Source organism: Vibrio iocasae (assembly GCF_042245395.1).
In the GTDB taxonomy this organism is placed as follows: domain Bacteria; phylum Pseudomonadota; class Gammaproteobacteria; order Enterobacterales; family Vibrionaceae; genus Vibrio; species Vibrio iocasae.
Genome location: NZ_CP145311.1, coordinates 2,706,520 through 2,821,862 on the forward strand (window position 1 = coordinate 2,706,520; position 115,343 = coordinate 2,821,862).

The 115,343-nt window shown below is 44.0% G+C and carries 119 protein-coding genes, 1 tRNA gene and 2 pseudogenes (2 of these 122 only partly in view); 49 read left to right on the plus strand and 73 right to left on the minus strand.

The window, feature by feature from the left end; translation table 11 throughout:
• From SNR28_RS22135 to SNR28_RS22215, 17 genes and pseudogenes are all read left to right on the plus strand, one after another.
• Window positions 1-731, plus strand: partial view of a DUF2586 domain-containing protein gene (locus SNR28_RS22135; RefSeq protein ID WP_375750944.1) — the 3' portion only. The gene continues 403 nt to the left of window position 1, outside the view; only the last 731 of its 1,134 coding nucleotides appear in the window; the start codon falls outside the window, past its left edge; the stop codon is at window positions 729-731.
• Between the two features lie 3 nt (window positions 732-734).
• Window positions 735-1,187 (plus strand): phage protein, encoded by a 453-nt coding sequence (locus SNR28_RS22140; protein ID WP_375750945.1) that lies wholly within the window; start codon window positions 735-737, stop codon window positions 1,185-1,187.
• Window positions 1,188-1,190: 3 nt separating this feature from the next.
• Window positions 1,191-1,409: a TraR/DksA C4-type zinc finger protein gene (locus SNR28_RS22145; protein ID WP_375750946.1), complete on the plus strand. Its 219-nt coding sequence runs from the start codon at window positions 1,191-1,193 to the stop codon at window positions 1,407-1,409.
• Window positions 1,406-1,813, plus strand: coding sequence for a D-Ala-D-Ala carboxypeptidase family metallohydrolase (locus SNR28_RS22150; RefSeq protein WP_375750947.1), 408 nt, complete (start codon window positions 1,406-1,408; stop codon window positions 1,811-1,813). The genes SNR28_RS22145 and SNR28_RS22150 overlap by 4 nt, the downstream gene beginning before the upstream one ends.
• A 2-nt stretch (window positions 1,814-1,815) precedes the next feature.
• On the plus strand, window positions 1,816-2,046 hold the full coding sequence (locus SNR28_RS22155) for a hypothetical protein (RefSeq protein WP_375750948.1): 231 nt from the start codon (window positions 1,816-1,818) through the stop codon (window positions 2,044-2,046).
• Window positions 2,047-2,048: 2 nt separating this feature from the next.
• Window positions 2,049-2,288, plus strand: coding sequence for a hypothetical protein (locus SNR28_RS22160; protein WP_375750949.1), 240 nt, complete (start codon window positions 2,049-2,051; stop codon window positions 2,286-2,288).
• Complete coding sequence (locus tag SNR28_RS22165) at window positions 2,285-2,548, plus strand: putative phage tail assembly chaperone (RefSeq protein ID WP_375750950.1); 264 nt, start codon at window positions 2,285-2,287, stop codon at window positions 2,546-2,548. Before SNR28_RS22160 ends, SNR28_RS22165 begins: the two co-directional genes overlap by 4 nt.
• A 50-nt stretch (window positions 2,549-2,598) precedes the next feature.
• Complete coding sequence (locus SNR28_RS22170) at window positions 2,599-2,733, plus strand: DUF6890 family protein (protein WP_375754144.1); 135 nt, start codon at window positions 2,599-2,601, stop codon at window positions 2,731-2,733.
• Entirely contained in the window at window positions 2,733-4,559 is a 1,827-nt protein-coding gene (locus SNR28_RS22175; protein ID WP_375750951.1) for a phage tail tape measure protein, read from the plus strand. The genes SNR28_RS22170 and SNR28_RS22175 overlap by 1 nt, the downstream gene beginning before the upstream one ends.
• Window positions 4,549-4,872: a DUF2590 family protein gene (locus tag SNR28_RS22180; RefSeq protein WP_375750952.1), complete on the plus strand. Its 324-nt coding sequence runs from the start codon at window positions 4,549-4,551 to the stop codon at window positions 4,870-4,872. Before SNR28_RS22175 ends, SNR28_RS22180 begins: the two co-directional genes overlap by 11 nt.
• On the plus strand, window positions 4,869-6,065 hold the full coding sequence (locus SNR28_RS22185; RefSeq protein ID WP_375750954.1) for a baseplate J/gp47 family protein: 1,197 nt from the start codon (window positions 4,869-4,871) through the stop codon (window positions 6,063-6,065). The genes SNR28_RS22180 and SNR28_RS22185 overlap by 4 nt, the downstream gene beginning before the upstream one ends.
• Window positions 6,065-6,721, plus strand: a complete 657-nt coding sequence (locus tag SNR28_RS22190) for a phage tail protein (RefSeq protein WP_375750955.1) — start codon at window positions 6,065-6,067, stop codon at window positions 6,719-6,721. The genes SNR28_RS22185 and SNR28_RS22190 overlap by 1 nt, the downstream gene beginning before the upstream one ends.
• A gap of 2 nt (window positions 6,722-6,723) precedes the next feature.
• Window positions 6,724-7,396 (plus strand): annotated as a pseudogene (locus tag SNR28_RS22195) (phage tail protein); the annotation flags it as partial.
• 694 nt (window positions 7,397-8,090) lie between these two features.
• Window positions 8,091-8,636: a hypothetical protein gene (locus tag SNR28_RS22200; protein WP_375750956.1), complete on the plus strand. Its 546-nt coding sequence runs from the start codon at window positions 8,091-8,093 to the stop codon at window positions 8,634-8,636.
• A gap of 93 nt (window positions 8,637-8,729) precedes the next feature.
• The gene (locus SNR28_RS22205) at window positions 8,730-9,527 is read left to right on the plus strand and encodes a hypothetical protein (protein ID WP_375750958.1); all 798 of its coding nucleotides are present in this window, start codon (window positions 8,730-8,732) and stop codon (window positions 9,525-9,527) included.
• Window positions 9,521-9,994, plus strand: a complete 474-nt coding sequence (locus tag SNR28_RS22210) for a DNA-binding protein (protein ID WP_375750960.1) — start codon at window positions 9,521-9,523, stop codon at window positions 9,992-9,994. The genes SNR28_RS22205 and SNR28_RS22210 overlap by 7 nt, the downstream gene beginning before the upstream one ends.
• Window positions 9,991-11,631 (plus strand): hypothetical protein, encoded by a 1,641-nt coding sequence (locus tag SNR28_RS22215; protein ID WP_375750961.1) that lies wholly within the window; start codon window positions 9,991-9,993, stop codon window positions 11,629-11,631. Before SNR28_RS22210 ends, SNR28_RS22215 begins: the two co-directional genes overlap by 4 nt.
• Before the next feature lie 107 nt (window positions 11,632-11,738).
• Here the strand turns inward: SNR28_RS22215 and SNR28_RS22220 are convergent, their stop codons facing one another.
• From SNR28_RS22220 to SNR28_RS22235, 4 genes are all read right to left on the minus strand, one after another.
• Window positions 11,739-12,440 (minus strand): spondin domain-containing protein, encoded by a 702-nt coding sequence (locus tag SNR28_RS22220; RefSeq protein WP_375750962.1) that lies wholly within the window; start codon window positions 12,438-12,440, stop codon window positions 11,739-11,741.
• A 572-nt stretch (window positions 12,441-13,012) separates the two neighbouring features.
• On the minus strand, window positions 13,013-13,597 hold the full coding sequence (locus SNR28_RS22225; protein ID WP_375750964.1) for a hypothetical protein: 585 nt from the start codon (window positions 13,595-13,597) through the stop codon (window positions 13,013-13,015).
• A gap of 115 nt (window positions 13,598-13,712) precedes the next feature.
• Window positions 13,713-14,297, minus strand: a complete 585-nt coding sequence (locus SNR28_RS22230) for a hypothetical protein (protein WP_375750965.1) — start codon at window positions 14,295-14,297, stop codon at window positions 13,713-13,715.
• A gap of 47 nt (window positions 14,298-14,344) precedes the next feature.
• Entirely contained in the window at window positions 14,345-15,403 is a 1,059-nt protein-coding gene (locus SNR28_RS22235) for a GTP pyrophosphokinase family protein (protein ID WP_375750966.1), read from the minus strand.
• A 353-nt stretch (window positions 15,404-15,756) separates the two neighbouring features.
• Here SNR28_RS22235 and SNR28_RS22240 point away from each other — a divergent pair, with 353 nt between their 5' ends.
• The gene (locus SNR28_RS22240; RefSeq protein WP_375750968.1) at window positions 15,757-16,443 is read left to right on the plus strand and encodes a Rha family transcriptional regulator; all 687 of its coding nucleotides are present in this window, start codon (window positions 15,757-15,759) and stop codon (window positions 16,441-16,443) included.
• Window positions 16,444-16,799: 356 nt separating this feature from the next.
• Here SNR28_RS22240 and SNR28_RS22245 read toward each other — a convergent pair whose 3' ends face one another.
• From SNR28_RS22245 to SNR28_RS22310, 14 genes are all read right to left on the minus strand, one after another.
• Window positions 16,800-17,954, minus strand: coding sequence for a flagellin (locus tag SNR28_RS22245; protein ID WP_375750970.1), 1,155 nt, complete (start codon window positions 17,952-17,954; stop codon window positions 16,800-16,802).
• Between the two features lie 393 nt (window positions 17,955-18,347).
• Complete coding sequence (gene flgL / locus SNR28_RS22250) at window positions 18,348-19,541, minus strand: flagellar hook-associated protein FlgL (protein ID WP_375750971.1); 1,194 nt, start codon at window positions 19,539-19,541, stop codon at window positions 18,348-18,350.
• Between the two features lie 10 nt (window positions 19,542-19,551).
• Entirely contained in the window at window positions 19,552-21,426 is a 1,875-nt protein-coding gene (gene flgK, locus SNR28_RS22255) for a flagellar hook-associated protein FlgK (protein WP_375750973.1), read from the minus strand.
• Window positions 21,427-21,712: 286 nt separating this feature from the next.
• Entirely contained in the window at window positions 21,713-22,636 is a 924-nt protein-coding gene (gene flgJ / locus SNR28_RS22260) for a flagellar assembly peptidoglycan hydrolase FlgJ (RefSeq protein WP_375750975.1), read from the minus strand.
• A 9-nt stretch (window positions 22,637-22,645) separates the two neighbouring features.
• Window positions 22,646-23,737, minus strand: coding sequence for a flagellar basal body P-ring protein FlgI (locus SNR28_RS22265; protein WP_375750977.1), 1,092 nt, complete (start codon window positions 23,735-23,737; stop codon window positions 22,646-22,648).
• 63 nt (window positions 23,738-23,800) lie between these two features.
• Window positions 23,801-24,589: a flagellar basal body L-ring protein FlgH gene (flgH, locus tag SNR28_RS22270; RefSeq protein ID WP_375750978.1), complete on the minus strand. Its 789-nt coding sequence runs from the start codon at window positions 24,587-24,589 to the stop codon at window positions 23,801-23,803.
• A 30-nt stretch (window positions 24,590-24,619) separates the two neighbouring features.
• Window positions 24,620-25,408: a flagellar basal-body rod protein FlgG gene (gene flgG / locus SNR28_RS22275; RefSeq protein WP_375750980.1), complete on the minus strand. Its 789-nt coding sequence runs from the start codon at window positions 25,406-25,408 to the stop codon at window positions 24,620-24,622.
• 15 nt (window positions 25,409-25,423) lie between these two features.
• A complete protein-coding gene (locus SNR28_RS22280; RefSeq protein ID WP_375750981.1) occupies window positions 25,424-26,173 on the minus strand; it encodes a flagellar basal body rod protein FlgF in 750 nt (249 codons plus the stop codon).
• Between the two features lie 240 nt (window positions 26,174-26,413).
• The gene (gene flgE / locus SNR28_RS22285) at window positions 26,414-27,718 is read right to left on the minus strand and encodes a flagellar hook protein FlgE (protein WP_375750982.1); all 1,305 of its coding nucleotides are present in this window, start codon (window positions 27,716-27,718) and stop codon (window positions 26,414-26,416) included.
• Window positions 27,719-27,747: 29 nt separating this feature from the next.
• Window positions 27,748-28,455, minus strand: a complete 708-nt coding sequence (locus SNR28_RS22290) for a flagellar hook assembly protein FlgD (protein ID WP_375750984.1) — start codon at window positions 28,453-28,455, stop codon at window positions 27,748-27,750.
• Window positions 28,456-28,473: 18 nt separating this feature from the next.
• Window positions 28,474-28,890, minus strand: a complete 417-nt coding sequence (gene flgC, locus SNR28_RS22295) for a flagellar basal body rod protein FlgC (RefSeq protein WP_375750986.1) — start codon at window positions 28,888-28,890, stop codon at window positions 28,474-28,476.
• 4 nt (window positions 28,891-28,894) lie between these two features.
• Complete coding sequence (gene flgB / locus SNR28_RS22300; protein ID WP_375750988.1) at window positions 28,895-29,290, minus strand: flagellar basal body rod protein FlgB; 396 nt, start codon at window positions 29,288-29,290, stop codon at window positions 28,895-28,897.
• A 375-nt stretch (window positions 29,291-29,665) separates the two neighbouring features.
• Complete coding sequence (locus SNR28_RS22305; protein ID WP_375750990.1) at window positions 29,666-30,493, minus strand: CheR family methyltransferase; 828 nt, start codon at window positions 30,491-30,493, stop codon at window positions 29,666-29,668.
• A gap of 13 nt (window positions 30,494-30,506) precedes the next feature.
• On the minus strand, window positions 30,507-31,439 hold the full coding sequence (locus SNR28_RS22310) for a chemotaxis protein CheV (protein WP_375750991.1): 933 nt from the start codon (window positions 31,437-31,439) through the stop codon (window positions 30,507-30,509).
• A 105-nt stretch (window positions 31,440-31,544) separates the two neighbouring features.
• On the opposite strand from SNR28_RS22310, the gene flgA reads away from it, so the two are divergent.
• From flgA to SNR28_RS22325, 3 genes are all read left to right on the plus strand, one after another.
• Entirely contained in the window at window positions 31,545-32,264 is a 720-nt protein-coding gene (gene flgA, locus SNR28_RS22315) for a flagellar basal body P-ring formation chaperone FlgA (protein ID WP_375754145.1), read from the plus strand.
• Window positions 32,265-32,392: 128 nt separating this feature from the next.
• Window positions 32,393-32,704: a flagellar biosynthesis anti-sigma factor FlgM gene (gene flgM / locus SNR28_RS22320; RefSeq protein WP_375750993.1), complete on the plus strand. Its 312-nt coding sequence runs from the start codon at window positions 32,393-32,395 to the stop codon at window positions 32,702-32,704.
• Between the two features lie 20 nt (window positions 32,705-32,724).
• A complete protein-coding gene (locus SNR28_RS22325) occupies window positions 32,725-33,150 on the plus strand; it encodes a flagella synthesis protein FlgN (protein ID WP_375750994.1) in 426 nt (141 codons plus the stop codon).
• Between the two features lie 85 nt (window positions 33,151-33,235).
• Here the strand turns inward: SNR28_RS22325 and flgP are convergent, their stop codons facing one another.
• Window positions 33,236-33,667: a flagellar assembly lipoprotein FlgP gene (gene flgP / locus SNR28_RS22330; RefSeq protein WP_375754146.1), complete on the minus strand. Its 432-nt coding sequence runs from the start codon at window positions 33,665-33,667 to the stop codon at window positions 33,236-33,238.
• A 17-nt stretch (window positions 33,668-33,684) separates the two neighbouring features.
• Window positions 33,685-34,320 carry a FlgO family outer membrane protein gene (locus SNR28_RS22335; RefSeq protein WP_375750995.1) on the minus strand — a complete coding sequence of 212 codons (636 nt, stop codon included), beginning with the start codon at window positions 34,318-34,320 and terminating at the stop codon, window positions 33,685-33,687.
• A gap of 166 nt (window positions 34,321-34,486) precedes the next feature.
• On the opposite strand from SNR28_RS22335, the gene SNR28_RS22340 reads away from it, so the two are divergent.
• Window positions 34,487-35,623, plus strand: a complete 1,137-nt coding sequence (locus tag SNR28_RS22340) for a flagellar assembly protein FlgT (RefSeq protein ID WP_375750996.1) — start codon at window positions 34,487-34,489, stop codon at window positions 35,621-35,623.
• Between the two features lie 59 nt (window positions 35,624-35,682).
• On the opposite strand, the gene SNR28_RS22345 is transcribed toward SNR28_RS22340, so the two are convergent.
• From SNR28_RS22345 to SNR28_RS22430, 18 genes and pseudogenes are all read right to left on the minus strand, one after another.
• Entirely contained in the window at window positions 35,683-37,653 is a 1,971-nt protein-coding gene (locus SNR28_RS22345; RefSeq protein ID WP_375750997.1) for a methyl-accepting chemotaxis protein, read from the minus strand.
• 468 nt (window positions 37,654-38,121) lie between these two features.
• On the minus strand, window positions 38,122-38,349 hold the full coding sequence (locus SNR28_RS22350; protein WP_375750998.1) for a hypothetical protein: 228 nt from the start codon (window positions 38,347-38,349) through the stop codon (window positions 38,122-38,124).
• A gap of 81 nt (window positions 38,350-38,430) precedes the next feature.
• Window positions 38,431-39,537 (minus strand): 1-propanol dehydrogenase PduQ, encoded by a 1,107-nt coding sequence (locus tag SNR28_RS22355; protein ID WP_375751000.1) that lies wholly within the window; start codon window positions 39,535-39,537, stop codon window positions 38,431-38,433.
• A gap of 135 nt (window positions 39,538-39,672) precedes the next feature.
• Window positions 39,673-39,948 carry a propanediol utilization microcompartment protein PduA gene (pduA, locus tag SNR28_RS22360; protein ID WP_375751001.1) on the minus strand — a complete coding sequence of 92 codons (276 nt, stop codon included), beginning with the start codon at window positions 39,946-39,948 and terminating at the stop codon, window positions 39,673-39,675.
• A gap of 51 nt (window positions 39,949-39,999) precedes the next feature.
• Window positions 40,000-40,341, minus strand: a complete 342-nt coding sequence (locus SNR28_RS22365) for a hypothetical protein (RefSeq protein WP_375751003.1) — start codon at window positions 40,339-40,341, stop codon at window positions 40,000-40,002.
• A gap of 2 nt (window positions 40,342-40,343) precedes the next feature.
• Entirely contained in the window at window positions 40,344-40,886 is a 543-nt protein-coding gene (locus SNR28_RS22370) for a BMC domain-containing protein (RefSeq protein WP_375751004.1), read from the minus strand.
• A gap of 3 nt (window positions 40,887-40,889) precedes the next feature.
• The gene (locus SNR28_RS22375; protein ID WP_375751005.1) at window positions 40,890-41,162 is read right to left on the minus strand and encodes a EutN/CcmL family microcompartment protein; all 273 of its coding nucleotides are present in this window, start codon (window positions 41,160-41,162) and stop codon (window positions 40,890-40,892) included.
• A gap of 11 nt (window positions 41,163-41,173) precedes the next feature.
• Window positions 41,174-41,779: a hypothetical protein gene (locus SNR28_RS22380; protein ID WP_375751007.1), complete on the minus strand. Its 606-nt coding sequence runs from the start codon at window positions 41,777-41,779 to the stop codon at window positions 41,174-41,176.
• 23 nt (window positions 41,780-41,802) lie between these two features.
• A complete protein-coding gene (locus SNR28_RS22385; protein ID WP_375751009.1) occupies window positions 41,803-43,833 on the minus strand; it encodes an acetaldehyde dehydrogenase (acetylating) in 2,031 nt (676 codons plus the stop codon).
• Window positions 43,833-44,474, minus strand: coding sequence for a BMC domain-containing protein (locus SNR28_RS22390; protein ID WP_375751011.1), 642 nt, complete (start codon window positions 44,472-44,474; stop codon window positions 43,833-43,835). Before SNR28_RS22390 ends, SNR28_RS22385 begins: the two co-directional genes overlap by 1 nt.
• Before the next feature lie 29 nt (window positions 44,475-44,503).
• Window positions 44,504-45,430, minus strand: a complete 927-nt coding sequence (cutD, locus tag SNR28_RS22395) for a choline TMA-lyase-activating enzyme (RefSeq protein ID WP_375751012.1) — start codon at window positions 45,428-45,430, stop codon at window positions 44,504-44,506.
• 54 nt (window positions 45,431-45,484) lie between these two features.
• Window positions 45,485-48,022 carry a choline trimethylamine-lyase gene (gene cutC / locus SNR28_RS22400; protein WP_375751014.1) on the minus strand — a complete coding sequence of 846 codons (2,538 nt, stop codon included), beginning with the start codon at window positions 48,020-48,022 and terminating at the stop codon, window positions 45,485-45,487.
• Window positions 48,023-48,085: 63 nt separating this feature from the next.
• Window positions 48,086-49,543 (minus strand): aldehyde dehydrogenase family protein, encoded by a 1,458-nt coding sequence (locus tag SNR28_RS22405; protein WP_375751016.1) that lies wholly within the window; start codon window positions 49,541-49,543, stop codon window positions 48,086-48,088.
• 175 nt (window positions 49,544-49,718) lie between these two features.
• Entirely contained in the window at window positions 49,719-50,069 is a 351-nt protein-coding gene (locus SNR28_RS22410; RefSeq protein ID WP_375751018.1) for a BMC domain-containing protein, read from the minus strand.
• 31 nt (window positions 50,070-50,100) lie between these two features.
• Complete coding sequence (locus SNR28_RS22415; RefSeq protein WP_375751019.1) at window positions 50,101-50,652, minus strand: BMC domain-containing protein; 552 nt, start codon at window positions 50,650-50,652, stop codon at window positions 50,101-50,103.
• Between the two features lie 12 nt (window positions 50,653-50,664).
• The gene (locus SNR28_RS22420; RefSeq protein ID WP_375751021.1) at window positions 50,665-51,993 is read right to left on the minus strand and encodes a 4Fe-4S dicluster domain-containing protein; all 1,329 of its coding nucleotides are present in this window, start codon (window positions 51,991-51,993) and stop codon (window positions 50,665-50,667) included.
• A gap of 409 nt (window positions 51,994-52,402) precedes the next feature.
• On the minus strand, window positions 52,403-52,687 hold the full coding sequence (locus SNR28_RS22425) for a BMC domain-containing protein (RefSeq protein WP_375754147.1): 285 nt from the start codon (window positions 52,685-52,687) through the stop codon (window positions 52,403-52,405).
• 51 nt (window positions 52,688-52,738) lie between these two features.
• Window positions 52,739-53,032 (minus strand): annotated as a pseudogene (locus SNR28_RS22430) (BMC domain-containing protein); the annotation flags it as partial.
• A 590-nt stretch (window positions 53,033-53,622) separates the two neighbouring features.
• Between SNR28_RS22430 and SNR28_RS22435 the strand changes: the two are divergent.
• From SNR28_RS22435 to SNR28_RS22465, 7 genes are all read left to right on the plus strand, one after another.
• Complete coding sequence (locus SNR28_RS22435; protein ID WP_375751023.1) at window positions 53,623-54,720, plus strand: hypothetical protein; 1,098 nt, start codon at window positions 53,623-53,625, stop codon at window positions 54,718-54,720.
• A complete protein-coding gene (locus tag SNR28_RS22440; RefSeq protein WP_375751024.1) occupies window positions 54,717-54,983 on the plus strand; it encodes a hypothetical protein in 267 nt (88 codons plus the stop codon). Before SNR28_RS22435 ends, SNR28_RS22440 begins: the two co-directional genes overlap by 4 nt.
• 69 nt (window positions 54,984-55,052) lie before the next feature.
• Window positions 55,053-55,889 carry a MerR family transcriptional regulator gene (locus SNR28_RS22445; protein WP_375751026.1) on the plus strand — a complete coding sequence of 279 codons (837 nt, stop codon included), beginning with the start codon at window positions 55,053-55,055 and terminating at the stop codon, window positions 55,887-55,889.
• A 145-nt stretch (window positions 55,890-56,034) separates the two neighbouring features.
• Window positions 56,035-57,492, plus strand: coding sequence for an acetaldehyde dehydrogenase (acetylating) (locus SNR28_RS22450; RefSeq protein ID WP_375751027.1), 1,458 nt, complete (start codon window positions 56,035-56,037; stop codon window positions 57,490-57,492).
• 30 nt (window positions 57,493-57,522) lie between these two features.
• Complete coding sequence (locus SNR28_RS22455) at window positions 57,523-57,798, plus strand: BMC domain-containing protein (protein ID WP_375751029.1); 276 nt, start codon at window positions 57,523-57,525, stop codon at window positions 57,796-57,798.
• A 243-nt stretch (window positions 57,799-58,041) separates the two neighbouring features.
• Window positions 58,042-58,117 (plus strand) — tRNA-Arg (locus tag SNR28_RS22460).
• 103 nt (window positions 58,118-58,220) lie between these two features.
• Window positions 58,221-58,727, plus strand: a complete 507-nt coding sequence (locus tag SNR28_RS22465; RefSeq protein WP_375751030.1) for a Fe3+-citrate ABC transporter substrate-binding protein — start codon at window positions 58,221-58,223, stop codon at window positions 58,725-58,727.
• Window positions 58,728-58,877: 150 nt separating this feature from the next.
• Here the strand turns inward: SNR28_RS22465 and gltX are convergent, their stop codons facing one another.
• A complete protein-coding gene (gene gltX, locus SNR28_RS22470) occupies window positions 58,878-60,305 on the minus strand; it encodes a glutamate--tRNA ligase (protein ID WP_375751032.1) in 1,428 nt (475 codons plus the stop codon).
• Window positions 60,306-60,584: 279 nt separating this feature from the next.
• On the opposite strand from gltX, the gene SNR28_RS22475 reads away from it, so the two are divergent.
• The 6 genes from SNR28_RS22475 (at window position 60,585) to SNR28_RS22500 (ending at window position 67,052) form a co-directional block, all read left to right on the plus strand.
• Window positions 60,585-63,491 carry a copper-translocating P-type ATPase gene (locus SNR28_RS22475; RefSeq protein ID WP_375751033.1) on the plus strand — a complete coding sequence of 969 codons (2,907 nt, stop codon included), beginning with the start codon at window positions 60,585-60,587 and terminating at the stop codon, window positions 63,489-63,491.
• Window positions 63,492-63,584: 93 nt separating this feature from the next.
• A complete protein-coding gene (locus SNR28_RS22480) occupies window positions 63,585-64,454 on the plus strand; it encodes a TraB/GumN family protein (protein ID WP_375751034.1) in 870 nt (289 codons plus the stop codon).
• Between the two features lie 161 nt (window positions 64,455-64,615).
• Complete coding sequence (locus tag SNR28_RS22485) at window positions 64,616-64,966, plus strand: ArsC family reductase (protein ID WP_375751035.1); 351 nt, start codon at window positions 64,616-64,618, stop codon at window positions 64,964-64,966.
• A 48-nt stretch (window positions 64,967-65,014) separates the two neighbouring features.
• Entirely contained in the window at window positions 65,015-66,151 is a 1,137-nt protein-coding gene (gene dapE / locus SNR28_RS22490) for a succinyl-diaminopimelate desuccinylase (protein ID WP_375751036.1), read from the plus strand.
• Window positions 66,152-66,161: 10 nt separating this feature from the next.
• Entirely contained in the window at window positions 66,162-66,839 is a 678-nt protein-coding gene (locus SNR28_RS22495; RefSeq protein ID WP_375751037.1) for a M15 family metallopeptidase, read from the plus strand.
• Window positions 66,840-66,842: 3 nt separating this feature from the next.
• Window positions 66,843-67,052, plus strand: coding sequence for a DUF2897 family protein (locus tag SNR28_RS22500; RefSeq protein WP_375751038.1), 210 nt, complete (start codon window positions 66,843-66,845; stop codon window positions 67,050-67,052).
• A 51-nt stretch (window positions 67,053-67,103) separates the two neighbouring features.
• Here SNR28_RS22500 and bamC read toward each other — a convergent pair whose 3' ends face one another.
• Both bamC and dapA read right to left on the minus strand, forming a co-directional pair.
• On the minus strand, window positions 67,104-68,132 hold the full coding sequence (gene bamC / locus SNR28_RS22505) for an outer membrane protein assembly factor BamC (RefSeq protein WP_375751039.1): 1,029 nt from the start codon (window positions 68,130-68,132) through the stop codon (window positions 67,104-67,106).
• A gap of 94 nt (window positions 68,133-68,226) precedes the next feature.
• On the minus strand, window positions 68,227-69,105 hold the full coding sequence (gene dapA / locus SNR28_RS22510; RefSeq protein ID WP_375751041.1) for a 4-hydroxy-tetrahydrodipicolinate synthase: 879 nt from the start codon (window positions 69,103-69,105) through the stop codon (window positions 68,227-68,229).
• 256 nt (window positions 69,106-69,361) lie between these two features.
• Here dapA and SNR28_RS22515 point away from each other — a divergent pair, with 256 nt between their 5' ends.
• The gene (locus SNR28_RS22515) at window positions 69,362-69,904 is read left to right on the plus strand and encodes a glycine cleavage system protein R (RefSeq protein ID WP_375751043.1); all 543 of its coding nucleotides are present in this window, start codon (window positions 69,362-69,364) and stop codon (window positions 69,902-69,904) included.
• 43 nt (window positions 69,905-69,947) lie between these two features.
• Window positions 69,948-70,415: a thioredoxin-dependent thiol peroxidase gene (bcp, locus tag SNR28_RS22520; protein ID WP_375751044.1), complete on the plus strand. Its 468-nt coding sequence runs from the start codon at window positions 69,948-69,950 to the stop codon at window positions 70,413-70,415.
• 92 nt (window positions 70,416-70,507) lie between these two features.
• Here the strand turns inward: bcp and SNR28_RS22525 are convergent, their stop codons facing one another.
• Both SNR28_RS22525 and SNR28_RS22530 read right to left on the minus strand, forming a co-directional pair.
• Complete coding sequence (locus SNR28_RS22525; RefSeq protein WP_375751045.1) at window positions 70,508-71,581, minus strand: AI-2E family transporter; 1,074 nt, start codon at window positions 71,579-71,581, stop codon at window positions 70,508-70,510.
• Window positions 71,578-71,811, minus strand: coding sequence for a sulfurtransferase TusA family protein (locus SNR28_RS22530; RefSeq protein ID WP_375751046.1), 234 nt, complete (start codon window positions 71,809-71,811; stop codon window positions 71,578-71,580). The genes SNR28_RS22525 and SNR28_RS22530 overlap by 4 nt, the downstream gene beginning before the upstream one ends.
• Window positions 71,812-71,983: 172 nt before the next feature.
• Here SNR28_RS22530 and SNR28_RS22535 point away from each other — a divergent pair, with 172 nt between their 5' ends.
• From SNR28_RS22535 to SNR28_RS22545, 3 genes are read left to right on the plus strand one after another with little or no spacing between them, the layout of a single operon-like run.
• Window positions 71,984-73,438 (plus strand): M48 family metalloprotease, encoded by a 1,455-nt coding sequence (locus SNR28_RS22535; RefSeq protein WP_375751047.1) that lies wholly within the window; start codon window positions 71,984-71,986, stop codon window positions 73,436-73,438.
• Window positions 73,439-73,447: 9 nt separating this feature from the next.
• Window positions 73,448-73,798 (plus strand): arsenate reductase (glutaredoxin), encoded by a 351-nt coding sequence (gene arsC, locus SNR28_RS22540; RefSeq protein ID WP_375751048.1) that lies wholly within the window; start codon window positions 73,448-73,450, stop codon window positions 73,796-73,798.
• A 17-nt stretch (window positions 73,799-73,815) separates the two neighbouring features.
• Complete coding sequence (locus tag SNR28_RS22545) at window positions 73,816-74,250, plus strand: DUF2069 domain-containing protein (protein WP_375751049.1); 435 nt, start codon at window positions 73,816-73,818, stop codon at window positions 74,248-74,250.
• 34 nt (window positions 74,251-74,284) lie between these two features.
• On the opposite strand, the gene SNR28_RS22550 is transcribed toward SNR28_RS22545, so the two are convergent.
• Entirely contained in the window at window positions 74,285-75,544 is a 1,260-nt protein-coding gene (locus tag SNR28_RS22550) for a DUF2066 domain-containing protein (RefSeq protein ID WP_375751050.1), read from the minus strand.
• 236 nt (window positions 75,545-75,780) lie between these two features.
• Here SNR28_RS22550 and SNR28_RS22555 point away from each other — a divergent pair, with 236 nt between their 5' ends.
• Window positions 75,781-77,031 (plus strand): uracil-xanthine permease family protein, encoded by a 1,251-nt coding sequence (locus tag SNR28_RS22555; protein WP_375751051.1) that lies wholly within the window; start codon window positions 75,781-75,783, stop codon window positions 77,029-77,031.
• Window positions 77,032-77,332: 301 nt separating this feature from the next.
• On the opposite strand, the gene upp is transcribed toward SNR28_RS22555, so the two are convergent.
• Window positions 77,333-77,959: a uracil phosphoribosyltransferase gene (gene upp, locus SNR28_RS22560; protein ID WP_375751052.1), complete on the minus strand. Its 627-nt coding sequence runs from the start codon at window positions 77,957-77,959 to the stop codon at window positions 77,333-77,335.
• Window positions 77,960-78,162: 203 nt separating this feature from the next.
• Here upp and purM point away from each other — a divergent pair, with 203 nt between their 5' ends.
• Both purM and purN read left to right on the plus strand, forming a co-directional pair.
• Window positions 78,163-79,203 (plus strand): phosphoribosylformylglycinamidine cyclo-ligase, encoded by a 1,041-nt coding sequence (purM, locus tag SNR28_RS22565; protein ID WP_375751053.1) that lies wholly within the window; start codon window positions 78,163-78,165, stop codon window positions 79,201-79,203.
• A 21-nt stretch (window positions 79,204-79,224) separates the two neighbouring features.
• Complete coding sequence (purN, locus tag SNR28_RS22570) at window positions 79,225-79,863, plus strand: phosphoribosylglycinamide formyltransferase (RefSeq protein WP_375751054.1); 639 nt, start codon at window positions 79,225-79,227, stop codon at window positions 79,861-79,863.
• Between the two features lie 7 nt (window positions 79,864-79,870).
• Here the strand turns inward: purN and SNR28_RS22575 are convergent, their stop codons facing one another.
• The 6 genes from SNR28_RS22575 to dnaQ form a co-directional block, all read right to left on the minus strand.
• Window positions 79,871-81,307, minus strand: coding sequence for a hypothetical protein (locus tag SNR28_RS22575; protein WP_375751056.1), 1,437 nt, complete (start codon window positions 81,305-81,307; stop codon window positions 79,871-79,873).
• Window positions 81,308-81,322: 15 nt separating this feature from the next.
• Window positions 81,323-82,888 carry a bifunctional metallophosphatase/5'-nucleotidase gene (locus tag SNR28_RS22580; protein ID WP_375751058.1) on the minus strand — a complete coding sequence of 522 codons (1,566 nt, stop codon included), beginning with the start codon at window positions 82,886-82,888 and terminating at the stop codon, window positions 81,323-81,325.
• Window positions 82,889-83,055: 167 nt separating this feature from the next.
• The gene (locus SNR28_RS22585; RefSeq protein WP_375751060.1) at window positions 83,056-83,898 is read right to left on the minus strand and encodes a class II glutamine amidotransferase; all 843 of its coding nucleotides are present in this window, start codon (window positions 83,896-83,898) and stop codon (window positions 83,056-83,058) included.
• A gap of 30 nt (window positions 83,899-83,928) precedes the next feature.
• A complete protein-coding gene (lpcA, locus tag SNR28_RS22590; RefSeq protein ID WP_375751062.1) occupies window positions 83,929-84,507 on the minus strand; it encodes a D-sedoheptulose 7-phosphate isomerase in 579 nt (192 codons plus the stop codon).
• A 78-nt stretch (window positions 84,508-84,585) separates the two neighbouring features.
• Entirely contained in the window at window positions 84,586-85,842 is a 1,257-nt protein-coding gene (locus SNR28_RS22595) for a TIGR03503 family protein (protein WP_375751064.1), read from the minus strand.
• 15 nt (window positions 85,843-85,857) lie between these two features.
• Complete coding sequence (gene dnaQ / locus SNR28_RS22600; RefSeq protein WP_375751066.1) at window positions 85,858-86,601, minus strand: DNA polymerase III subunit epsilon; 744 nt, start codon at window positions 86,599-86,601, stop codon at window positions 85,858-85,860.
• Between the two features lie 54 nt (window positions 86,602-86,655).
• Between dnaQ and rnhA the strand changes: the two genes are divergently transcribed.
• Window positions 86,656-87,123 carry a ribonuclease HI gene (gene rnhA / locus SNR28_RS22605; RefSeq protein ID WP_375751067.1) on the plus strand — a complete coding sequence of 156 codons (468 nt, stop codon included), beginning with the start codon at window positions 86,656-86,658 and terminating at the stop codon, window positions 87,121-87,123.
• 2 nt (window positions 87,124-87,125) lie between these two features.
• Here the strand turns inward: rnhA and SNR28_RS22610 are convergent, their stop codons facing one another.
• Window positions 87,126-87,905, minus strand: a complete 780-nt coding sequence (locus tag SNR28_RS22610; RefSeq protein WP_375751068.1) for a class I SAM-dependent methyltransferase — start codon at window positions 87,903-87,905, stop codon at window positions 87,126-87,128.
• A gap of 32 nt (window positions 87,906-87,937) precedes the next feature.
• Here SNR28_RS22610 and gloB point away from each other — a divergent pair, with 32 nt between their 5' ends.
• The 3 genes from gloB to SNR28_RS22625 all read left to right on the plus strand — a co-directional run bounded on the left by gloB (window position 87,938) and on the right by SNR28_RS22625 (window position 91,048).
• Entirely contained in the window at window positions 87,938-88,696 is a 759-nt protein-coding gene (gene gloB, locus SNR28_RS22615; protein WP_375751070.1) for a hydroxyacylglutathione hydrolase, read from the plus strand.
• A gap of 70 nt (window positions 88,697-88,766) precedes the next feature.
• Window positions 88,767-90,362 carry a LysM peptidoglycan-binding domain-containing protein gene (locus tag SNR28_RS22620; RefSeq protein WP_375751071.1) on the plus strand — a complete coding sequence of 532 codons (1,596 nt, stop codon included), beginning with the start codon at window positions 88,767-88,769 and terminating at the stop codon, window positions 90,360-90,362.
• A complete protein-coding gene (locus SNR28_RS22625) occupies window positions 90,362-91,048 on the plus strand; it encodes a YIP1 family protein (RefSeq protein WP_375754148.1) in 687 nt (228 codons plus the stop codon). The genes SNR28_RS22620 and SNR28_RS22625 overlap by 1 nt, the downstream gene beginning before the upstream one ends.
• Here the strand turns inward: SNR28_RS22625 and SNR28_RS22630 are convergent.
• From SNR28_RS22630 to rpsB, 21 genes are all read right to left on the minus strand, one after another.
• A complete protein-coding gene (locus SNR28_RS22630) occupies window positions 91,040-91,912 on the minus strand; it encodes an endonuclease/exonuclease/phosphatase family protein (protein WP_375751073.1) in 873 nt (290 codons plus the stop codon). The genes SNR28_RS22625 and SNR28_RS22630 overlap by 9 nt on opposite strands.
• A 72-nt stretch (window positions 91,913-91,984) precedes the next feature.
• The gene (gene glnB, locus SNR28_RS22635) at window positions 91,985-92,323 is read right to left on the minus strand and encodes a nitrogen regulatory protein P-II (RefSeq protein WP_375751074.1); all 339 of its coding nucleotides are present in this window, start codon (window positions 92,321-92,323) and stop codon (window positions 91,985-91,987) included.
• 169 nt (window positions 92,324-92,492) lie between these two features.
• Window positions 92,493-92,807, minus strand: a complete 315-nt coding sequence (locus tag SNR28_RS22640) for a c-type cytochrome (RefSeq protein ID WP_375751076.1) — start codon at window positions 92,805-92,807, stop codon at window positions 92,493-92,495.
• A gap of 21 nt (window positions 92,808-92,828) precedes the next feature.
• On the minus strand, window positions 92,829-94,175 hold the full coding sequence (tilS, locus tag SNR28_RS22645; RefSeq protein WP_375754149.1) for a tRNA lysidine(34) synthetase TilS: 1,347 nt from the start codon (window positions 94,173-94,175) through the stop codon (window positions 92,829-92,831).
• A 72-nt stretch (window positions 94,176-94,247) separates the two neighbouring features.
• Entirely contained in the window at window positions 94,248-95,207 is a 960-nt protein-coding gene (gene accA, locus SNR28_RS22650; RefSeq protein ID WP_375751078.1) for an acetyl-CoA carboxylase carboxyl transferase subunit alpha, read from the minus strand.
• A gap of 58 nt (window positions 95,208-95,265) precedes the next feature.
• Window positions 95,266-98,745, minus strand: coding sequence for a DNA polymerase III subunit alpha (gene dnaE, locus SNR28_RS22655; RefSeq protein WP_375751080.1), 3,480 nt, complete (start codon window positions 98,743-98,745; stop codon window positions 95,266-95,268).
• Between the two features lie 25 nt (window positions 98,746-98,770).
• Window positions 98,771-99,412: a ribonuclease HII gene (rnhB, locus tag SNR28_RS22660; protein ID WP_375754150.1), complete on the minus strand. Its 642-nt coding sequence runs from the start codon at window positions 99,410-99,412 to the stop codon at window positions 98,771-98,773.
• Window positions 99,405-100,553, minus strand: a complete 1,149-nt coding sequence (gene lpxB / locus SNR28_RS22665) for a lipid-A-disaccharide synthase (RefSeq protein ID WP_375751082.1) — start codon at window positions 100,551-100,553, stop codon at window positions 99,405-99,407. Before lpxB ends, rnhB begins: the two co-directional genes overlap by 8 nt.
• Window positions 100,554-100,659: 106 nt before the next feature.
• Window positions 100,660-101,448, minus strand: a complete 789-nt coding sequence (gene lpxA / locus SNR28_RS22670; RefSeq protein WP_375751083.1) for an acyl-ACP--UDP-N-acetylglucosamine O-acyltransferase — start codon at window positions 101,446-101,448, stop codon at window positions 100,660-100,662.
• Window position 101,449: 1 nt separating this feature from the next.
• Window positions 101,450-101,902: a 3-hydroxyacyl-ACP dehydratase FabZ gene (gene fabZ / locus SNR28_RS22675; protein WP_375751084.1), complete on the minus strand. Its 453-nt coding sequence runs from the start codon at window positions 101,900-101,902 to the stop codon at window positions 101,450-101,452.
• Between the two features lie 121 nt (window positions 101,903-102,023).
• Window positions 102,024-103,043 (minus strand): UDP-3-O-(3-hydroxymyristoyl)glucosamine N-acyltransferase, encoded by a 1,020-nt coding sequence (gene lpxD / locus SNR28_RS22680; RefSeq protein WP_375751086.1) that lies wholly within the window; start codon window positions 103,041-103,043, stop codon window positions 102,024-102,026.
• A 5-nt stretch (window positions 103,044-103,048) separates the two neighbouring features.
• Window positions 103,049-103,558 carry an OmpH family outer membrane protein gene (locus tag SNR28_RS22685; RefSeq protein WP_375751087.1) on the minus strand — a complete coding sequence of 170 codons (510 nt, stop codon included), beginning with the start codon at window positions 103,556-103,558 and terminating at the stop codon, window positions 103,049-103,051.
• Between the two features lie 12 nt (window positions 103,559-103,570).
• Entirely contained in the window at window positions 103,571-105,985 is a 2,415-nt protein-coding gene (bamA, locus tag SNR28_RS22690; protein WP_375751089.1) for an outer membrane protein assembly factor BamA, read from the minus strand.
• A gap of 50 nt (window positions 105,986-106,035) precedes the next feature.
• The gene (gene rseP / locus SNR28_RS22695) at window positions 106,036-107,394 is read right to left on the minus strand and encodes a sigma E protease regulator RseP (RefSeq protein ID WP_375751091.1); all 1,359 of its coding nucleotides are present in this window, start codon (window positions 107,392-107,394) and stop codon (window positions 106,036-106,038) included.
• Window positions 107,391-108,599, minus strand: a complete 1,209-nt coding sequence (gene ispC / locus SNR28_RS22700; RefSeq protein ID WP_375751092.1) for a 1-deoxy-D-xylulose-5-phosphate reductoisomerase — start codon at window positions 108,597-108,599, stop codon at window positions 107,391-107,393. The genes rseP and ispC overlap by 4 nt, the downstream gene beginning before the upstream one ends.
• Window positions 108,600-108,673: 74 nt before the next feature.
• On the minus strand, window positions 108,674-109,516 hold the full coding sequence (locus SNR28_RS22705) for a phosphatidate cytidylyltransferase (protein ID WP_375751094.1): 843 nt from the start codon (window positions 109,514-109,516) through the stop codon (window positions 108,674-108,676).
• A 10-nt stretch (window positions 109,517-109,526) separates the two neighbouring features.
• Window positions 109,527-110,279 (minus strand): isoprenyl transferase, encoded by a 753-nt coding sequence (locus SNR28_RS22710; RefSeq protein WP_375751096.1) that lies wholly within the window; start codon window positions 110,277-110,279, stop codon window positions 109,527-109,529.
• A gap of 101 nt (window positions 110,280-110,380) precedes the next feature.
• The gene (gene frr / locus SNR28_RS22715; protein WP_375751097.1) at window positions 110,381-110,938 is read right to left on the minus strand and encodes a ribosome recycling factor; all 558 of its coding nucleotides are present in this window, start codon (window positions 110,936-110,938) and stop codon (window positions 110,381-110,383) included.
• A gap of 34 nt (window positions 110,939-110,972) precedes the next feature.
• On the minus strand, window positions 110,973-111,707 hold the full coding sequence (gene pyrH, locus SNR28_RS22720; RefSeq protein ID WP_375751098.1) for a UMP kinase: 735 nt from the start codon (window positions 111,705-111,707) through the stop codon (window positions 110,973-110,975).
• 208 nt (window positions 111,708-111,915) lie between these two features.
• Entirely contained in the window at window positions 111,916-112,758 is an 843-nt protein-coding gene (tsf, locus tag SNR28_RS22725; protein WP_375751099.1) for a translation elongation factor Ts, read from the minus strand.
• Window positions 112,759-112,924: 166 nt separating this feature from the next.
• Complete coding sequence (gene rpsB / locus SNR28_RS22730) at window positions 112,925-113,659, minus strand: 30S ribosomal protein S2 (protein WP_375751100.1); 735 nt, start codon at window positions 113,657-113,659, stop codon at window positions 112,925-112,927.
• A 379-nt stretch (window positions 113,660-114,038) separates the two neighbouring features.
• Here rpsB and map point away from each other — a divergent pair, with 379 nt between their 5' ends.
• Window positions 114,039-114,899: a type I methionyl aminopeptidase gene (gene map, locus SNR28_RS22735; protein ID WP_375751102.1), complete on the plus strand. Its 861-nt coding sequence runs from the start codon at window positions 114,039-114,041 to the stop codon at window positions 114,897-114,899.
• Between the two features lie 133 nt (window positions 114,900-115,032).
• Window positions 115,033-115,343, plus strand: the beginning of a protein-coding gene (gene glnD / locus SNR28_RS22740) for a bifunctional uridylyltransferase/uridylyl-removing protein GlnD (RefSeq protein ID WP_375751103.1). Its footprint extends 2,314 nt past the window's final position; only the first 311 of its 2,625 coding nucleotides appear in the window; it begins with the start codon at window positions 115,033-115,035; its stop codon lies beyond the right edge, outside the window.

Here is a 115,343-nt window from a genome sequence, read left to right on the forward strand (position 1 = left end):
TTGGCATGATTTGTACTACTCCAGGTATCGACCCAGGTGCGGCAAATGGTCAGGACTGGGCTACTTGGTTAGCGACAACAGTAGCAATCCAAAATACGGTGGCGAGTGAATATATCTCTGTCGTTCCTCAGGTTCATTTAGATAACTCCACCGTTGGTATTTATGCCGGTCGTTTGGCGAATCAGGAAGTTTCTATTGCCGATTCTCCTGCTCGAGTAAAAACAGGCAGTGTGTTAGGTAGCACCGATTTAGCCGTCGATAAGCTGGGCAAAGCTTTAGAGCTAGCAACGCTGAAAGCACTGGAAAGTAACCGTTTTGCGGTACCGATGTGGTATCCCGATTATCCGGGGCAATATTGGACAACTGGACGCACGTTAGATGTACCAGGTGGTGACTATCAGGATATCCGTCATATCCGTGTTGCTATGAAAGCCGCCCGTAAGGTTCGTGTTCGTGCTATCGCCCGAATCGCTGATCGAGAGTTTAACTCAACACCATCGAGCGAAGCGGCAGCAAAACTTTATTTCACTCAAGACCTGCGCGAGATGGCAATGATTACCAAGATAGGTGATTACGAGTTCCCAGGTGATATCAAGCCACCAAAAGATGAAGACATCACCATTACCTGGCACAACAGTACCGATGTGGAAATCATGCTTGTTGTTCGCCCATACGAATGCCCGGTAAGTATCACCGTTGGCATCATGTTAAACACAGAAGTAGGAGCTTAATCCATGAGTGCAAGATTTAGCGGAATGAACTTCGATGTGAATATTCATGGCGTGATGGTTCATGTTGAAAGTGCCAGCGCCACCATTACGGATGAATCGGAAGTAGCCAAGAGCCGCGGGGTTCCCGATGGACATACACCTGGTGCGGTCAGCTGTGAAGTTGAGTATGAGCTTGACCTGAACAACTTCCGCAAAGTGCAGCAAGTAGCCCGCAACGCTGGTAGTTGGCGTGATGTCAAAGCGCACGATTCCATGTTCTACGCCAATAACGGAGTTGATGAAGACAAGATAGAAGTCTTCGGTGTGAAGCTGACACTGGAAGAGCTGCTGAGCATCGATCCGAGCAGCTCAGACAAAACTAAGCGCAAGATTAAAGGCTTTGTCACCAGTCCGCACTTCGTAAAAATCAACGGTATCCCTTACCTGAGTGCCGATGATACGCGGGGGCTAATTTAACGGATGCCGGATTTATTAGATCATGCCAGTGGTATCGAAACCCAATTCACAGAAGTGGCGCTTGCAACCCAGCTTGAGCGGGCTAGACAAGCGGCCACGAAAGAGAGTGAAGAGTTCTGCCTTAACTGCGGTGCGGAAATTCCGCAAAAGCGAAGGGAGTACGTACCGGGCTGCAAACACTGCGTTGAATGTCAGGAACGAGTTGATAAGGGGATATTGTGACCAGAGAAGAATTTATTAAACGCTGGCCGAACTTCAAACCAGAAGAGTTCGCCTGTAAGTGCGGAGAGTGTGGTCCTGAAAGTGGCCTGAACATAAACCCGAAAACCATGGATAGACTGCAAGACCTACGTTACGACCTTGATTTTCCTTTTGTCGTGACCAGTGGCTACCGTTGCCCCAAGCATCCTGAGGCAATGAAAAAGGATGAGCCTGGTGCCCACGGTCATGGGCAGGCTGTTGATATTGCTGTTTCTGGTAGTCGAGCGCTTTCAATGATTTGCGCTGCACCTGTGTATTTTTTCACTGGTGTGGGTGTTAAGCAAAAAGGCAAAAGCCGTTTCATTCATCTGGACGATATGGAAGCCGCACCAAGCCGCCCACGTCCTTGGATTTGGAGTTACTAATCATGAGTTTTTTAACCGGAATCATCGGCAAAACCCTTTTAGAGATCATTAAAGGTCTGTTCTTCCGTATCACCTGGAAAGTCATTCTGGAACGCTTTGCGTCCCGAGCCGTGATCTGGGGACTGGAGCAGCTTCGCGACCTGAGCACCAACGATGTTATTCAGGAAACCGTTGATGACGTTATCTATTCACTACGTGGCAAGCGCCTGAAAGAGATTGAGCAAAGGGAGTGACTATGGATGCAAACTGGGTAAATGCACTGATTGGTCTGGCTTCGTTCCTGACCTTGTTACTCAGCTTACTGATTGGATATCTCTTTCGGCTTTCGAAAGAGGTATCTGAATACAAAACCTATGTTGCCAAGCATCACGCGACGAAAGAAGAACTGAAAGACTTGGCAATTCGTCTGGAACGTCAGATTGAAACTGGCTTCAACCGGATATACGAAACCCTGAATAAGAGAGATGCCGCATGAGCAAGAAAGTAGAAGTGACGATTGGTGAGAAAGATTTCGAGTTCACTCCAACTGTAACTGACCACAACAACTACTTGAACGAGATGATGCCCAATAACAAAGTGGCGCCAATGCACACCTATCTGACTCGAACGGTAAACCCAGACCAGAAAGACGAACTGGTTGATCTGCTTAACTCAGTACCAGGCTTAACGTCTGAAGTGTTTGCAGAAGTGACTACTGCATCGAAAGGCGGCATTACGGTCACGATAAAAAACTAAAACAGCGGGCAGAGCGCATAGAGGAAAACCCTCTGGAACAAGCTCTGGCCCTGCGCCGTCATTATCTACCGAATGAAGAAGATGACGCGCAAAACCTAGCTCGGGCTCTCTGGCTGGATAAACATATCTGCGAGAGAGAGGAAGTCTCAATCAGAAGCGCAATCGGAAAACTGTTTAAAAAGTAATGAACGAGAAGCTACTCATGCAGATTGGTTTGGTTGATCAGGTCACCAAGCCACTTCGCGGGATCACCAAAGAGATGCAAGGTGCCATGGATATGGGACGCAAAGGCGTTCAGAACATGGCTACTGGTGCAGCGGGTTTGGTGGCTTCTGGTATGGCCGTGCAAAGTGCTCTGATGCCAGCGATTGAGATGGACAGAAAACTGGGTGAAGTGAAGTCGTTAGGTGTGCATGAAGAAGCATTGCAAACCCTTCAGGCTACCGCTCTAGAGTTTTCCTCGGAATACGGCAAATCAGCCACAGAGTTTGTGGCGGCTTCCTATGATATTCAGTCGGCCATCGCTGGTTTATCTGGCGCTGAGCTTTCACAGTTTACCAAAGCCTCTGGCGTTCTGGCTGCTGCGACCAAATCGGATACCGGAACCATTACAGCGTACATGGGCACCATGTACGGCATCTTTAAAAACCAAGCCAATGAAATGGGCAAAGGTGAATGGGTAGAACAGGTTGCAGGCATGACAGCCAACGCAGTACAAATGTTCAAAACCACAGGTAATGAGATGAGCAGTGCCTTTACCAGTATTGGCGCGGAAGCAACGAGTGCTGGTATCTCTATGAATGAGCAAATGGCGGTACTGGGTACGTTGCAGGCCACCATGAGTGGCAGTGAAGCAGGCACAAAATACCGAGCTTTCCTTAGTGGTGTTGCGAAAGCACAAGATAAGCTTGGTATGAGTTTTACCGATAGCCAGGGGCAAATGCTGCCGATGCTGGATATTCTGGACAAGCTCAAAGGTCAGTATGGTGACACGCTAGATGTGGCTGAATCTGCCGAGCTTGAAAAAGCTTTTGGTACCAAAGAAGCCACCGCACTGATTAAGCTGATGATGGCTGATACCGATGGATTAGCCCAAAGCATTGAGCAGCTTGGTGCTGTCAACGGTATGAGCAAAGCCGAGCAGATGGCATCCGCCATGACCGACCAATGGGAACGCCTTGAATCTTCATGGTTCGCGGTTCGCGCGGCTGCTTTCGGTATCATCTTACCTGCTATCAACTCAGTGGTTGGCGCAATGGCCGATGGTATTATGGTCGTGACTGGCTGGATTGATGAGTTCCCATTACTGGGTGAGATTCTAAGCTGGGTAGCGATTGGTGCCCTGTCCCTTGGTGGCGTGGTTGCAAGCCTCTCTTTAGCCTTGGGCATTGGACAAATGATGTCTGCGGGCTGGGCGGTAACAATGGGCACACTAAATGGCGTGCTTAAGTTACTGCGTATCAATGTCATTTTAGCCACTGCTCAAGCCTGGTTATTTAACGCAGCCCTTTGGGCTAACCCGATTACGTGGATAGTTGCGGGTATTCTTGCTCTGGTGGGCGCTGTGGCTGCGGTTATCTACTGGTGGGATGACCTAACCGCTGCCTTTGGTGATACATCCTGGTTTGATGTTATCGCTGGCGCGATTCATGGCATCGTGAACCTTCTGAATAAGATACCAGGCGTTGATATTGAACTCGACGCTCAGGTAGCGACACCGGAAGTGGGTGCCGCTGTTGAAGCAGAGCGAGTTCAAAAACAAGTTCCAAGTATTGAAGAGCTTAGCCAGCAGGCGATGACCTCAGCATCTGGCAGCGACGGCCAATCTCTTCTACCACATATGCAATCTCAAAACATCGCTCAGCCATCGCCAGCGGTCATAAACAATCTAACGACGTCCAATCGAAGTCAGGGTGGTTCCGTTCGCCAGTTTGGTGATGTCTATATCACGACTGAACAGGGCTTTACACCTGATCAGTTAGCCGAATGGGAAGAACTCAATGCCGGATAAAGAGTACATCGACATTAAGGTGGTAGATGGTGGCTGGGATATCGACGCAGGACAGCAAGCCGCGCTGTGTGATGACCTCTATAGCATCGCGCAAGATATCAAACACGCCATCATGGAATCCGGCCTTGCCCGTGAACTGGTTGCCGAACGTAATCCGGCATTAAGAGACGATGTGCTGGTACAGATAGAACAGGTGGCTGAAAAAGATATTCGCATTATACCGGGAACCGCAACGGCGACTGAGCTGGAAGCGGGCAACATTACCCTGACGGCTACGGCATATAAGTTTGGTGAAGTGAAGGTGACGACATGAGTAGCAGACCTAAAGCAGATTTTATCGCGATCTTATCTCAGTCGGGTGTGCCGGTTACCGAAGAGGCGATGGAAACCAAGCTGAAGCAGGAAGTATCCGGTGCGGGTAGCGAGTTGTCTAACGATTCAGAGATGTCTCCGTTCTGGCGCTGGGTTCGTGCCGCGGTGATTACTCCGGCTATCTGGCTTATCCGCATTCTTTTGGCCGGGCACGTCATGCCAAGCATGTTTGTCGGTACCGCAGAGCGTTGGGCATTGGAGCTAAAAGCGTGGGAACTGAATGTTGATATCAAGCAGGCAGTGAAGACCCAGGGCAACATCACCATGACGAAGGCCAATGCTGATGATGTGGTGACGGTTTCAGCCGGTTCTATTGTTCAAACTCTGCCGATTGATGGTGTGGTGTATCAGGTTCAGGTATTAGAAGAAACCATCCTTGAAGCTGGAAAAGCGACAGGCCAAGTACGGGTTGAAGCCATAGAAGCAGGCGCGGCTTACAACCTCTCTGCCGGTTACTTCAATATTCTGCCCGAAGAGATACCAGGCATTATCGCAGCAGAAAACGAACCGGACTGGATTACCCGCTCTGGTGCTAATGAAGAAACAGATGAAGAGTTAGCACTCAGACTGCAGAACGCTTTTACCAGTTCGGGTAACTGGCACATTGATGATGCCTACCGCGCTATTATTTCCAGTGTGGCGGGTGTTCGTAGCGATAACATTTATTTTGAAAACACCGGACATATCACGCCTGCAACCGCTAATGCTTATATCGTGATGGAGGTGGGACCAACCCCACAGGCCATGCTCGATACGCTAAACAAGCATATTAACGATGATGGTAATCATGGCCATGGAGATGTGCTGACCTGCAAGGTGATTCCAGACAGCAATCAGGATGTGATTGCCGATGTTGTTCTGATTGCCAATTTGACCGAAGAGCAAAAGTCCGCGGCTAAATCAGAAGTAGAAAACCGCATTCGCGCTGCCTTCCGTGAGTCCGAAGCCTTTGACGAAATGACCCGAGCGAAGCCAGAAAGCCGCTTTAGTCTTTCACTGATGGCGGGTGAAATTCACAACAACATGGATACGGTTAAATCGGTAAAGCTCACCGTAGGCGGAAAGGTTCAGGAAGACATCATCAGTGGGCTAGAGCAGCCTCGACTGAGTAGCCTTACGGTTCGGGAGGCGTAATGTCTGATATTGAGGATAAAGCCTCCAAGCTAGAACAAGCTCCGACACCATGGTGGCAGGATGGCATAACCACATCAGAAGAAATCAAAGAGCCTTACTACTTATCCAGTGGAGTGTTTGCTTTTTTCAGGCTCATTTGGGGCTGGTTACAGTTTCCGTTAAAGCAAATGGACGCACTGACCTGCACCGAGTCGCTACTGAATTTACTGGCATGGGACAGAGACATTACCCGTTTTAACGGTGAACCGTTAGCGCTGTTTCGTAAGCGGGTGAAGTTCGCTGCCATCAATGCAAAAGACTCCGGCAGTGTTGCCGGATTTAAAGCCATATTCGAGCGCCTAGGGATTGGTATTGTTGCTTTCAAAGAGCGGGAAGATGCCGTCCAGTGGGATATCTGCACCATTGAGCTGACCGACAACGATATCTCGCAGAACAGCAAGCTCATTCAGACTCTGATCGAGCAGTACGGCAGAACGTGCAGGCGGTACCGCTTTCAGGTGACGTATCCGGCAGCTGTTTATGTCGCGGGTGGCGAGTTTTCTCACTCGTTCGCTATCTACCATGCCTCCGACAAGCTGGAAATGACCATCGAGTTTGTCCCACACAGAATTGAACATGCGCAGCAGGTATTTGTTGCCAGCTTAGGGAGTAACTAAACATGACTCAAACGGCTATTCCATCCGAGTTTGAGAAGTATATGCAAAATCAAATCAGTGTCGGCAAAGCGCCAGACATGAATGAAATGATTTTTGCCTATATTCCAGACCTAGACCCAAGCCAGCCAATCGACAGAACTCAGGGTTTACCTGATGTTGCAACGTGGGTTTACCAGCAAAATATTGATCAAGTCGGAAAGGTGGGTGATAACGCGCTTGCCTACTCGGTAGTCATTGCTGGCTCAGTCGATGCCTTCACTTTCAACGCTATCTACCTGCGAGACAAAAATATACCCAATTCCTGCGGCATGGTGGTTCACAAAGCCAACGAGACAAAGGAGAAAGGCTCTGCCGTAACCAAGTCACTTCTGCAAGAGTATCTAGGCGCGGCTGAACTTGTGGGTATCAATGTAGATGCAGGCACCTGGCAAATTGATTATCAAGCCAGATTAATCGGTATGGATGAAGACCACCGACTGGCCTGCCTGGATAACTATGGCCATACAGCATTTATTGAAGGCTTTGATGTTACTCAGCAGGCTGACCCCACCAAATACAAAGTAAGTCCGGGTATCGCTTATGTGGGTGGCCTTCGTGCAGTGTTGGCAGAGGAAACGCTTCTAACCATTCCCGCTGGCCCAATGAATATCTACATCGATGTGTATCGAGATGGTTCGTCAGTTTCTGCATGGAAGAATTACATCAATATTCAAGTTGTTGATGCGGGGCTTATCGATTATGAGCTTGATGGTAAGCAGCATTGTGTTGCAAAAGTCGCCACGGTGAATGCGGATGGTAGTGTGACGGATGAGCGTATCGATTCGCCCATTGATAAGTTGTTTAAGTCCATAACGGGCTTTAAAGGTGAGTTTCACATCGAGCAAAACATACCAGGTTGGGTTGATCTTAAAGGTGGCGCGCTTTCACGCGAAACAGATTCACGTCTTTGGCAACATGCTCTACTTGGTGGAAAAATTGTATCTCAAGCATTGAAAGATGCTGACCCAATGGCTTATGCCATGAAGTTTGGCGATGGTGATGGCGCAACAACTTTCACTCTTCCAAATCATCACTTAGGGCATTTTACTCGTGGTAATCCCGCTGGTGTTTTGATTGGCGAAACTCAGGAAGATTCAATAAAGCAACACTACCATGACCTGAAGCTGAACCCATTAAGGTCCGCTTCAACGACATCAGGTGCTGGTGCTCTTGCTTCTAACGAAGCTCATATGGGGAGAAATACCGTGGATGAGTCTTCGCACATTACCTTATATGGGAACTCAGCCTATCAGGCTATGGTTGATGCGGGCGACGAAACCAAACCTAAGACTGGCAATCTTTGCATGAAAATCTTCAGAGGGTTTATCTAATGAAAACGGTTTATCACTTTAATCATGAGACTAAAGCCTTTGCAGGAAAGAGCTTACTTCACAAAGACACAGTATACGGTGACTACATTAAACCTGCTTTTTGTACGTTCACAGCATTACCTGAGTTTGATGAGAAAACACAGTTCTGTGAGTATCAATCTGAGGATGATAGTTGGTTGGCTAAATCATTGCCCGTTGAGGTAACGGCCTATCTGAAACAAGACAGAACACCAAAGGTATTCGAAGATAATTCACTGGTTTCTTCTAAGTACACACTGTTGGAGCCAGCCACCCAATACGATGAGTGGGACGGAGAGCAATGGCTAACAAACCTAAGTAACCAATACATTGCTGAATATGCTCAGGTCGATGTTACCCGTGAAAGCCTTTATCGAACTCAAACTGACCCGCTAGAAAACAAAGCGAGACGGTTAGAACGAAACGGTGCTACTGCTGAAGAACTTCAGGTTTACTATGACCGTATTAATGAACTGGTAACCAAAATCAAAGCTGATAACCCTTGGCCTAGCCCTCCGGTGGTTTAAATGAGCTGGACGCAATCCCCACTCACATGGCCTGCTTCTGCGCAAGCCATTCAAACCAGTGCTGAAGGTGTCACGAATCAAGTTGGCACTTAAATGAATAATGCCGTTGGCAGGCTCACAGCTCTGCAGGGTGATGCGGCTTATTCGCGCCACCCTTTAAGTACCGAAGCCGAAGCATTACTGGGGTTGCGTGCTGATCTTGAATTACTGCTTTCACAGGGTACAGTCCTCAGCGTAAACCCGTACCAGTTTCATGTCGGCAACAAACTGGATTCTGGCTGTTACCTGAACCCGCAAACCGCTATTAAAGTACTCACTCAGAAAATGCGTGATCATTCGGATACCCATAGGCCAAAAGGTCAATTGAATGTGGTGGCCGTGATGATTACCGCGTCTCGATTGGGACAATTTGCCACAGTGCTCGCTGATATTGCGTCAATTTGTCCCACTCCAGATTGGTGCCAGGTGGCAAGACAGGCAACTGCGCTAACGACAAAGGAAACCGATAAATTCTATCAGCCAGCTTCTATCATACAGCCACGCTTTAAACCATCCTGCTCTTTGAACGCTAGCCCATTACGTGAAGCACTGAATTATCAGGGTAGCCAAGTTGCCACACTGGAGTCACTGGCAAACGACAAGACCAACGTGATCGGTAAGCTTTCAGTTTTGGCACAAAAACGAGCTGATAGGTTAGCGGATATTAGTCAGCAGCTTAATGCACTAAAAAACCTTCGAGGTAGCGTTTGGAGTCTATCGCTAACCGGAAATGCAGAAAGCATCGCTAGTCAATTAAGCCAAACCACCGCACCTAGCAACCATCAGTTCACGATGGCCAGTTTGCTGATATCTAATGCACCTCTGACGTTCTTTAAGGAGCTACTATGCTGAGCCTGGACGGTGAAGTCCTAAAGCTAGATTCAATGCGGGTTTCCATGAATATGGAGCTGAAAGATCAGGATATGAGCGGGCAGTCTTCAGGCACAAATCGCTCAGAGCAGGGTGACAAAGGCAAAAAGCTTTCTTTCTCTGGCCGAGTACCGTTTGGTGATGATTCGGTATTAACTCGGCTTTATGAGCTGGCTTCTCAGAAAGATGCATCAGGCAGTCGCAAAATTTATCGCATCGGTAACACCACGGCTCGTTCCCTCAAGATCCGTGAAGTGAAGTTCACAGGCAATATCCGCGCGGATGAAAACGAGTCGTTGATGGCATGGAACGTCTCGTTTGAACTTAGAGAACACAGCAGCGTAGCCGAACAAAGAGAAATACGCGAAAAAGCCCAGAACAAACCAGAGCAGCAACAAAATACGCGGATGCAAGAAGCGCTATCTATTGCGAAGGAGGCAACCGAGTGAAGTTAATCAAACGTCTCTACATCAGTAATCAGGAAGTGGGTATCTCCACCAATATGGCAAGTCTGAAACTCAGCAATGGCGGTACCGCCATTTTTGTTATTCAGGTAGAACAAAGTCCCAATGCGCTTGAACTGGTTCGGTTCGATATTGGCTACGGCGAAGATATGTATACCTGGTTAGAAGGTTACATTGATAAAGTGCAGCCCGCGGAAAATGGTGCCTACAAAATTACAGTGAAGGAAAATGCCGGGATTCTGGCAAAGCGCTGGCCGCTGAGTCTGGAGCACCCAACTGTAGCCGATGTTATCGAGCAGCTTGAAAGCCTCACAGGTCTTGATTTTCAGTTACCTGACGCAGACTACATTAACAAAGTAATACCAAACTTCGTCTGCTCTGGTACGGGTTACCAATGTATGCAGCAAATTGGTAAAGCCTTCGAAATCCCTGATTTTGTCTGGTATCAGAACGATGACCAAAGCGTGTATTGTGGCAGCTATGAACATAGCCGATTTCATGGAAAAACACCGGAAGTACCGTTAGAGCTAACATCACGAAGAAATGGTGACAATATGACATTTGCGCCATTTCCGATGATTCGTCCAGGACATATCCTTAACGGTAATCGCATCCATCGACTTGATCTGATTGGGGATGAGATGACCGCGTATTGGAAGCCGCAAAATGCCGAGATTCCGCCAAAGAAACGGGAAACGCTTCAGAATTTTCCTGAACTGGCAGCTGGATATCATCTGCCTAAGTTTGGCCGTGTTGAAGCCGTCAGAGATACAGCTAAAGCAGGACAAACATCTGATCCATTTCGCCCACGTTTTGCCATTGATTTACAACTGCTGGATGAGAACTTTAAACCAGATGCTGACGTTCCGGTTTATCGCTCCATTCCTCTGCCGGTCATCATGAGCGGCCACGAATCCGGATTTCTCTCTTATCCATTGGAAGGTACGTTAGTTGAAGTCGCTTTTGCCTATGGCCGGAACGACAGGCCAATCATCCGCAATGTCTACGGTAGAGATTATGCATTACCGGATATTGAGCCAGGTGAACAGCTTCAGCAGCAAAGACAGGAAGTCAGCCACCGTATCAATGCAGCAGGACATACTACCGAACAGACGGACCAAAGCCACACATCTAAAGCATTCCAGAAGTTAGAGCTGGCCGACAGATACAAAGCAGAATTCGGTCAACACCATATGATAATCGATGAGCACAGCATTGAAGAGATTGTTGGTAAAAAGCTGATAGAAGCACTGGGTGCTCTCGACCTGTTAGCAGGTGATGACATCACACTGGGAAGCCTTGGCAATATACAGACAGCCACTGCCGGTGATCTGATAGAAACCATCGGTAAGGTTCGTCGCAGTATCACAACAGAACATCAGTGGTTGCAGGCTCCAAAGACGTGGGTTGGCTCGAAACAAGAAAATGTTCTGATACTGCTTTCTGAGTTAATGCAGGTAGTCAAAGAGTTAGCCGATACACTGGCAAGTCATACGCACAGCGGAGTACTAGCTGGCCCAGCAACAACAGCAGCACCTGTTCAGGCCAATGCTATTACTGAACATGGTGGTGATAGCAACTCACTAAAAGAACGGTTGGATCCTATGAGTAGCACAGGTTAGCTTATTAGCTAAAAGTTATTCAACACAACTTCTTATGTAATAAAGGGCTAGTAGTACCAACCTAGCCCGATGTTTTGCTAACTATGAAAGGCGAGTGTTATTGCTGTCTATTGTCGAGTAAAAGTGAAAGTGCCAATATGCATACTTGTACTCCGGTGAATACCGTCTTCAAAATCAGTATCTGCACTATTAGAGGTTAAGAGTGCGATATTTTGTTTAGGTGAACTATCTGCATTCGCAGAAGTAAAGACTGTCCCATCATCAGTTCCGGAGTCATATACTTTGAGCTGAACAACCACTTCGTCCTTCCAAGAACCACTTTCAAAAAGATCTAGGCTATCCACCCCAATAAACCAATCAGGGCTTGGTGCAATCATTGTAATAACACTCACTAAGCTAAAGCTTTTATCAAGAGTAAAAGAGACACTTGTTTCAGTTTGCCCGAAGGGAAGTCCACTTCCTTCAATTAACGATTGACTGTTTCCTAAATTTTGTATGTCACCTATTTCTGTTTTTATAGTATCTGTTCCTCCGGTTTCAGCCACAATTTCAACACCCGATGTTGCTAATGAACCAGATGTAAAAAGGCTAGCGGAGGAGTTATGCGTCATACCTATCAGTGGTGAAAAGTGAGCGACACCCGCAGGGTAGTTGGTAGGAAAATTAGCTGCACTCCAATCACTTTTGAATGTTAGTGTGTATGTAGCGCTATCGGAGCTAGAGCTCACCGAGTTATTGTCATCACCACACCCGATAAGTAATAAACTTATAACTACGGGTACAAGCACTCTATTGATGTTCCTTTTCATATTGCGTCTCCTTTACTAGTTGTTAAAAGACAGAACAGGATAGTCCCTGAAAAATTTCAGATGAGATTAAATAAGTTAATCCTGAACCACGAACGAACACACCCAAGTGACGGAAAGCGCACTCCTCTACACCCGCCTGCGATGTTTTTTGACCACTTTTTTTGCAGTTTTTATCCTGCGAAATTCTCATAGGCTGAACCTGGCCTCACGCCTTATATAGCAAAGGGCTTCGGGACGTGATCAAAGACTAAATACAGGGCGTTCAAAATTTCAATGATTTCAGTTTTTTGTAACTAATTGAAAAAATGAAGATCCGGAAAGATTAAGTAAAAATCGATAACTCATTGAAAAGTAACGATATGTATGATTTTCGTCAGCAATTGGAAAGATCTGACATGCAAAATAAAGATCTCGATAAAAGACCTTCAAGCCTTATCCCAAAAGGGATAAGGCTGCACCGTCGCTAAGATAAAAATTTCATTAACTGTAAAAAGTTCGGAACTATAAACACAAAAACCCAGATACAGAGAATCCAATTTTTTAGAACTCAATGCAGATGAGCAAGCTTTAACTTATGATGAAGAACAGCTTTGTTCGACTACCTCTAAGAATGCTGTATTTGTAACAAGTTCTCCGAGCGCTTGGCGGGAAGTATTCGCAAGCGACCGTCTAAGCCAAGATTGGAATAGAAGACCCTTATCGTACTCAGAGCGGATGCGTTTAATGAACTTGATCTCATCGTCTTTTACCAACATATAAGATAAATCTATAATCTCACTTCCTACTAAGTTGTCTCTTGCAGCTAAGTGTATTGTTGCATCAAGAGAGCAAGAGCTGTTTTTAGAAGGCAAAACGATCTCATCCAATGCGATTTTAGTTTCGGATTTAACTATCTCATTGATGGGCTTGGTGTATGTTAGCCCTGCTGTGCTGCCATCAGATTGACATGGAATACACCCAAACACTGACATCGTATATTGACTAATCTTGATATGTGGTTCGTATTTAAACTCTCCAACTTGTATGTTGGGGATATTCCGTTCACTTTTTACAACTATTAACGTATCTTCTGCCGTCAAATCATACTGAATAGGACTAGCAGAACAACCAACTAATGTTACAAGCCCTAATGCCAAAAGCGCTTTTTTGATAAACATCCTTTTTCCTTTTTAATAATTATATCAATGTATTAAGCAAATAATCGGAAAAAGATATTATCTTAATGAATGTTATTTTTCTACATCATAACCAACTGAAATTCATTTACTTTTCTTACCAGTCACTCCCTCGATACTGCCCTGTCATAATTGCAAAGAAATCGTCAACTGCACCATCAAGAAACTCAGCCACACTTTCTAGTGCTCGAATATCAATCTGAATGCCATATCTTTTCTGAGGGGAATTGCCGAACAAAGGCTTATACTCATATTCTCTCTTCGGCCCAAATGGTCTCCCATCTTTTGGGTAGGTGTACCTCGCATCCATAAACAAACTAGTGTTAATCGCTAAGTCATCTTTTAAAGAGAATCCATAGTGCTTGAGGTAGTTCTTCTCAAGAGCCTCTGCCACCTTCGGCTCTTTCTCTGCTAACTCTTCGAAAATTTTATTTAGTAGGTGTCCCTGAACATGGTCTTTGTGAACATTGGTAAGAATGGCGCGACCTTCTGGGATAACCGTTTCTGTTACACAGATACACTTCAAAAATAACTCAATAGAAAAAGCCATTAGCGTGTAATAGGGATTGGATCCAATATCATCCGTCTGCTTAAGTATTAAAGCAGCTTTATAGAATTCTTTGGCATCTAGATACATAAAGTAATCGACTAGATCTTTGTTGATAATTTTGTTGTTCGACATGGACGCCGGTCCCTTTAGTGTTAATTAATAACCTATGGTGTATATCCTTAGCCTTCCTTTACTAAGTGCTTAAATTTCTCTTTTTCTATAGAAGGAGAGGACTTAGATTGACGTCCCTTTGCTTTATTTGTAGGAAAGTCTGGATGGACAAGGCTAAGTGCCACTCGAACCATTCCAATTTGAGCATACTTCACATTAGCACTAGTCTCGGTATCCACTGGAGGGTTGTTTAATTCATACGCTAGAACAGCATCATTAGTTCGAGCTAAAAGGTCTTCAACATCCTTTAGCGTCCTATATCCAAATGTTCTTAATTCATTAATTAGCCCAGGAAGGCGATCTGGGTTATTTTTTCTGTCAGGATATTTCCAGTCAAGAAAAGCACTCAAGTTATCGATATCAATTTCAGCATTAAGAGATTCAAACTCATTATTCTCAATTTCTTTTGTAATTTTCTTATGATATTGCACTCGCAGTGACCGAATATGTTCAAACTGATCATCAGCTGTTTCAAATAATCCAGACAAGGCATTAAGCTTTCTACGTAATGGCCTAGGAACATCTGACTCTTGTTTGTAACTGAGGTGATGTGCAACTACAGCCCAAGCATCTTGCAATATTGTTCTTACTTGCAGCTCGCATGTAAGATCATTTATGCCTTCATATCTTGCACCGTTATAATTGGACTTGAGCTTAATAAGATAGTGAAGCGCTCCGTATCCAAACTGGTCATCTTCATTCGAAGACACCTTGTCAGCTTTTTCTATAACTTCAAACTCACTTTCAATCAGTGCTTCAATCTTTGGCCTATCTGAAGAATACAAGTAAACAACCCTAGCACCAGCATAATCAGTTATTTCTGAGAACGGATCAGAATAGCTCTTACGATATAATTTTTCGCAAAAGCTATCCTGCGTTTTGGCTCTTGCTGTTACTGCTGCAACTTCAATATCTTCCTGTTGAAGCTTTTGTTTGAGGATATACTGAACCTCCTGACATAAAGATTCATACTTTGGTTTGTTCTCATGAAACTTACGAATGTATTCTGGGTTTTCATCCCATACCATATCAACATAGGTGCTTTGCAAAACAGTTCCTTTTGTCACTCGATAAAAGCCGAATAACACCGATAGTAACCGATTGACAACCTAATACCTTGATCGTACTCTTATTTCTGCACTGGCAAAATCCAGGGCCGGGATTAGTCCCCCGTTTTGATTTCTCAAGGCACATAGATGCCGGCTTTTTGCTGGTTTTTTTATATGTGCAGTTTCGGCACACCTAAACATGGTGAATTTGTCTAACTATTAGACAATATCCTGAATTATGGTGGGCTGAACGGGGCAGCTTCGGCTGGCCGTTTCCTTGAGAGCGGTAGGACTAACCCTGTTCAGTTCACCACCCGAAGATTAGTCCCTCCGAGTGGTGATTAAACTAAGTCATTCTCAAGGAGGCCATCATGCCTACAACTTCCCTTACCCTGACTGTATCTGATCTTGTCTTTAACCAAGGCGAAGAAATCCGCACCAACTCTTTGAAAGTTGCAGAAGCATTTAACAAACGTCATGATGATGTATTAAGAAAGCTCAGAAACCTTGAATGTTCTTCTGATTTCATTGACCGCAATTTTGCGGGCAATGAATATAAAGACGGAACTGGCAGAAAATTACCTATGTTTGAAATGACCAAAAACGGCTTTATGTTTCTTGTTATGGGGTTCACCGGAAAGAAAGCAGCAGCAATCAAAGAAGCCTACATAAACGCATTCGATAAAATGGCTGAACAACTTAGAGCTATCGTCCCTGCCCTACCCCAACAACAAAACCAACTTACCGAACACTGCAACCTACCCCAATATTTTGAATCTGGTTGGATACCGGCTCTCTGGCAAAGACAACCCACCCACGTTCGTCACGCCTGGATACATCACGTAAAAATCAAAGTTCACCCACACTCATTCAAAAATAAGCTCTGTGGCCATGTGATCTTAGGAATTGGAGGAGAAGGTGAAAGCCAGCCTGACCATTCAACAGAAAGTGGCGCATATCGAAATCAAGGATATTACTACGAGTTCAGGTTGCTCGATGAACTATGGGAAAACATACGGGAAGATTTACTGCGGATGAACGCTGTATCACCGTTTTAAAAGATGGCGACACTTTGGTAGCAACTAAAAATCTGTCGCCACCTTGTCGCCACCACAGATACAAAAATGGCGTAACCTATTGTTTTATAAGGTTACGCCATTTAATCAAAAAGAGATGCCCCTATCCTTTGAGAGAACTAGGGGCTGGTTGCTAGCCAGATGCCTATGTGGAGATCAGAGAGAAATGTCACATAACCGGCTGAGCGTGCATCTTAAACTCTTCTACTGTCTGCAGTGTGAGAGTGAGAGAGCATCAAGTTTTCAAGTCTAAAATGCGATTGCCATAATAGCGCCATTCACAAAAGGTTCACGTCTGGACCCATTAATGCAGAGTAACGCTATTTCTGGAATATCTATTACTGAAGTAATGACATTGCAGAGTTTGGCAATTGTTTTGCTTGAGCAAGTATGGAAGTACCTGCCTGCTGCAAAATCTGGTTTTTCGTAAGTTCGGTTGTTTCCTTCGCGAAGTCTGTATCTTTGATACGGCTCTTCGAAGCTTCAACGTTCTCCTGGATGTTTGCCAGGTTGTTAATACTGTGGCTCAAACGGTTTTGCTTCGCACCAAGGTCAGCTCGTTGGCTATCTACATACTTCAGTGCTGCATCCAGAATACCTACTGCATTCTGAGAGCCTGTTACCGTTCTCACATCAATATCTTGAGCAGTCGTTACAACACCTTCTGCACCAGCAAGACCGATTTCACTAGCCAGTGGCCCACCGATATCCAGTCCACCCTGTAGGTTCGGCTCTGCTACGAAAATCTGAAGGTTACCTGACTCACCAACCGATGCTTTAAGCTTGTCGGTCTGACCGTTGATGTAAGTTGCCAATTCTTCAATATCGTCACCCACTTTAGCTTCGATATTGATAACGGTATCTTCTTCACCATTCTGACCAGCAATGGTCATTGTCATAGTGTTAGATCCCGCTGGTACACCCCAATCTTTACTGATCACTTTACCCTCAGGAAGTTCAGCAAAGAATGTGCTACCACCCATACGATAGTCATCAGCACGTACGCTGGTTAGACCCATTAGCATCGCTTCACCAGAGTTAGAACCAATCTGGAAAGCCGCTTCACCAAAGGTTCCGTTTAGTAGTCGGCGTCCACCAAACGATGTTGTTTCTGCGATACGGTTCAATTCATCTTGCAGTGCGCTAACTTCTTCCTGCAGAGCCTGACGTTCAGACGCTGAGTTCGAGCCGTTAGCAGACTGTAGTGACAAGTCTCGCATACGCTGAAGGATGGATGTTGATTCGTTCATCGCACCTTCTGCTGTCTGCGCAATCGAAATACCATCGTTAGCATTTCGCATTGCCACATCCAGGCCGCGTGACTGTGCAATCAATCGGTTAGAGATCTGCATACCCGCAGCATCATCTTTTGCACTGTTAATTTTGTGACCCGATGACAAACGTTCCATCGAGGTGTTCAGATTATCTGTCGCTTTATTCAGGTAACGCTGAGACGTCATTGCCGCGACGTTAGTACTTACTGTTACAGCCATCTTTTTGCTCTCCTGTTGAGTTCGCAAGCTTTTTGCGAAGCGGCCAGCTTAAGTCTCATTTGGATAAGCACTGACCGTGATAGTTACTTGCCGAATCCGATGTAACCATCAAATTCAAATTCATAAGTTGTCTGCATAAATACATTCAACATACGTGCCAAGTTTTAAATTACTCAACGATATTTATTGAAAATTAAAAATTAAACTTAAAAACAACAAGTTAAGCGCATTAACTTCGGCAATGTTTTAACCCGTGCTGCTTACAACCTCAAAAAAGCCTCTTTTTTACCACTGGCAAAGTTTGCCGCTTTTCCGATTCTTGCCTGTCTCTCTTCCGCTTTTGACTACAATTAGCCGCTCATATGGCATTAAGCTCATAAGGCTGTAGCTAATTTATATGTAGTTGAAAAGAGTCAGGTCTTTCACTTTGCCAAAAGCCTTGTGTGAAGCTTCCAGCGCTAATGAATTTTCATTAAATTCGATTACTGCTTGAGAGTAATCCAGATCTTCAAAGGCACTTTTGGACTTAGCCAATGTTAATTTAAAGTCCTCATGCAGATCTTCTTGTATATCTAAGGTGTCTAATCGAGCACCTACATCAGTACGCGCTTTCCCCAGATGAATAAATGCGGCATCAAACTCTTTTACCAGGCGATGCAACTGCCCGGTTGCCGACGCATCAGATACTGAGGCATCTTCCAAGTTGATGACATCTCTAAAGGTGTCAAAAATACTAATGGTTTTGCGTGGTTCTAAAGTGATGCTGTCACCGGCAGTGATTTGCCCCTTGATCTCAATATTCAGTCCTTCGTACTTAAGACCAACCTTAGGGTCAAACTCTTGAGCGGCAACCACACTGCCATCTTTTTCGAGCTGATAACCGAAATTGCCAGTCCCCATATCTACAAAGGTAATCTTGTATACTGACTCATCGAAATAGTCGGTATTGTTCGCTCGTTCAAGCAACAACTCCGATGCACCTTGTAAATCGTAACTTGGAGAGTAATCCCCAAACGGATTGTCTATCTCCATGTACACTTTGCCACCAGGATCGTTGATAGGCATTTCAAGCTGATTAGAGATCTTCATTTTTCTCTGGTATTCATCACCGGCATAAGTCACGTTCCCGGAGTTATCACGGAAAAATGGCTGACTCTTCGGCTTAGTACCAGCAAAGATATAGTTGCCCGACTCATCCTGACTGTTAGTCAGGTTTAGCAGATTATTAAATATCTCCTGCAACTCGCGCACTTTAGCTTCGCGATCCTGTTCTGAGTGAGAGCCGTTAATCATTTCCATAACGGTTCGTTTGGCTTCATCAGCGTAAGACTCTGAGTTTGCGACCAACACTTCATGATGTTCTAAACGGTTCCTTACCAGAACAATGGCATCCATATACTGGCGCAACTGCTCTGATTGCTGACCGATAGACTGGACATAATGAGTCGCAAGCGGGTCATCACTCGACTTCAACAGTTTTTTGCCAGATGCCAACTGTGCCTGGTTATGTATGACTTTCGCTTCTTGTCTTCTCAGATCATTCTGGACTGCCTGATAATTGTGGAAGCTGGAAATACGATTAATCATTCACGCCTCCTTATCTCAGTGCCAGTATGGTGTCGAACGTATCGTTCGCCACCTGCATAATTCGGGATGAGGCCATATATGACTGCTGAAACTTCATCATATTTGCCGCTTCTTCATCCATATTTACACCAGAGATTGATGCAATCCGCTCTTCAGCCGACTCTTTTTCTAAACGAGCAACTTCACTGAGTCGTTCAGCTGTCGACATCTTCAATCCCATGTCAGTGTTCAGGTTGTGGTAGACCTCTAAAACGGTGGTGTTTCCGTCATTTAGCTTCTTCTGTGTCTGAATATCCTGCATCTTACGCAAGTTACCGTTGTCACCTTCTGCATGAGTCAGGTTTGCTGCAAAACGGTCATCCGCTGCCGCGCCTTTGGATAAGCTAAATGTCGTTCCCTGTACAGTTACTGGGACCGATGGTGGGTAATCCTGAGGCTGGAGAAGCACATTGCCATTCATATCCAACACAGCATACTTGTCACCAGTTGGGGAAATAAGCACCTGAAACTCTTTTAATGCACCTGCTGTAAGTACACGAAAATCAGCATCTCCTCTGGTAGATGTCACTGAACTTTCGTAGCTTTGCGCTGTAAGCTTGGCCGCGTTGTCCATCGCAACTTCAATCTGTTCTGCACCTAATCGAACCGGACGAATGACGATCTTGTCTCCGGCTTCTGGTGCTGTCCTCAGTTCAATTCTCAGCCCATCGATATAAAGAGCAGAATCTTGCGGAGTAACTCTAACCAGCTCTCCACTAGGTTTGATAAACGTGTAATCACTACCGTTGTATCTCAAGTGGTAGTCGCCACCCTGAAGCTGGCTGGTATCTTCGATGAAAGCTGCAATATCAGCATTCGAGCCATTGCTGGTTATCACTCGAGATTTAGCAATGCGTTCTGAGTTCACATCCGTAAACAAGTTACTACCTACATTGCCGTACAAGTCCAAGCCGTGCGCCTGCAACTCATTGATTTCAAACGAGAAAGCCGTGGCCAGACGACCAAGCTCATCTTGAACGTAAGGGACGTACTCATCACGAAGCTTGAGCAACGATGCCATTTTCCCGTCTAGGCCATCATGCTTGATAGTTTTAAGACCTTTACCTTCGATCATCGCCAATTGGCGCTGTTGTGCGTCCGGTTCACCATCAACCATCAATAGAGTACTAGACTCAACACCTGAAACCAGAGTATGTCCATTACCAATATGAATATTAAAGCCTTCAGCATTTTTACGCGGTGTTACTGTTACCTTGGTATACTCTGCCAGCTCTTTAACCAGCTTTTCATGTGTATCCATCAGGTCATTGTGTGGCCCTGGGGTACGCATCATCAGGCGATGAAGATCGCGAATCTCAACCGCAATTTCATTCATTCGCTCAACGGCCAGTTCCAGTTTCTTATTTGTGTTGTCCGCTTCCTGACGTACTGTCTCGTAAAAAGTATTCAGGTTTTGACTTATTAGACCAGCTTTCTCAAGAACAACCTTCCTTGCACCCATATCGTTTGGTGAATCTGCCAGTGTCTTAACTGAGTCAAACCATTCGTTTAGGTTTTCAGGTATTTTCTTTGAAGCAAGCGAAGAAAGCATACTGGTCAGTGTGTCTAGTCCAGCTTCAGTATCGGTCGTATTTGAAAGGTTGGTTGTGGCAACATTTAACTCTTTAACGGCAAACTGATCCCATGAGCGGCGAACATTTTCCACATGGACGCCCATACCATAAGTTTCACCACCGTATTGACGAGGCATGTTGGTGCCCTGGATTACCGACTGGCGGCTATAGCCTTCGGTATTCGCATTCGATATGTTATGACCAGTTGTGTTGAGTTGTCTCTGAGCGGTTAATACGCTCTGAGTACCAACATTCAACAAATCCGATGCCATAATGCCCCCAGGGAAACCATAAAACTGAATAAAAACGTGTATCTGGAGTTAGTTTTGCAATTAGTGTGCCAGAGTTTTTATTTCTAGTTTCTCACGCTCTGCGTGGGAATACATATCTGGCTTTAAGGGATTGATAGTGGCAAGAAAACTGTTGAAGCGTTTGAATTGAAAGTGAAAAATTCTAGTTTAGGTATGCATTACCACGCAGGAGCGTGGTAACGTGCAATCTGCCTATGTCGTAGCAGTGTTCCCAGCATCGATATCCAGGAACCGAGAACATTAATGCCTACATCCGATCAATACGCTCTTTGACGCTAAGAACTTTCTCTGCATAGTTCGGGTCAGTTGCATAACCAGCTTTGTGAATACCATGAATGAAGCTCTCAGAGTTTCCTTGCTGTGCAAGCGTTTCATGGTATCTCGGGTTCTGATTAAGGAATCGGACAAAGTCGTTAAAGCTCTCTTCATAGCTGTTGTAAGAACGAAATGATGCGGTCTCTTTAACCGGAACGTTATCATGAAATTCCAGTGTCTGAGTCGCGACTTTTTCACCCTTCCAGCTTCTGTCGGCTTTAATGTTGAACAGGTTGTTACTGCTACCCAAAGAGTTCTTAGTGATTTTCTTGCCCCAGCCGGTTTCCAGTGCGGCCTGAGCAATTAGGAGTGATGGTTCAATGCCAAGTACTTTTGCTGCACGTTCAGCATAAGGAGTCATAGACTCAACAAACTGCTCTGGAGACTCGAAACGAGATGGCTCATTGGTTCTGCTCACGGACATAACACCAATAGCATCATCTGCCGCTTGTCTTGCCTTAGATGGATCGACAGGCAATCTCAGAGAGGTATCCATAGCAGCATTGCGCATAACAAGCTCTGTATCGTCCATCTCCGTACCAGCACTTAACTGAGCGACTATCATATCGGCTAAGCCAAGAGAGCCTGATGAGCTCAGTTCACTAGCCATCTGCTCATCTAACATCTGGCGGTAGAAATCCTGATTGCCACTTTTCATCAAATCAGACTCAAAGGTAGCGTTGGCATCTCTCATAGACTTAAACAGCATATTGGTAAAAATAGATTCAAACTGTTTTGCTGCCGCTCTTAGGGCTTCTTTCTGATCACCATCATCGCCACCTACCGCATCTTTACGCAGGTTATCTAAGCTTGCGAGATCATGAATAAAACCGATGTCATTTCCGTTATTAATCATAGCCGTTCCTTAGATGATGATTAGCTGACCTTCAATGGCACCCGCTTGCTTCAGCGCCTGAAGAATTGCCATCAAATCAGAAGGGGCAGCACCAACCTCGTTTACAGCCCGGACCAGGTCATCCAGAGTCAAACCCGGTTCAAATTTAAACATTTTGCCCTGCTCTTCAGTCACTTCGATATCTGAGTCTGGAACGACTACAGTTTGACCACCAGCGAAAGCATTTGGCTGACTAACATTCAGGTTTTCTTTGATAGCGACTGTCATACCACCATGGGTAACAGCGGCAGGCTTTAACCTGACATGTTGACCAACCACAATGGTACCTGTACGAGAGTTAACAATGATCTTTGCAGAGCCTTCTGCCGGGTTAAACTCGACGTTCTCAATCGCAGACAAGAAAGCAACACGCTGACTTACGTCACGCGGAGCACGAACTTTAACCGATGCAGCATCTACTGCAGAAGCCATTTGTGGACCTAGAAAATTGTTCACCGCGTCAGCCAGGCGCTGAGCAGTCGTAAAATCAGATTCTAAAAGGTTGAAGGTGATGTAATCGCCACGGCCAAATGGATTTGGGATCTCCCGTTCTACCATCGCTCCACCGGAGATCAAACCAACGGTTGGGTTGTTGCCGACAATTTTAGAGCCATCCGCCCCTTCTGCACTAAAGCCGCTCACAACAAGATTGCCCTGAGCAACGGCATAGATTTCTCCATCCATACCTTTCAGGAAGGTTTGCAGCAATGTACCACCTCGAAGGCTTTTTGCTGAGCCGATGGAAGAAACCGTCACATCAACTTTCTGACCTTGCTTTGAAAAAGCTGGCATTTCAGCCGTTACGATAACAGCGGCAACGTTTTTGGTCTTTGGCTTTGTACCTGCCGGCAATTGAATACCAAAGTTCTGCAGCATGGCATTGAAGCTTTGATCAGTAAATGGTGTATTTTCACCGGTTCCAGGTAAACCTGTTACCAGTCCGTAACCGACAAGCTGGTTACTTCTGACTCCAGCAACCTCTGCAACATCTTTAATTCTTGCCGCATTCGCGCTGGTAATCATCATCAGGGTACTCAGTACCAACACCATTAATCTATTCATCTTCAAACCTTCTCACCTGTCAAAGCTCTATCGTCTGCCAAAAAGCTGACAACTCATGCTCTCTTACAGAGATACATTAAAGAATCGTGCCAAGAATCCAGGCTCTTGCATATCTTGCTGCGTACCCGTGCCAGAGTATTTGATTCGAGCGTTGGAAATACGAGTCGAAGCAATTGTATTTTCGAAAGAAATATCATCCGGACGAATGGTGCCGCTTAGACGGATATATTCATCCCCAGTGTTCAGAGTCAGCCATTTTTCACCACGAATAACAAGGTTGCCGTTTGCCAGTACCTCAATTACCTCTACGGTAATTGAACCAGAAATACTGTTACTCTGATTAGCGCTACTCTGGCCAGTAAACTTATTGTCATTGCTTAGATTGTAAGAAAAGTTGTAATCACCAAGATTTAATTGCTGACCACCGACCTCAAGTGGATCCATGGTCGCATCATTAGATTTCGACAAATCAGCATCTGCACTTTTTGTTGCGTTAGTGCTTTCATCCAGCATTACCGTTACGATGTCGCCAACACCATGGGGTTTAGAGTCATCATAAAGATCACTGGCAAAATTAGTATTAAAAAGTGAGCCCGTTGCCGCTGCATAATGTTCTGGTTTCGGTGCTGGATGAATCGGAGCCCATGCAGGGTCGCCCGCAATAGGATCGGTTCTGCTACGCAGCGTATCGATAATACCTGAACTCTCTTCTTCAGACTTATCACCTTCAACTGCATCAACAACGGTTGTTGCCTGCTCTACATCTGTCCCTACATCTGGTGTTTCACCTATTCCAAGCACTGAACACCCCGACATCAAAGAAACCATTATTAAACACAGTATACGTTTCATGACTCTCACTCTCTCACTTTACGCTGCTAGCTATAGCTGCTGGTTAACAAATGACTGCATCTTATCTACTGCTGAGATAACTTTTGAGTTCATCTCGTAGACTCGCTGGGCTTCAATCATGTTTACCAGCTCTTCAGTAACGTTTACGTTGGATGTTTCCAGCATTGACTGGCGAACCTGACCTAAACCTTCCAGGCCGGGAACACCTTCAACTGCTTCACCACTTGCTCCAGTTGGCAGGTAGAGGTTCTGACCGATTGGCTCTAGGCCACCCGGGTTAATAAAATCAACGGTAGTAATTGCACCAACCACCTGGTTGTCTTGCTGACCACGAACACGTACAGAGACTTCACCATCCGTACCAATAGTTACGGAAATCGCATCATCCGGAATCGTAATCTCAGGCTCTAGGGCGTAGCCAGAACCAGAAGTTACGATGACACCTTCGTCATTTAGCGTGAACTGGCCGTTGCGCGAGTAACCGATATTGCCGTCTGGCAACATGATCTGGAAGAAACCGTCTCCCTCAATCATCATATCCAGGCTGTTACTGGTGGTTTGCGCGTTACCGTTTGTGTGAATCTTCTGAGTCGCAACGACTTTAGAACCTGCGCCAAGCATCAAGCCACTAGGCAGTTCTGTATTTTGAGAAGACTGACCACCAGCCTGATTTATGTTTTGATAGAAAAGATCTTCAAATACCGCACGGCTTTTTTTGTAACCTACGGTAGAGGCGTTTGCCAGGTTGTTAGAGATGGTTGAGATATTCGTTTGCTGAGCATCTAAACCTGTTTTACTTACCCATAATGCCGGATGCATAACTTATCCCCTCTCTTAGCTCATTCTCAGCAGCGAATCAGATGACTTATCCATATCCTCTGCACTGCTCATCAGTTTGACTTGCATTTCAAACTGGCGCTGTAAATCAATTAAACTTGTCATTTCACCAACGGCATTAACGTTACTGCCTTCAACTGCACCGGTAAGAATTCTTACACCGGCATCCGCTTCAAAATTCACGTTCGGATCTTTTGAGCGAAACAGACCATTGGTATCTTTAAATAATGTTCGGTTATCAGGGCGGGAAAGCTTAATACGGCCAACCTCTTCTATGGCATCTGCTGGTGCACCTTGAGGAACAACAGAGATCGTGCCGTCGCGACCAATCTCTACCTTGGCGACAGGAACAGGAAGCGTAATAGGTGCTCCTCCGTCATCCAGTACAACATGACCACTACCGTTTGAAAGCAAGCCCGTTTCATCAATATGCAGATTGCCGTTACGTGTAAGCCCTTCGGCTCCGGTTTTATCCATGACAGAAATCCAGCCATCACCTTCTACTGTGATGTCCAGGTCACGCCCGGTCGTCACGACACTTCCCTGAGCAAAGCTATGACCCGGACGTTCTGTCATGCTGAAAACGCGAGACGGCAAACCTTCACCGTAAGCTTGCATTGAGCGAGCCTGTGCTAAATCAGCACGAAAGCCAGTAGTGCTTACGTTTGCCAGGTTGTTTGCTCTTAGCTGCATCGCCTGCATATTTTGCTTAGCGCCACTCATGGCAAGAAACAGTGCACGATCCATAAATTTGCTCCAAAAATAACTTCTGGAACAGATAAAGCAATCAACATGCCAACTTTATTTATTGATAAATATCAATGAGATAATTTAAAAGATGTACTTCATTGCCACAGTGGCAATAAGAATATGAGAGAAGAATTGCCGATCAGAGCGGCAACAATATCAGACCGAGGGATACCACGGCCTGATATTTCAGATAATTGAAAGCTTGAAATGTCTATGTAGCTAACTCTTGTGTCCCAACTATCGAATCTGCAAGATTGTCTGTTGAGTCTGGTTGTGAACTTCTAGTGAACGAGAGTTCGCCTGGAAGTTACGCTGAGCGGAAATCAGATCCACCAGCTCCTGAGTCATATCAATGTTCGACTGCTCAAGAGTACCATTGGTAATAGAACCGAATGAACCTTTGTTAGACTCACCCCAGATCTTAGCACCAGAGAACTGTGTAGAGTCCCACTGAGTACCACCTTTCTTGTCCAGCCCTTGCTCGTTAGCAACACGAACCAGAGCAACACGGCCAAGAGATACGTTTTCACCGTTTGAGTATGTGCCCAAAACTGTACCGTTCTCGTCAAAGTCCAGTTTAGTCAGGAAGCCAGTTGTTGCACCATCTTCATCAAACTTAACCAGTTCAAACGGAGCGGCAAACTGTGTCGCACCATCCAGTTTAAGGCTGATTGCCTGTGTTGGATCAGCACCGTTCAGGTCGATTGGGTTCGCACCCGCACCCAACTGCTCAGTCAAAATCGGGTTACCGCTGTTCAGGCTCGCAAGCGTACCATCGTTGTTGAACCTCATGGTATGACCGACATGGCCTGTAGCATTAGTTGCATCACCACCAGTGATGTTTACAGGCTTTTCGCCCTGCTCATCGGTAATGGTGTAGTACGTCTGCCAGGTGTTCGGCTGAGTCATGTCCTTAAGATAGTACGTCGTCATCTTGTAAGACTGACCCATTGAGTCATAAACAGTAGAAGATGTTGAACGGTTGTAGGTTTCCTGATCCGTAAAATCAAACAAAGCAGGATCTTTCAGGTCACCGTTTGCCGGCAGGTTCACGCCGACTTCTACGTTTGCCGTCTGCTTTGGTTTACCAAACTCAGGCGGAACATTGATAGGTGTTGGCTCGTAAGAAAGTACTTCACCAGTATCCGGGTTCATCTGATAACCAAGTAGAAACTCATCGTTAGAAGTTACCATGTAGTTATTTTTGTTCAGATGGAACGCACCGTTACGGGTAAGCTCATTCTGCTGAGGAACCATACGATCTTTCGATACAGCAAAGAAGCCAGTACCACCGATTCGCAAATCCATTGGGTTGTTAGTATAGATACTTGAACCTTCGTGGAACTGCTGAGCTACTTTATTTGCCTGTACACCGCCACCAGGAGTGGTTTTAGCGTTGGTAAAAATTGAGCTCGAATATACATCACCGAACTCAGCACGAGACTCTTTAAAGCCGTATGTTGCGGCGTTCGCGATGTTGTTACTGGTTGTATTCAGGTCTAACTGCGCGGCAGAGAGACCACTTAAAGCTACATATGACATTTCAAATCTCCTAATCTAGCCAGCGTTAATTACGCTTTGCCAACTTCTAGTACTTCAGCAAGTCGAACTGGTGAATCAAATCCAGCCAGATTGAGCAGTACATTACCATCACCTTTACCTAGAAGGACGCTATTTACATTTGCATAAGTCGAAGTTTCAAACTCAGCACTTTGTCCGTCTAATAGGCCACTGGCTCTTACATTGTATTTACCAGCCGGCAATGGATTACCGTTTTCGTCTTTACCGTCCCATTCAATGCGATTGTCGCCTGCTGGCTTAGCTCCCATATCAAGAACTCGTACCAACTGACCAAGCTGGTCTTCGACCCGTACAAACAAGTTGTCTACGGATTGAGGCAGCTTAACCATGGCAGCCATACCAGCGTTATCGCCTTTAATGCCTGCGGCACCAGGAACCAATACATCCCGACCTACAAGTGACGAGGCTTGCAGAGCCTGATTAGAGGTCATTGATGAATTTAAGCTTTCAAACTGTCCATTCATCTTGTTGATGCCATCAACGGTCGCAAATGAAGCCATTTGCGCAATCATCTGGTCATTACTGACCGGCTTAAATGGATCCTGTTGAGCAAGTTGCTTAGTGAGCAGGGAAAGAAAATCTTCTTGTTTAAGATCTTGTTTACCTGTTGTCTCCGTAGGCTGTGTTTGCTCTTTCTGGAGTTCTTTAAGCTGGTCAAGGTAGGATAATCCGCTCTGACCAACATTGTTGATTGCCATTACGCTGTCTCCTTATCCTTATCGACCCATCTGCAGCGTACGCAGCAGCATTTGTTTACTTGCATCTGCTACCTGCACGTTTGTCTGATACGAGCGGGACGCAGAAATCATGTTTGCCATCTCTTCCATTACGTTAACGTTCGGCTTGTAAATATAGCCATCATCGTTAGCGAGTGGGTGATCAGGGTTATACTCCGCTTGCAGAGGCTTATCGCTCTCAACAATACCCATCACTTTAACTGGTACATTATGATCTCGGTTGTACTTCGCTTTACTTAACTCAGCTCCAAACACAGCATGGCGTGCTTTGTAGGTCTCTTTTGCAGAACCACTTACACTGTCCGCGTTTGCCAGGTTACTAGAGGTCGTATTTAGACGAACAGATTCAGCGCTCATAGCAGAACCAGTCACATTGAATACATTAAATAAGCTCATCTAATTATTCCCCTTTGATAGACTTCGTTAAGTTCTTGAATTTACTTCCAAGAAAATCCAGTGATGCCTGATGGCGAATCTGGTTTTGCATAAACAGGTTACGCTCTAAATCCACATCCACCGTGTTGCCATCACCAGTATCCGGTTGAGTTGGGATACGGTACATCTTTTCCCCTGTCACAGAAGAAGAGGCAGCGATATGCCGATCATTTGTTCGGGTAAGACCAAAGTTTGCCTCGGACGTTGCCGCCTGCAGCGCTCTCTGGAAATCCATACCCTTCGACTTAAAGCCAGGAGTATTCGCTTGCGCAATGTTAGTAGAGATAACCTCTGCATTGCGTTCACGCAGTCCCACCGTGTGTTGGTGGATTCCTAATGCGTTGTCAAAAGATATGGCCATATGATGCCTCGATAACTTCAAAAGTGACTTACTACAGAAATAAAAGCAATCATCGTGCCAAACTAAATTTCCACTACAATTTTCTTTTATTTAACTGCACAACAAATCGTTGCAAGCACAACATGTGCAACATTCACGCCACAGTTAGGACATGATGGTGTGATTTGAAATGTCTTTTTGATCTTAGCTTAGGTGGGGAAGAAAAAACAGGTTCGCTAGCTCCCACGCTCCCGCGTGGGATTTCATAACGAAGTTAGAAAGGTTATTAAAGGACTTTAGAAATGGGTATTTAGATATGCATTCCCACGGGGACCGTGGGAACGAGATAAAAGACAGCTCACCTATAGGACGAAGTCTGTCTTACTAACCTATCGTCTACTTCAACTTATAGATAATTCCTGGGTTACAACGAACCATCTCGAACTTATCTGTAAGACCAGTTAGGGATTCAGATGCTCCAAGCAACAAGTAACCACCAGGATTTAAAGTACCTGCAATCGAGTTTAATACCTGAGATTTCATGTCAGGAGAGAAATAGATAAGTACGTTACGACAAAAAACAATGTCAAACTTGCCCAGCAGTGCGTAACTCTCCATCAGGTTTTGCGGACGGAAGTTCACTAACCTTTTAACGTTATCTTTCACCTTCATCTTGCCATCACCTGCATCCTCAAAGAATACACGGCGACGTTCCGGAGACAACCCTCTACCTAGAGCAAGGTTGTCATAGATACCCGCACGGCACATATCCAACATACTAGAGGAAATATCTGTGGCAGTAATTGACACACTAGGAAGCAAACCTGGTCTCTTGGTTTGAGTTTCCAAAATGGTCATCGCCATGGAATAGGGTTCCTGCCCCGAAGAACTGGCAGCAGACCAAATCTTAATTGGTCTTTTCTTTTCAGCCATTTCCGGAAGAAGTTTGTCTGATAATACAGTGAAAGGGTAACTATCCCTAAACCATAATGTCTCATTGGTCGTCATTGCGTCGACCGCAGCCACGCGTAAATCACGGTTGCGGCCAGTCACTACTTCTCTTAATAAATCTGAAAGCGATCCAAGCTTATATTTGCTCACCAATGGGCTTAGGCGGCTTCGTACCAAGTATTGCTTACTATCCCCAAGTACTATCCCGCACTGTGATTCTAAAAAGCGACTAAACTCTTTATATTCTTGGTCGTTTATCGTAATCGCTGTCATTAGGCTCTCTTTATTATTTAATCACTGCAGCTTTCACAGCGGCACCCAATTCATCAGGGTTAAACTTCGCTATAAATTCATTCGCGCCTACACGTTCAACCATTGCCTGATTAAACACGCCACTCAATGATGTGTGTAAAATCACGTGTAAGTCTTTCAAATCCGGATGGCGACGAATCTCTGCTGTAAGAGTATAACCATCCATCTCTGGCATTTCGATATCAGATATAACTAAAGAGATGTGATCGAAGATATTTCCATCAGCCGCGAGCTCAACAAGTTTCTCATACGCTTCTTTACCATCCTTAACCAGGATGCCTTCAAAGCCAATAGACTCCATAGCACGCTGAACCTGCTTACGCGCAACAGTAGAGTCATCTGCAATCAAGACGCGACGAAGAATAGGTTTTTCCTGCTCTACTTCTACCTTGGCAATTTCTTCTGCAATATCACTGCTCATTTGCTCATCAACAGGCGCGATCTCTGAAAGAATTTTCTCGACATCCAGAATTTCGACCAGTTCGTTATCGATATTCGTTACCGCTGTCAGATAGTTAGACTTACCAGCACCATCAGGTGGAGGAAGAATCGACTCCCAGTGCATATTGATAATTCGTTCAACCGAAGTAACAAGGAAGCCCTGAATCGTACGGTTGAATTCTGAAATCACCACAAAGCAGTTTTCAGGATTTTGAGTCGCTCGGCCACCAATTGCCAGACTAAGATCAATAACAGATATCGTCTGACCGCGAATATGTGCGACACCTATCACATGCGGATTCAGGTTTGGCATAGAAGTAAGCTTAGGACATTGAAGAACTTCTTTGACTTTAAATACGTTTATGCCATAACGTTGACGTCCCATAAGGCGGAAAGTTAATAATTCTAGTCGATTTTGACCTACCAGCTGTGTTCGCTGGTTAACTGAGTCCATAATACCGGTCATATCTTCAACTCCATTTCTAACTTCGGTACAAAAATTGATAACCTAATAAGGCTATTATAAAAATAAGCAGACAATGTGAACACCGTACAGCAGGTTATAGCAAATATGTATATTATCTCTAAGTATAAAGCTTTGTATAAAAAGTTTGATAAATCTATCGGATTTTTCATATTTTTATTTTCAATATCTTGCCATGCCGCAACTCAAGAGCAGCTATCGACCATTCAAAAAGCCGCGGAAGCTCACGTAAAAAGTATAATAGAAGTACCAAATAACGGGGAACTTGTTGCCCAGGCTGCAAATTTAGACACTCGTCTTAAGGTCACAACCTGCCCTTCTCCCTTACAAACCTCCTCCTCTAAAAAGAGCAATCGAACCAGTAACGTCACTGTTTTGGTTAAATGTGAAGAAGACAACTGGAAAGTCTATGTGCCCGTACGAACAATTGTCTCGCTTCCTCTTGTAACGGCTACACGTTCACTAACTAAAGGTGAAATATTAAATAAACAAGACCTTACGCTGACCATGATTACTCTTAATGCTTATCGTCGGCAAGGCTTTACCGCACCAAGTCAGGTTACAGGGGCCAAACTCAAAAGAAACATCCGGGTTGGTGACGTGCTTGAGCGAAATGATATCTGTGTTGTCTGCCGTAATGAAAAGGTGATAATCAAGGCGGTTAAAGATGGATTGGTCATTACTACTAAGGGAACCGCCTTAAGTGATGGCTCTCACGGTGACCAAATTAGAGTAAAAAATGACAAGTCGAAGCGAATTATTGATGGTGTAGTCACAGGAATCGCTGAAATAACTGTATATTTTTGATCGTAAATCACGCAAACTACGATGTGACTGAGAATTTCTAAATTTTGTGAAAAAGTACTAAAGTAATAACTGTATCAGTCGATACTCTGAGTACAAGATTCACTCACTTAAGCGAAAAGGCTTTTATTATGGCAAGCATTGATAACGTACGCTCAAGCCAGGCGATGACAACAAATCGCACTCAGGCTAGAGCAGAATCCGGAGCAAAAGCTGATTCAGGTAAAGCTGAATCAAAAGTTAGCTCGGATTCAGTATCACTGAGCCAGCAAGGAAAAGCTATGGGGCAACTTCAACAGCAAATGGCTGCACAACCAAGTTTCGATAGTGCGAAAGTCGCTGCGATTAAAGAAGCAATCGCAAACGGCTCATATACTGTCGACCCGGAAAAACTTGCAGACAACATGATCAAGTTTGAAGACGAATTAGGCGGACTGTCTTAAACAGTCCGGTTCGATATACCATGGCAAAACTCGTTGACTTGTTAGATTACCAACTACAGAGCGCCCATGCTTTGTACGAGCTACTTGAAGTAGAAAAAGTGGCGATCACAAAAAGAGTTTCTGCCGATATCGAAAGTACAGCGAAAGAAAAGCTGACTTTAATTACACAACTTCAGCAAACAGACCAGCGAATTGCATCGCATCAGGATGCATCCTCTCTCATGGAAGATGAAGACCTTAAAGGTAAGGTCGAGCAGATCCGCTCTCTTATGAAAGAGTGTAAAGTTGCCAATGAAGTCAACGGTGAAGCGCTACAAAGAGCACAACTCAGCTACAACAAGCTAAATAATTTGATGCAGCAGTCTCGCGGCAAGTTTGGTATGACTTATACGGCTGGTGGACAGACATCTTCAGTTTCAACTCTGGGAACAAATATCAAAGCTTAGGCTGTAGTGAGAATATCCTTATAAAGATTAAACAGAAAAGCGGCAAAACAATTGCCGCTTTTTTAGTATCTGGAGATCGGTTGTTTTAAAATAGAGTTTGTTGTCTCTTAGATGGTACTTGCTGGACTTCACCATAATCACGTAAGCGATCCATCTTGTTGATGTCGAGCTCTAGCTCTGTCACATAGCTATCCCCAACAGGGTAACTACGGACAACCTCTGCACCTCGAATAACCCCATCTACCGCACCGGATGTTAACTCAGTACCTAAGCGTTGATCTTGCATATTCGCTCTGCCGCTTACACGCATACCATAAATCTGCTCAGCAAGCTCTCGATACGCATCTATTTTCGATGCACGCATCGCTCTTACACGACGCTCCTCGTCGTTGTTACCTTTCTGATCGCTAACACTCGCATACCCAACAGCACGCAACACATTGTCATCATTCATAGGTTGCAATGGCTGACAACCGGCAGCAATCAATACAAATGCTAAAATAAGTAACTTTTTCATCATATTCTCCCTCTGCCTTAGTTGCGCAAAATAATGGTTTTCTTGGAAGTCTTGTTTGGATCTGAGCGAATGATTAACCCGTCCTGAGTTCGGATCGTGTTCATGGTATCCAGATCCAGGCCAACTCGATCCGCAGGGAGGAAACCTTGTGCCGTTGCCACAACGATTCTGCTTTGCAGACCTACAACCCGCGCATTAACAATCACACCACCTTCCTGACGCAACATTGTGCCAGTCAGAACAAACTGAATCTGCTGCTCTTGCATAAGGTCATTCCAGTCTCGGCTGATGGCAAAATCACCTTGCTCAGTGACTCGAATCGAACCTGTTGTTTTAAAATCAACAACTTTAAATCCACGTTGCTGAAGCTGGTGGATAAAGGCTTCTGACACTGTATTGCCGAGCCAGTTTGTTGAATCCATATGTTGTAAATCAACAAATGAAGCTACCGCAATAGGTGTTCTTGCCGATATACTGGTGTTTGTTACAACAAGATCTTCTGTCATGCTTTCGACAAAGAAATCCAAGGTGTGGCGTGGATTTTCATATAGCATGAACCGGCTCCCGTTATACGGCTCTTTGCCGTTATATATCGGGGAATAAGCGCAAGATGCGAGAAGCATCGTTGTTGCCGCTATAAACCATTTTTTCATTATCTTGATCTCCAGATATACTTAGGTGTTACTGTTCCTTTGGCTATCTCTCTTTTAGCCTTTTGGAACAATCCTTGCTTTCCTATAATTGCACTAACAGAAAAACAACACCGAAATCAGTTACCCGAATATCAAGCAAAAATTATACCCAAACGGTAATAAATAGATGAAAAAAAATATACTTCAACGTAGCCTTTATACTTTCTGCCTCTTTTTCAGTACCTTAACTCAAGCTGAATGGTACGAAGTCAATGGTAGCGCCACATTTGTATCATCTGAAGAAACGGCAAGGGTTCATGCTCTGGAAGATGCGATTTACAGAGCAATGAAATACTCTGGAGCTGATATCGGTACATTAAGTAACCTACGCCCTTTCCTTGAAGAAAATAGAAACGAGTACCAGTTTACTAACCACGAAGTCCGCTATATCAGGGTATTAGAACAAAAGGCGAATGACGGAAGAATGTCATTACGTGCTCAGTTAGACATTTACCCTTCGGCAACAGGTTGCCATGTTGATCAATACAAGAAGACATTTCTGGTCGGCAATGTAGAAATCGCATCACCTCAACAGGCAGTAATGGGACAAGTTTATAAACTCGGTGATGACTTCAGCCACGTAGTAAATCGTCAGCTTGATCAGGAGTCCATCAGCTTTGTATCAGTAGGAACCACGGATTACGAGATCAACAAAAATCGTCCGGAAATGCTTCAAATGATCGCTCAGGATGCGAGCGCTCAGTACATTATTGGCGGCACCATTACAGACCTGACAGCAACAATTGAACAGAAACTATTCGGTGATGACATGATCAACCGTCAGTTTGCTCTGGAAATGCAAATCTACGATGGTAAAACCGGACATGAAGTTTACAACCGTTCCTATCGCGAAGTTGCTAACTGGCCCTTCCCAAGAACCAGCCAGGTAGACACACGAAGTGCGCGATTCTGGGCTTCTACTTATGGTGAAATGTTGCTTCGAGTCAGTCGAAATATCATGCTGGATATGGAGACTGAGCTATCTTGTAAGATCACTCTTCCTGAAGTCATCGCAGTGAATGGAGAAACAATTACAATCGATTTGGGACGAGTTCACGATGTTAAAGTTGGTGACGTCCTACAACTTTGGCATACCGCCTCTTTCATCGACCAACATGGGTTGCCACGTAATAAGGTGTCTCAAAGTGAAATCACGTATACCGTCACTCGCACTTATGACCAGGAATCTGAGCTAGTCATTAATCAACCAAATCTGGCAACAAGTGTCCAGATTGGCGATGTGTTGCATAAAGAGCTGAATTAAAGTGATAAAATAGAGGACGATACAAGGTACCGTCCTCTCAGGTCTTTCTTTATATTCAATTAGGTTTTGAACTTCATAGCCAGGCTTCTCAACTGCTCAGCCAACTCAGCCTGTTCCTGAGCCGCCCCTGCTATTTGATCGCCACTGGCCGCTGTCATATGAACACTATCACTGATTGCCTGCGCATTAGACGATATTTCGTTACTGGCAATGACCTGTTGCTCTGCGGCTGCTGTTATCTGAATCGCCTTATCTGAAATACTATTAATGGAATCCACAACTGTGGCGAGTGTTTCCTGAACTTCACGTGATTTATCAACGCTGATTGCCACTTGAGATTTAGCGTCATTTACCTGCTCATAGGCACTATCACTATCCTGCTGAAGCTTCTTCACCATGGTTTCAATCTCAAGTGTAGAGGTTTGGGTTCTCTGAGCTAAGGACCTTACCTCGTCCGCTACAACCGCAAAGCCCCGGCCTGATTCACCTGCTCTGGCAGCCTCAATTGCCGCATTAAGAGCCAATAGGTTTGTCTGTTCCGCAATCCCCTGAATAACGTCAATCACTCCTGAGATATTGCCGCTACTCACGTGCAAATCATTAATCGTCGAGGTAACTGACTCAATTGCTGACGACACATTGCCGATAGAGTGCGTAGACTCATCCACCGAAGCGCTACTTTCGGCAATCAGATCGTTGGCGGAACTGGCTTGCTCGGATGTCACTTTTATATTTTGGGCGACCTCTTGTATGGAAACACTCATCTCCTCCATCGCACTCACGACCTGAAGTACCTGCCCCTGCTCTTTTTTGAGTGTTTCGGCATTTTGCGTAACGGTCTGCGTGGACTCTTCTGAAGCAGCAGCTAACTGTTCACTTGAAGCCGCTATCATATGCACCGCATCAGTTAGCTCATTTAGCATGCTATTGAGATTCGTTGCAATGTTACCAAGTTCATCACCACCAATAGTCTGACATCTCGAAGTAAGATCTTTATCTGACGCTAATGCCATCGTGTCATTAAGGCACTCAACCTGTCTGTTTATGCCCCTCGCCATGTAATAACTGAATATTGTAGAGCTCAGTATAAGTACTGTAGAAACAGTAAGGTAAATCCAAAACAATGTCTGTTGCTTTGAAACCATTTCACCCGACAACATAAGAATTTCGTTGGTAAGCAACTCTTCTTGTTGTTTAAGTAAGTTGATTCTGCGAGTAGAGGCAGCAAACCACTCTTCAGCATTTTGATTCAGTTCGCCGGCGAATGCTTTGCTACGATAGCCCTCAACTTCTTTAAACGGAGCCTGAGAAGTTAACTTATCGTACGATTGCACATGTTCTTCTGTGGCGTAAATTTTGAACGTTCCAAGGTAACTATTTTGCTCACTAACTAGGGTGATAAACTTTTTAAACAAGCCAGGGCCAAACTCACCACGGCCAAAAGTATTGCTCAGTACCGCTCTTTCTATTCCGGCTCTTTCTTTACCTTGCAGGTACTCGTAATATGCAGCAAGAGCCCGGCTGATATCTGCAATCTCAGAAACACCAACAGCCTTGCCCGGCAACGACAATAGATGTCCGTTTAGCGTCGTGTAGTAACTTAAAGCCTCACCAATCGGAGTGGTTAGAGAAGTAATACCATTCCTCATTGTCTGTATATCAGAGAGCATCCGGTCCCCCGTCTCTACGACAGACCAAAGCTGCGGGTAATTCTGAAGACTCGCTTTGTTTTCCGAAATATAGTTTTCCAGATCAGTCAGCCTTTTGTCTGTTTCCTTTCTCTGGAGAGGAAGTTTGTCACCGAATTTCTTGCCTTTAGAGCCAATATACCCAGCTGACATCCCGCGTTCTTTCTGCAACTCGTGAACTAATCGACTATTAAACGCGGATAACTCTACGAACTGAAAAATTGCGCTCGCTGAATCTTGCTTGTTTTTTACTTCCAGGGTTTGAGAGCCTGAAAAATAAACAACGGCGACAAGAATAGGTAGCACTACCGCAATAAGTTTTTGTCTGACACTAAGCTGCATTTGTCTTTCCATAAATAGTAAAACTGACTTTCCTTGGGTTCATTTGTTGAAATCCATATATACCCATCAACAAACTACTCAATTATAGGTAGCAACTTTTTTGAGGCCATTATACTAAAGGGCTATAGAATAAAGCGGAGTCACATTTTAACTATCCAATAATCATGATGTTAAATGTAGTTAAATGAATGTGTCGGAGTTATAAACAATTTATTGAGCTAAAATGAAAACCCAAAACAGGCAAGAATAGGCAATATAAATCGATTAAGTTTCAATCAATTTAATTAGTTAGCAACCATTGATATTGGGATTTATGTTAAAGCCGATTAACATCTTCAAGGTTCACAGATTTGAGCGGTTTTTTGCTGAAATAAAGATGAAATACCAAGTTTGATGCTTTTTAGAAGTGCGAGTTCCGAAAGGGTGAGGTAATTGCTCGAGCTACCTCTACCCTTTCGAGAGCTCTGATCAGGACAATCGAATAGAGAGAGCCTCAACTTCCGATGTGGTCAGTCTGGATATGTAGTCTTCGATCGCACTCTCTATCAACATTCTGCGTTGCACAGATTGCTGTTTAGCGGTGCTATCTTCTTTAGCATCCTCCCAACTCATCGCCAGGCATCGAAGTACTATATTTCCAGCAACGCCACTAGAGAGCATCCTGATATTTTTTTCTTTGATTTCAATATTGTTCATATTTAACTCTAACTCGCCAATGGTTAGACTAATAATTCGCTGAATGCCATTGGCAATCTGGCAAGTAATAACCTAACTACGTCACCACGCCTTTTTTAATAACTGGATCACATCGTCATAGGACGCTTTTTTAGGGTTAGTGACCGTACAAATATCTTGAAGAATGTTATTGGTCATTGTTGATGCATGATCAAAATATTCTTTCTCATCAATATCTAACCCGCTAACTCGACATGGAATATCCAAAGTAGCATTAAGTTGGCGAATTGCCTCTAAGAAAGAATTTGTACCCTCATCCATCGATGAAGCCGGCAGTCCCAGAAAGTTTGCAAGCTTTTGGTATTGTATGCATGCATCAAAGCTGTTGAACTCAATCACAGAAGGCAATAAAACCGCATTCGCTACGCCATGAGGAATATGAAAAAGACCTCCAAGGCTATGAGCAACACTATGCGTCATCCCTAAACCACTATTGTTGAAAGCCATACCGGCCATGCAAGAGGCCAAAAGTAGGTGCTCGCGTGCTTCCATGTCCTCGCCACTGGCATAAGCACGAGGCAAGTATTTGAAAACAATCTTGATAGCATTTTCTGCATAAATCGAGGTAAACAGATTTGCCCGGTTTGATACGTACGCCTCAATCGCATGGGTTAACACATCCATTCCTGTCGCAGCAGTAATAGATGGTGGCATGGTTCGTGTAAACCGTGCATCTAAAATAGCCAAATCAGGGGTAAGTGTTTCATCCTGAAGAGGGATTTTGATACCATTTTTTTTGTCCGTGACAACAGAAATGGAAGTCACCTCTGAGCCTGTACCACTGGTTGTAGGGATTGCAACAAGATAAGGTGGTTGACGAGAGGAATCGGCCTGAGTAGCGAAGTAAGCAACCGCTTTAGCAGCATCGATTGCAGAGCCACCTCCAATAGCGATAATTGCATTTGCTCCACTTTTCAAAAAAAGATGTGTGGCCGTTGTTATCGTATCTAGGGAAGGATCGGCTTCAACTTTATCGAAAATCGTGCTTATAACACCTTTTGACAAGTGGCTTTTAACCTGATCAACAAAGCCTGTTTTGGCGATAAAACCATCTGTTACAATGAAAACATCTTTCCCAGGTAACTTATGAAGGTTATCCATGGCATTTTTGCCGTAACAAACTTTTGTTTTTCCATAAAACTGTGTCATACATTATTCCCAAAATTTCTCTGACGGAATGCAAATATGAAAATAAAGACTGCATATCCATAGTGGAAAGACACGCAGCCTTAGGACAATATCAACCGTCGGAACTTAAATGGTATCGACTAGAATAATTAAAAATTACTTATTACATTTTGGCAGTACGTTTTCCACTTCATGATGCGGGCGTGGAATAACATGTACACTAACTAGCTCGCCAACATTACCAGCAGCCGCAGCGCCAGCATCTGTTGCAGCTTTTACAGCACCTACATCACCACGAACCATAACCGTCACCAAGCCACTACCTACTTGCTCACGACCAACCAGTTCAACATTCGCAGATTTAACCATTGCATCAGCCGCTTCAATTGCGCCAACCAGACCTTTAGTTTCAACCATACCTAATGCGTTCATATTTTTATCTCCATCATATTATTTGCCTGACTGTGGCAAATACTTTCTATATCATTGTTTATTCACAGCATTTACTATTCGACAGCTCATCTCTTGCAGCTGTTGAACATCTTCAACACCAAAATCTTGTTTCAATATCGCGGCTACAGAGTAAAAGAGTTTTTCTGTGCTCCCCGTCGCAGCCTGCTCAATACATGCGTCACACGTGCAATCTGCAGGGCACTCGACCACTTCAGACTCCGGTGGTGCACCATGTAAAATAGATACGCCTCGTTTGTTTAACTCATCTCTCGCACTTGGCGTTAAAATGATGCTTCCATCCAAATAGATGGCGTTATCTTTGACACAAATATGCTTATCGAGAGTCTTTACTTCTACCAGTGTCTTTTTCATATTTATCTCACACCTATTATTGCTTTAACCACGTCATGTTCCGGGCGTGCAATTACTGTTGATTCGATGAATTTTGTTCCTAAAAATTCTTTGGCCATCTTGTTGGCCTCTTCAACGGCAGCTAACTCACCGCTAAAAATAAAATAAGATTTCCCACATATTCCCAACCCGCTAACAAAGCGGATCAAGCTAATGTCCGCGCTCTTTACGGCAACATCTGCCGCGGCAACACCTGAAGAAACTGTGCTTGATTCAATCAGACCTATTGCTTGAACCGTTTTAACTGATAACCTTTTTTTCAGAACCGCAACGAGCTCGGATGAAACACCGGATATCACAAAATTTCCGGTTAACTTGTTGGTTAAACGAGCATGACCTACAGCCATATCAACATCAGACTGAGTACCCGACACAAAAATCAGATATCTGCCAGAACAAATAGTGGAGGCTCTGACAAGCGTTACGTCTGCAACCTTGAGCATCTCGTCAGCGAGTCTTACACCGGATGCAATGGTTTTTGTTTCAACGACACCAAGCGTATCCATCTATCACTCCGCACTCACTTGTACTTCATCAACGATGCCAACAATTGCTGCATCTACTGGGGCTTCTGAATTTTGTATTGCCATACGCGCAGAGCTTCCGGTAACCACCAATACTTGCTCACCAATACCAGCACCAACACAATCTACAGCCACAAAGCTTTTTTTGTTTTCTGCTGCAACTGGGTCTTGATAACGCACAACCATAAACTTGAGACCACTTAGCGTACTCTCTTTTCGAGTCGCCCAAACATTACCAATCACTTCACCTACAATCATAATGAACCCACTTATAGCGCTTTATTGATAACAATACGGTTAGACTTTGCCTGATCCGCAGCGAGAGGCGTTATTACACAATCTTTTGCCACGTGTATTTCTTTCACACCATTTAGTGCTGCTTGCTCAACATCTTTCTCAGTAATCAAATTTTGCCAAAATCGCTGAACAGGCTCTGGGTCGGGCTTGAGATACTTCAGACCAAACGAACTTAGCGTGCTTTCATGCTGTAGATACAACTTATACAACGCTGGTGAAGCCGTTTGTTCGTAAGCCTTGTACTCGTAATCGATGACCTCAACAGCCTTTCCTTTCAGTAAAAGTTGTAAGACTGCTTCGACCATCGGACCTGTTGCTTTACCCAACGCCAGATCCGCCATCTCTCCACATGACAAGTGAGGAATGATGTAACGCTCGGCTTCCTTGCATTGCTCACCGTTATCCCAATAACAAAGCTCTACATCTGTGGCACTAACACACCTGAGAATGTGCTGTTCCACCTGCTGGGAGCAAGCACCAAAAACCATAACCCTGGTTGCATTTTTGTTGGTGCTTTCTGCTCGCAGCTGGGTAATGACACGTTCAACAATCGTTTGTATTAAAGTATCTGAATCCATAGTTTTGCCTTGTGTTGATACCGTTAATGCACACCTAACTGACTTGCTTTCTTAGCGACTATTCGGCCAGTTGTGTCTTTGTTCCAACACACGCTATTTCCTTCATCAATATCAATATGCATGGATAGAGCAAAATCGTCGTTTACACGTACCAGAACCTCTTCCAGTATTAATGCGCGCTCTCCCTGAAGGTGAACGCTCACTACGTCTTTATCAACAACACCAAAACGTTCTGCGTCTTTGGTATGCATATGGATATGACGCGCGGCGATAATGACCCCTTCTTCAAGACCTACGATATTGTTCTGAGATGCGAGAATAACTCCTGGTGTGCCTTCGGTATCACCAGACTGACGAAGCGGTGTTTTGATGCCTAAAATACGGGCATCTGCCTTTGAAATCTCAACTTGTGAGCTATTGCGACTTGGACCAAGAACCGCAACGTTATCAATGACACCTTTGGGCCCGATCAGACGAATACGTTCTTTACATAAGAACTGTCCTGGCTGAGATAGCTCTCGTACTTTTGTCAATGGACCACCAAATAGCGCCACAGCATCTTCTTCACTCAAATGCACGTGTCTTGCTGATATCTCGACAGGGATAGTGTCAACGCTGTTGATTGTCGATACCGTAGAATCAAACATGATCTGTGAAGCTGCCACCGGAGAAGCCGCTGACGGCGAGTAAGACTGAACAGCCTTATATGTCAGCTCCTCTGTATCATAAGCCACACGTCGAATATCTATCAGGTGTTCTGGGGTGACGTTGTCGGAAGTAGAGCTTCCGCCTACTGCGCCACAACCCAAAGTAAAGGATGGGAAGAGGTTAGTGGATAAGCCAACCGCTCCGTGCGTTGAAGGTGTGTTCACCAACATACGTGAAACCGGCTTTTTCAGGCCAAACGCACAGATAACAGACTCATCCTTCGAATGAATCGCTAAAGAGTGACCAACACCTCCGTTATGAAGCAGCTTAATCGACAGCTCACACGCTTCATTCCAGTCTTCTACTGTGTAGTATCCGATTAATGCGGTCAGCTTTTCTTTCGAGAATGGATAAGCCGGTCCAACACCAGACTCTTCACCGATAAGAAGACGGGTATCCGATGGCACGGTAATGCCAGCTAAATCCGCAATGTACTTCGCGTCTCTGCCCACGATAGCCGGGTTCATTGAACCGTTAGGGCGTTCCATCACTCGTTTTACGCACTCAAGCTCTGCACTTTGAAGGAAGTAACCACCTTGCGCTTTCAGTGTGGCTTTTACCTGAGCGTCAATCACCTTGTCGGTAATAATCGCTTGCTCAGACGCACAGATAGTGCCGTTATCAAAGGTCTTACTTGCCATGATTTTGGTGACAGCGTCATGGATGTCGGCGGTACGTTCGATATAAACTGGCACATTACCCGCACCTACACCAAGTGCTGGTGTACCTGAGCTATAAGCGGCTTTCACCATGCCCGGTCCACCGGTTGCCAGAATCAGGTCAACCTTACGCATTAGTTCGCCACTCCCTTCAATGGTAGGGATGGTCATGACACTCACCATGTCTTCACTGACACCACAAGAACGGAGTGTGTCACGGATAAGTTCAACGGTTTTCCCGATACACTGACTGGCGCTAGGGTGTGGGGTAAATACGATGGCATTGCCTGACTTGAGGGAAATCAGGGATTTGTAAATCGTTGTGGAGGTTGGGTTGGTTGAAGGCACAATGCCTGCGATAACCCCGGTAGGGACAGCGATTTCAATGATTTTCTTAGAGATATCGTTGTTGATAACCCCGATTGTTTTCATATCTTTGATGGCATCGTAGAGTTTTTCACTCGCCAACAAATTTTTAGTGGTTTTATCTTCTACCTTACCAAACCCGGTTTCCTCAACAGCCAGTTGAGCGAGTTCGTTCGCTATTTTAGTCGCTGCTTCAGCAATGGCTTTAATAATACTATCTACACGCTCTTGGCTTAGTAGAGCAAATTCATTTTGAGCGGAACGAGCAGAGTGAACTAAGGCTCTCGCTTCTTGAATTGATAATAGATCTTTATCTACCATTATTTATGCCCTTTCTTAATTTGGTTATCACAGATAACCTTAATGAGTTCTTTCTTCGTCGCTTTTTCTAAATCTATATTTACTTTTGTATCTGAAAGTTCGCTAACCATCTTTCGCAGATGATTTAGCTTCATTCTTTTTAATCTGGATTCGCTATAGTGAGGCTGAGCTACTTCAACAGGTTTCGGCTCAGGAGCTTCTTCTTTCACATCTGCTTTTTTTGTCAAAGAGGTTTCTGCAACAGACGGTTCTGTAACAGACGGTTCTGTAACAGACGGCTCCGCAGGAGATGGTTCAGTATCAGCAACAACTTCCACTTCAGGTGCAGCAGGAGCTTGTACAGTGTCTTCTATGCTATCGGTTTGCGTTGCCGGGAGAATGATCGACTCTAATGTTGCACTCGGTCTGGCAATAACATGCTTTGAAATCAGAAGATTCGGTCCAAGCCGACAAATAGAGTCAGCCGCAACCTCAACAGCCGTTTGGACAGCGGATACTTCGCCAGTTACGGTTATCGTAATCAGGCCACCAGACGCAGAACTCTTACTCAGTACAGAAACATCAGCAGTTTTAAGCATAACGTCGGCACCTTCGACCGCTGCTAAAAATCCTTTTGTTTCAATCATTCCGATAGCATTCATCACTCTTTCCTTTCAGGCTTACTTAGTCATTAGTGCGCGATAATCGACACAGGGATAGCACTCTGTTGCAAATAGCGCTCTACTTTTACTAACTCTTCTTGAGTTAATCTGGAATAGTCATCGAAGGCGTATTTCCGGCCCAACTGAGCATATTTGTGCACGCCCATTTTGTGATACGGCAATAAATCGACTCCCTGGAAATTCTTAAAATCTTTATAAGGCGATAAAAGCTCTACTAATAAGCGTAAGTTTTCTTCGCTATCATTAACGCCCTTAATGAGTGGGAATCGAATCTTTACGTTTTGCTTGTTGTCCAAAAGCCACTTCAAGTTATCCAAAATCAACTCATTGTGAACGCCGGTATAACGATAATGCTCTTCGGAGACCATGTGCTTGATGTCGTAAAGAAACAGATCCGTATGCTCTGCCACTTTCTCGATCACTTCCCTCTTTGCGTATCCACACGTCTCAATAGCGGTATTGATACCTGAGTATTTACACGTAGCGAGCAAATTAATCGCGGCTTCCGGCTGAGCTAAAACCTCTCCACCACCAAGAGTGACACCGCCACCTGTATGATAGAAATGTCTGTCTTCTTCGATGATATCCAGTAGCTCAGTGATGCTTTTATCTTCACCAATCAGAGCTAAGGCATTCGTAGGGCAAGCGTCGACACACAGACCGCATCCGGTACAGTTGGCATCAGATACTTTGTGTTCAAAGGTGACAGGGTCAAGATAGTGGGTGTCTGTCGGACACACCTCTACACACATACGACACTGCGTACACAATTCATCTTTATATAAAATTTGATGATGGTATTTTTGACTTTCCGGGTTGGAACACCATTCGCAGCGCAGAGGGCAACCTTTGAAAAAGATGAGCGTGCGTATGCCGGGACCATCATACATATTGTATTTTTGAATATTAAAGATGCGTGCTTTTCTTTCTATCATGGAGCTACAACTTCCTAAAAAAGCTCCTGCCTTTGCGGCAGGAGCATCAGTGGTTCAAAAGTCTTTAAGTACTGTACGACTGATGATTTCGTCTTGAACGTCTTTACACAGCTCTACGAAGAAAGCACTGTAGCCAGCTACGCGTACCACTAAATCACGGTATTTCTCAGGATTCTTCTGCGCTTCCAGCAGCACTTCATTGTCCAGATAGTTAAACTGCATCTCACCGTTACCTAGCATGCTTGCTGTACGAATCAGAGTGATGATTCCATCCTCACCTTCACGCGTATCGAGCAGGCCTGACATTAGCTTGAAGTTGTGAACCATTCCGATGTTCATAAAGTCATTATCCATCTTGGAAACAGACTTAATGATGGCTGTTGGTCCCTTGTAATCCGCACCTTGAGTTGGGCTGATCCCATCAGAAAGTGGCGACCAGGCTTCACGACCATTCGCAGACGCGCCAAGTAGCTGACCAAATGGTGTGTTATTTGAAATAGAAAGCGTTCCATGACTCAACACGGAGTAAAGCGTCTTAAATTTGCGGTGCTCTGTCTCAGTGAAGTACACAAGATCGGTGGCGATGTCATCTGCATAATCGTCATCGTTGCCATACTTTGGTGCCGCCAGACAATCCGCTTTAATCTGCTCGTAACCAACAAAATCTGCTTTCAGAGCTTCATTCAATTGCTCTAAAGTGTATTTCTTGTCATCAAATACCAGCTTCTTGATCGCAGCCATAGAGTCGACGTAAGTTGCAAGACCACTCCACACAACACCTGGGCCGAAGTTATACATAGCACCACCGGCAGACACGTCACGGCCCGATTCCATTGTGCCTTCATACAGCATTGACATAAGTGGCTTAGGTGCGTGATCCCTGTGAACTTTTTGCGAGATCACAGTCGCAACACTGGTCCACTTGGTGATGTACTTGATCTGCTCTTTTACTGCCGCATCAAACTTCTCGTAAGTGTCATACTGGCTTAGTGGGCCTAGGTCCGGACAAACCTTTTTGCCATACCAAAGAGGCACACCGCCATTAAGCGCTAGTTCGATACAGATTGGCCATTGGGTGTAACCTGTTGAAGTCCACTGATAAAGGCGACCAGATTTCTGTGGTTCCACACATCCCATCAAACAGTAGTCACGTGCATCTTCCATTGAGACGCCTTTCGCCAGCATCATCTTGATGTGAGAATCATCGAAGTGTACAGCTGGGAAACCCATACCTGAACGAATCACGTCTACAATCTTGCGTAGATATTTTTGAGGTGACTTGTTGTTAACACGGGTTGCAAGTGTTGGCTGGTAGATACGAACATGACGTACCGCATCCATAAGAAGGTAAGTCAGTTCGTTGGTTGCATCGCGACCTTCACGAGTAACCCCACCTACACACATATTTACGAATGGTTGATAGCCGGCGAAAAACTTCGACTGACCTTCACTGGTTAACCACATCATTTCGGACATCTTAACCAACATACATCCAGCCAGATCGAATGCTTCATATTCGTTCATTCGCCCTGACTTAATGTCAGCCATAAACAAGTCATACATATATTGGTCAACACGACCAATGGACATACCTGTTTGGTTTTCCTCTACAACAAGAAGAGACTCGATTGTCCATACCGCCTGGATAGCTTCCCAGAAAGTTTCCGGACGATGAGCCGGAACCCTAGCATTTACTTCAGAAATTCTTTGTAACTCTTGTTTACGACGTGGGTCCGTCTCGTTTGCAGCCAGTTGAGCAGCATATTCAGACATACGCTTGGCATACACCATCACACCTTCTGCCGTCTCAATCACCGACTTGTAGAAGTAAATTTTTTCTACGTCATCCGGGTTTTGGTAGTCGAGCGCATCCAACTTCTCTTGTGCTTCACGTTGGATATCTAGCATGCCTTTTTTCATGACAATTACGTCATAGCCAGGGTTAGAGTCACCACCACCACTGGTTGCGTGATAAGAACAGTCAGAGACATAAGACTCGCCTGAAAGCTCCCACAGCCCTGCTTCGCGGTATAGGCCTTCGCAGTGCTCTTCTACTGAGCGCTCTTCCCAGTATGGGAAAATGCTTTCAAGCAACTCTTTTTTATCACCGTCAGAGATATGGAATGGGTCTTGTGGGCGTGTACCTATTGTTTCCAGTTCATCACGCAGCCAACGCCAGGAAACATCTGGAGAGAAAGAACCCGTACGAGGGGCACCACATGGGGCACCAACAATCAATTCGTTATCCTGAATAACCAGCGGTGCGGTTTCACAGTTACGAAGGAAGCTCTTACTACGTAAAAGAGCCGGAGGCATACCCACATTTTCTTTATAAACCTGAGTAATAATACGAGCACGATCGATACTGATAGACGGAACGTGTGTTAAGAATTTTTCTTTTAGTTTTACATGTCGTTCTGTCGGGCCATCTGGAATTGTTGTACCGGCCGGCATTACTTTTGACTCAGAAGCGGGGTGAGAAAACACTTCTTCAGATACATTTTGGAAAATTTGCTTTAGCGAATTGCGATCGGCTTCTGATAAATTTTTTGCTGCTTCTTCAAGTTTATTTGCAAAATCCGCAAGATTCATAATCTTTCACCTTTATTCCAGGTTATTGTTTAACGTTAATGTTTAATCTATGTTTTTATATTTTTAACTATTCTGTATCGCTCTAAGTGCTTCCTGAATTACTTTCTGGACAGCATCAATAGAACTATCCTCATATTGAGGCTTTGGTTCTTGTTCATTAAATTTATTGACTTCCCTCACTCCATAGCCAACCTTTCTTATATATATCAGGTTCGATGGGGATATATTATCCGCCGTCATACCTTGTCCATAAGTTCTATTTGCAAGAGATACTGAAGGCGTCAAGTTAGTCGTTAATCCAATCCCGCCAAAAGAGGCTGGAGTATTAACCAATAATCTTCCTACCGGCTTTCTTAAAGCGAAAAGTGAAATAACTTCTTCGTCATTAGAATGAATAGTTAAGGTATGGGCGTTACGCTCATGAAGTAGTAATTCGATACATTTTTCACATGCGTGCATCCAATCATCTTCAACATAATAAGCAAGTACTGGCGCTAATAGTTCTCTAGAATATGGGTCGTTCTTGGTGACATATTTGCGCTCTGCAACTAAAAGACGAACATTATCAGGAACAGAAAAATTAGCTCGGTTAGCCAACTGTTTTGCTGACACACCAACCATTCCTAACCTGTGTTTTCCGCATTCTGCAAATAGAAGTTCAGCCAGTGTATGAGACTCTTCCTCTGTCATGAAATAAGCGCCTTGCTCTTGCATAAGTGAGCGCAATTGAGGCTCGATGCAAGCATCGACGATAATTGAGTGCTCTGCAGAAGGCGATATACCGTTATCAAATACTTTGCTAGAAACAATGTCTTGAACAGCTTGAGGAATATCGGCTGTTCGCTCGATGAAAGCTGGTCCGTTTCCTGTTCCGCTGTATATAACTGGCTTTCCTGAACAGCGTCCTAACTCAGCCATACCAGGCACACCCGAAAGCAAGATTAGCGCGGTCTCTGGGTGGTTCAATAACTCTCTGGTTCCCTCTTTCGTCACCGTGTCTATATAGGCAATAGCCCCTTTAGGCAGGCCACTTTTTTCCGCAGCCTCTATCATGCAATCAAGTGTGGCTTTGATACATTTGGCAGCGTTCGGATGAGGGGAAAAAACAATGCTATTGCCAGATTTTATTGCAATAAGCGTTTTATATATTGTCGTAGATACAGGGCTGGTAACCGGAGATAACCCAACTAACACACCAAAAGGTACACCGATATCCAGTGTGCGTTGTTCTTCGTCTTTAGCGATAACACCAACACATTTTAACGTGCGTAAATGAGCGATAACTTGCTGGGTTACGAACTGGTTTTTTTTGACTTTATCTTGCCAGCGCCCATAACCGGTCTCTTCGACAGAAAGCTTCGCCAAGTTTTCAACTTGTTTTGAAACACTGGCAACCATAGCCTCGACAATGGCATCAAGTTTTTCCTGAGAAAATAGCGCTAACTCTTGTTGAGCACTCGCTGCATTTTCCATAAGAACACGTGATTCTTGAATGGAAACTAAATCCTTATCCATTATCATTATGAGCACCGCCTAATTGCAGATTTGCTTTGTTTTATTCTTGTTTTAAATAACAGCCTATCTTTTCTCTTTAGGGGAAGGTCAATATATTCCCCCTACTCAATAGAGAAAAATGTTAAGTAAAACAGGTCTATTTATATTTTTTATTTGGTGTATTTATAAATATCAATTTAACTTACATTTGCGTCATAGAAACACAATCATAATTTAACTTTTCAGTAAAATAATCGATCACTTCTTGAATAGCTGTTTCCACACTAGAAACATCTCCCGTAATCATAAGAGAGCCATCTGAGCGTTCTAAAAAACCAATATTTACCGCTGCAGTCTTAGTTGCGACATCAGCTGCAATAATGACACCTTCACATGGAGTAATATTCAGAATTCCGATAGCATTCCATTTTTCTTTGTCAAGTTCTAGCACATTGAAAAGTTCAGGTTGAGGATTTGAAATAACATGTGCCAGAGTAATTTGCTTACCGGGCACATGTTCCTGAATAATTCGTTGTTTCACTTCTTCATGCATGAAGATATACCTTTCTGAAGATCAGAAGTTATTAAACAATATACTTGTGAAGATCCTGGCTTGGAGACGGTATGACGACATGACTCAATACTGGCCCCGACTCACCAACACCAGCAACACCCGCCTCTACGGCTGCCTGAACTGAAGAGACGTCACCTGACAAAATAACAAACGCCTTACCAGCTAACCCTGCAGCAAAACGGATATCTAAGACTTCAACATTCGCAGATTTAGCCGCTGCATCAGCCGCTAAGATACATCCTGCACAGGTATAAACTTCGATAACACCAAGAGCTGCCATATCATTTGCTTCAGGAATACCTTGAAGCGCAGATGCCACTGAATGATGTATCCGGGGAATGGTGAAGCTATCGACAACCATAGCAGAACCAATCATGCAGCCTGATTCCACACTACTTGTCACTGCAGCTGTATCTCCAGCAATAACAATCAAATAACGACCAGGACAGGTTGTTTTGGCCATAACTAAATTTACATCAGCCGCTTTAATCATAGCGTCGGCTACCTGGATGCCCACCGCCACACTATTTAATTCAACACAACCGATAGTTTGCAATTGCATAAACTTCACCTATTACTTTCTAATTGTTATTACATTATTTGAGATGGACGAAACAACACCAGAGATGCTCGAATGTATTCTTGCACTCATACTGCCTTTAGGGATCTCTCCGATGCACTGTCCCTTTTCTACGCAATCGCCAACATTAACGATGCAGCTCGCAGGAGCTCCAATGTGTTGAGATAAAGGAATAGAAACCTGATCTGGAACGATCTCCCCTCCAAAAGATGTGCTTACATCGTACTTGGCGAGATCAAGCCGCTGAATAAGACGTTGCGTTGGGATTCGACGACTTTCTCTGAATGTGTGAGCTTCTTGTGGTTCTCCCGTGGTCTCTAAACGAATACCACCTTCTCTTAATTTCATTTTGATTTGTGCATTTAGCTCACGTGGTGAAAGCCCCATAGGGCAAGCAAACTTTTCACACACACCACACTCTGAACAAAGCAATGCTTTATGTGCTTCTTTGTTGTCCAGAACATCTTCTGCCCCAATTCTCGTCAGTTTATGCGGTTGTATGTCGTGACCTAATAAGAAACGTGGGCAAAGTTCAGTACATAATGTGCATTGGCAACACATGGAAGTGGTCAATTTACTCACCTGTCGTTCAGGCATGATTTTCCTGGCCACAACCGTATGCTCCGGAGGAAGTACCAAAATACCACTGGTGGTTTTAGTGATCGGACTGTTTACATCTGCCAGCACTCGTCCCATCATTGGGCCGCCATCAACGACGACATAATCATCGATAGTCGCCCCACCGGCATATTCGATAACTTCTGCTGCAGTTGTACCTACAGATGCACGAACGACCATAGGTGTTTTAACCGCACCAAAGACGGTAAGGTAACGATCAGTGACAGGTATATTGTTCAGTGCTAAACCAATGTTGTAGAAGGTCTCTACATTGCTAACGACAGCACCGACATGAAGTGGTAACCCCCCTTGAGGAATTGTTCTACCCAAAACTTCATGAACTAATACGTGTTCGTCGCCTATAGGGTAAAAGTTCTCTAGCTCGAATATTTCAATCCGCGAGTCACCAAACTCTTCAACAACTGTTCTTAAAGATTTCAACGCAGCCTTATGCTTTGCTTTCAAGCATACAACGCCACGACTCGCTTCAGTGGCTTTCATCATAGTGACAACGCCTTGTAGCATCTCTTTTCCTGCAGTTTCTATCAGGTAAGGGTCACTCATAAGAAGTGGTTCACAAGAAGCGCCGTTTACTAAAATCGTATCAACCTTAGTATCAGCCTTTATATGAGTGGGTAACCCAGCACCGCCACCGCCAACAATGCCAGCATTTTTTATAATTTTAATTACTTCTTCTTTAATCATGCCCATTTCTCTCAATACTTGAGTAGTACCTATAACTGTTGATGTGGAGGTAACTACCCCTTGCAGATGCACTAAGTAGCTGACCAAAAGGAATTGCAATGCCAACTGACGTTGTATTTAATTCGCGAACTGGTTTAAAAGGCCCTTCTTCCGATATTTTTTGGAAAATATTTCTTAATGAATTGCGGTCAGCTTCTGATAAATACCTAAGTTACTCTTATATTTAATACCATTCTAAGATAATTTTAAGCACTTGATATTACCGATAGAGAATTATCTCCAACAACAATTCAAACCAAGGTTTTCAATAACAGACAAATGAAACTTATAAATAACATTTTATTCACATAATGTAATTTATTGTCTTTGTGTATTTATATTTATCAGATTAAGGAAATAATTTATCTGATTAAGGCAATAATTTATCTATATCGTATATCTGCGTTATTTTTAATAAGTCTGGATGTGGAGATGGAATTACAACGGAGCTATATACTTTCGCTCCCATATTTTCAACGGCATTAACCCCAGCTTCTACAGCAGCTATACAAGCTGAAACATCACCTTTTACAAGAACTGAAATATAACCAGAAGCAACGTTTTCATATCCAACAAGCTCGACACCTGCTGCTTTAATCATTGCGTCTGCTGCTTCCAAAATATAAACAATGCCAAATGTCTCTATGAATCCCATAGCAACAGGGCTGTCACCTGATTCATCTTGTGGCCCCTCTACAGGTAAACCATGAACAGAAACAATATCTCCAATAGCGTGTATTGGACGAGGCATAGAGTTATAAGCAGTTAATTCTCCAATACTTTTTGCAGCTTCTGCACCCGCATCTACTGACGACGTCACAGCAGCCACATCACCTTTAACCATAATGGCAACCAGTGTTGAGCCGATATTTTCATAAGCGACAAGCTTTACATTTGCTGCTTTGAGCATGGCATCTGCACCGTAGATAGCAGGAACCATTCCCAATGTCTCAATGAGACCTAAAGCTTCTTCGCCCTGATATCGAATGAATTCTCCCATTTTTACTACACCTCAGTTTAATCATTAATTGTTTTGTTAAATGAGTTAGCTCCAAGTACAACATCCTAATGTTCCCCTTAAGGGGAAGGTCAATGTTGTTTCTAACATGGGATTTAAATAATTTGAACTTACTCAAATTACGACTACCTATAATTAAGTACATCACCAAAACTAAACACTAAAATACTCTTTAGTTAGGAATGATTATCAATAAAATTAATTAAATTACCTCCAAGAACTAATTACAACACTAAGATCACTTTTTTATTCATCCAATCAATAGTCATAGTGATAAATATCACAAACAAAAAAACTATCAATTAACATCCTCTAAAATAGGTATATCTTCGCAGCTGTTAATATTATAGATTGCTCCAAAACATCATATTGTATTTTCGAAACTGTCAGACACAGCTTATCTGTTAAAATAAAGTAACAACTTTGTTAAATTACAACAAAAGAAAAAGTTGACGACTAGTTTTATATTAATAATAAAAACATCTTAAATTATGGAGAATATTCAGACGTTCATGTCTACAGCCACAAATTAATACACCAATAACGTATCTATAAAAAAGGGCATTTAACACATGGAAAAAGCAACATTGTTAGATAGTGCTATTAACGTTCCCAATTCCGATAGCGCAGAAAAAAAACTACGGCGTGACTTCCGTCAAAAAGGTATTTCTACCGCTCTGTTTTCAGGGCTCTCATACGGGTTTTATACCGCCTTCATGACCCTAGCGATGTCTATGGGTATCTGGAGTGTTTGGTACGGAGAAGGGTCTGGCCTTTCTATATTTGCAACAACTTATCTTCTTGCTGCTATTGGCGCTGCTTTGACTGACTCATCCAGTGCAATATGGGCTCTGGGTATCGCGGGCGTGCGTGGTCGTCTAGGCGACTTTACTCGTTCAATAAGAACTAAACCCGGAGCGATAATGATAGCATCCGCTATTATCGGTGGTCCTCTAGCTAGTACAGCTTACGTTGTCGGTTTGCAGATGGCTGGATCAATCGTTGTACCTATCAGCGCTCTGTGTCCTGCAATTGGCGCCATTTTAGCTCGAGTTCTTTTCAAGCAGGAACTAAACGCACGCATGATGCTAGGTATCGCAATTTGCTTCTTTGCTAGTGTTCTTATTGGCGGCACTGCGGGTCTAGATGCTGATGCGTCTCCTACCGTAATGTTAGGTATCTTCTTTGGCTTCCTTGCAGCTCTATTCTGGGGTATTGAAGGTTGTGTCGCGGGTTACGGCACATCAATGATTGACCCAGAAATCGGCATCACAATACGTCAGGTTACTTCAGGGCTAACTAACCTAATTCTTCTTGTTCCTATATTCGGCCTTATTGCTGGCGAAAGCGGAACAGCGATGATATTCGAAGCATTATCTGACTCTCAGTCAATGCCGTATTTCATTATTGCGGGCCTAGCAGCATATGGCGCGTTCATGTTCTGGTATAAAGGTAACGCTATGTGTGGCGCACCTCTGGGCATGGCATGTAACGGTACATTCTCTTTCTGGGGACCTCTATGTTGTTGGGTAGTCCTGGGCATAGTCTTTGGCATTGCTGGCTGGACAATGGCGCCAATCGCGTGGATTGCAGCGGTAATCATGGTATTTGGTATTTTCGTAATTGCTATGAACCCAATGGACTTATTCAAGAAGGATAATAACAAATGAAACCATTAAACTATGCGATATTAAAATATTTCACCACTGTTGAAAAAGCTAGCACAATTGAAGTAATGGAAACGCTTAGTCCAATATACGGTTCATTTAAAGCTTTTACGAAAAATTCTATTTTGGAAGCTCTAATGACAGCAGAGGCTAACGGTTTGCTGGAAAGTGCTGGGAGCACAATGTCAGACGACAATGAATTGATTTTGTATTTTAGAGCACATGAAGAAGGTGCCGCTACGATAAATCGCTATATCGCTGATTAAGAAACAATCTGAGAGTGTCTCACGACACTCTCAGATTTTTATAATAACTAACAATTTGGAGAATCTATTTTGAACAAATATTCAATTAGCGATGTAAGCAAATTGTGTAATATCTCCACTAAAGCCCTTCGTTATTATGACAAGATCGGCCTAATCAAGCCTAAACGATTAAACTCTAACAACTATCGTTATTATACTGACGATAGTTTATTTCTTATTCCCATCATAAAATATTATAAACAGATGGGATTTACACTTGAGGAAATGAACCCACTCATCTCTTGCCGAGACTGTAATATCGACAATGTCATGCAAGAGGTTTTCAAGCGAAAAATGTCTGAACTCTTTGAAGAGCAGAAAGGGCTTGAAATGAGGTACAGCTCTGTAAATGACTGGTATAACTTGATTTTAGAGGCTAAAAGCGTTCAAGAAAATCAAAACACTGACGTCTCCGTACAGTTTTTCTCAGGTGATGAATATCTGTATTTGAAGCAGAGTTTTGATGAAAACATGCGAGCTTCAGTCGTTAATATTGAGTTTACAGAATATGTCGAAAAGATGGAGACAAATATTGTCGGCCCTGTGATACTGCAATTTAAATCCCATCATGAACGCATTACTGGTGACGCAGAGGAAGTCTGTATTTTACAAAAGACAGCGGCACAATGTTCATCAGAAAAAACTATTTTCATAGGTGCCCAGCCTATGGCCAGGTGTTATCACATTGGTAACCACTCAACTATCAAAGAGACCTATGAAAAAATTGAATCATGGGCAAAAGTAAATGGTTATTCGTTAGAAGATGAATGCTATGAGCGATATGTAATTGATTATTGGACAACTAAAGACAGCGACAAATACGTAACTGAAATAATGATTCCAGCGACAAGAATTGTTTCCTCTTAAATAATCTGACATACGTATCATTCTGTGAAGAATATTATTGACCTTCCTCTTAAGAGAAAGGGTAACCTTCTTATGAAAGCCCAATAAGCATAAGTCTTAAACGGAACATTTATTTTAACGCATAATAATTAATGAGGCGTAGATAATGGTAGATAAAGATCTATTATCAATTCAAGAAGCGAGAGCCTTAGTTCACTCTGCTCGCTCCGCTCAAAATGAATTTGCTCTACTAAGCCAAGAGCGTGTAGATAGTATTATTAAAGCCATTGCTGAAGCAGCGACTAAAAAAGCGAACGAACTCGCTCAACTGGCTGTTGAGGAAACCGGGTTTGGTAAGGTAGAAGATAAAACCACTAAAAACTTGTTGGCGAGTGAAAAACTCTACGATGCCATCAAAGATATGAAAACTATCGGGGTTATCAACAACGATATCTCTAAGAAAATCATTGAAATCGCTGTCCCTACCGGGGTTATCGCAGGCATTGTGCCTTCAACCAACCCAACCTCGACAACGATTTACAAATCCCTGATTTCCCTCAAATCAGGCAATGCCATCGTATTTACCCCACACCCTAGCGCCAGTCAGTGTATCGGGAAAACCGTTGAACTTATCCGTGACACACTCCGTTCTTGTGGTGTCAGTGAAGACATGGTGAGTGTCATGACTATCCCTACCATTGAAGGCAGTGGCGAGCTAATGCGCAAGGTTGACCTGATTCTGGCAACCGGTGGCCCGGGCATGGTGAAAGCGGCTTATAGCTCAGGCACTCCAGCACTTGGTGTGGGCGCGGGTAATGTGCCGGTTTATATCGAACGTACCGCCGACATCCATGACGCTGTCACCAAAATCATGGCAAGTAAAACCTTTGATAACGGCACTATCTGTGCGTCTGAGCAAGCGATTATTACCGACAAGGTGATTGACGCTCAGGTAAAAGCCACACTGAAAGCGCAAGGTGGTTACTTCCTTCAAAGTGCAGAGCTTGAGTGCGTAAAACGAGTGATGGAACGCCCTAACGGTTCAATGAACCCGGCTATCGTGGGCAGAGACGCGAAGTACATTGCGGATTTAGCTGGCATTACCGTGCCATCGGATACCCGTCTTCTTATCGGTGAAGAGTCTGGTGTTGGACCGGCTTATCCATTCTCGAAAGAAAAGCTGACCGCATTAATCGGATACTACACAGTAGAAGACTGGAATGAAGCGTGTGAGCTGTCGATTAAGCTGCTTCATAACGGAGGTGTTGGTCACTCTTTAGCGATTCATTCGAAGGATGAGTCTGTTATCTGTGCGTTTGGCCTGAAAAAGCCGGTTTCACGTATGTTGGTGAACACACCTTCAACGCACGGAGCGGTTGGCTTATCCACTAACCTCTTCCCATCCTTTACTTTGGGCTGTGGTGCAGTAGGCGGAAGCTCTACTTCCGACAACGTCACCCCAGAACACCTGATAGATATTCGACGTGTGGCTTATGATACGGAGGAACTGTCTTATAGTAACAATGCACCCAATAATGACACTAGCGTAGCATCTTCAGAAGGGTCCGTAGATGTGGAAATGATCACTAAAATGATCATTAGCGAACTTAAAAAAATGTCTTAATATCAATTAATTAAATAAGCGAGAAATAAAATGTCTTTGAATGCACTCGGAATGGTTGAAACTAAAGGTTTAGTTGGCGCGATTGAAGCTGCAGATGCAATGGTAAAAGCTGCAAACGTTGAACTAGTTGGTCGTGAGCAAGTTGGTAGCGGTCTGGTTACTGTAATGGTTCGTGGTGATGTTGGCGCGGTAAAAGCAGCAACAGATGCTGGTGCTATCGCGGCTAAAAACGTAGGCGAACTTGTGAGTATTCATGTAATCCCTCGCCCACACAGCGAAGTAGAGTCAATTCTGCCTAAAGCTTAATTTTTTTGATAATAGCTGCGCTTAGGGTGTCAGTACTATTATTAGGGAATTTGCTAATCAAATTGAAGGAGGCCTTGAGCCTCTTTCTTTTTCTTTATTTAACCTGAAATTCTTTAGAATCACTCACTAGAAAGCGTAATAAGCATAATCACCCAACGCCTATATTTGCTTGAACTATAAGCACTTAACCGCTGAGTGCTTGGTTGATAAGGTGAGTTGGTATACAATATTCGTCTATCCAGCGTCCCCATAGTTCAACTGGATAGAACAGTCGCCTCCTAAGCGATCGATCCAGGTTCGAGTCCTGGTGGGGACGCCATTTCACTCAGTGCATTTCATCAGTAATTTATTTTCTTTTTTCCATTTCTTCTGCGAATGTCTTAGTATTAAGTATTAATAGATTTGTCATTTTCGTAAGACGTATGGCTCGAAGCAATTTAGTAACTAATACCGGACACCGCTTTATTTCCAAGGGAAAGACTGCGTTCAAACTTCATATCCACACTCCTGACGATACCATTTTGCACCGTTCAGTGGGATTTGTTCGCCTTGGCGAAGAAGAAGCCTTAAAGAAAGCAATCAAACTGCGCAACGACCTTGGTGCTGAGTTATGGGGCAAACATTGGTCCAAAGTGCTTAAAGACCCTTACCTGATGACCAGACTACCCCATAATCTCGAACCTAAGATTATCTATAAAGCGAGAAAGAAGAACGCGGAAGGAGACAACCGTGAACCTTATTACATAGCGAAATGGATTGAGTATACTGAAGAAGGTGAACACAAGTATCGGAGCAAGCTATGCTCGATCAAAAAACACGGAAAGCTTGCTGCCTATTCAATGACAAAACGAGCGCTGTTAGAAGCTCACAAGGACAACATTCCAATATTGTTGTTTATGGGTAGGCTTAACAGCATTGATTTGAAGTAGTCAGATTCAAAAACAAGCCCAATAGAGCTTGTTTGATTTAGCTGAATGGGTATGGTGGAACAAACATACAAGGGCAAGGATGCCCTTGTTTAAGCGCACAGGATGTCTTGAGCGGTTTGTGGAACCATACCCATTTGGGTAAATAGCTGTTTACTGAGCGTTAGCTTCACGCTCTGCAATAAACTCTAGTGCCATCTTAATACGAGCAACAACGCGCTCCTGACCAATTAGCTGCATAACTGCATCTACAGAAGGAGACTGACCGCCGCCAGTTACAGCGACACGCAGAGGCATACCGATTTTACCCATACCGATTTCCAGCTCTTCACACACTTCTTTGATTACGTTGTGAAGGTTTTCGGTTGTCCAGTCAGTCAGAGCTTCTACTTTAGAAAGAGCAAGCTCTAGTGGGCCTTTCGCTACACCACGTAGGTGTTTTTTCGCAGCACCAGCTTCAAATTCTGAAAAATCTTCATAGAAGTAGCGAGACTGCTGAGCCAGTTCAACAAGCGTATTACAGCGTTCACCCACCAGCTTGATTACCTCAGTAATCGCAGGGCCGTTCTCTTTGTTAATTTCCTGCGCATCAAGGTGCCACTGAAGATGTTCAGCAACGTACTCAGGCTCAGAAGTTTTGATGTAGTGGTTGTTCAACCATAACAGTTTGTCAGTATTGAATGCAGACGCTGATTTGCTGATTGCATCCAGGCTAAACAGGTTGATCATCTCTTCCTGAGAGAAGATTTCCTGATCACCATGAGACCAGCCCAGACGAACAAGATAGTTGTTCAAAGCATTTGGCAGGTAACCTTCGTCACGGTACTGCATAACAGAAACTGCACCATGACGCTTAGAAAGCTTGGCACCATCATCACCCAAAATCATTGCACAGTGAGCGAAAGTTGGTACTGGTGCGCCTAGTGCTTCATAGATGTTAATCTGACGAGGTGTGTTGTTGATATGGTCTTCACCACGAACAACATGAGTAATGCCCATATCCCAGTCATCAACCACAACAACAAAGTTGTATGTTGGAGAACCGTCAGTACGACGGATGATCAGATCATCAAGTTGGTCGTTACCAATTTCGATACGACCACGAATTTGATCTTCAAATACGACACTACCCTCTTTAGGGTTACGGAAACGAACTACGCAAGGGTCACCGTCTTTTGCCGCTTCGTTAGCCGCAACAATTTTAGGATGGTTTGCATCGTAGCGAGGCATCTCTTTTGCGGCTTCCTGCTCAGCACGAATCTCGTCTAGCAGCTCTTTTGACGCATAACACTTGTACGCTTTATCTTCAGAAAGAAGCTTATCAACCATCTCGTTGTAACGATCAAAGCGCTTAGACTGGAAATACGGACCTTCATTCCACTCAAGACCCATCCACTGCATACCTTCAAGAATCGCGTCAACCGCTTCCTGAGAGTTACGTTCCAGGTCAGTATCTTCGATACGCAAAACGAACTCACCGCCCTGATGTTTAGCGAAAAGCCATGAATATAGTGCAGTACGTGCACCACCTACGTGAAGATAGCCTGTTGGGCTTGGAGCAAAACGAGTTTTAACCGTCATTAGTATTACCTTGGATATTTGTCGCAGACAAACTGCTAGGGATAAGGATAAAAGTGGCGGTATTTTACCACCCTAAGGTAAATCTACAACTTGCGTTTGGGTGACAACGATAATTTGGAGAAATTAGTCGCTTTTGACCTACCATGATCTTTTAGCTCACTATGTTCCAAATACTCATTTTTCTGTACGTTTCATCATTTAACGTTGACCTTGTCCCAGAGGTAAGGTTTATCTTTAACAAATACTGAAACCAGATGTTTGTAAGTTTGCGAGCCCGATATGAATCAATATCAAATACCTTTAAGTGGTCTTAACTGCGGTAAGTGCGTTAAAAAATTGGAAGATAAGCTCTCTACTTTAGAAGAGTTATCCATCGATAGCATTTCAAAACACGAAGTCACCCTAACGACAACTCAATCTGTTCCCGCGCTATTTGAGGCTATAGAGTCCCTTAAATATCTACCAGGGAATGTTGTCGACCTCGATCTTAAAGGTCTTGGGTGTGGCAAGTGTGTGAATAAAGTAAAAGGCGCATTCGAAGCAAACACTCATATCACCCACCTCGACGTTGGAAAAGAGCATCTGGCTGTAAAAGGTTTGATAACGGAACAAGAAGCTGCAGAAACAATCGAACAACTTGGTTATCACGCTGGTCACAAGGTTAAGCTTTCGCTTTCGGGTTTAAATTGTGGCAAATGTGTCGCTAAAGTGGAAAAAGCACTGGAGGAACTAGAGGGTCTCGTTCACTCCGAGGTAACCAAAACCTCACTTGAAGTGTTTAGCCCGTTAAACGAATCAGAAGTCATCACATTAATCGAGTCACTCGGCTTTCAGGCTGCTCCATATGTAGATAAGGTGACAGAACAAGCTTCTGAAACCCTGGAAGCAGATAAAGAAGCTGATACCAATGAGAAAGAAACAACTGACAAAAGCTCACCAGAGAAGCAAGCTATAGAAACCGACAAGACAGTAAACCTGATACTGGAAGGGATGACGTGTGCAAGTTGTGTTGCTTCGGTTGAAAAAGCCTGTCTCGCTTCAGACGGAGTAACCAAAGCACAAATCAACCTTGCTGAGCAGAGCGCTATCGTATCGCTTTCCTCAAACGATGAGAGTACGGTCAATAAACTGCTCACTTCTATCAGCAATGCAGGCTACAAAGCCAAAGTGATTGAAGACCCGCGAGATCAGCAACAAAAACTAGCCGAACAAAATCTACGAACTCAAAAGGAGCATAAACGCAACTCGATCGTTGCCTTAGCTATTGGTGCACCACTTATGCTTTGGGGTGTGCTAGGGGGAAGTATGATGATTCGCTCTACCGGAGATCAACTCGGTTGGGGCGTTGTAGGCATTATCTGTTTATTTATGCTGGCAACAGCGGGGCGTTCATTCTATTCCAGCGCGTGGCAATCCATTCAACATGGTAGAGCAACTATGGACACCTTGGTTGCTTTAGGCACTGGAGCCGCATGGCTATTCTCAACCATAATTGTTCTCGTACCCGACTGGTTTCCACCAGCATCTCGTCACGTTTACTACGAAGCAAGCGCCATGATCATCGGCCTTATCTCCCTTGGTCATTATATTGAAGCCAAAGCAAAGGCTAGAACTACAGAGTCCCTGCAGGCGCTTATTGGTCTTCAGCCTAAAACCGCAACACTCGTTCAGGATGGTTCAGAAACCATCATTGATATAGAGGCTGTACAACCAGGAATGAAACTCCGAATCAAACCGGGAGAAAAAGTACCTGTCGATGGAACGGTTCTTTCTGGCGAGTCTTATGTCGACGAAGGAATGCTAACCGGAGAACCTATCCCTAAACTGAAAGTCACAGGTGAAAATGTATCTGCCGGAACCATCAACAATGATGGTAGTTTGCTGATAGAAGCGCAGGGAGTCGGGAGTGACACCATGCTTGCAAGAATTATCCGATTGGTTCGCCAGGCTCAGAGCAGTAAACCAGCGATAGCAAAACTTGCAGACTCTATCTCCGCAGTCTTCGTTCCTGTTGTTGTCGGTATCGCTATAATAGCAGCGCTTGTTTGGTGGCAGTTTGGCCCTGAACCGAAAGCAAGTTATATGCTGATTGTTGCGACAACTGTACTTATCATTGCTTGCCCATGTGCGCTTGGTCTTGCTACCCCACTGTCTGTTACTGTGGGCGTTGGTAAGGCTGCCGAGCTCGGTATATTAATTCGCGATGCCGATGTTCTCCAAAGTGCCAGTAAAATAGATACTGTTGTCTTTGATAAAACAGGCACCCTCACCAAAGGAGAACCTGAAGTACTGGATATCACGACCACATCAACATTCAATCAAGACGACATACTCAAATATGCCTATGCGTTAGAAAACCATTCTGAGCACCCTCTCGCCAAAGCGATTTGTCATTACGCAGAATCAAGGGATATTTCCCTTGAAGAGGTTAACGAATTTAGTTCTCAACGAGGGAAAGGTGTTTCTGGCAAAATCTCAGGCATACAGGTTGAGATTAGCTCGGTAAACCATGTTCAGAGTTTAGGTAAAGAGATTCCGGCCTCACTACTGGATGTTTCCAAAACCAACGCCTGGACACCTGTTGTCGTAACTATCGAAGGCCGCGTGGCTGCTGTTATTGCCATTGCAGATGCTATCAAAGATGAATCTCATAGTGCGGTTAGTAAGTTGCAGACGCAAGGCATCGAAGTAGTGTTGCTCACCGGAGACAACAAATTAGTCGCAAACAAAATCGCGACTAATCTGGGTATCACCAATGTAATATCGGAAGTGCTTCCAGACGAAAAAGCCTCTCACATAAAAGCGCTTCAATCTCAGGGCAAGAAAGTTGCGATGGTTGGAGATGGCATCAATGATGCGCCAGCGCTTGCTCAGGCAGACATTGGCATTGCGATGGGCAGTGGTTCTGATGTCGCAATTGAAAGTGCTCAGATGACACTTCTCAACTCTTCACCGACTACGGTAGATAGCGCAATACAGCTATCACGTGCAACGGTTAAAAACATGAAACAGAATCTGTTTGGTGCCTTCATCTACAACACCATCGGTATACCCGTAGCCGCTGGAGTTCTCTATCCAGCATTTGGATTCTTACTCAATCCGGTTATCGGTGGTGCTGCAATGGCGATGTCTTCAATTACAGTAGTGAGTAACGCAAACAGATTGAGGCTTTTTAAACTCAAGTAATTTTAAGTAAGGTACCGCTGAAGAACTTAATTTATTATGTCATCTATTCAAAATGCTTTAATTTATAGAGAAGACATACAATTAAGGATGAGCATGGTTACCAAAATTACTTCTTACCTGACCTTTATGATGGTCGCTCTCTCTGGCTTTGCTCAGGGAGAGCCGCTTCACTGGAAAGCAACAAAGGGTGACAAAGAACTCGTCATTCTAGGCTCAGTGCATATGGGGAAAAAGGAGATGTACCCACTCCCCGAAACGATTCTTCAATCACTTCAATCCAGTGATGCATTGATCCTGGAGGCAGACCTGAACTCTGCTTCGGTTTCTCTTCCAAAATCAAACGAGCTCACCTCCGATTATCTCTCCGAAAAACAAAAGGCAGAGCTTCAAAAAATCAGTGCCGAAGTAGGCATCAGTGAAGCTTTCCTGCTCAGTCAGTCCCCCTGGCGAACTGCGCTGATTTTGCAACTCGCTTACTACTCAACTCTTGGCTATCAGGAAGAGCTGGGCATTGATAATTACTTAGCGAACAAAGCGCGACAAAACACTATACCGATTAAAGGACTGGAGACGGTTGGGTATCAGCTATCGTTGTTTTCAGACTCTGCCGAAGTCGGTAGAGACCTGTTAGACGATATTATTAACGAATGGGAAAAAAACAAAAAAATAAGCGAATGCCTGATTGATGATTGGATTTCTGGTGACGAAGACAAACTGGAATCACTCATGTATGAAACATCCAATAGTGAAGAGATTATTGATTTGCTCATCTACAACCGCAACAGAAACTGGGCAGAAAAACTGGATGATTCGAGCTTTATTTCCAAAGACGGCCGCTATTTAGTTGTGGTAGGAGCGCTGCACCTTGTCGGAAAAGACAACCTGATTTCGCTTCTGAAGAATAGAGGCTTCCAAATAGAACAACTCTCAAAATCGGTTAAGTCTGATTGCCATATAGATTAGTCAGATGGCTCCGATGATAAATGGTCGGTCTACCCGGCCATTTTTATTAGAAGGACATGTTACAAAGGTAATTTTTCCTTCTTCCCTATGTTAGCTTTGTCTGAGTCTACTGTTCCTGTTAGGATTTGAGGAAAGCTCAACAAAAAATAAAAGGAACAATAATGACCATCAAGATGTACGGCATCCCTAACTGCGATACCATAAAAAAAGCGAAAAAGTGGCTGCAAGATGCTGAGATAGATTTTGAATTTCACGACTATCGCAAGCAAGGTGTTGATCAGGCAATGGTCAAAGCATTTTGCGAGCAACTGGGTTGGGAACAAGTGCTGAACAAACGAGGCACAACATATCGCCAGCTCACTCAGGAACAAAAAGATACCCTGAACGAAGAAAACGCAATTGCACTGCTGGTTGAGTCACCGGCAATGATTAAGCGCCCTATACTTTCTGTAAATGACTCGCTTTATATTGGTTTTAAAGCAGATCAGTATGCATCTGTTTTTGGTAAGTAACATTTTCTCAATAGAGAACAACGAAAAAATTGAACAAGGATTACAAGGATGAGTGACAGCCCGGTACTGGCATTAGCAAAAGATTTAATTAGTCGTCAATCCATCACACCAGAAGACGCAGGTTGCCAGGATGTAATGATAGAGAGGCTGAAAGCACTAGGATTTGAAATAGAAGTGATGGTATTTGAAGATACCACTAACTTTTGGGCAAGACGTGGTACAGAATCACCACTGTTTGCCTTTGCTGGGCACACTGATGTCGTGCCAGCAGGTTCTCTTGACCAATGGCATACTCCACCGTTTGAACCAACGATTATTGATGGTCATCTTCATGGTCGTGGTGCTGCAGATATGAAGGGCTCGCTCGCTTGTATGATCGTAGCGGTTGAAAGGTTTATTGCCGAGAACCCAGACCATAAAGGCTCCATTGGTTTCCTCATCACATCTGACGAAGAAGGCCCGTTTATTAACGGTACGGTAAGAGTTGTAGAAACTCTGATGGAACGTGGTGAAAACATCGATATGTGTATCGTCGGTGAACCATCCAGTACCCACGAAACTGGCGATGTAATAAAAAATGGTCGTCGCGGCTCAATAACTGGTGATATCAAAGTTAAAGGTGTTCAGGGACATGTGGCCTACCCTCACCTGGCAAACAACCCCGTTCATCAGGCACTACCTGCTCTGGCAGAACTGGCTTCAACTAAGTGGGACGATGGTAACGACTACTTCCCGCCTACCAGCTTTCAGATACCAAACCTGCATGCGGGCACTGGTGCATCTAACGTAATTCCGGGAGAGTTTAACGTTCAGTTCAACATGCGTTTTAGTACTGAGCTGAATAACGATGAAATCGTTCGTCGCGTTCACTCAACTCTTGATTCTTACGGTCTGGATTATGAGCTTCAATGGACATTCAACGGTGACCCGTTCCTGACTGACCAGGGTGACCTGCTAGACGCGGTAGTTGAAGCAGTTGAAGAAATTAACCATAAAAAACCTGAGCTTCTGACAACCGGTGGTACATCCGATGGTCGATTTATTGCTCGTATGGGTGGACAGGTCATTGAGCTTGGTCCGGTGAACGCAACGATCCACAAAGTAAATGAGTGTGTGAACGTGGCAGATCTGGAAAAGCTGACCGATATGTACGAAAAAACACTGCATAAGCTTTTGTCCAAGTAGGTTTTACTCTATGACCTCAGAAGAACTCACCGGTCAGGCCTCAACACATCTGGTTGAAGTGGAGACACTTCACCAGACATTACTTGTACACAAAGACGTAGCCAGGAACATAAAAGCGCTTGTGGAGGCTGCAAGTGAAGCTGGTTTTCAACTTGAGGTAGCGAGTGGCTTCAGAGACTACTCGCGCCAGCAGCTGATCTGGAATCGAAAATATTCTGGAGATTTTCCAATCTTGGACAATGACAGCAAGCCATTGCTGACTGACATTCTGTCTGATGATGAGAAAGTTCTGTCCATCCTCAGGTGGTCAGCGCTACCAGGGGCGAGCAGGCATCACTGGGGAACCGATTTTGATGTCTATGCCGTAAACGAGCTGCCTGAAGATACAAAGCTACAACTGGAACCTTGGGAGTATCACTCAGGGCACCAGTCTCGCTTCTATTTATGGCTAAAGAGTAACCTCAATAAGTTTGGCTTTTTCTTCCCGTATGCAAAAGACATGGGTGGTGTTGCACCTGAACCATGGCATATTAGTCATATAGAAACATCAGGGAAAAGCTTGATTGACCTGTCTCCAAAGATTCTGGAGAAGGCACTATTAAGAGATCCTATTTTGGGTTTAGAAGCAGTCCGTACTAATTTGGATACTATATTTATCAACTATATTGTGAATATCTGTCAGGAGTAAATTATGGAGTTCCTAACTAATCCGTGGGTTATCACCATTATTGTATTGGCGGTCATCATAGGGAACATTGCTGCATTGAAATACACGGCAAAAATGAAGTTTGGTCCTACCAACCCGGAAACTGGCCGAAAAGAAAAAACGGCGCTAGATAGGTTAAACGAACTCGACAGAGCTGCTCACCCAGATAAACACAAAGATAAAGAAGATAAATAAGAAAAGGATGCGTAATGCATCCTTTTTCATTTTAGAGAGCAGATAGAGAGATTACTGGTTTTCTCTTTCTATCACTGCTGCCAGTACCGGTACAATTGAGATCAATACTTCCTCAGTAACAGGTTTACCTGAAGCATCCGAAATAGAGATAGATGTTCGGTTACCTAAATCACCCAGTGAGAAGTCATAGTTGTTTTTCTCATCTAAGCTGATTGGTTTCGCACCTACTGACTGCCAGAACTCATCATCAGGCTCATAGTACTTAGCCTTAATATGACCTTGTGAACGGTTACGCTCTTCCAGCTGGAAGCCGACTAGCGGTAGCAGTTCAACAGCTTGCTCCCAGAACACGTCATATGGCGCACGGGCAATAATCACTGGTAAGCCACTACGGTCAGTACCCATAGAAACATGGATAACCTTAACCAGCTCCTGAGCTTTCCTGAAGGCTTCTTCACGCAGAATCTGATCATATCTGGAAGTAACCAGGTTAGTCATAAACACGTTATAACGCTCTAGGTTAGTCGCACTGACCTCTTTCTGCTTACCATCTTCTCGCCAATCGATGAGTGAAATCTTAAAGCCATATCGATTGTTTGCCTCAAAACGGTCAATTGCATAACGAGCTTCGATAAGAGTGTCTTCATCTTCAGACTCCCAAGTCACCCATTCTGTCTCCATATGAGTGCCATCGTTTTCTCTAAGCTCGATGCCTCTTTCCTGAGTCATGTCCAACGCAGTTTGCCATACTTTATCGACTTCTTCTGAACGAATAAGCCACATGGTCACTTCGCCATCTACAATCTCTGTTCTTGCCCCGGGGATCAACTCAAGGATCTGCTGAGGTGGACGAATATCCACTGCTTTGCCGATTCCACCCTTGTAATCACCTTTAGGAATTTCAAAGTTCGGATAATAGTATGGCTGCGATCCTTCTGGCATTACCCAGGTATCAAGCGGCTCTGTTTCCAGATAGTCAAAATCATCTTTTGCCTGACGCCTTTCCTGTGGGCTGCCTGAACACGCACTTAAAACAAGAACAGCCAGAGAACTAGCCACTAGCTGATGAGAAAACTTCATCGGTACTCCTAACAAAAAATCGAGGCTATTAAGTTTTTAGCCTCGACAATATCTCGATTAATCCTGATGCAAACTAAGCCAGAACCATTTTTGGTTATAAAAGCCCTGCTTCTTCCAGCGCTCCAATGACCAATGGCTGTGCTTCATCTGACAACTCTGTCAGAGGTAAACGCAGGTGACCATCGTCAATCAAACCAATTTTATGTGCCGCCCACTTAACTGGGATAGGGCTTGATTCAACAAACAGGTTCTTATGTAAACCCTGCAGGCGAGCATCAATTTGAGCTGCCTCTTCGAAATCACCATTTAGTGCTAACTTCATCATTTTAGCCATATCAGCTACCGCAACGTTGTTAGTCACAGAAATAACTCCGCTACCACCCAAACGAACAAATTCAAGGCCCGTTCCATCATCACCACTTAGTAAGACGAAATCTTCGCCACAAAGTTCACGATGAATTGCAACTCTTTCTAAATCACCTGTCGCATCCTTAAGCGCAACAATGTTATCCAGCTTCGCAAGTCGTGCTACTGTTTCCGGCAGCATATCAACAGCTGTTCTTCCCGGAACGTTGTATAGGATGATTGGCACTTCACTGGCTTCTGAGATTGCCTTGTAGTGTAGATATAACCCTTCCTGAGTTGGCTTGTTGTAGTATGGCGTTACACTTAGAACACCATCGATACCAGAGTCATTCAATAAGCGGCTAAACGTTACTGCTTCGTGCGTTGCATTTGCACCCGTACCAGCAATAACTGATACACGACCAGCAGCATATTCAACAACTTTGTTTACTACTTTGACATGCTCTTCTACCGTCAGGGTTGCGGATTCTCCGGTTGTACCAACAGCAACAATACCGTCTGTACCAGCTTCTACATGGAAATCCACCAGCTTTTTAAGGCAATCAAAATCTACTTCGCCATCACTGTTAAATGGGGTTACCAGTGCAACTATACTTCCTGAAAACATGTCTATCTCCGTATTTTTTCGCATCCCTGCATAGTATGCATGAAACTCTGTAAACACAAGGGAATATAAGGCTTAGTACCAGACTAAATAATGATAAATTGATCTTTGCTCAACTAACTTCTGGCGACAAATTAAAAATTGGTTACTACTGGTGCAATTTCACTCAATTTAAACAGCATATTGATCAACACATTAAGTTACAGGGGCCTGAATAACTGTGCTAGTATGCAAGTAAAGATCATTGGTAAGAGTTATTATGTCTCAACATCTTGTGGTAACAGCTGTCGGCACTGACCGCCCCGGTATTGTGAACAAACTCGTTCACCTTGTAAGCCACCTTGGCTGCAATATTATCGATAGCCGAATTGCTCTGTTTGGTAACGAATTTACGCTTATTATGCTGATTAGTGGCAACAGTAATAGCATAACCAGAGTAGAAACATCATTACCTCTTCTTGGGCAGGAGCATGATCTAATAACCATCATGAAACGTACTTCACCTCATGAGGAAGTTAATAGCTCATACACGGTTGAAATATTTGTAGAGTCGGAGGACAGGCTTGGCCTGACCGAACAGTTCACTCAGTTTTTTGCAGACCGCAATATAGGTTTGGAATCGCTCAGCGCAAAAACAATAGAAAAAGAAAAACTCAACCTCACTTGTGACCAATTCCAGATATCAATGACAGCAGCCGTTGATGCGGAGTGTAACTTAATGCAACTTCAGGAAGAGTTTAACCAGCTTTGTGAAAAGCTCGGTGTTTCAGGCTCTCTGAATTTCATTAACACAAGTGCATAGTCAGCAATACATAGTCTGACATTCAAAAGGAAATAAAAATAATATGAATACACTTACAGCAGGCTCTCCTGCACCAGAGGTTTCCCTTCTGGATCAGGATGGCAACACGGTTACTTTATCTGACTACAAAGGTAAAAAAGTACTTTTCTATTTTTACCCTAAAGCGATGACTCCTGGGTGTACTGTTCAGGCAAAAGGCCTGAGAGACATCAAAGCAGAGCTGGAAGCCCACAATGTTGTGGTTTTTGGTGTCAGCATCGACCCTGTAAAGCGTTTAGGGAAATTTATCGAACGCGATGAGCTGAACTTCACTCTTCTTTCCGACGAAGATCATGCAATCGCTGATAAGTTCGGAGTTTGGGGTGAAAAGAAATTCATGGGAAAAATTTATGATGGTTTACATCGTATTAGCTTCCTGATTAACGAAGAGGGTGTGATTGAAAAAGTGTTTGATAAATTCAAAACTAAAACACACCACGAGGTTGTACTTGATTATCTGAATGGCGAGTAAACGCTAAAGATAAAAAGTGCAATTACCTATAATAAAAAATCCCCAGTCTTTGGACCGGGGATTTTTTGTTATTGAGCGTAGAGTAAGCAACGTTATGTATTTGACGCTAAGTCGTCTAACTCCTGACTGGTAATAGCATTCCAAACCGCTTTAACCAGTGTTGCCAGAGGTATGGCAAAAAACACGCCCCAGAATCCCCATAATCCACCAAACACCAGCACAGAAACGATGATCATAACTGGGTGCAGGTTAACCGCTTCAGAGAATAGAATCGGTACCAACACGTTACCGTCAAGCGCCTGAATTACACCATATGCCGCGATCAACCAATAAAACTGCGGAGTTACTCCCCATTGGAACAAACCAACTATTGCAACAGGTACAGTTACGGCTGCGGCACCAATATATGGAATCAACACAGACAAGCCCACAGCCACACCAAGCAAGACTGAGTATCTCAAATCAAGTAACGCAAAGGTGATATAACTGACACCACCGACGATCAGTATTTCTAATACCTTGCCACGAATATAGTTTGAGATCTGTTGGTTCATCTCTTTCCATACACGTGTCGCCAGTCTACGGTTTTGTGGTAGGAAGCTACTCATCATGTTGATCATCTCTTCTTTATCTTTCAGAAGGAAGAAGATAAGAAGAGGGACAAGGATAAGATAGACCGCCAAGGCAGCTAAGCTAACTAAGGAAGCCAGTGAACCTTTAACAACTGTCTCGCCCAGCGCCAACACTTTGTTTCTGGCATTCGCGAATACCGATTCAACCAGCTCAATATTCACTACTTCAGGATACTTTTCAGGTAAAACGGAAACAAATTCCTGCAGGCTGTTGTACATATTAGGAATATCGTTGACCAGGTTGCCAACCTGATGCCAAATTGTCGGAACCAACCCAAAAAACGCGACCAGCATGATCCCTATAAAGACAATAAGGACAATCATGACGCTTAAGGTTCTGGGAATATTAAATTGTTCTAACTTGTTTACTGGCCATTCAAGCAAGTAGGCCAGAACGATCGCTACTAGTAACGGCAACAGTAACTGACCGAAAAAATAGATAGTTATAAATCCAAACAACAGGATCATAACCAGACTGACGGCATGTGGGTCTGAAAAACGTCGCTTATACCAGCGATTCAGCATTTCTATCATCGAGCTAAATTCTCTTTCTTAATAATCGTTAAAGTTGAATGACTCAGTTTTTCTTCAACCTGCACTGAAAAGTCATTGTTGTCAAAGTAACGAATCATATCTTTCAACGAGCTTTTATCAGCGATATAAATAACAAATTCATTTTCACCAACACTCTTGCTATAACGCTTGGCCTTTAATAGCGCCATTGGACAGCCTTCTTCTCGCAAATCAAGAATATATGGTTCCATTCTTCTGTCCGTTGCTTATTATAGAGGGGTTATATTAAAGGTTTTTTGTAATCTTTTGGGGAAAATTCCCGTCTGAACCTAAAAAATATTCCAGAGATACCGAACAATAACTAATAATCAAAGTCATAATTGTATATCTCTCGATTATATCACCCGGAGTTAACAGCCTCTTATGTATAAAAAAGCTCGTGCAGCGCTCGCATTATCTGTTGCTTTATCTATTGGCGCACCTTCTGTTTCGTTTGCCAACAACCTGGAGCTTCCAGACATAGGTACTGCAGCAGCGGGCACGCTGACAATCGATCAGGAGCGCATTTATGGTGATGCGTATATGAGGATGATCCGCGCAAGACAACCCGTGATCAATGACCCGGTTATTAATCAATACATAAGTAACCTGGGCCACAGGTTGGTTGTAAACGCATCCGATGTAAAGACTCCTTTCAACTTCTTTATGATCCGCGATAGAAATATCAATGCTTATGCCTTCTTTGGCGGATATGTCGCACTGCATTCAGGTCTTTTTCTTCATGCCAGTACTGAGAGTGAGCTGGCGTCTGTTATGGCGCACGAAATTGCCCACGTTACTCAACGCCATCTGGCTCGTTCTATGGAAGAACAAGCACGCCGCTCACCTGCAACAATGGCAGCGCTTGCTGGTTCATTATTGTTAGCTATTGCTGCACCAGAAGCTGGAATTGCAGCGATAACAGCAACCACTGCTGGACAAATGCAAAGTACTATCAACTACACCCGAAGCAATGAAAGAGAAGCCGACCGCTTTGGTATAAGTACGATGGCAAAAGCAGGATTTGATGTGAGCGCAATGCCAAGGTTCTTTGGACGCCTGGCTGATGAATATCGTTATGCCAGTACGCCTCCACCAATGTTGCTGACTCACCCACTACCAGAAGATCGTATTACCGATTCCAGAGCACGATCTCAAAGGTATACGCCTATTAGACTTGGGCCTTCTATCGATTACCATCTTGCAAAGGCAAGAGTGGTCGCAAGACATGCTGGCATAAAACCGGAGTCGGCTCAGGACTGGTTTGATAGAAAACTTAAGAAAACCACACCGGATTTGGAACGTACCTATAAGTACGGAAAAGCACTTGTGTACATGGACACCAAGCAGCTAGAGGAAGCAGAAGCAATCCTCACAGAACTGATCAAACAAGATGCTACCAATGAGTTTTATCTGGATGCGATAAGCGATCTTTATATTTATAAAAAACAGCCTGAAACTGCGATATCAATGCTTGAAAAGGCACTCAAGAAAAAGCCTAATAACCCAGTACTCACATTGAACTATGCCAACGTGCTTCTTCAGGGTGAAAAAGCAGCAGAAGCCATAACTATTTTGCAGAAATATACTCATGAACGACCATCGGATATGAATGGTTGGCAGGTGTTAGCTGAAGCAAATGCTTCTCTTGGAAATACTGATGAAGAGTTAGCCGCTCGTGGTGAAATTTTTGCGCTAAGAGCTAACTGGCAAAAAGCATTACAGAATTATACTCAGGCAAGTCAACTTGCAGAATTAGGAAGCTTAAAACAGGCACGTTATGACGCTCGAATCGATCAACTTCTGGTCGAGCGAGATCGTTTCATGTCATTACAATAGGAGAAAAACATGTCAGTCGTGATTTATCACAACCCAAGATGCTCAAAAAGCCGCCAAACTCTCGCATTGTTAGAAGAGAAAGGCATTACACCTGAAATCATCAAGTATCTGGACGATGCTCCGTCGGTAGATGATTTAAAAACGCTATTCAGCCAGCTAGGCCTTTCTGAAGTAAGAGGTATGATGCGCACTAAAGAAGCTTTGTATAAAGAACTCAACCTTGGCAATGCGGATCTTAGTGACGATCAACTTTTTGAAGCAATGAGTCAAAACCCTAAACTGATAGAAAGACCCATTGTTGTCGCAAATAATACTGCAAGACACGGTCGTCCACCTGAACAAGTATTAGAAATTCTTTAAATTAGGCAGGACTATTAATGGTTGAAGTAGAAAAGGAATCTTCTCGCACCCAACAATTTCGCTATTTCGCATTAGTCAGTTATCTGGGCTTACTATGTTGGGTTCTGCTGTGGCAGGCTTATGTATCCCCTCATCCACATATCAACCCGTTAACTGCAGCGATAGGCTGGTGCATTCCGTTGTTACTCCCTCTTAGAGGAATACTAGCAGGAAAACCCTACACACACGCATGGGCAAACTTTGTCTTAATGCTCTACTTTCTCCATGCATTGACCATCATTTATGTTGATCAAGGAGAGAGGTGGTTAGCTGCCGTCGAGTTAGTACTTACTTTTGCTGCTTTTATTGGGAATATATTTTATGCCAAGTTCAAAGGCCGGGAGTTGGGATTAAAGCTACCTAAACTTTCGGAAGTAGAAAAGCAGGAAAAAAAGAAATTTGGTCAAAAATAAGAAAAGAGCCATTCGGCTCTTTTCTTTTATCTGCTTAACCAATCCATTCAAACTGAAGCGGTTCAACGGTTTCTTCTGCGGGGGCGGTTATTGCCTCATCACCAGGCTCTGAATCTTCCACTGAAGGGATGCTTTCAGACTCTTCAATAATAACGGGGGCTGTATCCTCACCTTCTACCTGAACTATAGCATCTTCTGTTACCGATTCTGACTCAGTTGCTTCAGGCTCAAGAGTAACCACATCAGAGTCATTCACATCCAGTGCCGGCGCTTCCTCTAGAGGCTCCTGTTCAGCTTTAACCACTGATAACGTCTGCAGTACTTCATGTTCAAACTCAGCCTCAGAGGAAAGCAGGTGAACGTTGAAGCTGATTTTATCACCCACAATAGTATGCACATCTACTGTAGCAACACTCTGTAACTGTTTTAGTTTCCGCTCTAGGTTGAAGAATGTGTCAGCCTCACGAATACCTGAAAATTCAACCGGAATCGACCCTGATGATTCACCAACATTTTTAATTGAGCTCTTCTGAGCAAAGTAATTCGCTACGTCATCAATAACCCTTTCCAGAGCTTCCGCTGATGGACCGCTTTCGTTTCCGCTTAAAGGCTGCAAAGAAATCGTAGTTAGCTTGTCTGGCTTAGAATCATAAAGTGTCCATCGGATATGATCCCGATTACCAAGATTCTGTACTCGCATCACCAATACTGCATCGACAGGATAACGTGCACTCGCGGTACTAAGTGGTTCCAGAAACCCACCCCAAATATCCGTTGGAGATATCGCTGTCACATCCTCAAAATCGCCAACAGGAACCAGAATAGGTAATCCTCGTAGCGCGGAGAAATAGCGAAGTTGGTTTACTAAAGGGCTACCAGAATGTTCCCAAAGGATGTCTCGACCGTAACGACCCTCTTCCACGACCCACACAGCGACATTGGCACGTTCATCTGACCAGTAAGGCAGTTGAGCCTGATTTAGCAGTGATTGCACCTGAGGTGGGTTGAAAACCATTTTAAGTGTTTGGTTTCCGGCAAGGTCGCCATAACCTATCTGGGATAAATAACTCGACGCATTTCTACTAATCGCCTTTTTAATCACTTCATGATTAATTGAGTTTTTATCTCCGGATGCTCTAATCACAACTTGCTGTAAACCTTCAGAGCGAGCTTTTCTCTCTGGGTCATCATTTTCTGTATCCAGTAGTACTTCGGCACTAAAAACATCGACTTTCGTCAATGCATGAGCAGGAAACACCAAAACAGCCAGCATCAATAAAGTGAAAAAGCGCATATTGCCTCTAAGCGAATAATAAAGTTGATACGATGATAAGCAACTCTCGATTAGTGAGCAAGGCAATACCCATAGTATTGGTCAGATTTTGATTTGAGCTTGATCGGATAAATCATTTAACTTAGTTATATTTTTTTTACTTCCATCACAATTTTTTTGATCTAGACACTAAAGCAAACGTTTGCGAGGTGATAGAATCCCGCGAATTTTGTTTTACTGCTAACGGGATGATGATAATGACCAACATAATTCAAGGTGCTCAGATGCTGTTTGTCGCATTTGGTGCTCTGGTTCTGGTTCCACTACTGACGGGGCTCGATCCTAACGTCGCTCTATTTGGCGCTGGTGTGGGAACCCTTTTATTTCAATTTATTACCCGCCGTTCTGTTCCTATCTTCCTCGCTTCTTCTTTCGCATTTATTGCTCCAATCATGTATGGCGTACAAACCTGGGGAATTGGCGGTACAATGGGTGGCCTTATGGCAGCGGGTGCTGTTTACGTGGCTCTTGGTGCTGTCATCAAAGCAAAAGGTGTTGCGATTATTCATAAGTTGCTTCCACCTGTTGTCGTAGGCCCAGTAATCATCGTAATCGGTCTTGGCCTGGCACCTGTTGCTGTAAATATGGCTTTAGGTAAAACTGGCGATGGTGCGGTACAGCTTATTGATGGCGACCTGGCACTATGGATTTCATGTGCATCTCTATTAACAACGATTGCTATCAGCGTATTTGCGAAAGGCTTCCTGAAGCTACTTCCTATCGTTGGCGGTATCGCTGTTGGTTATACCATGAGCCTTTTCATGGGCATTGTTGACTTTACTCCGGTCGCTCAGGCTTCATGGCTGGCAATGCCAAACTTCACCATGCCTGAGTTCAATATCAACGCTATTCTGTTCATGATTCCTGTAGCGATTGCTCCAGCCGTAGAACACGTTGGCGATATGCTGGCTATCTCTCAGGTTACCGGTAAAGACTATCTGAAAAAACCTGGACTGCACCGCACTATTACTGGTGACGGGGTAGCAACAATGGCCGCTTCTTTGGTAGGTGCTCCACCAAACACAACTTATAGTGAAGTAACAGGTGCAGTAATGCTAACTAAGGCATTTAACCCTGTCATCATGACCTGGGCTGCAGTAACCGCTATTGTTCTGGCTCTTGTGGCTAAACTAGGTGCGATTCTACAAACTATCCCTGTTCCTGTGATGGGCGGCATCATGATTCTTCTGTTCGGCTCTATTGCGACAGTGGGTCTTAACACGCTAATCAAGAACAATGTTGACCTACACAAAGCACGCAACCTTGCAATTGTAGCAGTAACACTTGTGTTTGGTATTGGCGGTATGGCTTTCGGTATTGGCGAATTCAGCCTTCAGGGTGTGAGCCTTTGCGGTATCGTTGCTATCGTTCTTAACCTTATCCTTCCTCACGACCTTGGCGAATCTCACGTAGTAGATAACGCACAAATGGAAGAAGATAACGCATAAAACATGCTTAAATAAAAAGAGGGCTTGTTCAAATGAACAAGCCCTCTTTTTTTACTCTGTAATGCCTACCCAACAACATTAATGTTTAAAATAAACAACCGTCTATACGCTACATAAAGTTAGGTATGCATTCCAACGCAGAGCATTGGAACGAGGAAATTTATCGATCGATAAATACGCAATAATTGAAATTTACTAAGTCAGTTTGCGTTAGTTCAAGGATAAGGCGCGGAGTTTACGATAGTAAATGAGCACCTTAGACGCAGAAATCACACAAACTGAAGACGTAAATTTCAATTATTTATTTGGTGCCAAAAATCTTATCACCCGCATCCCCTAGACCAGGTACGATGTAACCCTTGTCGTTCAGCCTCTCATCAATTGCTGCTGTGTATAGCTCTACATCTGGGTGTGCTTTTTCTAGCGCTTCAATACCTTCTGGAGCAGATACAAGTACAAGTACTTTAATGTGCTGACAGCCTTTCTCTTTCAATAGGTCGATTGTTGCGATCATTGAGCCACCTGTTGCCAACATTGGGTCAACAACCAGAGCAATACGCTCATCGATGTTTGATGCTAGCTTATTGAAGTATGGTACTGGCTCTAGTGTTTCTTCATCACGGTATACACCAACAACACTGATACGCGCACTTGGGATGTGCTCAAGTACACCATCCATCATACCCAGGCCTGCACGTAGAATTGGCACTACGGTTACTTTTTTACCTTTAATTTGATCCACTTCAACAGGACCATTCCAGCCAGTGATAGTTACTTTTTCTGTTTCGAAATCTGATGTCGCTTCGTAAGTCAAAAGGCTACCCACTTCTGTCGCTAACTCACGAAAACGCTTAGTACTAATGTCTCCTTCACGCATTAGACCAACTTTGTGTTTAACTAGCGGGTGCATCACTTCAACAACTTTCATTTTTCTCTCCGGCGAATTGAATTTAAACCGCGTAATTATAACCCCAAGCAATATAAAGATGCGAGTTTCGCAAACGATTAATTCGTTTGCCCGCCTGTAAATTAACCAAAACAATTTTCTTACGCAAACGTTTTCCTTTTTATTCTATCTCGGTTAGAATTGCGCCGATTTTCAAATCCAAACTTTTATGACGAGGACTTCCCGTGAGTGGTAATAACACTTCTCTTAGCTATAAAGACGCTGGCGTAGACATTGATGCAGGTAACGCTCTGGTAGACAGAATTAAAGGTGTTGTGAAGCGCACTCGCCGTCCTGAAGTAATGGGCGGCATTGGCGGCTTTGGTGCACTTTGTGAACTTCCTACTAAGTACAAAGAGCCATTACTGGTTTCTGGTACTGACGGTGTAGGTACAAAGCTTCGCCTTGCTTTGGATATGAAAAAGCACGACACAATCGGTATCGATCTGGTTGCAATGTGTGTGAACGATTTGATTGTTCAAGGTGCTGAACCACTGTTCTTCCTTGACTACTATGCAACAGGCAAACTGGATGTAGACACTGCAGCAGATGTTGTCTCTGGTATCGGTGAAGGTTGTGTACAGGCTGGATGTGCGCTTATCGGTGGTGAAACTGCTGAAATGCCGGGCATGTACGAAGGTGAAGACTACGATGTTGCTGGCTTCTGCGTAGGTGTTGTTGAGAAATCTGAAGTGATTGACGGCACCAAAGTAACTGCTGGTGATGCACTTATTGCGGTTGGTTCTAGCGGCCCGCACTCAAATGGCTACTCACTGGTTCGCAAAATCATTGAAGTATCTGGCGCAGACCTGACTGAAGAGCTTAACGGCAGAACTATCGGCGAACAGCTTCTTGAGCCTACTAAGATTTACATTAAGTCTGCACTAAAAATGATTGCAGAACATGATATTCACGCGATTTCTCACATCACTGGTGGCGGTTTCTGGGAAAACATCCCACGTGTACTACCTGAAGGCACTAAAGCTGTCGTTGATGGCAAGAGTTGGGAATGGCCAGCGATCTTCAATTGGTTACAAGAAAAAGGTAATGTAGAGACATTTGAGATGTACCGTACCTTTAACTGTGGTGTAGGTCTGGTTATCGCTCTACCTAAAGATCAAGCTGAAGCAGCGGTTGAATTACTGAAAGCTGAAGGTGAAAATGCCTGGGTTATTGGTGAAATCGCAGAAGCTAAAGATGGCGAAGAGCAGGTAGAGATTCTTTAATCTAAAGAGACCCTGTAATCTATGAAGAATATCGTTGTTCTTATCTCCGGAAATGGAAGCAATCTGCAAGCTATTATGGATGCCTGCGGAAGTTTAATTAAAAACGGAAAAGTATCAGCCGTGTTTTCCAACAAAGCTGATGCATACGGACTAGAAAGAGCAAGATTAGCAGGTATCGATGCTGTTTCTCTGGATCCGAAAAGCTACGAATCCAGAGAAGCATTCGATCTGGCCTTGCAGAGTGAAATCGACTCATACAAGCCGGATCTTGTCGTGCTTGCTGGGTACATGCGGATACTGAGCGGTGATTTTGTCAATCATTACCTTGGCCGCATGCTGAACATTCACCCTTCCCTATTACCAAAATACTCTGGCCTCAACACGCACCAAAGGGCGATTGACGCAGGTGATGAAGTACATGGTACTTCGGTACACTTTGTTACCGAGGAGTTGGATGGTGGACCTGTTGTCCTCCAGGCAGAAGTGCCTATTTATGAAGATGATGATGCGGAATCGCTAACAAACCGAGTTCAATCTCAGGAATATCGAATCTACCCACTAACCATCAATTGGTTTTTGCAGAAACGCCTTGAGATGAAAAATGGTAAAGCATATCTGGATAGTCTGGAGTTAGGGGAACAAGGTTACGCCTCTGAATGAGGCGCTGCTAATGACTCTGTAACTGAGCCTGATTGATATAGTCAATCAGGCTTTTTATTTTTCCGGGGCTAAGTTCCTTCGGTAGCTCTATTCGTGGTATGTCCGCAAAGACCATATTGTAGAGATATCGATATATGTTCTGCCACATGTGAACTCTCGAGATGCTAAGCCGCTCTGCATATCCCTGAGGCAACCAAAAGCCATATTGTTCCCAAAACGCCGATACCATGCCTGGATGAGAGTTAGAAAATTGCGCTACTGGATTTGGAGCATCCGAATCTGTTTCTGTCAGATACCCTATTCCAACATCCCACTTTCCAGACTCACTTTCAAACTCTAGCCGCTGCCACCTTTCACTCCACCAGCTAATAACTTTCTCTGACTTCTTGCTTTGATGCTGAACCCTATCTGCATTGGAGCGTTTTGTAGTATGTAAATAGTATAAGTCTGTTTTCCCTGCTTTTACTTCTTCAGAAAACGCAGTAATCGTTGCCCCCCTTAACAAACTCTCATGTTCCAGGAACATATGACTAGGCGGACGATATAAAAGACTAGTATGTAGATTTTGCATATGGGAATGGGCGGCATAAACCGGCCTGAGTAACAGAGCATCGCGCAATTTAGAATGCAGAGATGAACAGTAAGCAAGTTGATCAAATTGGCTACGATTTAATATCTTGTCATAGGTAAATTTTGCTTTTTGCAGGACATCACTTGTTTGCTCATAACCAACTTCTCTCTGTGGCATTTGATACAGGCTCTGTTTCTCCACTTCCGTTGCCAGTTTTGAGGTATCAAACAGTGCATTGTCACTGATTAATATGACGTAGCCCGTTGTCGTATCTGCTGTAATCAGAGTCCATGCATGAGCAGACTGATGCTTACGGTCTAAGTGACGATAACCTGAACGACAACTCTGCACGTAGCTTCTGGTCTCTATTGAAGTAAATTGTTGTCCGGCTTCCCAGTACCAACTCACGCAGTCCAATATCTGGCTCAACTGACTGACGAGCTGACCAAAGCGTTTATTCTCCAGGTTACAGTACTCTTGGAGTTGTTGAGGCATCACACCTTCCACCAGAGCATCCATAAGTGGTTGAAGGTTTTGCGATAATCGATTCGCATTAGGTAAGGTTGCGCTTAGTTTGCAAGTTTTGCATTTAATTCGCTGGCTGCCACCTGAGGTCTTTCCGTTTAACATCCAATACGGGCTCTGGCAATGACAGGCAGGCATTTTTAAGGCTGAAGACTTTTCCAAGTAAATCTGCTCTGAAAGAGCAAGAATAGGTGTGTTAAATAACACGGGAGGATAGGCACCGCATAAAGGGCAGTGCCATGAATCATAGCCTAGCCTGTCCGAGCGTGAATACAAGCTGAGCTCAGGCTTGCCACAGTTTGGGCAGCCATAAGATTTACAGCAGTTGTACTCAGCACGAAAAGGCATAGGCTACATATTCTTTTAGTTGCTCCGGCTTACATCGACCTGACGGCCAAGTGCCGGAATGGATACTTGATTCTGAGCTTTAAACTGATTGATTAATGTCTGGGTGATAGAGTCTCGCTGATACAGTTGCTTACCACTTTCAAATACATGGTAGCCATCACCACCACTTGCTGCGTATGAATAAGTAGCTACGCGATATTTCTCATCATCAGTCAGTGTTTTGCCATTAACTTTCACACTGATAAGACGCTCACCTTCTGGTTCACGGCTATCATATTTCGATTCAATCCCCGAGAACTGTGCCAGTCCATAAGGAAGTGTGTAACTGTATTCCAGTAACTCTTTCACTTGCTTACCCGTAAGCTCTACCACGGTAAGTTTATCTGTGAACGGGAACAGGTCCATCACATTCTCTTTAGTAACGGGACCAGGGTTCAGGTCAACACGAATACTACCAGAACTGATCATACCGATATCTGCATCCCCGGCATCTCTCATCATATCTGCGACAAGGTTCCCGATATCTGACTCTCTGTAGTAACGACGTTTAGAAGCCTTATCTAACGTTGCAATCTTAGTCGTTAGGTCAGGATGACTAGAACGCGCATCCTCGATCAACTGACTTGTCTTCTTGTCTCGGGCTAACTTGTCAGACTCAACAGGAATAAGTTTACCATCCAATAACTTAACATTATGTTTTTCAGTATCGACTGCAAACTTGGTGTAACCCAAATACTTCCCCTGACCGAAGGTCAAACCGATAACCGTCCCGGTATCAGGGTGAACGACCGGTTTCCAGAGGCCATGATCTGAGTGACCGCCAAAAATCACGTCTGCACCCTTTAGCTTACCAGCCATGGCATAGTCTTCATCAAAGCCACGCTGAACTTCTGGGTCTGCTTCTTTATCTGTTTGCATCGGCGCTGTTTTATTCTGGTGCGTCAATACAACGATCATATCCACTTCATCGCGGATTTTATCAATCCAGAACTGAGTGACTTCAATAGGATCGTCAATAGTCAGCCCATTACGATTCCCCTTCCACATTGTGTTATAGAAAGCATCGATACCCATAACGCCGATCACACCAACACGAACACCATCTCGCTCTATGATGGTATAAGGCTGAGCAAAGGGAGCATTGTTTTGCTCGAATTTAATGTTTGCGTTCAAAACTGGATATGCTGCACGAGGCATATTCTGTTTCAGCGCTTCCCAGCCATACTCAAACTCGTGGTTACCAAGAGTGATTGCGTCATACCCCATTGCGCTATAAAGGTCGAAAGAAAGCTTACCCTGAGTCTTTTTAGCCAGTGAACCTGTAAAAATATCGCCCGCATCTAAAAGAAAACTTATCTCTTCTTTCGCTCGCGTCTCTTTGATTAGCGTCGCCATATATGGAATGCCGCCTATATGTGTGATCTCCGAATTCCAAAAAGCTTCGACAGGTTCATACACACTTTCGATATCATTAGTATGAAGAAGAGTGACGTTTTTAATTTCGGCAAAAGCCGGAACAGTGCTCAGTGATGACAACAAGCCAAGTGATAGCAATGCGTATTTTGGGGAGTGTAGCTTCATGAATAACTCCAAATTGAGGTTGGGAAATATGGAGTGGACTATAAAAAAGCAAACGTTTATATCGCGTGATCTTTATCACAAAAATAGCTGTATTTTTGTTACCTCGCGCATGGAGTGTTTAAATGTGGGGATAGATAAAGAGCTGGGCATGCCAGCTCTAAATAAGATTATAACGGTTCGGTCGGGGCCTGATTTCCCGGCTTAGGTGGTGCATGAGGGACATCTACAAGTTGTTCAGAGTTACTGCCTATCAGCTCACCACACTTAAACAGATTAAACTCACCCGGTTTCATTCGAGCCCAGGTTTCATTTCCGGTAAGAGGTTGAGTCGCGACCACAGTAACAACATCATTGGGTGTTGTCTCTTCCTGGAAATTTACCGTCATATCTTCGTCTAACAAAGTCGCTTTACCAAATGGGGCTCGACGGGTAATCCAGTACAAGTGGTTGGTACAGTATGTCATGACATGTACACCGTCACTCAGCAACATGTTAAAGACACCGAGATCTTTCAGTTGATCACAGCACTCTGCGACGAATCGGAACATTTCCGACATATCTTCTGGTGGCTGCGGATATCTCCCTTCAAGCTGATTAAGTAGCCAGCAAAAAGAGACTTCACTATCCGTATCTCCAACCGGACGGAAACGTCCTGTCGATAATTTGTCGTATCCAGTTAACTGGCCGTTATGAGCAAAAGTCCAGTATCTTCCCCACAGCTCTCTGGTAAAAGGGTGGGTATTTTCCAGACTTACACCACCACGATTAGCCTGTCTGATGTGACTGACAACCGCACAACTCTTGATTGGGTAATCAGTGACTAGTTCAGCAATCTTTGAACTGTAACTTGGATTCGGATCTTTGAAGGTTCTAAAACCTTTTCCTTCATAGAAAGTAATGCCCCAACCATCTCGATGAGGGCCGGTATTGCCTCCACGTTGCATCAGCCCCGAAAAACTAAAACAGATATCGGTTGGCACATTTGCGCTCATTCCGAGCAACTCACACATCTTTTCTTCTGCTCCTGAAACTCGCTGATATTAAGCAGCCATCTCTTTTTCAATTAGCTGGATAACAATATGAATAATCTTAATATGCACTTCCTGAATACGGTCAGCGTAGCCGAAGTGAGGTACACGGATTTCGATGTCTGCACATCCAGCCATTTGACCACCATCTTTACCCGTCAGAGCGATAGTTTTCATGCCTTTCTCTTTTGCAGCATCGATAGCTTTCAAAATATTCCCAGAGTTACCAGAAGTAGAAATCCCCCAAAGAACATCGCCTTTTGCGCCAACCGCTTCTACGTAACGTGAGAATACATAATCGTAGCCAAAGTCATTACTTACGCAAGATAGGTGGCTTGGATCAGAAATAGCGATACCCGGATAGCCAGGGCGGTTTTCTCGATAACGGCCAGTTAATTCTTCCGCGAAATGCATAGCGTCACAATGAGAGCCACCATTACCACAAGAAAGCACTTTGCCACCCTGCTTAAAAGAATCAGCAATCATTTTTGCTGCGTCTTCAATTTGCTGAATATTATGATCGTCACTTAAAAATTTATTTAGCACATCAGCAGCTTCGTTAAGCTCTGCTTTGATTAAGTCCTGGTACATGAGTTATCTCTTCTATTTATAGTTAAAGCATATTCAAAAGAGTTTACCTACAAATCTCAATGAGTGTCGATAAGATTCTTAAGATTTCGGAGGAACATTTAATTGCATTTCTGGTGTTATCGCTTTGCGATAGCGCAACTTGCTCACCACAAACCAAATTATGAGCCCAAGAAGAATAACCACAAGGTTTCCGATAAGAATCATTAGCAAACTATCCGTCCGAATTTCTTCTCTATCTCTTTGAATACGTTCAATTTCAAGCTGCTTTCTTTTTTCTTCCTGAAGCTTTAGGAACTCTTCAGTTGTCTTCTCAAGATCAACCTTCGCCATTACGCTGAAACCCGATTCAGGTACATCAATGATCAGTTCCCGCTGGAATGCCCCTTCAGTGGCGTAAACAGTCCCCTTCCAGGTGTGCTTGCCGGGGGTCTGGTCGTTAGGCAATGCAAACTCGGTCATCAAGCTATCGCTTTTTACTGAGCTTTGAGTGAGGATCTGTCGACCATCGGGTGTCATCTGTTCAATATGAACAGCAAGAGAACCCGGAACTATCATGCCCTGTTCACCGGACACAATAATATTGTGTCCCTGATCTTCCTCTCTAGACTGTAAGAAGTTCACGCCAACCGGAGAGGGGTAAACGAGCACTGATTCTTCTTTTACCCGAAGGAATACGCCATTGCTTGTTGAGATTCGCGCTCTGTACTTTCCTGGCACAACCGAGATAGGCAGTTCTATAGTGAACTCCGCATCTCCTGCTACCTCATCAAGCCCCTGACCATCATCAAAAAACTGGCCAAGAGTGAATGTACCCGGTCTCTCTTCTTGAGGAAGCAACTCTTCATCTTCAACATAAGATCTGAATTCAACGTTCAGCACGACTTTGTCTAGAAACTCAGGAAGCAATAGAGGCTTGCCTTCGTGAAGGATACGAACCGTGAACTTAAGCTTTTCGTTTTGATAAAGACGCTTTGGAAATGTATCTACGTCTAAAGTGACATCCGACAATAGCGTAATGTTGTTCTGAGGTGTAACTTTACCGACGGCCTGCCATGGGCCTGGCATGGGGTCAGTCACCGAAATGATATCGACGCCCGAATCCGAGTACCATGAAACATTCTCGGGGAACTGCCAAACATAATACTTAACACCATCAGGTCTGACTAAGATGACCGAGTGAGACATCACTTCTCTATGAATCATAAAAGTGACGTGTTCGATACTCGGGTCTACCCGAAAGCGATTATCGAGAAGAGAAAATGTTGATTCTTCTGTCTCAGCAATAGAAAAAGTACTTATTAACAAACCAAGTACTAAAAACAGATTCCTCAACATATTTTCCCCTTTAGCTTACTGTCTCCAGAGACAGTTTCCGCCTTTTTCTACAATATCCAAACGCTTAGAGTGCGCATCTAATTCATCGGCAGAGGCGCGTAAAACCTTTAGCGCTTTTCTTCCACCAACCGCGCGTTTTATCGCTTCGGAACCAACATCACCATCGCCCTGAGACTGTGCATTAAACTGCAGCGATGTCTGACCACCCGTCATCAACAGATAAACATCTGCCAGAATCTCGGCATCGAGCAAAGCCCCGTGGAGAGTTCGATGCGAGTTGTCTATACCGTATCGTTCACACAAAACGTCAAGGTTGTTTCGCTTACCAGGGAAGATTTTCTTCGCCATGGCAAGGGTATCGGTAACCTTACAATAGTTGTCTGTCTTCCCAATGGAAGCGTCCAGCATTGAGAACTCATGATCCATGAAACCGGTATCGAAGGGCGCGTTATGGGCAACCAGTTCGGCTCCGTCGATAAACTCCAGAAACTCTTTGTGAATATCGGCATAAACCGGCTTGTCAGTCAGAAATTCATCGGTAATACCGTGAACTTCAATTGCATCCGGCTGTATTTCTCTGTCCGGCTTAATGTAACAGTGGAAGTGTTTACCCGTTAATTTACGATTAACTATCTCTACCGCACCAATTTCGATAATTCGGTGTCCCATATAATGTGGGCCACCTTCTCGGTTCATACCGGTTGTTTCGGTATCGAGAACGACTATACGATCGTGCTTTAAATTGTTGCTGGTATTCATATTGGTATGTGTGTAAGACTATATTGATTGTGTTTTACTAAATGATATCAAATCATGACGAAACTGGTTGAAGTTTTCACTGATGGTTCCTGTTTAGGTAACCCAGGCCCTGGTGGTTATGGCATTGTACTCCGCTATAAGCAAACTGAAAAACAAATTGCGAAGGGATTCCATCTCACGACTAATAACCGAATGGAGATGATGGCAGCTGTCGTCGCGCTTCGCACTCTAAAAGAGCCTTGCCATGTTGTCCTGACAACGGACAGTCAATATGTGCGTCAGGGAATTACTCAATGGATCCATAACTGGAAAAAACGTGGCTGGAAAACAGCCGATAAAAAACCAGTCAAAAATGCAGACCTGTGGAAAGAATTGGATGCAGAGTCCACACGACATCAAGTTGACTGGAAGTGGGTAAAAGGGCATGCAGGCCACAGAGAAAACGAAATCTGTGATGAAATAGCCCGCGCAGCCGCTGAAGCACCTACAGAAGAAGATACTGGATACGAAGCCCAGTCATAATATTACGTTTTAGGGGGCTTATGACATACGAAGCCCCTTTTCCCTACCTGAGAGCCTACACACTGCTCTCCCAGCCGATAGTTCAATCCCACCGTCGAAAGCTTTCGTTTCAGTTTCCAGTGAGGCTTGATGGGTCTTAACGGATAAGTTCTCTTTCTTGCAACAATAAAGTATAAGCTGCCAAAACAGGTAGACCACTCTCCAAGGCTGTTCTCTAACCATGTCCAGAACGGATGCTTCATTGGAAATACCGCATACTTATCACAATGAATCACTTCATAGTTCAGAAGCCCTAGCCAATCCCTTATCCGGTTAGAACTAAACATTCGCCCACTCCAGGGAAGGTTATTTTTTCGCCAGGGCATTAAACTGGCTACACCAGTAAAGCTAAATGGATTAAAACCAGTGATGACCAGATAACCATCGTCTACCATGACACGATCAACTTCTCTGAGTAGTCGGTGAGGATCATTGCAGTAATCAAGTTGATGCGCCATCAAAACAACATCAATACTTTTTTCAAGAAATGGTAAGTCGTAGGCATCCGCAACCAAATTTCGCAGAGGATTCACAACATCCAGACTAACCTGGTGTTGAATGTTGCACGTACAACTGGCAATCTCACAACTTAAACCACCGAGTTTCAGCATGTGATAACCAAACAGCTTCGGACACCACTCATCCAGCCTTGTCTGTATCGACTCCGATACCCAGGCTCCATTTTTGAGCTGCTGCCATGAGTGAGGCTGTTTAATTTTCCGTGTCGTACGAGCTGGTTTCATCGATACCTCAACAATTTGCTGGAGAGCGAAATATGTTAACCATCAAAAGCATACCTGCATTCAATGACAATTACATCTGGCTAATTCAAAATAACGAAAATGGATGTGCCGTTGTCGATCCAGGTGATGCAACACCGGTTCTGAGCTTTCTTGAAGAACAGGGTTTAACGCTGGAAGCGATTCTTGTTACTCACCATCATAATGATCACACTGGTGGTGTTGCAGCACTCCACCGAGCATTCCCACAAGTAAAGATAGTTGGTCCTGAAAATGATGCTGTTGCCAGCCTTACCAATGGTATGTCAGAAGGTGATCAGTTTTCTTTGTTCGGTGTAACATTTTCTGTGCTCGATCTGCCTGGCCATACTAGAGGGCACATCGGTTACCTGGGTGACAACAAACTGTTCTGTGGGGATGTACTGTTTTCTGCCGGTTGCGGCCGAATTTTTGAAGGAACATCAGAACAGATGTTTGATTCAATTAGCAAGATTGCAGCACTGCCAGATGAAACTGAAGTTTACTGTGCCCATGAATACACTGCATCAAATGTGGTATTTGCTTTGGCTGCTGAGCCGGATAATAAACAACTTCTCAATTACAGAGATGAAGTACAGCAACTTCGTACCCAACAGAAATCAACTATCCCGACGACACTACACAGAGAAAAGGAGATCAATCCGTTCCTAAGGGTTACCGAGCCAACTATCATTCAATCTGTCAGTAATCGAACGAATGAAAGCACGCCTAGTGCGATCTTCGCAGCATTACGAGAATGGAAAAATGAATTTTAGACCTGTCTGCTTGTCTGAAAGTACCGCTACAAGTATTATCACCAGCTATTTTTTAGAAAGGTATCAATAAATGAATAGAGTGTTTGGTTGGGCTCTTCTGCTGTTATTAGCAGGTTGTCAGACGACCCAACAAGATAGTGTCACAGCTGATGAGACTAACAAACCTTCGTCAGTTGAGGAAACTACGGCTGATAACTCAAAGCCGAATGGAGAAACACTCGTTTCATCTTCGGGTAGTGACAGTTCTGCAAATGCTTCAGAGCTACCCAAAGCCACTCCATGGAATCAGGAAGATCTCTGGAACAGAATCGGTATGCAACTGAACCTACCGGTTCCCGATCATAAGAAAGTTGAGAAATACAGAAACTGGTACATTCAACATCCTAATCACCTTAAAGCCGTCTCTCAACGAGCAGAACCTTTCCTCTACCTGATTGTTGAAGAGATTGAGAACCGTCACCTTCCTCTAGAGCTTGCGCTTCTTCCTATCGTAGAAAGTTCCTTTGACCCTTTTGCCTACTCACACGGTAGTGCTGCTGGTCTGTGGCAGTTCGTTCCTGGTACTGGTCGTATGTATGGATTGGATCAAACCTATTGGTACGACGGACGTCGTGATGTTAAAGCTGCAACCAGCGCGGCTTTAGATTACCTTGAATCTCTGAACAAACGTTTTGAGGGTAACTGGAACCATGCAATCGCTGCTTATAACAGTGGCGGAGGCCGAGTTTCAAGAGCCATCAGAAAAAATGTAAATGCCGGAAAACCTACTGATTTTTTCTCACTCGATTTACCAAAAGAGACCAGTGGATATGTTCCTAAACTGCTCGCTATTGCTGATATCGTAGCAAACCAAGAGAAGTACGCAGTTCAAATCCCTGCCATTGCAAACAAACCCGTAGTTAAGCAAGTTGACCCAGGTGAGCAATTGGATATCGCGGTTGCCGCGGCATACGCTGGTATGAAGGTCGGTGATCTTCAGAAACTAAACCCAGCTTATAACCAATGGGCAACCCCACCAGAGGGCCCTCACTACTTCCTGCTTCCCCTTGAACGTACTGAGCAGTTCACTGCAAAAGCAAAAGAGAACAAAGGTAAAGGCGTACGTGTCGTTCGTTATAAAGTGAAATCTGGTGACTCTCTGAGCGTGATTGCCCGTAAACACAACACCACCAGCGACAGTATTCGTGTAGCAAACGACCTGAAGGGGAGTTTTATACGCGCAGGACAACACCTAATGATTCCTGTATCCAGTCAGGGTGATGATGCTTACGTATTTAGCGCACAAAACCGCCTGCAAAAAACTCAGTCGGTTGCTCGTGGCAAGCATAAAGTGACTCATACGGTGGCGAAAGGCGATAGCTTATGGACGATAGCCCGTAAGCACAAAGTTTCTCACCAGTCTCTGGCGAAATGGAATGGTATGGGTCCAAGAGACACCCTGCGTATAGGGCAGAAACTTGTCATTTGGAAAGACAGCAGTGACGGAGCAATCATCCGTACTGTTCATTACAAAGTTCGTAACGGTGATACTTTGAGTGGTATCGCTAGTAAATTCCGTGTAAAAACCGCTGATATCCTTAAATGGAATAACCTGAATAAGAACAAATATATCAAACCAGGTCAGCAAATTAAGCTTTATGTCGATGTAACTAAGGTAAGTGTATGATTGTCCCTTCACGCAACCCTCTAATAATGCTGCTTGATATCTTTCGAGCACCAATGTCCGCATTTTCTGCGATTTATCAACATGGTATGTGGGGTTGGTTCGTATATCTTATCCTTGCGCTAAGTCCTTTTGCTTTCTGGGGTGCTTACTTTGATATCGTTGATTTCGAGTGGCTGAAAGCCAACCTGACACAACAGCTAGCAATAGTCGCTCCGGATCAAATTGAGTTGCTTGATAGCGATACGCTAATGGCAAGTGAAATTCTGGGAGACATTTTTAACCGTACGGTTGTGATTGCACTTCTGGCATTCTGGTTTTTACTTGCGACTAAACCTAGCCAATACTCTTTTGGTTACTGGAGATGGCTTGCAGCAAGCTCTATAGTGATGTTTCCGGCTGTTTTAGGTGATTTTGCCAGCTATGTCAGCCTTTTGGTCAACCACGGTCAAGTAATGTCATACGCAGCGGATCTGAACAGCCTGAATGGTTTATTAAAACTGCCAATGACAAGTGATTGGTCAGCGTTTGCCAGCTCTTTCCCACTTCTGCTGCCATGGTATATCGTACTTAGCTATTCTGCGATTGGAGCCTGGACAGAGTTTAATAAAAAACAGGCTCTGAAAATTGCTGCACTACCATGGATCAGTTTCTATCTGTTTTGGGGACTGTCTATCGCTCTATTCTAGAGAAAGTGCGCTTCCTTCGGTCCTGAAGCGGACCAAAATAGGGTTGTGATCAGAGGCGTCCGTAATGGGCGCCTCTGCGTTTATAAGTGTCAGGTTCTTATAAAACACATGATCCAGCGGTAGGCCTGTTATAAAGGTTTTCCTATTGTCTGGTTCCATTTTCACCTCTGACAACTGCAACTCTCTAGTTATTCTTTTAAGTGCTTCTAAGCGATTGTCACTCCATGTATTAAAATCACCAGCAAGAATGAGTGGTCCCTGATGTTGTTGAACAGCCTCTTGTAGCACTTCAAGCTGATGGGCATAGGTTTCCGTACCTATGGTGAAGTTAATCGCATGAACGTTAATCACAGCAAGTTCTTGGCCATTTTCAAGGGGGTATCGTGTATACAACGCAGATTTAGGCAGTCTTAGTAGTGGTTCTTTTTCAATATAAGCACAAGCTTTTAGGGGCAAACTGGAAGATAAACTGACCACACCCGCGCTCGTATCAAATGCATCAAATGCGCGAACCAGATTACTATCCCAGTCTCTTGATGTAATCCACTGTTTCAACTCATTATTAAGGCTCGCTTCCTGCAGCAGCAAAAGCTGAGAACCAGCTGAATATGTCGAGAGTTGGCTCATAGCCGTTTCGCGATTCTGCTTATAGATATTCCAGACCAATATGTTGATCTCGCCCCTTTTATCCAACACCTTAGCTTCAGGGTTAACATAACACTTCTTAGTTTCACTCCACCCTGTTCTATCCTGAACCAACAGCGAAGCTTGATTCGGTATATCAAATACAAAATAAAACGCAGAGATCACGACTAGGATCGAGAGGGCTGACAGAGAAAGTATTGTTGCAAGACGTTTTTTCATATTGTAAAACACTGAAACGAAAAAGCCCGGAGAGTCCGGGCTTAAAAATAATAGGCTAAAGAAAAAGCAGACTTATATTGCGTCTTCGTCTTCTTCACCGGTACGAATTCGGACAATGCGCTCGACCTCAGTAACGAAAATCTTACCGTCACCAATTTTGCCTGTTTGAGCGGTCTCGATAATAGTATCTATGCACTGATCGACAACATCCTGAGCCACAACAATTTCCAGCTTCACTTTAGGCAAGAAATCAACCATATACTCTGCACCACGGTAAAGTTCAGTATGACCTTTCTGACGGCCAAACCCTTTTACTTCAGATACTGTCATACCCGTGATACCAACCTCAGCCAGAGCTTCACGGACATCATCAAGCTTGAACGGCTTAATTATAGCTTCAATTTTTTTCATCTTAATCCCTTAAATTACAGCTTATCGCAGTATTATTGCTGAAATCAGTGAAATAGCAAACGTTCCAACCCTGCTTTTTAAACATCCTTCAAAACTAAAAGATGAAACCTAACGCAATGGCTAAGCTTCATCTAGCTTCAATAACTTTTGAAACTATTCAGTCTTTGACTTATTTCATGCTCGAATAGTAAGCAGCAACGTTTTCGATATCCTGGTCACTCAGCATTGACGCCTGAGGTTGCATGACAACAGCAAGGCCACCATTTCTCTCTTTCGCTTTATAAGCTTTCAGTGATGAAATAATGTATTTTTCATTCTGTCCTTTCAGGTTTGGGTAGCCATCAATAACTGCTACACCGTCAACCCCGTGACAAGCAGCACATATCATTGATTTTGCTTTACCTGCTTCAATATCACCTGCGGCTAACGCTGAACCACTTAGCATCAACAAACCTATCATTGCTCCAGTTTTTAAAATTTTCATTGCTTATCTTCCTTTTTGCTTCTATTTGTTTTGATCAGGAGTCTTAACTCCTTGATTCATTTTGTTCCATACTAATTCACAATCTTGACCACTAAAAGCTTTATCTGCGAATAATCCGACCACAGCAGCAACTCTGTCATCAACCATCAAAATAGGTATACGTCGTCTGAGCCAACTTGGAACACCGTACTCCTGAAATAATTTCTTCAGGCTTCTACTGTGACCTCGATCTATAGGGTGAGCAGACAGACCTTCCGGGTTAAATGTAACCCACAGTTCTTCATTTTCCCTTGGTAATCTAAGGCAGTTATCGCTATCTGAACGCTTTAATTCAAGCGAGCCTAAGCTATCGGGTAGCTCAATTTGCTCGTCAATCTTGATCTTTTTCTTCCATTGGGAAACATCTGCGTGACTTTCCACCATATAGAGTCGGTCTTTATATCGACGAATCTCTCCAGAGGTATAGTTCAGCTTAGGATTCGCATCCGCTTTTGATAGCGCTACTTCAGTCCAAATTTTCCCCAGTTGCTTTTGACTCGGCATAAGCCAGCCATTCTGAGCAAGCCATAATCTAAGCAGGTGATTTCTTGCAAGCTCGCTCTGTGCACTCAACGCAGACACGGAAATACTTTGATCTTCGGAGACCATCCCCTGAAGTTTATCTGCAAGTAACTCTTCTAGTAACAACTCTTGTTGTGCACATAAGTCAGCGCTTCTGGAAATGGCGCTCTCTATATGAGGCCAGCGCTCATTCAATAAAGGAGTGATGTTGTTACGTAAGAAATTCCTATCAAACTTATCATCCTGATTACTTTCATCTTCAACCCAGTCAAGATTACTTTTTTTCGCATAACGAACAATCTCATCTCGGGAGATTCTGAGTAACGGTCTGACTATCTTCCCCAATCCGAAAGATGTCTGCTCAGGCATTGACGAGAGACCCTTAGGACCACTACCGCGCTTGAGAGCCAACAGGAAAGTCTCTGTTTGGTCAGACAGATGCTGACCAGTTAACAGAGTATCACCGTGATTAATATGTTTACTGAGGGCCTGGTATCGCTTATCTCGTGCTTCTTGCTCAATACTGACCTGGCTCCCCAGGTTCAATCGGACCTGCTCTACAGCAAGTGGTATACCCACTTCTGCACACCACATCTCACACTTGGATACCCACTCCTCAGCGTTTGGACTCAGCCCATGATGTATATGAACCGCGCAATAACGATTATTAGGATTTTTTTGTTTGTAGGCTCCCAGAAGCTCAAGCATCACTCGCGAATCTACCCCGCCACTTAAGGCCAACACTATGGTGTTACCTTTCTGGTGGGTGGCATTAATAACTTTAGAAAAAGCAGAGAAAAGCAAAATTACCTCATTAAAAAAGCGAGTCAAAAGACTCGCTCAATTCTATATGATCACTGTGTTATTAACAGTAGCCTGTTAGCAATAACCGTAATCCATCAGACGCTGGTATCGACGTTCTAGCAGAGTTTCATTATCAAGAACTGACAGCGCTTCTAACTGCATAGTCAGAACTTCTTTCATGTTCTGAGCCATCTGGATAGGATCGCGATGCGCACCGCCTAGAGGTTCTTCCACAATCTCATCAATCAAGCCAAGTTCTTTCAAGCGCGGAGCAACAAGGCCCATTGCTTCTGCGGCCTGAGGTGCTTTGTCTGAATCACGCCATAGAATAGAAGCACAACCTTCTGGAGAAATTACTGAGTAAGTTGAGTACTGAAGCATGTTCACGAAATCACCAACACCAATAGCCAGCGCACCGCCTGAACCACCTTCACCTACAACGTTACAGATAACCGGTACACTCAGACCAGCCATTACTTTAAGGTTCTTAGCGATAGCTTCCGACTGACCGCGCTCCTCAGCACCAACACCAGGATACGCACCCGCTGTATCGATAAAGGTGATGATTGGCATTTTAAAACGTTCTGCAGTTTCCATTAGACGAAGTGCCTTGCGATAACCTTCTGGCTTAGGCATACCAAAGTTACGTATTACTTTCTCTTTCGTTTCACGTCCTTTCTGGTGGCCGATAATCATTACCGGACGACCATTTAGTCGAGCCATGCCACCAACGATAGCTTTGTCATCTGCGTATGCACGATCACCAGCCATTTCTTCAAATTCAGTAAATACGTGCTCGATGTAGTCCAGTGTATATGGACGTTGTGGATGACGAGCTAACTGAGCTACCTGCCAGGCACCCAGGTCACTAAAAATCTTTTTCTTTAGTTCAAGACTTTTGTCTTCAAGCTGGCGAATTTCTTTATCTAGATCGACAGAAGCATCGCCACCATGACGAGAAACATCTCTTAGCGCTTCGATTTTTGCTTCTAGTTCAGCGATAGGCTTTTCAAATTCTAAAAAGTTTAAGCTCATCTATGAATCCTTAGTTATTCAGTTGCTCAACCACTGCTTCGTTCACAGCAACTGGATTTTAGTTAAATTCGAGTTCTACCTGGCCTTTCCCAAGTAGCTGTTTTAAATCATCTAGCAGTGCATCATTCGGCGTTACTCGCCATTCTGCACCAAGCGCAATTCGTGCTCGTGCATCCGGACGTTGGTAATATACATTAACGGGCACTGTTCCGGCTCTGTGTGGCTCGATAATTGAACTAAAACGTTCAAAAAACTGCTCATCTATTTGCGACTGCTCTATCGAAATAGATAAACCTCTCGCAAATTTCTCTCGAGCCTCACCAATATCTAATACTTCGCGGGCCGACATTTTAAGCCCACCGTTGAAGTCATCAAAGCTGACCTGTCCAGAAATGACCAAAATTTTATCTTTTTCCAGCAATTCTGCGTATTTATCCAGCGCATCTGAGAACAACATTACTTCCATTCTGCCTGAACGGTCATCCAGAGTCATTAATCCGATGCGCGTACCTCGCTTAGTGGTCATCACTCTGGCAGCGATAACCAAACCAGCGACCGTTACGGATTGATCTCGCCTTGTTGGAGTTGCATCTTTTAATCGACAACTGGTGTACTTATTTAGTTCCTTTAGATAAGCATTAATTGGGTGCCCTGTCAGATAAAGGCCCAGAGTTTCTCGTTCACCTTCCAGCCATACCTTTTCAGGCCACTCTGGCACCTGCGCATACTTCTGCTCGACTTCATCGGGAGCTTCGGTGAGAACACCAAACATATCCGCCTGCCCAAACGCTTCGGCCTGGTGGTGCTGCCCTGCGGCTTTTACTGCATCATCCAATGATGCCATCATAGCCGCACGATGAGGTCCCAATCGATCAAGAGCACCTGCTTGTATCAGTTTTTCGATAACTCTTTTGTTAACTTTTTTCAGATCAATTCGCGCACAGAAATCAAACAAGTCCTTGAAGTAACCATCTTTATTACGCGCTTCAATGATAATTTCTATCGGGCCTTCACCAACCCCTTTAATGGCTCCGATGCCATAAACGACAGCTCCAGTCTCATCAACATTAAAACGATATAAGCCTGAGTTGATATCTGGCGGAAGTACCTTAAGTCCCATACGGATACATTCATCGACCAATCCGACTACTTTTTCGGTGTTATCCATATCCGCAGTCATTACCGCAGCCATGAACTCGGCCGGATAGTGCGTTTTTAGCCACAAGGTTTGGTAGGAAACTAACGCATAGGCAGCAGAGTGGGATTTGTTAAAGCCATAACCTGCAAACTTTTCTACCAGATCGAAGATCTTCATAGCAAGTTCGCCGTCGACACCATTCTTTATTGAGCCTTCCTCAAAAACAGCACGCTGTTTAGCCATCTCTTCAGGCTTTTTCTTACCCATTGCACGACGAAGCATATCTGCTCCACCAAGGGTATAGCCAGCCAGAATCTGTGCTATCTGCATCACCTGCTCCTGATACAGGATAATGCCGTAGGTTGGGTCTAACGTCTCTTTCAGAGATTCATGTTGCCAGGTTTCATCCGGATAAGAGATTGCCTCTCTACCGTGCTTACGGTCGATAAAGTTATCTACCATCCCCGACTGAAGAGGCCCCGGACGGAACAAAGCCACCAGCGCGATGATATCTTCAAAACAGTCAGGCTGAAGTCGTTTAATCAGCTCTTTCATACCACGTGATTCCAACTGGAATACCGCTGTAGTTTCAGAGTTTTGCAATACATTGAACGATGCAGCATCATCCAGTGGGATTGATTCTATACGAACCGGATCCAGCCCTTCTTTAGCCAATCTAGGATTAATCAACCCAAGAGCCCAGTCGATGATGGTTAAGGTCCTTAGACCAAGGAAGTCAAATTTAACCAGACCAGCCGTTTCTACATCGTTTTTATCAAACTGAGTAACTGGAAAGTTACCTTCTGCATCACAATAAATCGGTGCAAAGTCAGTAATTGTGGTCGGTGAAATAACAACACCACCAGCGTGCTTACCTGCGTTTCGGGTTACACCTTCCAGCACCCGACACATATCGATGAGCTCTTTTACTTCTTCATCAGCTTCATAGATCTCTGGTAGCTGCGGCTCTGCTTTAAATGCTTTTTCCAGAGTCATGCCTGGATCAGGCGGAACAAGCTTAGATATTCTGTCTACAAACCCATAAGGATGCCCTAGGACCCTGCCGACATCTCGGATTACCGCCTTTGCAGCCATGGTACCGAAGGTGATGATCTGAGATACCGCATCTCGGCCGTACATTTCAGCCACGTGGTCAATGACCTGATCTCGTTTATCCATGCAAAAATCGACATCGAAATCGGGCATGGAGACACGTTCAGGGTTCAGGAATCGTTCGAACAGCAGGTCATATTCCAAAGGATCCAGATCGGTAATTTTCAGAGCGTATGCAACCAAGGAACCCGCACCAGATCCTCGTCCCGGACCAACGGGCACATCGTTATCTTTGGACCACTGAATGAACTCCATTACGATAAGGAAGTAACCCGGGAATCCCATATTATTGATTACTTCAAGTTCTATCTTAAGTCGTTCATCATACTCCGGACGACGTTCCAAGCGCTCTTTCTCATCAGGGAAAAGGAACTCCAGTCGCTCTTCCAAGCCTTCTTCGGATTTCTTTATCAGGAACTCTGTCTCTTCCATCCCTTCTGTCGGGAATGCCGGAAGAAAATACTCACCAAGGCGAACGGTGACATTGCATCGCTTGGCAATTTCTACACTGTTTTCTAAAGCTTCTGGAATGTCAGAAAACAGCTCGCACATCTCTTCTTCGCTACGAAGGTATTGCTGAGGACTGTAATTTTTAGGTCTTCGAGGGTCTTCCAGGGTATAACCGTCATGGATAGCAACTCGAATTTCATGAGCATCAAACTGTTCTTCAGAAAGGAACACCACGTCATTTGTAGCAACGACTGGTAACTCAGCTTTTTCCGCTAACTCTAGCGCAAAATGCAGATAACTCTCTTCATCGGCACGACCGGTTCGGGTTAATTCAAGATAAAAGCGATCAGCAAAGTGCTCCTGATAAAAAGCCACACACTTATCAACCAAAGGCTGATTGCCCTTGAGCAAAGCCTTTCCTATTTCTCCACTTTTTCCACCCGACAAAATAATGATGCCTTCGCTATGCTTAGCTAGCCACTCTTTGTCTATGACAGGTTGATGCTGAACATGCCCTCTCAGGTAGGCTTCGGAAATAAGGAGGGTAAGATTGTTATAACCCTTGTTGTCGGCTGCGAGCACCGTCACTTTTGTCAGCTCTTCGCCAAAGTCGTCCGACTGTAGGGTAAAGTCTGCACCGATAATCGGCTTAACACCCGATCCATGAGCGGTGTTGTAGAACTTAACCAATCCGCACAGGTTGGTAAAATCAGTCAGAGCCATCGCTGGCATCCCTAGCTCAGCGACTTTTTTTACCAAAGGAGGCACTTTAGACAAGCCATCTACCATGGAAAAGTCGCTGTGAACACGCAGGTGTATAAATTTAGGATCTGACATTCGTATTAAACTCAGTTAAATATATTTACTCTAAACCCAAAGCCTTCTTAACAGGCTTAAAGCTTTTTCGATGTTCTTCAATAACACCGTGTTTCTCAATAGCCTCAAAATGGGCTTTAGTAGGGTATCCCTTGTGCTTTGCAAAGCCAAATTCAGGGTGTCTGGAATCCAGCTCGTCCATCTCCTGATCTCGAACCACTTTAGCAATAATAGACGCAGCACTGATTTGTGCGACTCTCAAGTCTCCCTTAACAACAGCTTCTCCAGCCATAGGAAGTTCAGGAATCCGATTTCCGTCGATAAGTACATAATCAGGCTGTACCTGAAGCCCTTCAACCGCTCTTTGCATCGCCAACATCGTTGCATGCAAAATATTCAGTTCATCGATTTCAGTTGGAGAACATCGACCTACAGACCAGGCCAGTGCTTTTTCTTTTATCTCCGGAAAAAGAGCCAGTCTTTTCTTCTCTGATAATTTCTTAGAGTCGGTCAGGCCTTCTATCGGGTTTTTCGGATCAAGTATCACTGCTGCGGTAACTACATCACCCACCAAAGGTCCTCTGCCAACTTCATCGACACCCGCAAAAAGCTGGAAACCTTGCGGGTACTCAAATGGTGGCAACTCCTTGGCGGGTTTATTTTTAGAAGAAGTTGTTGTTTTAGTCATCATACTTTCCGATTAACTTCAGGACGGCTTCAGCCGCTTGTTTATCCGCTCCCTTACGTAGCCAATGATGCATTTCGATAAACTTATTCATCATAGTACTGGAATCACTGTTCAGAAGACGCTCTGCTTCTGCAAACAGGTTATCAGAGTGGCACTCCTTGAGCAGATACTCTTTAACAATTTCTTTTTCCGCCAGAATATTTGGCAAGGATACGAACTGGGTTTTGACTAACCTTTTAGCGATAAATGCGGTAATAGGGTTAACGTTGTAAGCAACTACCATAGGACGCTTAATCAGCATGCATTCAAGAGCAACGGTACCAGATGCCAGCATGACAGCGTCGGATGCTTTAATCACGTCACCCGCAGTACCATTAACCAAAACAAAATTGACTTCAGGAGCGGTTGCTTTCCACGCCTCTTCAAATTGGGCGCGTCTCTTTTCGTTGACCAGTGCTACAACAAAACCGATATCTGGATATTTGGCATTAAGCTTTTGACAGGTTTCGATAAATGGTTGAGCCAGCATTTTTAGCTCAGCACCTCGGCTACCAGGCAGTACGGCTAACCACTTTTTGTCTTGTTCAAGATTAAGCTTTTCTCTTGCCTGTGACTTGTCACTCTCCAATGGAATTGCATCCGCAAGGGTGTGACCAATAAACTCACAAGGCACATCAAATTTATCGCAAAACGTTTTTTCAAAAGGCAGAAAAGCAAGAACTAAGTTTGTTGCTTCTTTTATCTTGAAGATACGCTTTTGGCGCCACGCCCAAACCGATGGGCATACATAGTGCACAGTCTTGATACCCGCCTGCTTAAGGTCTTTCTCAACCCGCAGGTTAAAATCAGGCGCATCTATACCAATAAACACATCTGGTGGATTCTCTTTGAAATGCCTGACTAATTCAACCTTCACTTTCAGTAGTCTGGGTAAGCGGCCTAGAACTTCTACGATCCCCATAACTGCCAGCTCTTCCATATCAAAAAGAGACTCACAGCCCTGAGCTATCATCTTAGGTCCGCCAATACCTGTAAACTCTGCATCTGGATAGATTGCTTTAATCTCTTTAATCAGGCCTTCACCAAGCGTATCCCCGGAGAGTTCTCCGGCAATAATGCCTATGCGTATTGGTTTTCCCATGCAGGGTCCTTGTGTCGAATAGAAATAAAAATTTGTCGTCAAAGAATACAAAAAGACCGCTACCTAAATTAGGCAGCGATCTTTTTAGAACTGAGTCATAAAAGGACTAGCGGATAATACCACGTTCGCTTCTTTCCAGCATTTCACTAAAGCGGGATACAGCCGGGCACTCTTTCGCCATCTCTTCCAATACAGGCTTCACTTCTTCTAGAGTATTTCCTGAACGATAGATCTCTTTATAAGCGCGGCGCAAGATCCGAAGCTCAGGCTTTTCAAAGCCATTACGCTGCAAACCAACAAGGTTAAGTCCAAACGGTTTAGCATGGTTACCTTGCGCCAGAACATACGGCAAGACGTCCTGTACTACAGCCGAGCAACCACCAATGTAAGCATACGCGCCCACTTCACAGAATGGGTGAATAGCAGACAATGCCATGATACCAGCGTAGTCACCTACCGTAACGTGTCCACCCAGAATCGCGTTGTTACCAATGTGTGTACCATTGCCAACAATACAATCGTGAGCAACATGGGCGTTAACACATAACAGGTTGTCATCTCCGACAACCGTCTGGTGTTTATCCTGTGTAGTACCGCGATGAATCTGCACACTCTCACGAATGACATTTCGATCACCGATAATTACACGAGTATCTTCACCACCGTATTTCTTGTCCTGATTCTCTTCACCAATAATAGCGAATGGGAAAATGCGGTTTTCTTTACCTATTACCGTGTTGCCTTTGATTACTACATGAGACATCACTTCGGTGTCATCACCGATTTGTACACCGTTGGTAATATAAGTAAACGGACCAACTGTTACGTTAGCGCCAATAACAGCACCTTCTTCTACCACCGCAGCAGGGTGGATTTGAGCTGTTTCATGAATCATATTACATCTCTCGACGAGCACATTTTAGCTCAGCAGTACATACTACCTCGCCATCTACTTTAGCAACGCCATTAAACAAAGCGATGCCGCGACGCTCTTTAACAAGTTCAACTTCCAGAACCAACTGGTCACCCGGAACTACTGGTTTACGGAACTTAGCGTTATCCACACCAGCAAACAGGTATAGCTCATTTTCTGCTGGAGCACCAAAACTTGAAAAGCCTAGTAGACCCGTAGCCTGTGCCATCGCTTCTAGAATCATTACACCAGGGAATATTGGAAGTCGCGGAAAGTGGCCAGTAAACTGAGGTTCGTTAACCGAAATGTTTTTAAGAGCGATTAGGTATTTACCCTCTTCATAATCTGTCACTCGGTCAATCAGCAAAAATGGATAGCGATGTGGAAGCAATTCCTTGATTTTAGTGATATCCATTGTTTTGTTTTCAGTAGTCAAAGCCATATTCCTATAAATTCTTCAATTCAATTGTTGGGGATTATAGTCGAAAAAGGCCCGCAATTTGCAGACCTTTGATAAAAAAATACATGTAGGCAGGGATTTTATCTGCACAAGTGCCTTAAGATTCGAATTTTTTCTCGACTTCTTTAAGCCTTTTATTCATTTCATCAATGCGATGAACTCTTGTCGCAGTTTTTCGCCACTCTTTGTTTGGCTGCAATGGAATACCTGAGGAGTACATGCCTTTTTCAGGGATGCTTCTCATCACCATACCCATACCAGTGATAGTAACACCATCAGCAATTTCAATATGACCATTGATTACACATGCGCCACCAATAATGCAGTACTTGCCTATCGTCGTACTACCCGCAACTACTGTACCACCGGCCATCGCTGTACCATATCCGATGTGTACGTTGTGAGCAATCTGAAGCTGGTTATCAAGAATCACGTTATCTTCAATAACGGTATCATCTAAAGCACCACGGTCGATAGTAGTACAAGCGCCAATTTCGACTCGGTTACCAATGCGAACCGTCCCAACTTGAGGTATTTTAACCCACTCGCCTTTTTCATTCGCGTAGCCAAAACCATCAGCACCAATCACAGTATTAGACTGAACAAGACACGCACTGCCTATCTCGACGTCGTGATAAACCGAAACATTAGCCCAAAGCTTGGTATCAGCACCAATTTTCGCTTTTTTGCCGATGAAACAGCCAGCACCGACTGAAACATTGTCACCAAGTACCACTCCCGCTTCGATTGTAGCGTTCGCACCTACAGATACGTTTTTTCCAAATACGACATCATCTGCAATGACAGCTGATTCAGCGATTCCGCTTGCTGGTTCAGGTGTTGTATCCAATCTTTGTGCTACTTTAGCGTAGGCCACGTATGGATCATCAACAACGAGAACATTAGTCTGACAAAGCTCAGCTTCGGTTTCTTTAACCATAATTGCAGAAGCCTTACATTCACCTAAGTGCTTCTTGTACTTGGTGTTCGATAGGAAGGTGATATCACCATCACCCGCTTTGTCCATTGGAGAAACTTGTGAAATAAGTACTGAGTCATCACCCAGTACTTTTCCGCCTGTAATTGTCGCCAGTTCAGCGAGAGTGACTTTACTCATAGTGCCTACTTAAGTTCCGCTAGTACTTTTTCTGTCAGGTTAAGCTCTGGTTTTGCATATTGTAGAGACTGAGCGTCCATCACCATGTCAAAACCTTCTTTCTCAGCGACTTCTTTAACAGCAGCCTGAATCAGCTTAAGCATCTCACCCTGTGCACGGAACTCCAACGCCTTAACTTTCTTGTTGTAGTCGTTCTGCTTTACTTTGCCTTCTACTTTAAGCTGTTCAATTTCGATACGCAGCTTCTGCACACCATCATCACCCAACAACGCGCCATCACGTTCAATTTTTTGTTGCTTGGTCTGAATAGAGGCACCGAGTTTATCCAGCTCTGCACGCTCATCTTTCAGCTCATCCTGAAGCTTTGAGATAATCGCTTCTTTTTGCGGCATTTTCTGAAGGATGTAACCAGTACCGATATAACCTATCTTCTGCGCAGCTTCAGCCGCATTTGCAAAAAAAGATGAAGTTAGTACTACCAGGCTAAGCCCAGCCGCTTTAATTACTTTATTCAAAATAGTTTCCTTTTAGAACGTTCTGCCGATAGTAAAGGTGAAGAACTCTTCATCATCACCTTCATATTTCTTAATTGGTTTAGCAACAGAGAATACCAATGGTCCCATTGGAGACATCCATTGCAGCGCTGCACCATAAGATGAGCGGTAGTTTGACGGGTCTGAGTAGTCGTAATAGTACTTGTTACCATAGGCAACATTGTCGTCAGATAAGTAGTCAAACTCAGTATCCCAAACACTCGCCATATCATAGAAAACACTGGTTCGAATCTGGTTTCTCGCTTCATCTGAAGCAAATGGTGTAGGAACGATAAGCTCAACACTTGCCAAAGCGATTGCGTTACCACCGACAGAGTCGTCAGTAACTACGTAGTTCGGGTTGTTTCCCTTACCTTCGTTGTAAACAGCTTTAGGACCAGCAGTGTTTGAACTGAAACCACGCAGAGTAGTGAAGCCACCCGCAAAGTAGTTTTCATAGAATGGGAACAGGTTATCGTTGCCATCCGTTTGACCGTAGCCGTTACCATAACCTAGGCGTCCTCTTAACAACACAGTAAATTCATGTTTCTTTGTTAGAGGGATATATTGTCTGACATCATACTGGGTTTTGAAGTATGGAACGTCAGAGCCAGGTGTGGTCATTGTATAAAATGCTTTCTGGTAGTTACCCGCTGTTGGGAAATAACCACGGTTTAGGTTATTTCGGGTCCAGCTTAGTGTTACATCAAAATCGTTAACTTCTAAATCACCACTGTCATTCACATTAGAAGCCTGCGCTTGAAGGAACTTTTCAATCTGCACGTAGGAGTCTAGGTTGGAAATCTTGTTGTGTGTGTAACCAAAACCAATTTCGAAATAGTTCAGTTCATCAAATGGGAAACCCCAGGTTAACTTCGCACCATAACTTTGGTTGGTATAGTCAACAATACCCGCTTCGGATGCTTCAAACTCGTTGTAGAAAACCTTACCGCCTAAACTAACACCATCAAGGTTCCAGTATGGGTCGCGATATTCTAAACTCACGTTTTTCTGATAATCATTCATCATGGCACTGATACCAACACGATCACCCGAACCACCGAAGTTATCCTGTTGAAGACCAACCTGGAAGCTCATACCAGATTCTGTACCGTAACCTACACCGAAGTTAATACTACCCGAGTTCGCTTCATTAACCTTGTATACAAGATCGACTTGATCATCAGTACCCGGAACGCGAACCGTTTGCACATCCACCTTATCGAAGAAACCTAAACGGTTAAGACGTGTCTTACCAGTTTCAATGGATTTCGAGTTCAGCCAGCTGCCTTCCATTTGACGCATTTCGCGACGAAGAACTTCATCCTTCGTTACGGTATTACCTGTGAATCGAATATCTCGTACGTAGATACGGTTACCCGCTTCAACGTGGATGTTCAGTACCACTTCCTGTTTTTCATCATCAAACTCAGGCACTGTAGTTACTTGAGGGTAAGCATATCCAGCCTCACCCAGTTCACGTTTAACATTCTCTTCCAGACTAGTAACGAGTGAACCGTTGTAAATATCACCATCGTTAAACGGAACCATCTCTTCAAAGACCGCTTTCTTCCCTATCAGCTCGCCTTTAAAATCAACACCTTTGACTGTGTATGGTTTGCCTTCGTCGAGATCCAGAGTGATATATACACCCTTTTTATCCGGCGATATTGCTACCTGTGTCGAATCAACCTTAAATTTCAGATAACCCTGATTTAGATAAAATGATTTTAGAGCTTCAATATCCGCAGCTAAAACCTGCTTCTGATATTTGTTGTCAGCTAAGAAGTTCCACCAGGCAATATCTACATTTAGGTTAAAACGAGACAGAAGTTCATCATCTTCAAAAACTTCATTCCCGATGAAGTTAATTTGCTGAATCTTGGCTGAGACACCTTCAGTAAACACAAACTTCAGATCGGAACGGTTACGAGGAAGAGGGGTAACGACAGCTTTAACAGAGGCGTTATATTTACCTACGCTGTAGTAAAAGTCTTCCAGGCCTTTTTCGATTTGGCTCAAGGTTGTTCGATCCAACGCTTCACCAACACGAATACCAGAAGCATCTAGATTCTGCTGAAGTTGTTCTTCTTTAATCGCACTGTTGCCAGAAAAAGAGATACTTGCAATGGTCGGGCGCTCTAGCACCTGTACAACAAGAACACCATCATCTCTGAGCACTTTCACATCTTCATAGTTGCCTGATGCATATAGCGCATTGATGATATCCGACACACCTTTAGAGTCTAATGTGTCACCTATTCGGACAGGCATCTTCAACAGCGCGGCACCGAGTGCAACACGCTGTAAGCCTTCTACTCTGATATCCTGAACAACAAACTCTTCGGCACTTTGCACCGTTGTGCTAACCGCTATAAGAGACGTGAGCAGTATTCGCTTAATAGCCATACTTATTGTGATTATTCCTTACTACATTACCTTGATATCAAACTGTGATATTACAGGCGCATAAAGTCGTTAAAAATTGCAACTGCCATTAGAGAAAATATGATAGCTCCTCCAATTCGGAACCCTACTTCCTGAACCTTCTCAGGCACTGGCCTGCGAATAATGGCCTCTATTGCATAAAACAGCAAATGACCACCGTCTAAAATAGGCAACGGCATCAAATTAATAATTCCTAGATTGACACTAATCAAAGCCAAAAAGCCCAGGAAGTAGACTAGACCATAGTCTGCTGTCGCTCCTGCGCCCTTAGCGATGGAAATTGGCCCACTAAGATTTTCAATTCCAACATGGCCGACGATAAGTTTTTTCAACATGGTAAATGTCAGCTCTATTACCTGACCTGTTTTCTCAACAGCTTTACCAATCGCCTCTACTACGCCATATTTTATTTCAATTTTATATTCTTCAGGCCATTCACCGATTTTAGGTGCAACGCCTGCAAATCCTATTGTACGGTCTCCTGAAACTACTTTGGCTTCCGGAACCATAATAAGTTCCATTCTCTCACCTAAGCGGTCAATAATTACCCGAATTTCTTTATTCGGTGAGCTCTGAATCGTCTCAACCACCTGACGCCATTCGTTGAGCTTTTCACCATTAAACTCAACTAATGTGTCACCAGCGGCTATACCCGCCTTATCCGCTGCGCCACCTTCTGTAACCTGGCTGATCGTATTAAAGACTTCCGGACGGTATGGTTGAAAGCCCAACGTACTCATCACAGATTCAGTTTCAGGATCAAATTTCCAGTCACGAGTATCGAGTATTCTTTGCTCTTCGATTCCAACGCCACCAGCAGGTGTCACCGTCAATGTAATCTGCTCATCGCCAATATGACCAACCAGGCCCATATTGACTGATTCCCAATCTCGGGTTCGATTGCCAGATACGGACGTAATCTGCATTCCTGGTTGTATATCTGCCTGGGCTACAATTGAATTTGGTGTCACTTCACCAATAACAGGTTTAACTGCGGGCACACCAATAAGAAAAATTAGCCAGTAAGCAAAGATAGCGAACAAGAAGTTAAAAACAGGGCCTGCAGCGACAACTGCAGTGCGTTGCCAAAGAGGCTTTCTGTCAAAAGCGAACGGTTTATCTTCCTCTGATAGATCGTCGATACGCCCGTCAAGCATCTTAACGAACCCACCAAGAGGTATCATAGAGATAGTATATTCAGTTCCATCTTTGCCGATTTTACGCCAAATTGAGCGACCAAAACCGATGGAGAAATTCTCAACTCTTACACCACATTTTCTGGCAACCCAAAAATGTCCAAACTCGTGGACTGCCACAAGGATACCCAGTGCAACTATAAAGCTGACTGCATTCCACAAAAATCCTGTCATGATAACCGTGCTCTAACGACTTCTTCCGCTGTAAGTCTTGCCATTCTATCCACCTCAACCAAGCTTTCCAAGCAATCTTCGTTCAGTTGATGTATACCTGAGCATGCTTTCTCAAGCACCATTTCATTGACAACAGCGATATCGGTAAAGTTCAGACCTTTATTTAAAAAGGCGTCTACCGCGACTTCATTAGCCGCGTTTATAGATGTCGTTGCGTGCTGCCCTTGATAGCAAGCCTCTATTGCTAGCTTGAGGCATGGGTATCTCTGATAATCTGGTTGAATGAAAGTCAGCTCACCCACTTTGGTAAAGTCCAGATGACTCACACCCGCTGAAATACGCTCAGGGTAAGACATCGTTAGTGCAATAGGGGTACACATATCTGGCTCACCCATTTGAGCCAAAACAGAACCATCTTTGTACTGAACCATAGAGTGGATAACCGATTGGGGATGAATGATTACTTCAAGTTGCTCTTTACTGCAGTTGAACAGCCACTTGGCCTCGATATACTCTAAACCTTTGTTCATCATGGTCGCTGAATCAACCGAGATTTTCGGCCCCATAGACCAATTTGGGTGAGCAATCGCCTGCTCCGGTGTAACTGAAGTCAGTTCTTTTACATCGGTGTATCGGAAAGGGCCACCAGAACCTGTGAGAAGTATCTTATCGATACCGTTGGCAGCCAGTTCACAGTGTCCAAGGTTAGTTTGTACAGATTCAGGCAGGCACTGGAAAATAGCATTGTGCTCACTATCAACAGGTAGCAACTCTGCACCATACTTCTCAACAGCATCGATAAAAAGCTTTCCAGACATGACCAAAGCTTCTTTGTTTGCAAGCAAGACGCGCTTTCCAGCTTTCACCGCCGCCATTGTTGGAACTAGACCTGCGGCACCTACAATTGCCGCCATCACAGAATCCACTTCTTCCAGAGAAGCCAACTCGCACATTCCATCGATACCAGAAACGACCTCAGTATTAACGTTCAGCTTCTTCAGCTCAGCCCGTAACTCATTGGCCGCTTTTTTATCAAACATCGCTGCGTACTTAGGGCGCCATGTAAGACAAAGTTCAACCATTTTTCTTACATTGCTTCCTGCTGCTAAAGCAGTAACCTCAAACTGTTCCGGATTTTCTGAAATCACTTTAAGGGTACTGGTTCCTATAGAGCCAGTCGCACCTAGTATCGTCAATCTATGCATCTAAAATTCTAGTTTCTGCCAATGAGTGGATAAGTAGAGTACTCAAGCAAGCCTAAGAAAACTTCATGGCCTGTTTAAAGTGTGAAATAAAGCAGCGTAAAGACAGGGAATGCCGCTGTTAAGCTATCTATTCGGTCAAGCATCCCCCCATGGCCTGGGATAATGTTGCTACTATCTTTAATCCCTGAGACTCGTTTGAACATGCTCTCGACCAGATCACCCAGCACTGATATTACAACTGTAATCGCCATTGTAATCATCATAGCACCTGTACCAGAGAAAGAGAGTTCAAAGAAATGATTTGCACCCCAGCCAACCAGGAATGCAGTAATAATGCCGCCAATTAAGCCTTCAATGGTTTTATTAGGGCTCACTTTTGGCGCCATTTTGTGCTTACCAAAGCTCTTACCCGCAAAATAGGCACCACTATCAGCAGCCCAAACAATCAGGCAGACAAACATAACCAGTTTGGCACCGTAGTACGGGTTTGCGTGGACATCCTGCGCTCTTAAAAGTACAACACTCCAGAAAAAAGGAATGAGTGTCAGCATGCCAAAGATCTGGCGCGACATTTTCGAGCCTTCCCAGGTTATCGTAGAACGAGGGTACGTAATAGTTAACGCACTGGCGAGGATCCACCAGATAGAGGCAAGGACCAGCATAAACAGGTGCTCTGTGGTCACTATGTTCATGCTCATCACATCAGAAGGAATAACAATATAGCTAGCAGCAAATGCTAGTAGAGTTGGGATCATTGCCAGGTAGCGAGACTTGCTGCCTATAAACTGCCCCCACTCCCAAAAACCAATAATAGTAACTGCCGCCAAAGCTAGAATAAAAAAGGGAAGCGACAGTTCAAAAATGGCTAGTACCGCTAAAGGAGCTAGAATTAATGCGGTAATGATTCTTTGTTTCAAGTGATTTACCTTAGTTTGTTATCAGCGCTTTAATCTGCTCACCAGTACAGCCAAAACGTCTTTCTCGATTAATAAACCATGATACAGCCTCAGACAGGCTATTCTCATCAAAATCTGGCCAGTACTCGGGCATAAAATAAATTTCCGCATAGGCCAGTTGCCAAAGCATAAAGTTACTAATACGACATTCGCCACTGGTACGAATCAAAAGATCCACTTCAGGTAAATCTGACATAGTCAGGTTGTCACCAATTAGTCCTTCTGAGATATCATCCAGATCAATCTCGTTCTGTTTCACCTTGCGAGCAATATTTTTTGTTGCTTCGGTGATGTCCCATTTACCACCATAGTTGGCAGCAACATTAACAACCATGCCAGTATTGGCAGCAGTAAGTGTTTCCACTTCTGCAATTTTTTTCTGTAAACGCTCACTAAATCCGCGCTTATCTCCAATAACTCTCAATTGAAGGTTATTTTTATGCAGGCTTTTAGCTTCCTTGGATAACGCATTAATGAAGAGATCCATTAGTAAATTGACTTCTTCAACCGGACGTTTCCAGTTTTCACTACTAAATGCAAACAGAGTGATTGCTTTGATACCCAGTTTAGCCGCGCTAGATATGGTTTTTCTAACCGCCTTAGCACCTGCACGATGTCCAAACACTCGAGGCTTCCCTTTAGATTTAGCCCAACGGCCATTTCCATCCATAATGATGGCGATATGTTTAGGGAACTGCTCAGATGTTACTTGTGTTTCAGACATATAGGTATTCGGTGAGTTTAATAAGTTGAGGATAATAACACGAAAAAAACGCTGCACAGTAAGTACAGCATTTTTCTGTGATTAAGGATAATCGAGCCGAGTTAAACTTCCATCAACTCTTTTTCTTTTGCTGCTAAAGTTTCGTCAACTTTTTTGATTGCAGCATCCGTGATTTTTTGAATCTCGTCTTGTGCTTTACGATCTTCATCTTCTGAAATTTCTTTCTCTTTCAGAAGCCCTTTAAGATCGCTGTTCGCATCACGACGAATGTTACGAATTGCTACACGACCACCTTCAGCTTCACCACGTACGATCTTAACTAGATCTTTACGACGTTCTTCTGTTAGTGGTGGTAGAGGAACACGAATCACTGTACCTGCTGACATTGGGTTCAAACCAAGGTCAGACATCATGATTGCTTTTTCTACCTTTTGAGTAAGTTCTTTGTCAAACACAGTGATAGCTAAAGTACGCGCGTCTTCTGCAACAACGTTAGCAACCTGATTAAGAGGAGTCGCTGCACCGTAGTACTCAACTGAGATACCAGATAACAAGCTTGGGTGCGCACGGCCAGTACGAACTTTAGTCAGGTTGTTTTTTAGCGCTTCTACGCTTTTTTCCATGCGCTCTTCAGCGTCTAGTTTGATTTCATCAATCACGTTTTCACCTTAATTTTAATTTTCGGCAAGCCCGTTATTCAGCACTTTCGCTAATCAAAGTACCTTCGGTCTCACCCATCACCACGCGACGTAATGCGCCTGGCTTATTCATATTGAATACGCGGATAGGCATTTTGTGGTCTCGAGCCAGTGTAAATGCCGCTAGATCCATTACTTTCAGTTCTTTTTCAAGAACAGCACTATAAGATAGCTTATCATACAGCTCTGCATCCGGGTTTGCTACCGGATCAGCCGTAAATACACCATCAACTTTAGTGGCTTTGAGCACTACGTCAGCTTCAATCTCAATTCCGCGCAAACATGCAGCAGAATCAGTAGTAAAGAATGGGTTACCTGTGCCCGCAGAGAAAATCACAACACGGCCCTGACGAAGCTGAGAAATAGCGTCAGCCCAGTTGTAATCGTCACATACACCGTTTAGTGGAATTGCAGACATAACACGAGCATTGACATAAGCACGGTGCAGAGCATCACGCATTGCAAGACCGTTCATCACGGTTGCAAGCATACCCATATGGTCGCCTACTACGCGGTTCATACCAGCTTCAGCCAGACCAGCGCCACGAAACAAGTTACCACCACCAATAACAAGACCTACCTGAACTCCCAGTTCTACCAGTTCTTTTACTTCCTGAGCCATACGGTCAAGAACCGTAGGGTCGATACCAAAGCCCTCTTCTCCCTGAAGAGCCTCACCACTTAGTTTTAGCAGAATACGTTGATACGCAGGTTTTGGGTTTGTTGTCATGGAGTATACCTTCCAAACGTTGTCGATTAACATTGATGGATTAAAGCTAGCAGCCTAACTTCAATTCATCACTACTAATCACTGTTTGCGAGCAATTAATCACTAACTGATAATTACTAACTAATAATTGTGTAACCTAATTAAATATTTTTCAAAAAAAACCGCAGCTTCATCAGCTACGGTTTTTTGTAAGCGATAACTCTAAGGATTAACCTTTCTGAGCCGCTGCCACTTCTTCTGCGAAGCTCATTTCTTCTTTCTTCTCAATACCTTCACCTACTTCTAGGCGAACGAAAGTAGTAACAGAAGCGCCACGCTCTTTAAGAATTTCACCAACAGATTTCTTAGGTTCCATTACGAAAGCCTGACCAGTCAGAGAGATTTCGCCAGTGAATTTCTTCATACGGCCGATAACCATCTTCTCTGCGATTTCAGCTGGCTTGCCTTCGTTCATAGCAATCTCAACCTGAACAGCTTTCTCTTTTTCTACTACGTCAGCTGGTACGTCTTCTGGGTTAACGTACTCTGGACGAGAAGCAGCAACGTGCATTGCAACGTGCTTAAGAGTTTCTGCATCGCCTTCACCAGCAACAACAACACCGATTTTCTCACCGTGACGGTAAGAAGCAATAGCAGCACCTTCAACGTACTGTACGCGACGGATGTTGATGTTTTCACCGATCTTAGCAACAAGAGCAACACGCTCTTCTTCGAATTTAGCTACTAGCTCTTCAACAGAAGCTTTAGAAGCTAGAGCGTCAGCAGCAACTTTTTCAGCAAATGCAGTAAAGTTACCGTCTTTAGCAACGAAGTCAGTCTGGCAGTTTACTTCAAGAAGTACAGCAACGCCGTCAGCTTCTTTGATGATGATTGCACCTTCAGCAGCTACGTTACCTGCTTTCTTAGCAGCTTTAGCAGCACCTGATTTACGCATGTTTTCAATTGCTAGTTCGATGTCGCCGTCAGTTTCAACAAGCGCTTTTTTACATTCCATCATGCCTGCGCCAGTGCGGTCGCGCAGTTCTTTTACTAGAGCAGCAGTAACAGCCATTCTCTATTCCTCAGTTGGTTCTGGATAAGATAAAAATCAGGGGCCTTAGTTTTGGCCCCTGATGCTAACTATAACTCAGTTTATGTTTAAACCACGTTTCAGGAAATGGATTTCCCTCTCTTAGCTTCACATAAACGAAGTGAGACGTCAGAGTCCGCTTTACTGATTACTCAGCAGCTTCTTCTACGAAACCGTCTTCTTCAGCAACAGCAGCTACGTCTTGGTTACGACCTTCAGTAACAGACTGAGCAGCAGCGTTTAGGTAAAGCTGTACTGCACGGATTGCATCGTCGTTACCAGGGATGATGTAATCAATACCATCTGGGTCAGAGTTAGTATCAACTACAGCGTATACTGGGATACCAAGATTGTTCGCTTCTTTTACTGCGATGTGCTCGTGGTCAGCGTCGATTACGAATAGAGCGTCAGGTAGACCGCCCATATCTTTGATACCACCAAGAGATTTCTCTAGCTTCTCCATTTCGCGAGTACGCATTAGAGCTTCTTTCTTAGTTAGCTTGTCGAAAGTACCGTCTTGAGACTGAGCTTCAAGATCTTTCAGACGCTTGATTGACTGACGAACAGTTTTGTAGTTTGTTAGCATACCGCCTAACCAGCGGTTGTTAACGTAGTACTGGCCGCTAGCGATAGCAGCTTCTTTAACAGCTTCAGATGCAGCGCGTTTTGTACCTACGAAAAGAACTTTACCTTTTTTCTCGCCAACTTTGCCTAGCTCAGCTAGTGCTTCGTTGAACATTGGAACAGTTTTTTCTAGGTTGATGATATGAACCTTGTTACGAGCACCAAAGATGAATGGCTTCATTTTTGGGTTCCAGTAACGAGTCTGGTGACCGAAGTGTACACCAGCTTTTAGCATATCGCGCATTGATACAGTTGCCATTTTAAAATCCTCTATGGGGTTAGGCCTCCACGTCTCCCATGAATCCGACCTCTATTTAAAGAAGCACCCCGGAACATGTGTCGAAACGTGTGTGATTTAAAGATATAAGTTTAATTGAAGTAATCCTTGCCTCGCCAACTTCAGTCAGTTGAAGAAAACAGTTCTTACTTCGGCGCGCTTTATATCACAAATAGAGGACAAATTGCTAGCAAAAACCCTCTTTCTCATCGAATTTTTACCTAGTGTCTTTTTATCAACACTGAACTAGCCGCTAAATGATAACGGAATTCAATTGCGCTTAGTTAAGTCACTGGTAGAATAGGCAGCCATTGCAGATACTCTTTATTAAGAGAAGTGTTAGAAAACATAGAGATTACAGATGACCATTACCATTAAAAATGAACAAGAAATAGAGAAAATGCGCGTTGCCGGAAAGCTGGCGGCTGAAGTTCTCGAGATGATTGGGCCTTACGTGAAACCAGGAGTTACAACGGAAGAGCTGGATCAGATTTGTCACAAGTTCATCAATGATAATGGTGCTTACCCTGCTCCTCTAGACTACCACGGCTTTCCAAAGTCTATCTGCACATCAGTAAACCATATCGTATGCCACGGTATTCCTGCTGAAAAAGATGAAGTGGGTTCTGTAGGTAAACTTAAGCCTGCGGTACTTAAAGATGGTGATATCGTAAATATTGATATCACTGTGATTATACCAAATGACCCGGACGCACCTTTAGATACACGTCCGGAAGGTTATCACGGTGACACTTCAAAAATGTTCCTTGTGGGTAATGTTTCTCCTGCAGATCGCCGCCTATGCATGGTAGCGCAAGAGTCTCTATATGTAGGTATGAAAAAAGTTAAGCCTGGTGTGACCGTTGGTGACATCGGCACTGCGATTCAGAAGTACATCAAAGGGGTAACTCCGAGGTTCTCAATCGTTAAAGATTTTTGTGGACATGGCATTGGTGCAGACTTCCATGAAGAGCCGCAAGTTGTTCACTATAAGAACAACGATCGTCGAGTATTAAAACCTGGCATGATTTTCACCATTGAGCCTATGATCAACGCAGGTAAGTTTGGCTGTAGTGTGGATAGCGAAGACGACTGGACTGTTTACACAGGTGACGGCAAAAATTCTGCTCAGTGGGAACATACTATTCTGGTAACTGATACAGGCTGTGAAGTTCTTACCTTGCGTGAAGAAGAGTCAATTCCTCGCTTGATGAAGAACTAACATCAATCTTCCAATACGGCTTCAGTTCTTAAGATCCCTGCTTTTTAGCAGGGATTTTTTATAGTTCCAAATTACCAAAACTATTGGTAGATTGGGTGAATTGTAAGGAAATCTAGCGCACGGAATGCACTCAATGTCGTACACAAGTCCATTAAAATTTACTGATTCTCAAATAAACCCGGCAGAGATAAAACAGCAATTAGACTCTCTTGCCGAAAGTCAGAAACAAGACTTCTCCAACCACCTCCCTGTCAATGACCTTGTTTTCTCTCGTTCCAACTATATGGACGAGCTACTTCAAAGGTTATGGCGCTACTTTGACTTTGAACAGTTTGAAGGGCTTAGCCTTTTAGCGGTCGGTGGCTATGGCAGAGGTGAGTTACACCCGCTCTCAGATATCGATATTCTTATTCTTTCCGCACGTAGTATCCCGGACGAAGTGGG

Bases quoted from the DNA above. Each gene is read 5' to 3' on its own strand.
- SNR28_RS22140 (WP_375750945.1), top strand. From the start codon at position 735: ATGAGTGCAAGATTTAGCGGAATGAACTTCGATGTGAATATTCATGGC.
- SNR28_RS22145 (WP_375750946.1), top strand. From the start codon at position 1,191: ATGCCGGATTTATTAGATCATGCCAGTGGTATCGAAACCCAATTCACA.
- SNR28_RS22155 (WP_375750948.1), top strand. From the start codon at position 1,816: ATGAGTTTTTTAACCGGAATCATCGGCAAAACCCTTTTAGAGATCATT.
- SNR28_RS22160 (WP_375750949.1), top strand. From the start codon at position 2,049: ATGGATGCAAACTGGGTAAATGCACTGATTGGTCTGGCTTCGTTCCTG.
- SNR28_RS22165 (WP_375750950.1), top strand. From the start codon at position 2,285: ATGAGCAAGAAAGTAGAAGTGACGATTGGTGAGAAAGATTTCGAGTTC.
- SNR28_RS22175 (WP_375750951.1), top strand. From the start codon at position 2,733: ATGAACGAGAAGCTACTCATGCAGATTGGTTTGGTTGATCAGGTCACC.
- SNR28_RS22180 (WP_375750952.1), top strand. From the start codon at position 4,549: ATGCCGGATAAAGAGTACATCGACATTAAGGTGGTAGATGGTGGCTGG.
- SNR28_RS22185 (WP_375750954.1), top strand. From the start codon at position 4,869: ATGAGTAGCAGACCTAAAGCAGATTTTATCGCGATCTTATCTCAGTCG.
- SNR28_RS22190 (WP_375750955.1), top strand. From the start codon at position 6,065: ATGTCTGATATTGAGGATAAAGCCTCCAAGCTAGAACAAGCTCCGACA.
- SNR28_RS22200 (WP_375750956.1), top strand. From the start codon at position 8,091: ATGAAAACGGTTTATCACTTTAATCATGAGACTAAAGCCTTTGCAGGA.
- SNR28_RS22205 (WP_375750958.1), top strand. From the start codon at position 8,730: ATGAATAATGCCGTTGGCAGGCTCACAGCTCTGCAGGGTGATGCGGCT.
- SNR28_RS22210 (WP_375750960.1), top strand. From the start codon at position 9,521: ATGCTGAGCCTGGACGGTGAAGTCCTAAAGCTAGATTCAATGCGGGTT.
- SNR28_RS22220 (WP_375750962.1), bottom strand. From the start codon at position 12,440: ATGAAAAGGAACATCAATAGAGTGCTTGTACCCGTAGTTATAAGTTTA.
- SNR28_RS22225 (WP_375750964.1), bottom strand. From the start codon at position 13,597: ATGTTTATCAAAAAAGCGCTTTTGGCATTAGGGCTTGTAACATTAGTT.
- SNR28_RS22230 (WP_375750965.1), bottom strand. From the start codon at position 14,297: ATGTCGAACAACAAAATTATCAACAAAGATCTAGTCGATTACTTTATG.
- SNR28_RS22240 (WP_375750968.1), top strand. From the start codon at position 15,757: ATGCCTACAACTTCCCTTACCCTGACTGTATCTGATCTTGTCTTTAAC.
- SNR28_RS22245 (WP_375750970.1), bottom strand. From the start codon at position 17,954: ATGGCTGTAACAGTAAGTACTAACGTCGCGGCAATGACGTCTCAGCGT.
- flgL (WP_375750971.1), bottom strand. From the start codon at position 19,541: ATGATTAATCGTATTTCCAGCTTCCACAATTATCAGGCAGTCCAGAAT.
- flgK (WP_375750973.1), bottom strand. From the start codon at position 21,426: ATGGCATCGGATTTGTTGAATGTTGGTACTCAGAGCGTATTAACCGCT.
- flgJ (WP_375750975.1), bottom strand. From the start codon at position 22,636: ATGATTAATAACGGAAATGACATCGGTTTTATTCATGATCTCGCAAGC.
- SNR28_RS22265 (WP_375750977.1), bottom strand. From the start codon at position 23,737: ATGAATAGATTAATGGTGTTGGTACTGAGTACCCTGATGATGATTACC.
- flgH (WP_375750978.1), bottom strand. From the start codon at position 24,589: ATGAAACGTATACTGTGTTTAATAATGGTTTCTTTGATGTCGGGGTGT.
- flgG (WP_375750980.1), bottom strand. From the start codon at position 25,408: ATGCATCCGGCATTATGGGTAAGTAAAACAGGTTTAGATGCTCAGCAA.
- SNR28_RS22280 (WP_375750981.1), bottom strand. From the start codon at position 26,173: ATGGATCGTGCACTGTTTCTTGCCATGAGTGGCGCTAAGCAAAATATG.
- flgE (WP_375750982.1), bottom strand. From the start codon at position 27,718: ATGTCATATGTAGCTTTAAGTGGTCTCTCTGCCGCGCAGTTAGACCTG.
- SNR28_RS22290 (WP_375750984.1), bottom strand. From the start codon at position 28,455: ATGGCAATCAACAATGTTGGTCAGAGCGGATTATCCTACCTTGACCAG.
- flgC (WP_375750986.1), bottom strand. From the start codon at position 28,890: ATGAGCTTATTTAATGTATTCAATGTGACTGGTTCTGCTATGAGCGCT.
- flgB (WP_375750988.1), bottom strand. From the start codon at position 29,290: ATGGCCATATCTTTTGACAACGCATTAGGAATCCACCAACACACGGTG.
- SNR28_RS22305 (WP_375750990.1), bottom strand. From the start codon at position 30,493: ATGACAGCGATTACGATAAACGACCAAGAATATAAAGAGTTTAGTCGC.
- SNR28_RS22310 (WP_375750991.1), bottom strand. From the start codon at position 31,439: ATGACCGGTATTATGGACTCAGTTAACCAGCGAACACAGCTGGTAGGT.
- flgA (WP_375754145.1), top strand. From the start codon at position 31,545: ATGTATATTATCTCTAAGTATAAAGCTTTGTATAAAAAGTTTGATAAA.
- flgM (WP_375750993.1), top strand. From the start codon at position 32,393: ATGGCAAGCATTGATAACGTACGCTCAAGCCAGGCGATGACAACAAAT.
- SNR28_RS22325 (WP_375750994.1), top strand. From the start codon at position 32,725: ATGGCAAAACTCGTTGACTTGTTAGATTACCAACTACAGAGCGCCCAT.
- flgP (WP_375754146.1), bottom strand. From the start codon at position 33,667: ATGAAAAAGTTACTTATTTTAGCATTTGTATTGATTGCTGCCGGTTGT.
- SNR28_RS22335 (WP_375750995.1), bottom strand. From the start codon at position 34,320: ATGAAAAAATGGTTTATAGCGGCAACAACGATGCTTCTCGCATCTTGC.
- SNR28_RS22340 (WP_375750996.1), top strand. From the start codon at position 34,487: ATGAAAAAAAATATACTTCAACGTAGCCTTTATACTTTCTGCCTCTTT.
- SNR28_RS22345 (WP_375750997.1), bottom strand. From the start codon at position 37,653: ATGCAGCTTAGTGTCAGACAAAAACTTATTGCGGTAGTGCTACCTATT.
- SNR28_RS22350 (WP_375750998.1), bottom strand. From the start codon at position 38,349: ATGAACAATATTGAAATCAAAGAAAAAAATATCAGGATGCTCTCTAGT.
- SNR28_RS22355 (WP_375751000.1), bottom strand. From the start codon at position 39,537: ATGACACAGTTTTATGGAAAAACAAAAGTTTGTTACGGCAAAAATGCC.
- pduA (WP_375751001.1), bottom strand. From the start codon at position 39,948: ATGAACGCATTAGGTATGGTTGAAACTAAAGGTCTGGTTGGCGCAATT.
- SNR28_RS22365 (WP_375751003.1), bottom strand. From the start codon at position 40,341: ATGAAAAAGACACTGGTAGAAGTAAAGACTCTCGATAAGCATATTTGT.
- SNR28_RS22370 (WP_375751004.1), bottom strand. From the start codon at position 40,886: ATGGATACGCTTGGTGTCGTTGAAACAAAAACCATTGCATCCGGTGTA.
- SNR28_RS22375 (WP_375751005.1), bottom strand. From the start codon at position 41,162: ATGATTGTAGGTGAAGTGATTGGTAATGTTTGGGCGACTCGAAAAGAG.
- SNR28_RS22380 (WP_375751007.1), bottom strand. From the start codon at position 41,779: ATGGATTCAGATACTTTAATACAAACGATTGTTGAACGTGTCATTACC.
- SNR28_RS22385 (WP_375751009.1), bottom strand. From the start codon at position 43,833: ATGGTAGATAAAGATCTATTATCAATTCAAGAAGCGAGAGCCTTAGTT.
- SNR28_RS22390 (WP_375751011.1), bottom strand. From the start codon at position 44,474: ATGAATGCTATCGGAATGATTGAAACAAAAGGATTTTTAGCAGCGGTC.
- cutD (WP_375751012.1), bottom strand. From the start codon at position 45,430: ATGATAGAAAGAAAAGCACGCATCTTTAATATTCAAAAATACAATATG.
- cutC (WP_375751014.1), bottom strand. From the start codon at position 48,022: ATGAATCTTGCGGATTTTGCAAATAAACTTGAAGAAGCAGCAAAAAAT.
- SNR28_RS22405 (WP_375751016.1), bottom strand. From the start codon at position 49,543: ATGATAATGGATAAGGATTTAGTTTCCATTCAAGAATCACGTGTTCTT.
- SNR28_RS22410 (WP_375751018.1), bottom strand. From the start codon at position 50,069: ATGCATGAAGAAGTGAAACAACGAATTATTCAGGAACATGTGCCCGGT.
- SNR28_RS22415 (WP_375751019.1), bottom strand. From the start codon at position 50,652: ATGCAATTGCAAACTATCGGTTGTGTTGAATTAAATAGTGTGGCGGTG.
- SNR28_RS22420 (WP_375751021.1), bottom strand. From the start codon at position 51,993: ATGATTAAAGAAGAAGTAATTAAAATTATAAAAAATGCTGGCATTGTT.
- SNR28_RS22425 (WP_375754147.1), bottom strand. From the start codon at position 52,687: ATGGGATTCATAGAGACATTTGGCATTGTTTATATTTTGGAAGCAGCA.
- SNR28_RS22435 (WP_375751023.1), top strand. From the start codon at position 53,623: ATGGAAAAAGCAACATTGTTAGATAGTGCTATTAACGTTCCCAATTCC.
- SNR28_RS22440 (WP_375751024.1), top strand. From the start codon at position 54,717: ATGAAACCATTAAACTATGCGATATTAAAATATTTCACCACTGTTGAA.
- SNR28_RS22450 (WP_375751027.1), top strand. From the start codon at position 56,035: ATGGTAGATAAAGATCTATTATCAATTCAAGAAGCGAGAGCCTTAGTT.
- SNR28_RS22455 (WP_375751029.1), top strand. From the start codon at position 57,523: ATGTCTTTGAATGCACTCGGAATGGTTGAAACTAAAGGTTTAGTTGGC.
- SNR28_RS22465 (WP_375751030.1), top strand. From the start codon at position 58,221: ATGGCTCGAAGCAATTTAGTAACTAATACCGGACACCGCTTTATTTCC.
- gltX (WP_375751032.1), bottom strand. From the start codon at position 60,305: ATGACGGTTAAAACTCGTTTTGCTCCAAGCCCAACAGGCTATCTTCAC.
- SNR28_RS22475 (WP_375751033.1), top strand. From the start codon at position 60,585: ATGAATCAATATCAAATACCTTTAAGTGGTCTTAACTGCGGTAAGTGC.
- SNR28_RS22480 (WP_375751034.1), top strand. From the start codon at position 63,585: ATGGTTACCAAAATTACTTCTTACCTGACCTTTATGATGGTCGCTCTC.
- SNR28_RS22485 (WP_375751035.1), top strand. From the start codon at position 64,616: ATGACCATCAAGATGTACGGCATCCCTAACTGCGATACCATAAAAAAA.
- dapE (WP_375751036.1), top strand. From the start codon at position 65,015: ATGAGTGACAGCCCGGTACTGGCATTAGCAAAAGATTTAATTAGTCGT.
- SNR28_RS22495 (WP_375751037.1), top strand. From the start codon at position 66,162: ATGACCTCAGAAGAACTCACCGGTCAGGCCTCAACACATCTGGTTGAA.
- SNR28_RS22500 (WP_375751038.1), top strand. From the start codon at position 66,843: ATGGAGTTCCTAACTAATCCGTGGGTTATCACCATTATTGTATTGGCG.
- bamC (WP_375751039.1), bottom strand. From the start codon at position 68,132: ATGAAGTTTTCTCATCAGCTAGTGGCTAGTTCTCTGGCTGTTCTTGTT.
- dapA (WP_375751041.1), bottom strand. From the start codon at position 69,105: ATGTTTTCAGGAAGTATAGTTGCACTGGTAACCCCATTTAACAGTGAT.
- SNR28_RS22515 (WP_375751043.1), top strand. From the start codon at position 69,362: ATGTCTCAACATCTTGTGGTAACAGCTGTCGGCACTGACCGCCCCGGT.
- bcp (WP_375751044.1), top strand. From the start codon at position 69,948: ATGAATACACTTACAGCAGGCTCTCCTGCACCAGAGGTTTCCCTTCTG.
- SNR28_RS22525 (WP_375751045.1), bottom strand. From the start codon at position 71,581: ATGATAGAAATGCTGAATCGCTGGTATAAGCGACGTTTTTCAGACCCA.
- SNR28_RS22530 (WP_375751046.1), bottom strand. From the start codon at position 71,811: ATGGAACCATATATTCTTGATTTGCGAGAAGAAGGCTGTCCAATGGCG.
- SNR28_RS22535 (WP_375751047.1), top strand. From the start codon at position 71,984: ATGTATAAAAAAGCTCGTGCAGCGCTCGCATTATCTGTTGCTTTATCT.
- arsC (WP_375751048.1), top strand. From the start codon at position 73,448: ATGTCAGTCGTGATTTATCACAACCCAAGATGCTCAAAAAGCCGCCAA.
- SNR28_RS22545 (WP_375751049.1), top strand. From the start codon at position 73,816: ATGGTTGAAGTAGAAAAGGAATCTTCTCGCACCCAACAATTTCGCTAT.
- SNR28_RS22550 (WP_375751050.1), bottom strand. From the start codon at position 75,544: ATGCGCTTTTTCACTTTATTGATGCTGGCTGTTTTGGTGTTTCCTGCT.
- SNR28_RS22555 (WP_375751051.1), top strand. From the start codon at position 75,781: ATGACCAACATAATTCAAGGTGCTCAGATGCTGTTTGTCGCATTTGGT.
- upp (WP_375751052.1), bottom strand. From the start codon at position 77,959: ATGAAAGTTGTTGAAGTGATGCACCCGCTAGTTAAACACAAAGTTGGT.
- purN (WP_375751054.1), top strand. From the start codon at position 79,225: ATGAAGAATATCGTTGTTCTTATCTCCGGAAATGGAAGCAATCTGCAA.
- SNR28_RS22575 (WP_375751056.1), bottom strand. From the start codon at position 81,307: ATGCCTTTTCGTGCTGAGTACAACTGCTGTAAATCTTATGGCTGCCCA.
- SNR28_RS22580 (WP_375751058.1), bottom strand. From the start codon at position 82,888: ATGAAGCTACACTCCCCAAAATACGCATTGCTATCACTTGGCTTGTTG.
- SNR28_RS22585 (WP_375751060.1), bottom strand. From the start codon at position 83,898: ATGTGTGAGTTGCTCGGAATGAGCGCAAATGTGCCAACCGATATCTGT.
- lpcA (WP_375751062.1), bottom strand. From the start codon at position 84,507: ATGTACCAGGACTTAATCAAAGCAGAGCTTAACGAAGCTGCTGATGTG.
- SNR28_RS22595 (WP_375751064.1), bottom strand. From the start codon at position 85,842: ATGTTGAGGAATCTGTTTTTAGTACTTGGTTTGTTAATAAGTACTTTT.
- dnaQ (WP_375751066.1), bottom strand. From the start codon at position 86,601: ATGAATACCAGCAACAATTTAAAGCACGATCGTATAGTCGTTCTCGAT.
- rnhA (WP_375751067.1), top strand. From the start codon at position 86,656: ATGACGAAACTGGTTGAAGTTTTCACTGATGGTTCCTGTTTAGGTAAC.
- SNR28_RS22610 (WP_375751068.1), bottom strand. From the start codon at position 87,905: ATGAAACCAGCTCGTACGACACGGAAAATTAAACAGCCTCACTCATGG.
- gloB (WP_375751070.1), top strand. From the start codon at position 87,938: ATGTTAACCATCAAAAGCATACCTGCATTCAATGACAATTACATCTGG.
- SNR28_RS22620 (WP_375751071.1), top strand. From the start codon at position 88,767: ATGAATAGAGTGTTTGGTTGGGCTCTTCTGCTGTTATTAGCAGGTTGT.
- SNR28_RS22630 (WP_375751073.1), bottom strand. From the start codon at position 91,912: ATGAAAAAACGTCTTGCAACAATACTTTCTCTGTCAGCCCTCTCGATC.
- glnB (WP_375751074.1), bottom strand. From the start codon at position 92,323: ATGAAAAAAATTGAAGCTATAATTAAGCCGTTCAAGCTTGATGATGTC.
- SNR28_RS22640 (WP_375751076.1), bottom strand. From the start codon at position 92,807: ATGAAAATTTTAAAAACTGGAGCAATGATAGGTTTGTTGATGCTAAGT.
- accA (WP_375751078.1), bottom strand. From the start codon at position 95,207: ATGAGCTTAAACTTTTTAGAATTTGAAAAGCCTATCGCTGAACTAGAA.
- dnaE (WP_375751080.1), bottom strand. From the start codon at position 98,745: ATGTCAGATCCTAAATTTATACACCTGCGTGTTCACAGCGACTTTTCC.
- rnhB (WP_375754150.1), bottom strand. From the start codon at position 99,412: ATGACTAAAACAACAACTTCTTCTAAAAATAAACCCGCCAAGGAGTTG.
- lpxB (WP_375751082.1), bottom strand. From the start codon at position 100,553: ATGGGAAAACCAATACGCATAGGCATTATTGCCGGAGAACTCTCCGGG.
- lpxA (WP_375751083.1), bottom strand. From the start codon at position 101,448: ATGATTCATGAAACAGCTCAAATCCACCCTGCTGCGGTGGTAGAAGAA.
- lpxD (WP_375751086.1), bottom strand. From the start codon at position 103,043: ATGAGTAAAGTCACTCTCGCTGAACTGGCGACAATTACAGGCGGAAAA.
- bamA (WP_375751089.1), bottom strand. From the start codon at position 105,985: ATGGCTATTAAGCGAATACTGCTCACGTCTCTTATAGCGGTTAGCACA.
- rseP (WP_375751091.1), bottom strand. From the start codon at position 107,394: ATGACAGGATTTTTGTGGAATGCAGTCAGCTTTATAGTTGCACTGGGT.
- ispC (WP_375751092.1), bottom strand. From the start codon at position 108,599: ATGCATAGATTGACGATACTAGGTGCGACTGGCTCTATAGGAACCAGT.
- SNR28_RS22710 (WP_375751096.1), bottom strand. From the start codon at position 110,279: ATGTCTGAAACACAAGTAACATCTGAGCAGTTCCCTAAACATATCGCC.
- pyrH (WP_375751098.1), bottom strand. From the start codon at position 111,707: ATGACAACAAACCCAAAACCTGCGTATCAACGTATTCTGCTAAAACTA.
- tsf (WP_375751099.1), bottom strand. From the start codon at position 112,758: ATGGCTGTTACTGCTGCTCTAGTAAAAGAACTGCGCGACCGCACTGGC.
- rpsB (WP_375751100.1), bottom strand. From the start codon at position 113,659: ATGGCAACTGTATCAATGCGCGATATGCTAAAAGCTGGTGTACACTTC.
- map (WP_375751102.1), top strand. From the start codon at position 114,039: ATGACCATTACCATTAAAAATGAACAAGAAATAGAGAAAATGCGCGTT.